Origin of the sequence: Legionella jordanis (assembly GCF_900637635.1) — a bacterium.
GTDB classification, from domain to species: Bacteria; Pseudomonadota; Gammaproteobacteria; order Legionellales; family Legionellaceae; genus Tatlockia; species Tatlockia jordanis.
In genome coordinates this window covers 1,630,514-1,745,856 of record NZ_LR134383.1, presented here as the reverse complement: position 1 = coordinate 1,745,856, position 115,343 = coordinate 1,630,514, and the positions used below count along the sequence as shown (strand labels likewise).

Here is a 115,343-nt window from a genome sequence, read left to right as displayed (position 1 = left end):
TCAAGGACCGGACATGAATATAGCCAATAGTAAAGCATGCGATTTAATTTTATTCGGCACTTTAGGGGATCTTGCCGGACGTAAATTATTACCAGCTCTCTATCAATTGGAAAAAGCCAATCTATTGGCTAAAGATACTCGTATTATTGGTGTCGCTCGCGAAAACATAAGTACCGCAGTTTACGTTGAACGTGTTGAAGAAAAATTAAACAAATTTCTAAATGCGCCTATTGAGTCAGGAGTGTGGGCTCGTCTTCAGGAACGATTGCATTACCTAAACATTGACTTAAGCCAGGCAATCGACTACGAAAAACTGACGCAAGTGACGGATCCGGCAAAAAGGATTCCCGTAAGCTATTTTGCAACACCGCCCTCATTGTTTGGACAAATCAGCCAGGGATTATCCATGATTGGCTTGTCCAAAGCGCCTGCTCGTGTGGTTTTAGAAAAACCCATAGGGCATGACCTTGCCTCTTCAATTATTATTAATGATGAAGTCTCCCGCTACTTTAATGAAGACCAAATTTATCGAATTGATCATTATTTAGGTAAAGAAACTGTTTTAAATCTTTTAGTACTGCGTTTTGCCAATGCTATTTTTAGTTCGAACTGGGACAATACGGCAATTGAACACGTGCAAATCACCGTCGCAGAGGAGGTGGGAGTAGAAGGTCGCTGGGGGTACTACGACGATGCAGGTCAAACCCGAGACATGGTGCAGAACCATTTACTTCAAATCCTGTCGCTTGTTGCTATGGAGCCTCCAAGTAATTTGGATGCGGACAGCATTCGCGATGAAAAACTCAAGGTGTTAAAGGCCCTGCGTCCAATTGATATTTCAAATGTCCAGGAGAATACAGTCCGGGGTCAATATACACGAGGTTATGTCAAGGGTAAGCTTGTGCCTGGTTACTTGGAAGAAGAAGATGCGCGCTCCAATAGTAGAACTGAAAGCTTCGTTGCTCTAAAAGTGAATATTGATAACTGGCGATGGGCGGGTGTCCCTTTCTATTTGCGAACGGGAAAAAGGATGCCCAAAAAGCATAGTGAAGTTGCTATTTGCTTTAAATCACAACCTCATAATATTTTTCAAAATCTCTACCGTCACCTTACTCCAAATAAATTAATTATTCGTTTGCAACCCGATGAAGGGGTTGAGATCCAAATCATGAATAAAGTACCGGGTTTGGAAGAGCAAATGCAATTGCAGCAATCCAAACTGGATTTAAGTTTTGATAAAACATTTAAATCACAGCGAATCGCTGATGCCTATGAGCGTTTGTTGCTTGAGGTGACCTTAGGAAATCAGTATCTGTTCGTGCGCCGTGATGAGGTCGAGCAAGCCTGGAAATGGGTCGATGGCATTCTGGCAGCCTGGAAACACTACAACGAGTCTCCCTTAGCCTATCAAGCGGGTACCTGGGGGCCGGTTGCTGCTATTTCTTTGATGGCACGCGATGGGCGAAATTGGGATGAATAAATGAAATTACATCGTTTTCAAAATCCGGAAGAACTAAATCAACAATTTGCCAAGCAAATAACAGAATGTTTGGCAAAAGCCATCCATCAGCGCGGACATGCTTACTTGGCCGTTGCAGGGGGTAAAACCCCCTTAGGCCTTTTTAAGGAATTGGCAGATGCTGATTTAGCATGGGAAAAAATAACCATTACCTTAACCGATGAGCGCTTCATATCCCCTACGGATCCTGATAGCAATGAATTTCAAATCAAGCAGCATTTGCTGAAAAATAAAGCTGCGAACGCGCAGTTTATCAGTTTATATCAGCCGAACATCGATGAACTGGAGGGACAAGAAGCACTCCAAAACCGCATGTCGTCAGTACCTGCTTTTGATGTTGTGCTTTTGGGAATGGGGGAGGATGGTCATACTGCCTCATTATTCCCCTGCAGCAAAGAATTGGCGCAGGGTTTGGAAACGACAGACAATTTCTTAATCGTTCATCCCGGAAAGGCTCCTTACAAACGCATATCCTTATCTAAAGCTCGTTTACTCAAAAGCCGCAACATTTTTTTGCAGCTTGTTGGTACCAACAAATTAAATACTTTAGAAAAAGCTCTAAGTGGAGCCGATCCACTAGAAATGCCTATTCGGGTTTTTCTCCATCATCCCGAAGTTGATTTGCAAATCATGTTTGCACCCTAAAAGAGGTAAATCATGCATCCCACCATAAAACAGGTCACCACACGAATTATTAACCGCAGCAGAATCAGTCGTGCTAATTATCTAGAGCGGATTGAGCAAGCTGTTTTACAGAAACCTTCTCGTAGCGTCCTTAATTGTGGCAATCTCGCTCATGGTTTTGCAGCTTGTTCACTCAACAAAAAAAACGATTTAAAAAGCATGATAAAGCCTAATATCGCTATAGTATCTGCTTACAATGATATGCTGTCTGCTCATCAACCCTATGAAAAATACCCGGCACTTATAAAGCAAGCACTTGAAGAGAGTTCCGCTATTGGGCAATTTGCAGGTGGCGTACCTGCAATGTGCGATGGCGTTACCCAAGGGCAACCTGGCATGGAGCTCAGTTTGATGAGCCGGGATGTTATTGCCATGTCTGCAGCCATCGCTTTGTCTCACAACATGTTTGATGGTGGTTTAATGCTTGGGATCTGCGATAAAATTGTTCCCGGGATGCTGATTGCCGCATTAAGCTTTGGTCATTTGCCTTTTGTTTTTGTTCCGGCAGGGCCTATGCCGACCGGTATTTCCAATAAGGAAAAAGCCCGCATTCGTCAACTGTATGCAGAAGGGAAAGTTAGCAGAGAAGCTTTACTGGATGCAGAGGCGGCATCCTATCATTCTCCTGGCACCTGTACTTTTTTTGGGACGGCCAATTCGAACCAGGTCATGGTTGAAGTAATGGGCCTTCATTTACCCGGAGCTTCTTTTGTAAACCCAGAAACTCAGCTAAGGGATGAACTCACAAAAGAGGCTGCCAGGAAGGTCGTTTCTCTCACTCATTTGAGTGGCAACTATTTACCCATTGGCAAAATGGTAGACGAAAAAGCCATTGTTAACGCTGCGTTGGCTTTACTGGCTACAGGAGGCTCAACCAATCACAGTATGCATCTGGTGGCCATCGCCAGGGCTGCAGGCATCATCATTAATTGGGATGATTTGGCCGAGCTTTCAACAGCTGTTCCTCTGATTGCCCGCATTTATCCAAATGGACAAGCCGATATTAATCAATTCCAAAGGGCAGGAGGAATGTCTTTTCTCATTAAAACCTTGCTTGAGCATGAATTGTTACACGAAGATGTTCAAACGATAATGGGATTCGGTTTAAATGCTTACCGCCAACAGCCTTTACTTCAGAATCAAACACTGTCTTGGATAAATGGTCCTGATGAATCCCTGGATAAAGATGTGTTAACGTCAGCGGCAAATCCTTTTAAAGAACAAGGTGGATTGCAAGTCTTATCAGGTAATCTTGGCAGAGCCGTTATTAAAACTTCCGCTTTGGCGTCCCTTGAAGCTATTCATGCTCCGGCTGTCGTTTTCTCAAATCAGGATGAATTGGAGGCTGCGTTTAAAGCAGGCGACTTAAATCGCGATTGTGTGGCTGTGGTTCGGTTTCAGGGACCTAAAGCTTGCGGCATGCCTGAATTACATAAGCTCACACCTTCCTTATCTTTGCTGCTCGACAGAGGATATAAAGTGGCTTTGCTAACGGACGGACGAATGTCAGGGGCATCCGGGAAAGTACCTGCTGCTATTCATCTTACGCCTGAAGCCATAGATGGTGGATTAATTGCCAAAATACAAACAGGTGATTTGATTTTTCTGGACATCAAAAATGGCCTTTTAGAACTTGAAGTGCCTGAAGAAGAATTGGTCAAGCGTCAGCTTGCTAAACCGGAAACCCAAAGCTATTACGGCATGGGCAGGGAGTTATTCAGTAAGTTTCGCCTGCAGCTGACTGGGGCTGAGGAAGGGGCTTCGGCTCTGTTTTTAAACGAGGAAAACCTGGATGAATTTTCAGCCGCACCTGTTTGATGAACAGCGTTATGCCATTGTAGCTGATATTGGCGGCACCAATGCCCGTTTTTGCTGTGTTGATTTGCACACGTTCACCTTTAATAGAATGGCTATCTATGCCTGCGCGAATTTTCCATCTTTGCAGGAAGCGCTGTTGTTCTATCAAAAAACTCAGCAACTGGAAGAAATAAAACACGTTGCTATTGCTATAGCTTGTCCAATAACCGATGATTTTATTCGCATGACTAATTTTCATTGGGAATTTTCTCTTGCTGAAATGAAAGAGCGTCTGGCTCTGGCGCATTTGCAAGTGATTAATGATTTTGCCGCAATTGCGATGAGCTTACCTGTGCTCAAAGACTCTGAAAAAATACAAATTGGCCGTGGTTTGGTTAATTTGGAGAAAGCCATGGTTGTCCTGGGTGCCGGTACGGGCTTGGGTGTGGCTCATCTGATTCCTAATGAGAATAATTTCATTGCTTTGGCAGGCGAGGGCGGACATGTTAGTTTTGCTGCCCAAAACGAGCAGGAATGGTTTATCCAGCGCTTTTTGACTGAGCAATACGGTCATGTTTCATGTGAACGGTTGTTATCAGGACCTGGCTTGGAGAACATTTATTTAGCTCTTGCCGCCTATCATCACAAAAAAATTCCTGCAGCTACTGCTGCCGAAATTTCCCATTTAGCCCTGAGCGGCCAATGTGACTTGGCCGCTGCCTCCGTAAGGCAATTTTTTGCCACTTTAGGCTCTCTGGCTGGAGACTTGGCCTTGTCTTTGGGTGCTTTCGGGGGAGTGTATATCGCAGGGGGAATTGTTCCTAAGCTAATCACATTTGCGAAAGAAAGTGAATTTCGTGCACGATTTGAAGCAAAAGGACGATCCAGTTTATTTAATCAACAAATTGCTAGTTTTGTCGTAGTTACCGAACAACCGGGACTGATTGGCGCTGCGCAGTACTTAAAACAAAACATGGCGAGGGAGCATTATGTCCATTGATCATTGGAATATAAAACCGAAGGACTTATTTTCTTTAAGCCCAATCATTCCTGTTATTGTCCTTGAGGATTTGGCTGACGCATTGCCATTAGCCCGCGCTTTAGTTGAGGGTGGGATGAAGGTTTTAGAGATTACACTTAGAACTCCTGTCGCTTATAAGGCCATTGGCTTATTAAGACAGGAGTTGCCTGATGTTCTTATTGGTGCAGGTACGGTGCTGAACCCTTCGCAACTGAATAATTGCATTGGAGCTGGTGCCCAATTTGCAATTAGCCCTGGGCTTACACAGGATTTACTCAAAGCGGGCTTAAACGCAGAAATTGCTTACGTTCCTGCCGCAGCAAGCCTTTCTGAAATGATGGAAGGATTCGGCCTGGGCTATGATCACTTTAAATTTTTTCCGGCAGAATACGTTGGTGGATTAGGTATGCTTAAGGCCATTCAAGGCCCTTTGCCACAACTGCAATTTTGTGCCACAGGTGGAATTAATGAGAATAATTATCTGGACTATTTGAGTTTAGCTAATGTAGCCTGTGTTGGTGGAACGTGGATGCTCCCAAAGACGCTTGTCCAGCAAAAATCTTGGCAACGAATCACAGAATTGGCTTTGGCTGCAAACCGGGAAGCACTTTCAATTGAATGATATTACAGGGATTTAATATGGCATGGTTAGTAGCGATCATTGGATCAGTAACGGGATTTTTATTTGGGTATGACGAAGGGATTATTGCCGGTTCTTTAGGTTTAATACGTAATTATTTTAATCTAAATCATACGGATGTGGGGTTAATCGCCTCCGCTTTACCCTTTGGTGCTTTAATTGGTTCTACATTAATTGGAGCATTCATTGCATCACGCTTCATAAAACATTTTGGTAGACGGCCCTTGTTGTTCTGGGCGGGTCTATTGTTTCTTCTTGGTTCTCTGGGAACAGCTATGGCTGATGCAGAATGGTTGCTCATTATGGCTCGTTTTGTCTTAGGTTTGGCCATTGGTACGGCAGCAGTGACAACTCCTCTTTATTTAGCAGAGAGTGCCGCAATGCAGCAACGTGGTGCCATGGTCGCTATATATCAGCTGGCGATTACCATTGGAATTGTTTGTGCCTATTCAGCCAATTATTTACTTATCGAACATCAAGCATGGCGGGTCATGTTTGCCTCAAGTGCCATTCCTTCACTTATTTTAATTTTCGGCATCTTCTTTTTACCCGAATCACCAAGATGGTTAATGAGTGTTGGCAGGGAAGAGGCTGCGGAAAAAGCTTTAAAACGACTGCGTAAAAATCAGAATATACAACAGGAATTCTGTGAAATTAAAAATACACTTGCCAATGAACCGGCGGGAAATCATTGGAGAAGCTTATTTAAAAAGCCGCTTTTGCCGGTATTATCATTAGGAATGGCTTTATTTTGTCTGCAGCAATTAAGTGGGATCAATGTCATTATTTACTTTGCCCCTGAAATTTTCAAAAATTTGGGCTTTAACAATGCGGTTGGACAAATGCTGGCGACCATGGGTATAGGTATCATTAATTTATTAGTTACCATAGCAGCTGTTTTCTACGTTGATCGCCTAGGCCGCAGAAAATTACTGCTTATCGGCTTTACAGGTGCGTCTATCAGTTTACTGAGCTTGAGCATTTTCTCCTTTTATCAAGCAGGCTTATTAACCTATTTATCGGTACTTTGTCTTACCGTTTACATTTTTTCTTTTGCCATCAGCATTGGCCCCGTGCCCCACATTGCCATGTCAGAAATTTTTCCTTTACGGGTTCGCGGTATTGGTATGGGAATGTCTTCCTTAAGCAATTGGGGATTTAATACAGTTACAGTATTTACTTTTCCCATTTTGCATCATTATTTTGGAATTGAACTGACGTTTGCCTTATATGCAATGATTTGTTTCTTTGGCCTGATTTGGACATACTTCTATATGCCAGAAACCAAAAATATTAGTCTTGAGGCCATTGAGAATTACCTTATGAGTGGAAAGGATCTGCGTTTTTTGGGAAGAGAAGAAGACAACTTGCGTGTTTCAGCAGAACAGCCTGGTTTGGCTTAATCCAAAATGTCTGATGTGACTGTGGGGAACAGTGATTGCACTCCATGAAATTGCAAATATGGAGTGCACAAGCTTATATTCACTTAAGAGAAGCCAAGTTCTCTTCATAAGAGGAGGGAAGTTGAGATTTGCAATACCTGGTTAGTTCTTTCTACGGGTGAATGATATAATGATGGCTATTTTAGCTGTCTGTTCTATCATGCATTCTGATTTAGAGAGTTTACTACCGAATATTCATCAACCTCCGACTTCTTTATTACCTTGGCTTACCCATCCATACTCTTTAACGGATAAATTGAAAGAAGAAACAGGGCAAGCCAATTTGCTTGTACTCAAACAAGAGTGGAGAGCAGTCACCTGGTGGGATAAATTTACTTTAGGCCTAGTGAATGATGATCTTGTATTTCATCGTGAAATTCTAATGTCTTCCGCAAATAGGCCCTGTTGGTATGCAAGAACTATTATTCCTGAATCAAGTCACCGTAATAATCCGGAATTGTTTGCTCGCCTAAAACAGGAATCACTCGGAGTGATTGTTTTTAATAATTCCGAGGTAAGGCGCAAACATGTGCACCATTATTCGATTGATTTCCTCTCATTGGAGTATTATTGGCTTACTAAGATCCATTCAGAACCTGGTGCCAAGTTCTGGGCCAGATTTTCTGTATTTACTCTCAAACAAGGTAACCCTTTTTATTTGGTTGAAATTTTTCTACCCGAACTTTTGAGGATCAAACAGTGAATTGGCGTGCTTATCTCTCATTAATGCGTTTTGATAAACCCATTGGTATCCTCTTGCTTTGGTGGCCAACTGCTTGGGCACTGTGGCTGGCTAATGCGGGACAACCATCAAAGACGCTAGTCGGACTTTTTTTTCTCGGTACAACTCTTATGAGAGCTGCTGGTTGTGTAATGAACGATATCGCGGATAGAAATATCGATCGACACGTTCAAAGAACAAAAAATAGGCCTCTCACTTCGGGGCAGCTGAGTTTGCAAGAAGCCCTGGCCATACTTTTTGTTCTACTTTTAGGATCATTAGTGGTTCTAACCCAGCTGCCAAAAGAATGCTTCTATTACGCTTTGATAGCAGTTTTTATTACCATCCTATATCCCTTTTGCAAACGTTTTTTGCAAAGTCCTCAGCTTGTTTTAAGCATTGCCTTTTCTATGGGCATACCTATGGTTTATGCAGCCTCTAACCAATCACTCGATAAAACAATGTGGCTGTTAATGTTGATAAATGCTTTGTGGATAATAGCCTATGACACCGAATATGCCATGGTAGACCGTGAGGATGATTTAAAAATAGGGGTTAAGTCCACTGCTATTTTGTTTGCCTCGTACGATCGGTTAGTGATTGGTCTTTTACAAGTTTTGTTCCATTTGCTGTGGTTGCCCTTGGCGCTGGATTTGGCATCAGGATTCTTTTGGTGTTGTTGGCTACTGGCCTCATTTAATTTATTGCTTCAACAGAAATTACTAGCCAATCGTAAATCACAAGATTGTTTTAAAGCCTTTCTAAGCAATAATTATTATGGTTTGTTGATGTGGTCAGGCATTGTTTTATCCAGGTGGAACTAGATAGTATCAAAGCGGCTTAAATTAATTTATCCAGTAAACTACTGGCTCCTATTCGAAACCAGGATTTATCCAGTGTTCGCCCGATTACCCATTCTGCCATACGCATATAGGTAAAGGCTTGTTCTGGTTGTCTAATCCCGCCTGATACTTTAAAGCCGCAGTTGCTATTGCTTTCCTTTATGGCTTTTAAAATCGCAAAAGCGGCTGAAGGCGTTGCTCCTTTGCCTGTTTTCCCGGTTGATGTTTTAAGAAAATCACAACCTTGCTCAATCAGTTTAGCGCAGACCAGATGGAGTGATTCTAGATTGGGCCAAGCCCCTGTTTCAAGAATGACCTTGAGTGTTAATTGCTGCTGTTGACAATATTTGTAAACCTGCAGACAGTGCGATAAAGCTAATTGTTGATGACCTTCCAGATAGGCTTGATAAGGAAAAACATAATCAATTTCATCTATCTTAGCCTGGTTGAGAACCTCATCGAGACTTGTAAACACCTCTTGTATCTCACTATTCCCACCCGGAAAATTTATAACTGTAGCTACTTTAACTGGGTTAGTGGCGTTTAAAAAACTTAAATGGTGGGGGAATATGCAGATGGCTGCGACTTGCGAGAAGTTGGCTTTCTCGCAAAGTGCTTGTATTTCTGTCCGACTGGCTTGTTCCTCAAGCAAAGTTAAATCCATTACTGAGATGGCTTTTGCTGTTAAAGCATCGCCATTCCAGTTGTTTTCATTGAAATCGCTAAGAGCTGTTAAAAATTCAGCTTCCAGGCTCATTACAAACTCGCGATAAATTGCTTGAGCAAACGATTCAGTTTTTCGGCCGCTTTCGAAGCGGTGACAACAACTGCCTCGTGACTGTGGCTGGTGCAAGCCAAACCAGTGGCATAGTTGGTGATTGTAGCAATCACAGCTACTTTCATCCCACAATGATTCGCTACCAACACCTCTGGAACAGTCGACATACCCACCGCATCGGCTCCTAAAATACGGAAGGCTCTAATTTCGGCAGCCGTTTCATAGTTTGGGCCTAGAACGGAAATATACACCCCTTGATTTAAAGCAATATTTTCCTGATGGGCAATTTGCAATAATTTTTCTCGCATCCCAATATCATAAGCATTGTCCAGAGGAAAAAAACGCGGGCCAAATTCGTCATCATTTAATCCTGCTAGCGGATTGCCAGGCTGTAAGTTAATGTGATCAGTAATCAGCATCAACTCGCCCGGTGGGACGTCTTCTCGCAACGATCCAGATGCGTTGGTGGCAAAAAAATAATCGCAACCCAGTAATTTTAAAGTGCGTACATAAGTCTTTACCACTTCGTTGTTGTCGCCCTCATAGCTGTGGGCTCGTCCTTGCAGACAGGCGACGGCAACTCCAGATAAGTAGCCTAAAATGAGCTTCCCACCATGCCCATGAACAGTGACTTTAGGAAATCCAGGTAATTGTTCGTAGCTGATGGTTGTCGCATCTTCAAGCTGTTCGCCAAAGCTGCCTAAGCCAGAGCCTAACACAATGCCAATAACGGGTTTAAAATTTGGGGCTGCTTGTTTAATTTGTTCAGCAGCCAAATGCGCTGAAGTGATTTTGGGTGTTATCATTTCTTATCCTGTTTGAAACTAAATGCATACGGTAACAATTCGCCGACGTGCACGGATTTTATAATCTCTTTGCTGTTGCAAAAATAAATGACAGTCTCAGGCGTTGAAAATTCAAAAATCCGTTGTCGACAAGCGCCACAAGGTGAACAGAAATCATTTGAATCATTAAGTAGCACAAGGCTTTTTATTGTTTTTTTCCCGGCAGCAATCATTTGACAAATGGCAGCTGTTTCTGCGCAAACGGTTAAGCCATAAGAGGCATTCTCAACATTGACCCCAACGAACAAATGGTCGTCTTCTGTACAAAGGCAAGAAGCCACTTTGTAATTGGAATAGGGAGCATAGGCGTTGATCAAAGCCTCATTTGCGTGCTGAATCATTGATTTAATTACGCTGTTGACCATGAATTACTCCTGATAGGTTGGAGACTATACTCATTATCAATATGGCTTACAAGTCATACTTTAGACAATCTTCCAGGCTTTGTTTAGTGCATGAAACCTACTACAAGCCTGTTAACAGCTTAAAAGCTCTGTAAGGTAACGGGCTTCCTGTAAATCTAATTCTTTAAATTAACTGCACAGCAGGAAATATTAAAGAAACTTATTATTTAGTTCAGTGGTATGATTCGATCGTTCATCCAGATTGTTCTTTGTAAAAATGCTATTCTCGACTAAGGCCGAGTTAGCCAATTGGATTGTCACGGAAATGCTTTGCTGACAATTCGGTTTCTTTAAAAACTGGTTTACAGTCATAAAGACGTTTCCATTTATAGTAGCCTGAGCACCAAAATTATTGTAATAAGCCTTTGCATCTCCACTACAAATGCTCTTTAAATTCTGGATGAATTCTTTTATTTGCTCTTGCATTAACCATTGGCCTTTCCCAAATTGTTCTTTTGCTGGTGTAGTCCATTGTCTGCCAGTGTGCAACCAATCTTGAAGTGAGTACTCTTGATCATGAGCTTGTAAAATGCGATAAAAATTTTCATTGGCAACGCATTCTTTTTGTATCAAGAAATAATGGAATGCACCACCCCCAATTTTAAAAATAGCCATTGCTGCAAAAGGAACAATAAAAAAATCCAACTCATCGATGAGCTCTACAGCGGAAGCAGGAATCTGATTGAAATCAGCCTCGTTGTAATAAATTTCCTTTGCTTTTGCGTTATGGAGTGGAGAGAGCAAGATGATGTCCTTACAATCTGTAAATTCTTCAGAGCTGAAAAAGTCCAGGGCTTGATTATTTCGAACTTGATATTTAATCATTCTATTTGTTTATAAATTTAGAATTATACATCTATTTAATTCAATTAACCTGTTTATTTTGTGCTTGGCAGTTGTTTTTGTTTTTCCACATGCCTCCTGCAGATTTCAATCCGTAATTAAAAAGTATTAAGATAAATACAGTAGAAAGTGGTCTTGTACATTGTTAAGCTAAATTTCACTGCTGCTTGGCTTCATTTGTTGAAAACACTTATCTTTGAAAGAATTACAATGGGTAATGACCAGGAAATTGGAAGTTGTTCGAAGGGAAAAGAATTATTTATGGATTTTAGCAATTTCATCTTAGCCAGGACATCCATGGTTCAATACCCAAATGCCGCACTGTCGAGTCCCAATCCAGAACAGTGCATGAAAGAAGAAAAGCACTAATTTGTTGTTGAGTGCTTTTGGTAAAAGCAAATATTCTACCAGCAAGTGATATTCTCTATCTTAAGCGAGTAGGAGAATGGATTGTATGTTTTAGCTGCTTAAGGAGTAAAAGGGATATGGCTCTTGCAAGACTGTTGTTCTTATTAACAGTGTTTAGCATAGTTTGGACAACAAAATCTCAGGCTGAAGAAACTGATCAATTCAGTCTTCCCCCTGTTGAACTGGCCGACATTGGACCTTATGCGAGCAACCAACTTGTTCAAGTTCTTAAACAGGTGATGAATCAAACCAATGCTGAAATTCAGATGCTTCTGCCCAGATCCAAACAGAGCCGAAATGCTGCTGCAAAACTGGCATTGCGTCTTAAAGGCGACTATCTTGCCGACTTGGTTTATCAAAAAACAGGACCTGGTTTTCCCCGTTGGTTTCGTTGGGAAGATTTATACAGCCAAGCAAAACCCTTTCGCTACAGGGAAATTTGGCCCTGGAAGACCATTTACTGGCTGGTTTTTTCACAGTCTCCTGTATCCCTGATTGGACTTGCACCTACGATAAACATGTACGGTTATTATTTTGGCACGGACAAATTAGGTCATTTTTTTATGTTGGGTCATAGCTACTATAAAATTTATTCCTATTTACTCGCTCATGGAAAATCGCCTAAGCAAGCTCGAGCCGCTATTATTTTTTATGGTCAATTTATCGAGCAGACCTATTTAGGGACGATGATTAATGGCGTTTATTCGAATGCGGACTTATCAGCCAATTATGCTGGCTGGAAATTTTATATGAATCTTACCCGTACCGTTAGAGTTGGTACCCACAAGCTTTCACCTATTTTTGTTTTGAATGGAAATCAATGGCAATTCAATAAACTGCATAAGGAGGGCCATTTATTGAAGCCCTATCTTTCGGATAACTTAAATGAAGCGTGGAATCCTTCACACTATGCTTTCATGCGCAGCCAAATTCAAAGACAAGTTATGAAACGTTGTACTGATTGGATTCAACGCAGAAGCATTAATCCGGGGGTTGTAGAGGCAAAACTTAGGGAAACCAATCATTGGCACGGAGAGGACTATGGCCACTGGCTTCCTGCAAAGCATGCAGTCACCCTTAATGTCTGCTTTCAGGATAAATAAGCACCAAGCCTAAAAATGTCACTAAGCATTGCCACGAGAGTATAGTTATCTTGTTGGTTTGCGATGTGGATCTTGAATTATGTGGGTAATGTCCTTTTCTGTGCCTGTATCATCCACTGGGCTAGTATCATGATACCCACTCTGATCACGCCAGGTTGTCACCTGATCGCTGCCTGTGGTTGTATAGCTTGTAGGTGGGCGATTGTAATAATTTAATTCATAACCTTTTTGCAAACCAGGATAATAACTAAAACTTGGTGTCTGAGGGCTTGTGGTATTTGGCATAAATATATTGGTTGTGCCTGCGTAAAGGCCACCTGTAAATGCTAAAATAACAAGTAAAAGAATCCTTCTCATTTTACTCTCCAGGAAAAGCTCCCTTATTAAGTATAGCAATCCTAGCAGATGTTCGTGATTTGCTATTTACTTAGTTAACCAGGGCTACATTGGCAATATACCCGGGGGTGCGCTCCTCCTTGCAAGGCGAAAACAAGCCAAATTTACCAGGGGCTAAATGTTCGCTTTTAACGGCGGTAGGTTTAACATTTTGTTTTTCAAGAAAGGTTTCATAGCGTTTGCGCAGAGCTTTGAGTTGAATGGCTGTATTTCTCTTGTCTGCGATGATTTGGCCGCTTAAAACAGGAGTTTTTATCTGTTTTACTTGACTAATTGGTGACGCATAGCAGATTTCTCCATCGCAAGGTGTAACAAATTTTGACAGGTGTTTTTCTGCGCTAAATCCGTAATGCCACCACCTTTTGAAAAAACGTATGATGCTAAAAAACCAGGAGTTGAGGAAGTGACTTAGTTGTCCTTCTACTTTAGCTTCCAGTTGGGCTTGTTGCAGAATTCTCTCTGCCGAAACACTTTGAGTGCGGCCAGCCACCAAATCACAGCACTGTTGGACTAGGCCATATTTTTTTTGCAAACCAAAATGCTTAATCAGTTCAAGCTTAATTTTTGGAGATTGCAAATCCTTTTTGTTTTGCTTGTGAGCATAAAAATGGGCCATGTGCCCAAATATGGTTTCATCCAAAAGCTGAGGTTGGCTTGTGAGTATTTCTTCGAATGTAGAAAATATACAATTGCTAATGTCTCGCGCAGGGAATTTCTCCATAATCTGGCTTATGGCATGTAGTGCTCTTGGATTATTTTGAAGCTCTTTGCTATTTAGATAATCTTGCAAAAGACGGTTTAAAGCGGCAGGTGTCCCTGAGTAATTAATTAAATAAGCGCTGATTGCTGGCATGCTGGTTAAGGAATCACTCATACTCCAACTCTGGCGACAAAGTTCTTTCCAATCCAGCAATGCTTGGTTCTGCTTTAAAAACTGCGTTATTTGCTCCTTTTCTTTGTGAGTATCGTCAAACCAGCTTTTAAACTCACTGACAATCCCCTGGGCGCTACTCCTAATTTCTGCTGGAATATAGTCTCTTGCGGCAATGGCGTTTAGGAAAGAGCGCTCTAAGACTGTTCCTGCTACCTTTGGATCAAATCGACCATTCTTATCATAAAACAATTCGATTTGGCCAAAGTTGGCGCATCTAAACAAGAGCTCACTAAATAATTTTTTGCCAATTCGACCATTATGATCAGGGCTGTTAGGCTGCTTGAAATGTCTGTTTGCAAAACGACTAATTTGTTTTAGTTCCGGCTGGGACCAGGCTATTTTCTCAGAGTATCGTAATTCTCGTTCATGAAAAATTTGTTTGCGTTGTTTAGAAAGCATCAACAGAACAAATCGATATTGGGTGCTCTTTACCCAATCTTGTTGTTCATTTAAAGATTCAATGAGGGGTATGCAATGTCCTTTCTGGAAAAAAGAGGTTAAATCTTCCGCCAGCTCCTGATTCACGTCAGCGATGGTTGAATGCTCTGTTGCTTGCAGAAAATTATTCCATATAACCGTTGTGCATGACTCTGAACGAAGCAAGGTAGTTAAGATCGAATCATAAGTGGCTTCCGTAATCAATTTTTGTTGTTGGCTTCGTTCATGAAGGACTGAGAGTGCAACAGCTAATAATTCAGGCTGGCCGGATTTGCTTGCAAATTGCCCAAATAATTGTAGGCCTCGTGCAAACCATGGAGCACTGTGATGATGAATTAAAAAATCTGCAAGCAATTGCTCCACATCGATATGATTAAAGAACGAGAAGACTTCCTTCTGATGCTCAGGATTAAACAATTCAGTGCGTTTTTGCTCATCCTGTAGCAATATTTCAAATAGTAGGCTGCCATTTTGTTTGGATTTGATGTTAGCCAGTGTTTGAAATATTGATTCAGAGCTGTGTCTTTTGGCAAAGACCAACATATTGTCTTTATGTATGGTCTTTTTGGTTTCTGCTAAATGTAAGCTGACTTGTTCTTCAATCCATGCTTGTTTTTCCTGGTCGCTTTTTGTGTAGAGCTGATATAGGGTGTTCTCAGTAAATACATCTGTCAGCAATAACTCCAAAGCAGCAGGGGATTTGCTCAGTTGTTCTGTAGGCACTTTGGCAATCAGAAGGGCACTGGTTTCTCGTTGAAACAAATTTTCACGTTTTAATTCCCCGGAAGTTGTTAATGTCCCTATCAAGCAACGATTGGCATCGTAAAGAGACATACCGGCATGGCATCCTTTCACGTCTAATAATGAGCAAGGCTCATCGTCCACCAAAGCCATAGCGCAATTCGCTTCGTTAACAAAGCCGATTTGAGCGCCTTGGGCATCATAAAGAGCGACGTAATTTTTGCGAGATAATTCATGCTGCTCAAAGTTCTTGTGCGGCAAATAATGCATAAGCCATTTAAGCAAATTATTCTGCGCCTGGGCGAGATCACCTTTGCTCCTCGATGCCCGGCCAATAACAAAATCAGCGACCTTAAATAAAAAATCGGAGCGGAGACTGGATAAGCTGTTATTGTAATGACTATACAAAACGTCCAGGGCAGCTTCCGCCATGTCTGGATCATGTTGTTTCTCTTCAAAACAATTATCCTCAAGTTGATTAAGCAAAGCACGTATGCTGTCATCAGCGCGAAACTCCAAAAGCCTTTGTCTTTTCTTAAGAAAATACTCACGTCGCTTCGGATCGCTGATAATAGCCTTATCCAGTCGAGACATGCTTTCCTGATGATGAGTATAAAAAGCTAAATTTTTCTTCAACCAGCGATTGAGTTGATCAAACTCATCTTGCTTTAATGTTAAAGAAATAAATCGATAGCGGTCTATAAGCGCTTTTAAGACTTGAGGGTTGCTCGCTGCTATAAACCGGGGTGAACATATAAGGCGCTGGATCCAAACTCCATTAAAAGTCGACATCTCAAGGTTTTCGTCTGAGGAGCTTAAGATATCATCTGCAATGGAAATTAAAGACTCATCTGCAAGCACACTCAAATCCTGTTTTCCTAACTGTTGTTTAATTCTTTCCAACATGGATTTATTTGAACTAAACTGGAGTTGGCAAAGATTGCTTAGAATTTGACGGCAGGCTTGATCTAAACGGCCATCCTCACTATTTAATCCCGCCAAGCAATGGGACAGCAAACTCTCCATCAATTCAGTCGGTATTAATGACATGCTTTCCTGCATGACCTCGATGCTGGTATTTCGGGTTAACCTACTGAATGCGAGAATGAATGCATGACTTTGAGCAGAAGGATTCGCCTTGAACAAAGGTGCATAGGAAGAAAGCAACAACTGAATGGCTTTTGCGCTTGGGCTTATTTCATGCTGATTCAGTGTTTCATTCAATACGATTAATTGCTCATCAATTTGTTGTTCTGTTCGCAAATATCCTGTTTTCAACACTAAATAGGACATTGCATCACTGGCTCGCGTTTCAATATGAGTCAATTTTTCTTGCAACCATAAAGAACTATGTTTACTGACATTGAGATTGTTGTGGGATTTCAAGATGCTTAAAGGCACTTGTTCATTTCTAGCAGAGAGAACGTAATCGGCAATAGCTTTTAAATCGGCTAAAGCCGCGCAATTGCAAAAACACGCAAATTGATTTAGCTGCTCCTCTTTGGTTTCGTAAAGAACCTCTATTAACGCTTCAATGTTAAAATCCGAGAAGCCAAGTATTTGTAAATCAATCAACAAGGGGGATATTTGCTCTTTCAAAAACAACAGATTGTTGATTTGTTTATCTACTTCAACCCAGTGTTCTTTTTGACTGCTGCTCCACAGATCAGGTAATTTGCTGAATAACAAATCCTTCTGAGCGCTTGTTCCATAAAGGCTCATTTGCTCAAATAATACCGTGAATAACTCATGACAATTAGGATTTTCAAGCGAGGCTAAAAGAATAATTTGGCTTAAATTTTTTAACTTGCCATCAATTGATAAATATTGCTTCTGAGCGGCAAACACTGATTCTTGGGGGATATCCTGTTCGTTTTCTTCAAAAACAGCAATCAAATGCGCTTCATTTTTTAATACATCTTGCATTGCCTTGCTGTGCTCTGTTAAATCTTCATCAATTTGTTTACAAGTGGCTTTAATTTGATTTTTAAGGGAACGTATTGTGTCCTCTGCGATAGCGTACTTAAAAGTCCTCAATTCTTCTGCAGGCAGACGGATAGTTCCGGCTTGAAATATTTGGCGAACAAATCGAAAATCCTGGTTTAAAGCTTCCAAACTCATTTCTAATTGGTCATTCCAGGCTAACCCTGTTCGATTGAGGTGGGCGTAAAATAAACTGGATGCAACCCGTTCTAAACTTGACTGCAGCTGTTGTAGAGCAATGTAAGAATTTGAATTCTGTTCATTCTTCAAAATTTCAAGGAATAATTTAACTTGATCTTGAATTTGGTCAAGATGATTTACTAATGAACCAAGGCTTAAACGCTGCTTTTTACTTTCCAGTTGATAAAGCCACTGGCAAAACTGCACATTCGAACTTACAGCGTTGTCCATTGCAACAGGACTAAAAATACCAGCTAGAAGCAGGTGCGCATGCACATTGTTTTGCAGTTTAGCAATAATTTGCTGAACTTCTACCGCAGATAGAGTTGAGACATACTCTATAAATGCTTTATGATTTTCTTTACGAGTTAACAATTCGAAACTCGTGGAGTATTCAAAGAATAAATCGTAGAGTAAGCTGTTTTTTAATACAGCAAAATCTTTTTTGTACTGAGTGAAAAGAAGCTGAGTGGATCCCTTCAAATAAGTGTCCTGGGTTACTGCATTTTTAAGAAAAGCTTTTATTTTGGGGTGGCAGGCCACGTTGAGCATTTGCTCCAATTCAGCTGGCGAAGCCCCTTTGCTGAATAGTTTTAATTCACTAGTGAGTTGTTTAAAACAAATTTTTAATTTTTCTTCATCGTTCGGAGTTTCCTCCAGTAATTTTTCAATGGTCAGAACTAACAAGGATGCATTCAGTCTCTGTTTGCTGAAATTAAACAAATCCTCGGCACTTGTGTAACTCGACAGCTCTCTTAAAATGACGGCTGGAAGTAAGGTCATCTGCGAATCCTGAAAGTGCACAGTAATAATGCTTTGCATTGAATTTGGTTCTTCGGGAAGCAATTCTCTTAAAAAACGATAATAGAGTTGGTGCTGCTCCAGGCTGAGTTTTGAAAAAACTGCTGTTTGTACCAGACCTCGTGCCAGTACAATTTGCAAGGTTTTCTTGCTGTCTTGATCGAGATTTAACGAATACAAAAGGCTAAACAGGTAGCTTGGTTCAATCGAAAAGAGAAAAATAATGAGCTGAATCTGCAGGGCATTGATTTCAAGGTAATCGCATGAATTACTGGCCAGTTTTTGCAAACTTTGTTCTAAATAAAATTTAATACTTACAAGATCAGCAGAATGTTCGGCTGAGGAAAGCAACTTGGCTATTTCAAGGGTTAGAAAAATAAAGCAATCGTTTTTTTGAATGCAATAGTCTTCAATTTGCCCGGCGAAACTTTGTTTTTCCCGAGCTTGTTTGAGCACCAATTGTAATTCGTGATAACTGGGTTTAGGTTTTTTCAGCTTCAAAAAAGAACTCAATAATTGTTGCAATACAAGCTCATTACTTTTTCCTGACTGCGTAAAAGCTTTGAGCACTTCTAAAGAGTTAACTTTTAATGCTTCTTCAATGGGCGTAATACCATACACGTCTTCCCTGGGAATTGCTCCTGCATCTAAAAGCAGCAAAACCAGAGTATCTATGCCTTTACTTGCGGCATGAGACAGCAATGTTTTACCATCATTCCAGGCTAAGGAAATCACTTCCGGCTGTTGGGCGATCAGATCTTTTATCCAAGCTAAGCTTTGGTTATCTTGTTTTCGGTAATTTGCTATAAAGTTTTGAATGCGCCAAGCTTGTAGAATGGCAACAACTTCCTTATTTCCTTGCTTTTGAGCAATTGTCAGCATGGTTTCTGCTTGTCGATGAACAGTATGTTCTACAAGTGCATCCGTTTGTTCAACAAAGAAGCGAACGGACTCATAGTTATTATTGAGGGCGGCCAAATGCATTGGAGAATAGAATTGGCTTATAGATACCGAAGTAAGCAGTGGTCTTAGGGAGGGGCGTCTGTAAATAAATTTGGCCAGCATGGTAGCAACAGCCATATTGTCGCGGCGTAAAAAGGCAAGCTCCAAAGCAGTATTGCAGGATTCAATGCTGGCTCTTTGAGTGAATAGTTTTTCCAAGTCAGTTTCACTCATCCTTTTTGATAAAAAATCAAGTAGTTCAGCAATGATGGGTTCTGAATAAAAATCCAGGACAGGATGCAATAAGTTACAACTGCTAGCACTCAAGAAACAGCCTCCAAAAATTAATTTCACTAATTGGTGGCCTTCAAATCTATAAAGCAATTGCAAGGCCGCTTCAGCCACAGCTTCAGGGGGATGTTTTGTGAAAAAATCGATCAGCGCATCGTAAGAGGTGGTTGGGAATGGGGAGGTTTGAAACAAATTAAACAGGCTAGTGCTATCCAGCGTCCCTAAGGCCGACAATAACTGAATGCAGCATTCTTCGTCTTTGAAATTAAGCATTTGCATGAAATGATTAAAATCACGCTTATAAAACTGGCCAAAAAGCACCTGAATGATTTGATCAGGTTGAGTGAGTGATTTGATTCGCTTACAAATTTTAAGCCGCACTTCCTTGGGTGCGGCATGCATAATGGTTTCCATTAGCCATTCATTGGCTTTAGCATCACTATGGTGTTGATGAGTTTGCGACAACATATCCACTAATTCTTGGTCCTTGCAGTCAAGAAGGATTTCGCTAACCCCGCAACAAACCGCTGTTGGTGCATAAACAAAAACGGTGTTGAGCAATAATTCAAATGATAAGCCGTTGGCTAAGAGGCAATTGGCTCTAGAAAACTCCTGTGTTGTGCGGTCAAAGCTATACTGTTTGCTAAAAAGTTGTGTTTGATGCTGAGCATCATCTGAAAGATGGGACAGAAGGAAATTTTTTAGACGTTCATTGGGCAGTTTCTGAATGGCAATCCTGACTTGCTCTGTTATCTGGCTCATGATGATATCCCTATCCTGGTGAAACGCGGTTATCCTAAATCAATTTGTACATTTAAGATTAGTTCAATGCAAATCTTTTTCGGCTTAACTAATCTTAAAGCACTAAAAAGCAGCCTATGTTCTTACAACAATTTATTTCATGAAATGGCCAAAATCGACTGGTTAGGCGCATGTCATTATTTTATCGTAACAACTGTGGACGACAATGCGGACCATTTGGTTTTTGATATTCTAAAAACTTAATTTCACATTCCTAGGCCTATTAACAGCATTGAAGTTGTTTTAATTAAATGTTAAGGGACTTGGATAACCTGATCATTAAAAATTTTGTTTGAAACGACTGAGTGGTGAATCTTGAGTTTCGGCCAACTCAGGAGAGGGGGGAAGTGGCTGCCATCGATTCAAGTATCGCTCACTGTTGGAAGCTTCGGGTACTGGATCTTTGTCAATGGAGGGTTGTAGGGCGCCTAGGTTGCGCATGCTTTTGGCGTAACTCCCTTTTTGTGACTTGCTCTCTGGCAAGCAATTGTATTCAAACCAGCAATATATTGACACACTGCCCAAACAAATGCCTAAAGTCACTGAGGCAACAAAGGCAAGGAGTGCTGCAGGTGGAAAGAAGAGCGCAATCGTAGCAGTTACTGCCGGAATCAGGGTAATTAAGGTATTGAGAATGGCATAACGCACATAGGCTTCCTGTTTTGCAACGGAAAAATTTAAATCATTGCCGGGGGGATTTTTTTGCTTATGATATTCAGCAATGCACCAAAAAAGGTTGCTGGTGAAAAATAGCCAGCTGCCTAAAACCAAAAAGGGCGGGATAACAATGCCAGCGATGCAAACGACAATGGCTAAGGCGCCGATTGCAGCCGCCACGAGATGCTGTTTTTTTATCTCTGCAAATCCGTACCAATGATCTTTTTTTCGAGGATAATCTGGATAAAGTTGGGCGGCGGCAAGCCATAAGCCATAGGCTATTGAATTAAAAAATAGAGAAGCTAAATTTGCCAAAGCTGAAATAAAAGGATGTGGGGAATGCTGTAGTTGCGATGTCAAAAAACCCATAAAGAAAAAGACACTACAAGCGGTATCAAGTTTCTCTGCTACTTTCACTGCGGAATATCCAAGGATTAATCGAATATCTTAATGAAACTACGAAGAAAAAAATAGAAGGAACAACGAATTATCAACAGATTTTGTAATCAATTAGATTAAAAATTAGATCAGTTGCTTTTAAGCATTTGATTGGCTGTTAAATCTAAACCAATTCGAACTAATAAACCGCCTTCGGGTTTATTTTCCGCACAAATAAAGCCGTTGTGAAGAGTAATGGCTCTTTCGGCTATGGATAAGCCAAGACCGTACCCCCCGGTTTTCTTTTCCCTTGAACTGTCTACCCGGTAAAAAGGGTTGAAAATTTTTCTAAGTTGTTCTTGCGGAACTCCTGGCCCATTGTCTTCTATATCCACATACACCATAGAGTGGGAATCGTTGAAATATAAAGTCACCGCCACTTCCGGATTGGGTTGTGAGTATCTCAGGGCGTTGCGAATGATGTTTTCCAGAGCCCTGTGGATCAAACGCTCATCCAGGTAAAGCTGACAAGGTTCAAATTTTTTTAAATAGACTCCTGGTGCGTGAGTTCGTAATTCGAAATTGGCGTCATCAATGATTTGTTTAATCAAATTTGGCAAATCTATCCAAGTTCTATGGAGCTGGGTGAGTGATTTATCCAATCTTGCAAATTCAAGAATTTCGCCAATAAGAGTATTTAACCGCATGCATTCAACTTCCATACGGGAAAATTCTGTTGCGGCAACTGAACCTGCCTTTTTCCTGGCTAATTCAAGGGCAATTTGCAACCGAGCCAAAGGGGAGCGCAACTCATGGGAAATGTCCTGGAGCAGTCGTTCTTTTGAGTTAATAATGTTTTCCAATTGCTCAGCCATTTGATCAAATTCATCACTTAATTCAGCGATTTCATCACGATGATGTCCTTTGAATCGGCCTACTCGGGTATTTAATTGCCCTGTAGCAATTGATTTGGCAGCCATGCGCAAAGAGCGTAGGGGCTGAGTCAAATAGATGGATAACAGGTAGCAGATGATTCCACTAATAACAATGGCAATGATGAGTCTTAGCGTTAAACCCGCCCAAGGGATTTCAACAAAATGCGCGAGAGGTTTTTCACTCACAGCGACTAAACGATAGGCTTTCCCTGATGTGGATAAAATTTCATGGCTGACAATAATGTCGCCAAATTTTAATACGCCTTCATCAAGAAGTTCTTCAACTAAATGTTGCGAAATCTGTTTGACTACTTCAGGTGGTGTTTGGTTCCCAATAATTTCCCCGGCACTGCTTAGCAAATATAGGGTCATTTTGCGGGAGGCACCAATTTGGTTTAGCCATTTTTTTAAAGCCGTTTGCTGGCCGGATTCAAAAGTGGCCACAGCTGCGTTGGCATAGCTATCCATGAAGACCCGTTCACGAGCTGGAATCGACGATTTCTGAGCGATTTCGCTGGTTACCCAAGCCGTAGTGATGATAATCAAAATGGTGGCAACCCAAAAAGAGAGAAAAATTTTCCAGTACAAACTACGCATTAAACATGTATCCAAACCCACGTACAGTTTTAACTAAGGGCTCTCCCTGCTGATTATCGCCTAATTTATTGCGAAGATTGCTGATGTGCACATCAATGCTTCGATCAAATGCTGTGTATTTCCGCCCAAGTGCGTACTCGGTTAACTCTTCTTTGGAAAAGGCTTGACCAGGGGATTTAATGAGCATTTCTAGAATATTAAATTCTGCATTCGTCAGTTCCATAGGTTCGCCATGATGCGTAGCTAAACGTTTGGAACAGTCTACGACAATCCCTGAATGCTCAATAATTGGTCGTTGCGCGGGAATCTTTTGGGTGCGTCGTAGGATAGCGCGTAAACGAGCAACCAGTTCACGCGGGTTACATGGTTTAGGCAAATAATCGTCAGCCCCAATCTCTAGACCGACAATGCGATCGATGTCATCGCCACGCGCCGTTAACATTAAAACAGGGGTTTCTAAATGTTCGCGAATCGCTTTAAGCACTTCAAAACCGTTGAGCTTAGGTAGCATGACATCCAAAATAATGGCATCAAATACTTGATTAAGAGCTTTTTTAACTGCATTTTCACCATCATGTACCGCAACGACATTAAACCCCTCTGACTCAAGATATTGGACTAAGAGATCGGATAGTTCGGTATCGTCATCCACAATCAAGATGTTATTATTCATTACTGAATCGCCCTTAATATTGAATTAGTCAATTACTGCAATAATATACTCAGCCACTCCACATGGCTTGCGATATATTTTACTGGCGCTTGTCCAGACAACCTAATAATTTAATTCGTCTTGAGTCTGAATTTATTACTTTAAATTCAAATTGGTTTATTGTAATCGTTTCGCCTCTTTGCGGTAAATGACCGAAACTGCTCATCACAATGCCGCCGATGGTATCATAAGTATCGTCGCTGAAATTTGCGCCAAGTTCCTCATTGAAATCTTCTATTGGAGTATGTGCTTTCACAATGTAGTAGGAGTCGCCGTGGGCCTTGATGTAGCTTTCTTCATCAATGTCAAATTCATCCTCGATATCACCAACAATTTGTTCGATAATGTCTTCGATGGTGACAAAGCCACTTACTGCCCCGTATTCATCCACGACAATGGCCATATGATTACGGCTGTTGCGAAACTCACTGAGTAAAATATCAAGCCGTTTACTTTCGGGGACGAAAGTGGCTTGGCGTATGATGTCATCCAAATCAAATTCCAACAGCTCATCCGCCTGGAATCGCAGCAAGTCTTTGGCATGCAAAATGCCAATGACTTCATCTTTATGATCACCTGTAACCGGGAAACGGGAGTGTCCAGAGCTGCTGACAATATCAACGATTTCTTTAAATTCTGCATCATTTGGAACAGAGGTCATTTGCTTTTTGGGTAACATAATGTCCCGCACCCGCATTTGCGCAAACTGAATGACACCTTCCATCATGGTTAAAGTTTCAGAATCAATCAGTGAGCGCTCGTGGGCATCACGCAATAAACCGATTAATTCCTCTTTATTTTGTGGTTCAACTTGCAAAAATTGCTTCAGGCGCGTAAATAGAGAACCGTTTTCATCCTCTTTACTCAAGATGGTTATCCTCTGTTTCATATGGGTTAGCAAAACCTAATTTAGCAAGCAAGCTAATTTCCAGACCCTGCATGATTTCGGCTTCCGAATCAATAATATGATCATAGCCTAACAAATGAAGTACCCCGTGAATCACAATATGTGCCCAATGTGCCTGCAAGGGTTTATCAAGCTCGGTGCTCTCCGCTAGTAAAACCGCTGGGCAAATGATTATATCGCCAAGCAATGGATAGTCCAAATCGATATTATCGGGAATTGTGGCAGGAAAAGCGAGTACATTGGTTGGCTTATCCTGTTTTCTGTAAATTCGATTTAGTTCCTGTATTTCTCCTTGGTCTACAAAGCGCAAGGTTAATTCCGCCGAACTGATATGGTCAGCTAGAGCTAACCTGGCCCAGTCGATAATAAAAGTCTCCTCAACGGGCAGGGATTCATTACAGGCTAGCTGTAAATCAATGTGATAGCTCATAATTGTCCTTTGCTAAATATCATCGTATGAGTCAATGATACGCGAAACCAAAGGATGTCGCACTACCTCACGGCTGCTGAAGTAATGAATACTGATCTCGGGAATATGGGCTAATAACTTTGCTGCATGCAACAATCCAGATTCAGTTCCTTTCGGCAAGTCAATTTGAGTGACATCACCTGTAATCACTGTTTTAGAGCCAAACCCCATGCGTGTTAAAAACATTTTCATTTGAGGAATGGTGGTGTTTTGAGCCTCATCCAGAATTATGAATGCTTCATTTAGCGTCCTACCTCGCATAAAGGCGAGCGGAAGTACCTCAATCACGTCAGATTGAATCAGCTTTTGCGTTTCTTTAAAACCAATCATTTCATATAAGGCGTCATAAATTGGGCGAAGATAGGGAAGCACTTTTTCAACCAAATCCCCGGGGAGAAAGCCTAATTTTTCACCCGCTTCAACTGCTGGCCTTACCAGCACTAAACGCTGCACTTCACCTTTTTCAAAGGCTTCAATGGCTTTTGAAACAGCGAGGTAAGTTTTGCCAGTACCTGCAGGACCTACAGCAAAAGTAATGTCGTGCTTGTTGATGCTGTCTAGGTAGTCTGCTTGTTTATGGTTCCTCGGAAGAATGGTTTTTCTGGACATCTTTATCGATTGTGACATAACCTTTTTTGGATCCTTATTTGCTAAAAATGAATTAACGGTCTCGGCTTGAATGGGTCTGTCGGCAAGCTTGTGCAATTGCTTAATAACTTGTTTGGCCCGTACCAAACCGGGTTGGGAATAGCCAAATAAAACTACCTCATCATGGTCGACCTTGATGTTAATGTTAAAAAAGAGTTCTATGAGTTTTATATTTTCGTGATATGCACCACATAAATTGGCTAATTGCCGCGAATTGAGGGGAGAATAATTTAGCCTTTCATTTTGTAATTTACTGCTCAATGTTTCTATAAAAAAATTAATTGCTTGTAAGCTAAGAATAGTTCACAAATATAGATTTTCGCAAGCAATTTGCCTTATTAGAGGATGCTTGAAAATGCACGTCGCCTTGTTGGTGAGGTGTCTGAGGAATCATCAGGAACAAGTAGCGTGGTCGATGCGGTCGATGCTTCCTTAAACAGTTTCGGACATTTACTGGGTGGTTTTACTGAAGCCATTGATTCGAAGTTGGTCGAATTAGAAGCTTCTGTGTGGGCTGATGGGCATTCGCTTGAAATTTCGTTGGGGATTTTGGGCGCTTTTTTGAAGATTAGAGGGGTTAATACTTCTTTTAGGTTGTCCAGATTGCATGGCTTTTTTAACTGAAGCAGCAAGTCACTGCCCTTTTTTTGAGTAAAGATGGTTTTAAATCGGCTTAGCATCGTCTCGTCATCTGTCCAGACAACAATGTTGGCATTCGGATTTTTTTCAAGAATGGTAATTGCCACATCAGGTCCATTGAACGCCTGGGGCTGAGAAGTTTTCTCAAAAAAAGCAATGGAATTTGAAATCTTGCTATTTGTGTTGGTTGTATCAGTTTCAAGGTTTCCATCGAGAATGACAATGTCATATTGATTTCTGGTATCGAGGAAAAATTCATTGGCTTGTGTACCACTTTTAAAAGAAATGATCTTCAATTCACAGGATTGACCAAAAAGGGTTGTAATCATTTTTTTGATTAGGAGTTGATTAATCGAGTTATCATCGACTAGTACTATGATTGACATCATGGCTAATCCCTGTTTAGAAAAAAGACGCTACGATAAAACATTGATTACAAAACATCAATAAAATACATAAAGATTAAGTACATATCTTACTGATTCTCAAATAAACAATACAAATCCACAAAGTATTCGATTATAATGTACAATTAAGGCTTATTTTGCGTTCATACCTTCTTGCCATGATAGATTTACACTGTCACAGTCACTTTTCCGATGGAAAATTGAGTCCCGAAGCTTTGCTTAATAAGGCCATTCAATCAAATGTACAAATTTTGGCTCTGACGGATCATGATACCATCAATGGACTCGAGAGTCTTCATAAAGCAGCCATTGATTCCTCAGTGACTATCATAAACGGTATTGAACTGAGTGCGCGTTGGAAAAAACATGATGTTCATGTTCTTGGTTTAAACATCAATCACCAAGATGTTGACCTTGATGCACTCATTCAACAGCAAAACCAAAATAGAATTAACAGAGCTTTACAAATTGGCGAACAAATGAAATTCTGTGGTGTCGAGCAGGCTTACAGTAAGGCCTGTGAGCTCGCCGGGCACGAGCGCGTGGGCAGACCTCATTTTGCTCAAGTGTTAGTGAATGAAGGGGTGGTCAAAGATTTTGATAGTGCTTTTAAACGTTTTTTGGGGAGAGGGCGTCCCGCTTACGTTCGAACCACTTGGCTGACATTAGCCGAAGCTGTTTCAGGTATTAAAAAAGCCAATGGCGAGGCGGTTTTAGCTCATCCATTAAAATATGGTTTAACCAAAACCAAACTTCATGAATTGATCACGGATTTTAAAGAAGTGGGCGGCAATGGATTGGAAGTCATTTCCGGAGAAATGACGGCGCTGCAAATCAATGACATGGCCGGTCTTTGCCAACGGTTTCAAATGCTTGCGTCCACCGGCTCCGATTACCATGGCGATGCATTATCGCGTGTTTCTCTTGGTAGACAACAGCAACTACCGTTAAACTGTACGCCAATTTGGCGTCAATGGAATATTTAACTGGGGAGCTACATGAGCCATTTTTTTGCCATACATCCTGATAATCCGCAAGCACGCTTGTTAAGGCAAGCGGCCAATTTAATTGAAGAAGGTGGTTTGCTGGTATATCCCACCGACTCCGGTTATGCCTTGGGCTGCAAATTAGGTAATAAATCTGCTTTGGAGCGCATAAGACGATTGCGACAACTGGATAAAAACCACAATATGACACTGGTCTGTCGCGATTTGTCACAATTAGGCACGTATGCCAAAGTTCCAAACTCAATATTTCGCTTACTTAAGGCATTCACGCCGGGCTCTTATACGTTTATCCTAAATGCCACCCATGAGGTCCCCCGCTTAATGCTGCATCCCAAGCGAAAAACTTTAGGGCTTAGAGTTCCAGAAAACAAAATAACTTTAGCTTTATTGGATTGTCTTGAAGGGCCTTTGATGAGCACCACTTTAATTTTGCCTGGAGCCAAGGCCCCGCTAAGTGAACCTGAAGCGATTCGTGATCTCTTGGGAACGCAGGTCGATTTAATTATTGATGGTGGTAATTGTGGTCAAGAACCCACTACGGTAGTTGATTTAACCGGGGATTATCCGGTTATACTTCGCGAAGGAAAGGGCGATCCTGAACCTTTTAAATAACTATTTGAACGAAGGATTTAGATTTAGATGTCAGCTATATTCAGTGATAGTAAGCGTGTAGTCTCCGGAATGCGTGCCAGCGGCCGTTTGCATTTAGGCCATTACCATGGGGTATTAAAAAACTGGCTTAAATTGCAACATCAATACGATTGTTATTTTTTTGTTGCGGATTGGCATGGTTTAACGACTCGTTATGATGAACCTGGTTTTATTGAAACGATTTTGTGGGACATGGTCATTGATTGGTTGGCTTGCGGTATAAACCCCAGTTTATCCAAAATTTTTATCCAGTCGTGGGTCCCTGAACATGCTGAATTGCATTTATTGCTTTCCATGATTACACCGCTAGGTTGGCTTGAACGCGTTCCTACTTACAAAGATCAACAAGACAAATTGCATGATAAGGATTTATCGACTTATGGGTTTTTAGGCTATCCACTTCTTCAAAGTGCTGACGTGTTGCTCTACAAAGCTGATTTTGTGCCTGTTGGTGAAGATCAGGTTCCCCACATTGAATTAACCCGAGAAATTGCCAGACGTTTTAACCACATCTATGGTCGCGAACCCAATTTTGAATTGTTGGCACACGAAGCCATAAAAAAAATGGGTAAAAAAAATGGAAAGTTGTATAGCGAATTGCGGCGGCAATTTCAGCAAGACGGTTGCCATGAATCCTTAAATACTGCTAAGGCCTTATTGGTTAACCAACACAATCTTTCAATAGGAGATAAGGAACGGTTACTGGGTTATTTAGACGGCTCGGGAAAAATTATTTTGCCTGAACCGCACCCCATGTTAACTGAAACAGCCAAAATGCCCGGCGTGGATGGGCAAAAGATGTCAAAATCTTATAACAACACCATCAGTTTACGTGAAGACCTGGAACAGGTTGAAAAGAAAATTTTGACCATGCCAACCGATCCAGCTCGTGTAAAACGGACTGATCCAGGCGAACCTGAAAAATGCCCGGTTTGGCAATTGCATAAAATATACTCTTCTGATTCCGTAAAAGATTGGGTGCAAACAGGTTGTCGTACCGCAGGAATCGGCTGCATTGACTGTAAGCGACCTATTGTGGACTCCATTCAACAAGAACTTCGACCTATACAGGCGGCTATTAAGGAATATGAGACTGATTTGAGTTCTGTTAAGCGCATTGTTGCTGAGGGAAGCGAAGCGGCCCGTGAGGAAGCTAACAAAACGATGAGTGACGTTCGAGAAGTAATGGGACTCGATTATTAATGATGACCCAATCTGAAGGAACCTCAGTGCTTGCTGTGGTTGCAGGGCAACCTTTCACTGAGGTACCAGCTGATTTATTCATACCACCTGATGCTCTTGAGGTTCTGCTGGATTCATTCTCAGGGCCTCTTGATTTATTGCTTTATCTGATTAGACGCCAAAACCTGGATATTCTTGACATACCCATTTCTCTAATAACGCAACAATACATGCAATACATTGCATTAATGGAAAAACAGCGATTAGAATTGGCCGCGGAATACCTGGTTATGGCTGCGGTGCTTGCTGAGATTAAATCTCGCATGTTATTGCCTCCAACGGTTAATCCGGAAGAAGACGTTGAGGACGATCCACGCATGCAACTGGTCCGTAAACTTCAGGCTTATGAGCAAATTAAACATGCAGCCATGGCACTTGATGAATTGCCCCGTTGCGAGCGTGATATTTTTACTTTCGCTTTGTTTTCCGACAGGCTTGAAAAAACAATCTTACACCCAGACGTTGATTTGGGTATTTTAACGGAAGCCATGCGCGATGTATTAAAACGGCAAAGTCATTTGAGTCATCATCAAATTAGTCGTGAACCATTATCTGTAAGAGAAAGGATGAGCAATATTTTGGATCGTTTGTACCTGGAAAATTTCATTCCATTCGAGCAATTATTCAACCCCAGCGAAGGCCGTATGGGCTTGGCTGTGACCTTGCTTGCCATTCTTGAGCTGGCAAGGCAGTCGTTAATCAGCATCACTCAGGTTCAGCCATTTAAGGCCATTCATCTACAGGCTGTTCAAGATGGATAATGAACTTAAACGAATCATCGAAGCATTGCTAATGCATAGCAATGAGCCTTTAAGTTTGGAGCAGTTGCAAGCTGTATTTGACGACTGGGAAAAGCCTGATGTAGAACAGCTAAAGCAAGCATTGCTTGAGCTTGAAAAAGAGTATGAAGACAGTGCAATTGAATTAAAACTGATTTCCAGTGGTTATCGTTTTCAAACCAAAGTAAAATACTCTGGCTGGATAAATCGCTTGTACGTTGAAAAACCTGCTAAATACTCCCGCGCTTTATTGGAAACCTTAGCCATTATCGCCTATCGCCAACCCGTGACCCGTGCAGACATTGAGGATTTACGAGGTGTCGCGGTTAGCAGTTCGATGATAAAGACTTTGTTGGAAAGAGAATGGATAAAGATTGCAGGGCATCGTGATGTACCGGGCAAACCTGCGGTTTATGTTACAACCAAAGCATTTCTAAATTATTTTAATCTACAAAGCCTAAATGAATTACCAGCTCTCCATGAGATCACAGAGTTATTGATCTCTGAAGTTGAACCTGTTCCCGAAGAAGAGTATAGCGAATAATGAAAGAACGATTGCAAAAAATTTTGAGCCAGGCTGGAATCGGCTCGCGCAGAGAAATGGAAAAATGGATAGAGCAAGGACAAATTAAGGTCAATGGCGTTGTTGCAAAATTAGGGGATACGGCAGGCCCCAGAGATAAAATCAGTGTCCGCGGGCGCTTAATCAACAACCCTTTGAAAAAAGAAGAGAAAACTCGAATTCTAATTTACCATAAGCCTGTGGGCGAGATCTCCAGCCGCCAAGATCCAAAACACAGCAAAACCGTTTTTGACAATTTACCGCCTCTTAGGGGAGGCCGCTGGGTGCAGGTTGGCCGTTTGGATATTAACACCTCAGGTTTACTTATTTTTACCAACAATGGTGAACTGGCTAACCGACTCATGCATCCTAAATTTGCCCTTGAGCGCGAATACGCCGTTCGCGTTCATGGACAGGTTAACCAGGAGGCGATAAACACCATGTTAAAAGGGGTGGAATTAGAAGATGGGCCCGCTCATTTTAAACGCATTGAGTTTCGCGGAGGTGAGGGTGCAAATTCCTGGTATCATGTGACTTTAACCGAAGGCCGGAATCGGGAGGTCAGAAGGCTTTGGCAATCTCAGGGTTACGAAGTCAGTCGCTTAATTCGCATCCGCTATGGCAAATTAAGTATGCCAAGAGCACTGGGAAGAGGACAATGTAGGGAGCTTACTGCTCAGGAAGTGGCTAGTTTTCTGGCCTCTTTGCAAGACAACTAGGGGTAGAGGAAAACTTAATGTTCTACCGAGGCTTGAGTGGAGGCGCTTAAGTTAGGATTGTCATTGACTCCGCCAATAATGACTCGAGTTCCTCTCAGGCCTCCTCCCGGGATATCAATAAATTCTTCATTTAGCCATCGAGCATCTTCTGTAAATAAGCGGATGCACCCATGACTGGCTCGGTAACCCGGTACCTCTCCACTACCATGCAAAGCGTAGCCGCGGAAAAAATGCATGCAGTAGGGCATTTCCGCACCCCCGTTATCGCCGTCTGCACGGCGCGGGAAAGCGGTTGAAATGCAATCAATATCTTGTTTGCGAATAATACGGTAAGCTCCTGTGGGGGTTGTACAGCCTCCAATCACCCCGGGGCATTTGTCTGCACCAGAAGAAATTGGCCCCCACCAAATGAGCTCTCCAGATTCATCGTAAGCCCCCCAAGCCAGCATGTCTTGACTTACATAGATGGTTTTTTCTCCATCAGATTCGATGTAGCGGGGGAAAGGTGAGACGTCATAAATTGTAATTCGATCCAAATTTTTGGGTACAGCTATAACAATCCCAGGTCGCAAAGAAATATTCATGCGGTTTACCCGTCTTACAATATCGCGAGATTGAGCATCAGGAAATAAATTGGCCCAAGTTTCACCCGGTTTTATTGTAATACAAAAATAATCGGGGTGATTGCAAAGTGTTTCACCGAATCGCTTGTGGGACCAGGCTGCTGTGGTTGTTGCTAAAATCAGAGCCAGTAACAGGATAAACTTTTTCATGATATCACCTTTGCTTTTCCTGGTGATTTGTTTAACGGCATGTTTAAAAAAAACTTTAATGGATGGAAATATTTCGTATATTTCTACATAAGGATGATGAAAATCTTAGGGGAAGAGAAGGATGCCAGGATCCCTGGCTTATAGGTTATAATTTTTTTTACCGGGATCCAGGTAATCAGTTTGTCTTATACCGGTGGGGGTGGGCCTCCTCGTCCGACCAAACCCATAATCAGTAGGACAACAAATATTACCAAGAATATAAAGAAAAGCACTTTTGCAATTCCTGCTGCTGCGGATGCAATACCGCCAAATCCAAAAGCAGCTGCAATCAGTGCAATAATTAAGAAAGTTAACGCCCATCCTAACATGGCTACCTCCCTTAAATTAACGTTCTGGAGTATTGCTTGAATGCATCACTCCATTGAGATGGAAGGGTATCCCTTCATTGCTTAGTTTAGACTTTATAAGCGAGGTTTGCCAGTTAAGTTAATAAAAAATATATAATTTAAGGGATATGAGAGAAGGTCTCGCCCCTCTCCTCTATAATGTATTATTCGGTTTTCTTGCCGTTAACCTGTTCTTTGATATCTTGCCAGGCTTGGTGAATTTCAGCCAATAAGTTGTTTGCCTGTACAAGCAGTTCAACACTATTATCCAAATTGGCTTTCAACAAAATTCGTTGGATATATTCGTAAAGTAAATCCAGATTTGCAGCAATATCCCCGCCATTTTCATGATCAAGGCTCGAACGTAAGCCATCGAGAATACTGATAGTCTTGCTGATGTGCTCTCCTTTTTCACTGATTTGATTGCGCTGAATGTTTCCTTGAGCCGTGGCAATATGAGAACGTGCACCCTGCAAAAGCAAATCAATTAATTCATGGGGGCTTGCGGTATCAATACGGGTTTGTAATTCGATGGATTTATATTGCTCCAGGGCTTGTTGATAAGGGGTTTTCATGTCTACTTCCTATTAAATTGGGAAATATTTGAAATGCTTGCCAATTGTTGGTTTAAAAAGTCACTAGTACCTTGCATTTTTACCAATAAAGCATCCAAAGCAGTAAATTGCTTGGTGTAGCGCTGGGTTAATTGATCGGTGTGATACTCCAATTGTTGTCGTTTATCATCCAATTCCTTCAACCGTTTGTTGAGTTGATCGGTTCTTTGTTTCAAGTCACCTGTTTTTTCATCAAGGTAGCTGTCGAGTAAATCATTCAGCTTCACTGCAAGACCATCTCTGACTTGAATTTGACCTCGGGATCCAATAGAACCTCCTATGATTTCGAGGGAGAGCCCAGTTAGGTTTCCTGTCCCCGATAGGGTATAGCCATCGTTTGAATTGGCATTAATACCGCCAATGGTTCCGGAAAGTATCGAACCGGGAGTAAAGGCAGTCAAGGCTAAATCATACTGTCCTGCCTTAACAGCAGCTCCTACCGATTTGACGAGCACGTTGCTGTCTGTTGCCACTGCTGTTTTGGCGAAAAGAGAGGCAATTTCATCATAATGATCGCTAACAGCCTTATTAAATTTGGTTTGATCCATAACCAGAAGACCCTTTTCATCCGTCTTTATGCCTATATCACCGAGGCTTCGAATCGATGTGTTGGTGTTAGTAAGTGCCTGAGTAGCCATATTGGTTAAATTAAATTTAAGGGCACGGATGTCGGAATCACTTTGCATAGGTCCACCTGTTTTGCTCGTGGCATTATAATTGGTTAATGAATTTAAGGTGGTCATGCTGTCATTGTATTGCTTGATAAAATCATTAATGGCATTGGTTAATGAGCTTTTATCCTGATCAATTTTAAAGTTAACCTGCACGCCGGTTTGTGCTTTTTTTAAATTGAGGGTCACCCCTGAAATAGCGTCTTTTAACTCATTGCTGCTTTGCGTGAGTAACAGTCCATTGATTTTAACCAAGCTGTCCGCTGCAGCAATTGTTTGCGTCATGGATTGAATTGCCGCAGTGGGATCATAAGCAAGCGCGGATAGGCCGTTGCCATCGCTGTTGTTACCGTCGGCGTCTGTCACTGTAATTCTCATTGCAGACGCTTTACCCGTTTCGGGGCTTAATAGGGTTAGACGGGCGCCTTGTCCGTCTTGTACTATGCTGGCTTGAACTCCAGAGCCACTGTTATTGATAGCATCTCGAATGGCAGTTAAACTGTCCGTGCCGGCTGGAATATTGATGTTAACGGAATTTTTTGCTGGATTGGCTGTAAAACTACTGTTGTCCGGACTATAAGTGCCAAATTCAATGGAAATTGTACCGCTACCTACTGTTGACGTGGGGCTGGTGAAAACCGCCGTGGCCAAACTTTGCTGGCTGGCTAGTTGCTGCACTTCAATTTGATAATTTCCGGCTTCCACATTCCCGCTTAAACTGGCTGAAAAATAGCTTTCATCAGAGATTGTGCTTTTAAGTTTATTAATTTGAGATAAATCGGAAAGCTTGCTAAGTGCCGTTTGCAATTTGGAAAGGCTGCTTTTAATAAGCCCTAAAGCAGAAATTTGGGTGCTGTAATCACTTTCCTGTCTGTCCAAGCGGTTTTTACTGGGGGTAATATCCGCTGTGACCAAGGCAGAAACAATAGCCTTGATATCTAGTCCTGAACCGCCAATGGATGTTAGTGCCACGATGATTTCCTTATCCCGAAACTAATTGGAACTATCTGGATCATTTAGAGGATTCTTGATCCATTACCTATTTATTGTCTAGCAATTAAAGCGTAAATTTGATTGGGTTCTAAACTTGTTTATCGATCGAACCGCTAATCATTTCATCCACCAGCGATAATAAATGTAGATACTCATCTGCCGGAATTTTTCGGATAACTTCGTCTGATAGCTTATTGGTTACAATCGCTTGCAAAATACCTGTTGCTTCATCAATGGCGTATTTGGTGTCTGAAGCAATAGTAGATGCGTTGTCCTGATTGAATTCTATGGTTGAAGTGGAAGGTTTAGGTTCCACGGAAACTGAATTGGGTTTATTTACAATTTCAATATTCATAACTACAACCTCCTTTTTACGCCATGAATCATAGTGGCATAAAAATTATACACCATGCAGCCGAAACTGCATGGTGTGAGACAAATTATTTTAGCAAGGACAGAACAGATTGAGGCAAGTTATTCGCTTGCGCTAACATGGCTGTTCCTGCTTGTTGTAAAATTTGTCCTTTAGTCAAGTTGGCTGTTTCTGCTGCAAAATCGGCATCTTGAATACGGCTTCTTGCTGCTGACAGGTTTTCAGATACGTTTTGCAAGTTAGAGATGGTTGATTCGAAGCGGTTTTGTAAAGCACCCATTGCGGCCCGGTTTGAGCTGACTGAGCTTAACGCCGAATCCACACGCAAAATAGCCAATTGTGCTCCAGAGGCTGTTGTTACATCTAAAGTATCGACTCCCAGTGAATCTTTTGCGATGGAAGCAGTTAATCCCAAAGTTGCCACTGTTCCACCGATGGTGATGCTGTCAGTCGCACTGATTGATAAAGTACCACGTAAATCTCCATCGAAGGGACCACCAGTCACAGTTAAACCATCGGTACCGGCTGTAAAACCAGTCCCACTTTCTGTAACTGAAATGTTTCGGCCATCGCTGGCAGACAGAGTTAAGTCACCGCCGTTTAAACTGGCAATCACTCCAGTTTGATTGCTAACGTTGTTAATGGCATCACGCAACTGCGTATTGGTTAAGGCCGTGGAAACGTCTTGGTTGGTATAAATGGCTACGCCGTTGATGCTAAGGTTGTAAGTATCGGCTGCAGTACCACCAATTGCACCCACTGTTTGGGTTCCTGAAGTGACAGCTGTTGCTGATAAGCCCGCAATGCCTGCACTGTTAATGGCTGCAGCTTTTGCGTAAGCAGAGGTGGCATCTTGATAGGTATTACCAGTGAAACCAGCACTTGAGTTAATTGTGGTGGCAGCACCGCCCCCAATAGCAATGGTGATATCCGTTGCAGCCGCACCAGAGACTTCGGTACCTGTTTGTTGGGCAATACCACCGATTGATGAAGCTTTGATGCTTCCAATTCCAAAGTTAATCGTTTGGTTAGCATTCGCGCCAACTTGGAAGCTTGCACTTGAGAAGGAGCCGTCCAGGATTCTTTGGCCGTTAAATTCAGTATTCAAGGCAATCCTGTCCAGCTCACTTTTCAATTGGTTAACTTCCTCTTGAATGGCCTGGCGGTCACCCGCGTTGTTTGTTGAGTTTGAGGATTGCAAGGCCAACTCACGCATACGTTGTAAAATATTGGTGGTTTCTTGCATCGCACCTTCAGCGGTTTGCGACAGAGAGATACCATCATTCGCGTTACGTATTGCCTGGTTCATACCCCGGATTTGTGCCGTCATACGCTCAGAAATTGACAGACCTGCTGCGTCGTCCTTGGCGCTGTTAATGCGTAGTCCAGACGAAAGACGTTGGATCGCTAATTGCATGGTTTTTTGAGAACCATTTAAGTTGCGTTGCGCATTAAGCGACATTACGTTCGTGTTGATCACTTGTGTCATGACTAAAATCTCCTCACCCAAAATCCCTGGAGTTGGGATTTACCTTAAACTCGATAAATGTTGGAATTTATCGCACCCATTGGCATTATCGACCGAATGGGAAAAAACTTTAGATTTTCTAGTGATTTTAGCTGAATAATCAGTCTGTTAATTAACTAGCCATTTTTTAAAATACTTATATTTTATAAAGAGCTATCGCAATACTCAAATGCTTAAGTATTGATTTAAATCCTCTCCGAAATGGTTAGGGTACGCTCCTGATCTCGATGCAACATTTACATATAAAGCAAGCGTGAAAATTAATTTCAGGTTATACTTGGCAAGTTTAATTGGCTTAGAGATCTGAGGATTCTTTTTTATGAGTTGGCTTAAGAAATTATTACCTTCAAGAATCAGAACTGAAACTTCCCAAAAAAAAGGGGTTCCCGAAGGATTGTGGGTTAAGTGTCTTGGTTGCAGCTCGGTACTTTATCGCAGTGAGCTTGTTAAGAACTTATCTGTTTGTCCAAATTGCAATCACCATCATCGTTTGTCTGCGCGCGAACGATTGGCTCAAATTTTGGATGAAACAGGTCAAGAGGAGATTGCTGCTCACCTCGAACCGATTGACCGCTTAAAATTTAAAGATTCTAAAAAATACAAAGATCGAATTAGCCAGGCCCAGAAGGCCACTGGGGAGAAAGAAGCTTTAGTGGTTATGAAGGGAAATATAAAACACCAACCGGTGGTTGTTAGCGCCTTTGAGTTTAATTTTATGGGCGGTTCGATGGGTGCTACCGTAGGTGAAAAATTTGTCCGTGCGGTGAATGCGGCTACAGCTGAGAGAAGACCTTATATTTGTTTTACCGCCAGCGGTGGTGCCAGAATGCAAGAAGGCTTGTTTTCTCTGATGCAAATGGCTAAAACCTCTGCAGCCTTGGCTCGTTTTAATGAAACTGGTTTACCATTCATTGTGGTACTAACTGACCCAACCATGGGAGGTGTTTCAGCCAGTTTTGCAAGTCTTGGCGATATTATTGTGGCAGAGCCCAATGCTTTAATTGGTTTTGCGGGGCCTCGCGTCATTGAGCAGACTGTCAGGCAAACGTTGCCGGAAGGGTTCCAGCGAAGTGAGTTTTTGCTTGAGCATGGTCATATTGATATGATTGTGGAACGCAAAAATTTACGAAATACACTGGCTGAATTGGTTGCCAAACTGTCCCACGTTGATTTAACACATAATTTTGATGAAGCACTATAGACATTTTACTGTCGCTGAATGGTTGTATCAGCTTGAAAATCTTCATCAGCAAGAAATTCAACTTGGCCTGACTCGGATTAACCAGGTTGCTGCCTCTCTGAATTTATTAAAACCGCAAGCAACCGTGATTTCCGTGGCAGGCACAAACGGAAAAGGTTCCACGGTTGCTGCCTTGGAATCATTGTATTTTGCGGCGGGTTATCACGTTGCCAGCTATACCTCTCCCCATCTATTGAGTTTTAACGAACGCATTAAAATAAATAAGCAAGCCATCAGCGACGCTGATCTCGCAGAGGCCCTTTGCAGCATTGAGGATGGGAGAGATGGAGTTCCGCTCACGTATTTTGAAATGGTTACATTAGCGGCCCTGTGGCATTTTAAGAAAAATCCCGTCGATGTAATGATTCTCGAGGTGGGTCTCGGGGGACGTTTGGATGCTACTAACATCATTGATGCGGATTTGGCAATTATTACTACTATCGACTTGGATCATCAATTGTTTTTAGGAAGCGACAAGGAAAGCATTGGTTTTGAAAAAGCCGGCATATTAAGGCCAAACACAACATTTATCTATGCGGACGAAAGACCGCCTAACAGTGTTACAAGCCATGCGGACTCACTAAATTGCTCAACCTACATAAGAAATATTCATTATCATTACCTAATTGAAAATCAAAAATTTAGTCTTTTTCTGCGGAATGAGTGTTGCCTGTCTATAGACGAGCCAAAACTGCACCCAAACTCAATTGCTGCAGCTCTTATGGCTTGCATTTGTCTTAATCAACAATTACCTATTCAATTGGCTGAAACGGCAAGGCAACTGTCTCATTTGAGTTTGCCTGGAAGGCAGCAATGGTTTTCCGGGGAAAAGCCGCTTCTTTTGGATGTTTCACATAACCCCCAGGCTGCAAGAAATTTAGCGGAGTATGTAAAAAAACTGCATTGGCCTCAAAAAATTCATATCCTGTTTTCGGCCTTAAAAGATAAAGACATTGCTGGATTGATTGAGCCTTTTCTGGATATTGCTGACCACTGGTACCCTTGCCTGTTATCAGGGAGCCGTGCCGCATCCTTGGAACAATTTGACGCAGCCTTTGGTATTTATGGTATAGTTCCAACCTGTTATGAAAATCCTGTGATAGCCTATCAGTCCGCTTGCAATGAGGCGCTAACAGGTGATTTAATCGTAGTTTATGGTTCATTTCTAACAGTAGAGCAGGTGTTGTCTGCTGTGTCCAATCCTACCAACGTCGGGGAGATATGATGAAATTGATGATGGATGAACGGGTTAAACATCGGCTCATAGGGCTAGCTGTGATTCTATCTATAGCGGCTATTTTTACCCCAGCCATTATAAAAAAATCCAATCAACGCATCGATGACAATGTCAGCGTTTCCGTGAAGTTACCGCCGAAACCACAGGCCCCTGAAGTAGCAATGCCCAGTGAAAAATCAATGTTTGAAACCGTCAAAGTAGCCCATGTGGAAATTCCTGAGGTTTCAAATGAAGCACTGGATACTACTTTGGCCAAGGCTGAATCATTGAGCCAATTAAACCACATTAAGGAAGCCGTTGAACCTATGGTTGCAAAGGCTAAAGTGGAACCCGTTAATATCAGTAAACAAAAACCTGCAGTGGTTGCCTCGGCAACGCAAACATTGAGCCGGAAGGTTCCTGTAGTCGCTATGAAAGAAAAGCCCATGGCTAAACCTGCAAAGCCAGTCACAGTTGCCAAACAAAACAAACCTGCAGCACCAGGGGCATTGGCTAAATCATCCTCCTTAAACAAAACCACCATAAAAGGTCAATATGCAGTCCAATTGGCGACCTTTTCAAAACAGCAAAATGCGGACGCTTTGGTTGCCAGACTAAGAGCCAAAGGTTATAAGGCGGGGTATCGTAAAGTGGTTACAGCCCAGGGCATGGTATACAAAGTCATCGTAGGTGATGGCCACCCGAAGGAGCAAGCAAGAGTATTGCAGCAACAATTAGCCAGTGTGATGCAAATTAGAGGCTTTGTTGTCACGACAGGAGTCAGCTAGATATGCAGTTGCACTGGGTTGACTTGCTGATAGTTGCTGTTGTCGGTTTATCTGTCTTAACTGGCCTCATTCGAGGCTTTGTTAAAGAGTTAATTGCTCTTGCTGTGTGGATTTTGGCCATTTGGCTTGCTTTTAGTTATTCACAAAGCCTGGATCCCTGGCTTCAAAAGTACATACAAGATAAAACGGCTCGAACGGTTACGGGCTTTATTGTTATTCTGGTGGCTGTATTAATTACCGGCGGGATAATTAATGCAACGCTCAGTTTTATTTTAAGACGCTCAGGCCTTAGCGGCACTGACCGTCTTTTAGGTATGGGTTTTGGTTTTGTCCGCGGTGTCTTTATTGTTGCCTTGGTGATGGCGGCGGTAAAAATGACCTCGGTTCCTTATAAAACTTATTCCGACAACTCGCTGCTGTACGCGAAATTTGATCCCGTGGTTGACTGGCTTTATGCACAAATGCCGGAGTTCATCAAGCAGGCCAAGATATTTGACAAGGAAAAACTGCAAACGCAGAAGACGGCTTTGCAATCTGCCACAGGGCAGACTGAGTCGGCTTTAGTGAATACCAGCCAGCAAAAACCCCAGCCCAACAAAGACAGCTTTTTGATCAGTCCTGATGATTTTGAATTATCTGATGCCTAGGTAAAATGCAGTTGCTGCATAGGGGTGTTTTCTTTCAGAATTGTTCTGTAAATGCTGGTAGCAGCTGATGCATAGAATAATCAAATAGGGTTCGGGCAGATAGGTCAGGAAAATCGGCCAGCAAGCGGGAGATCAGGAAAGCATTCATTGTCATACAGCGATTGCTGTGCATTTCAAACTTCATTAATGATTTAAAACCATCTGATTCGTTGAGCAGCTGAGCAGGGAATGTATGCTTTATCCACTTAAACGTTGGGGTTTAATTTCTATTTTGTTGATTTTTTTAGCCCTGTTTTTTTATTTCCATTTGTATCGTTATTTATCCTATGAATCCTTGCAAGCGCATCGAAACGGGTTAACAGCATGGGTAAGAGAGAACTTTCTTATCGCCTTTTTTGGTTTTATGGCAATTTATATAATCTGTGTAGCCATTTCCATTCCGGGTTCCATTTTCTTTAGGCTCACAGCAGGTTATCTTTTTGGGAATGTTTTAGGAACGGTTGCGGTCATCCTAAGTGCGACAACTGGTGCATTTATTCTTTTTCTTGCCATAGACTTGGCATTTCGTGGTTGGCTTGCTGAGAAAACAAATAAATGGCTTGTAAAAATGACCAAAGGGTTTCAACAAAATGCTTTTTCCTACCTTTTATTTCTAAGGTTAATGCCAGCATTTCCTTTTTGGGTAACTAACATCGTCCCTGCATTGCTGGGCGTCCCTCGTGCAACTTTTTTTACAGCCACTTTAATAGGTATTATTCCCACATCGGTAATTTATGTGCTGATTGGCAGCAATCTTGGATATTATTTAGAAGCTCAAAAAAAACCGGATTTTGGCATAATCCTTAAGCCAGGAATCTTTTTGCCTTTATTTGCACTGGCATTACTATCATTATTGCCTGTGCTGTTTAAGCGGTGTAGCGCTAAAAAAGACATGAAATGAGAGGGACTGGCTTGATTGGCTTGTTTACCTTTTAGGGTAATTTAAAGTCATGCAGGCGTTTGCAAGTTAAACGAGCTAAATTACTTATTGCACCATCCCGTTCACCTGGCTGTCCCATAGTTTTTTAAAATAGCCATGCTTATTGGCAATAAGGGAGTTGAAAGTTCCTTCTTCAATAACTTTACCCTCATCCATAACGATAATCCTATCCATATGCCGTATCGTGGAGAGTCGGTGGGCAATCGCAATAACTGTGGCTTTGTTTTGCTCAAGCATTAAATTAATGGATTGCTGAATACGCTGTTCTGTTAAGCTGTCCAAACTTGAAGTGGCCTCATCTAAAATCACGATGGGTGCATTTTTCAGGATGGCTCTGGCAATGGCTATTCGTTGCCTTTGCCCTCCTGATAATTTGATTCCGCGTTCGCCCACTTCGGTATTATATCCTTCTGCTAATGAGTCAATGTAATCATCGATATTAGCCTTCTGAGCGGCTGATTTAATTTCTTCAATACTTGCATCCGCCTTTGCATAAGCAATGTTTTCGGCAATGGAGCGATGAAAAAGCATAATATCCTGGGGAATAAGCGCAATTTGACTTCTCAGTGAATCCGAATTGATTAAATCTAAATCGCAACCGTCAATTAAAATATTACCTGAACCAGGTTTAAAATTTTTTAATAGCAAGGAAACTAATGTTGATTTTCCAGCCCCCGAGTGACCGATAATGCCTATTTTTTCTCCAGCTTTAATGCATAAATTTAAATTTGAAAATACGGGTTGATTATCAGCATAAGCAAAGCATATGTTTCTAAACTCGATTTTGCCTTCGCTTATGGTGAAATTGTTCGCCCTGGGGTTATCCTTAATGTCATGCTCAATTTCAAGAATGGAAAAGGAGGATTTAAAATCCCCCATCTCTTTTAGGAATTCACACATGCCAGTTGTAAATGCCCAAAGATCAAAAGACACAGTCAAGGTGGTTAACATAACAAAGATAAAGTCACCGGTAGAGATATCACCAAGCTTTCGCAGATGAATCATAAACAGGAAAACAGAAAGCAACATTATCCAATATAAGACGCTGCCAATTAGATTGAATTTAAAATCGTATTTGTACATACGAACTTGTCGAGGGACATAATCGCTTTTCATCATTTCATCCGCGCGATGAAGTTCTCGTTGTCGCGTGGCAAAGTAAAACAATGAAAAAATATTGGTGATGTTATCAGAAAAACGACCAATAATCTGATGTTTGCTTTCAGCAGCTTCGTTGGAGAGCTGATTCAATCGTAGACCCATAGGGTACATGACTGCAATAAACAGAATGCACCAGGCAAGCATAAAATAAAAAACGGTGGTATTGACGAGTAACAATACGAATACGGAAACAATGACCACGCAAAAATTCCTACCGATTAAATGATGAAGATTGGCAAAAATCACATCATAGCCATCTAAAATTCCTTTTAGTTTGCTAATGACTGTCCCACCTGCGGTATTTTGGAAAAATTGATAAGAGTGATACTGAATGTAGTCGTAGGCCTCAAGCAAAATGCGGCGGCGTACATGAGGTTCGGCTTTCCATTCAGCGATATTACTCAAGCGCCAGGTTACATCAAGGGCAATTTGAGCAACGATAAATAAGGTGATTGGAAGTGCCAAATGGCTGTAGCCGTGGCTTAAATCTGCGGAAAAGCCGTCAATAAGCAGTTTTAGGGAATAATTATTAGCAAAGACATAAAAAGCAGTAATAATGGGCGCTTGAAACATCAATACATACCACCATCGGTATGGTTTTATGTTTTTCCACAAAAAGGACAGGATTGGTACAGTTGAGATTGGAGCTTTGCTTCTCATGTTTATTTTCCAAAATGATTGGGCGATACCAAACTGGTTTATTTATTGCCATTAGATCTCTATTAAGGCAATTTCAGCAATAAGCTTTGAAGCTTATATTGATTTCGAAATAATGCCTTGCATTTCATGTTCTTCATTGAAAAATTTAACAAAAAAGGTTTTGGACAATTTTGGGTTTTGGCTATTGATTCTGGTAAATTCAGGTATAAACCCGCATTTCAGATAAAATTCAGGGGCTTGAAAGGCACTGGTGCAAAGATTAATGTTATTAAAGCCTTTTCCTTTGAAGTGCTCTTCAAGAGCTTGCAAGAGTATACTTCCATAACCACAATTACGGTGTTCACTATCTACCCATAGGTCGTCAATGTAAATTTCCGCAAAAGCCGTATAAGCGTTTATTACCGCACAAGCTTTATCATTCCCGTTGTATAAAATGAAGGAAAATCGCTTGTAATTGACGTCGACTCCATGTTCTTGCTCATAAGCAATCAAGTCATCGTTCATACGTTGCGCTAATTCATCACTAATTGAGTCTGTAATCTGAACTCTGGCTAAATCATTTTTCATGCTGGTACTCTAATGCTAAGCCTGTTAATCCAACCACAAATGATGTTTTTTATGCCAATCCTCAATGGATAAGGATGGATATTCTCGATATTGATGATTTTCCTTTCCTGATGGAATTTCACACCAATTGGCTGCATAGTCAAGCATAATGAGTATTTTTTCTGGCGGCTTGGGCAGTTTGCTATCAATAGCGGAAGCAAAAGGATGGATAAGGTCTGGCCAATTGGGATCCCACATCCATAAACAACTTGCGCAAATTTTGCAGAAATGACGCCGGCCGGAACTCAGCTGGGACTGTTCTTTTTTATGGGGATCAAAGCGCGCCTGATACACTGAAATGAATTCTTCCCCAATCACCTTCAGACTGTCTGCTACTCCCATGATATTGATTGCATAACCCCCGCCACCAGCTGTTTTACGACAAATGGAGCAGTAGCAGCGCATGTAAGGATAGGGTGAATGACTCTCACAACTAAACTGTACTGATTGGCAATGACAAGATCCTTTTAATTCCATATCAATTTCCTTAAACCTGGATAAGTATGATGGGCTTTTATCTGTATTTGTTCCATACAGTTTAGACTATGTAAATATGAATCTTTTTTAGTGTAATGGATTGAAAGTCAAGGTAAACCTTAGGAAGTACGGGTAATTCTTATTGTTCATTTGAAATTAAATATTGCAGCCATTGCTATACTTGTTAAGAAATATTGCATTGCTTCCAGGAAGCAAAACACATGGAGGTTCTATGAAAGCACTATGCTGGCATGGCAAGAAAGACGTGCGCATCGATAATGTACCTGATCCAACCATTATCAATGACCAGGACGCTATTATTCGGGTTACCGCAACCGCCATTTGCGGCTCAGATTTGCATTTGTACAATGGGGTTATGCCCATGATGGAGTCAGGCGATATCTTAGGTCATGAATTCATGGGTGAGGTGGTCGAAGTGGGTAGCGGCAATAAAAAGCTGAAAGTAGGGGATAAAGTTTTGGTTCCCTTCACAATTGCCTGCGGCAAATGCCAATATTGTAAACGAAAGCTTTATTCCCTATGCGACAATTCAAACCCCAATGCCGAATTGGCCAGAGTACAAATGGGGCAGGCGCAAGCGGCTGTATATGGTTATTCACATCTCTTAGGCGGCTTCTCAGGTGGTCAAGCAGAATATGTGAGGGTTCCTTTTTCTAATGTGGGACCAATTAAAATTCCCAACGATATACCGGATGATAAAGTCTTGTTTCTTTCCGATGTATTTCCCACGGGATATATGGCTGCTGAAAACGCGGACATCAAAAAGGGAGATACGGTTGCGATTTGGGGATGTGGGCCTGTTGGGCAATTTGCCATTCAAAGTGCCTGGATGTTTGGCGCGGGGCGTGTTATAGCCATTGACTGCCTTCCTGAACGTTTGCAAATGGCTGAAAAACTCGGCAAGGCCGAGATCATTAATTTTGAAGATGAAAACGTCTACGATGCTTTAATGGCGATGACTAAGGGAGTTGGACCCGATTGCTGCATTGACGCGGTTGGATGTGAGGCGCACGTTGGACCTACCTTCGATTCTTATGTAGATAGGGTGAAGCAAGCTACCTATTTAACTTCAGCACGTGCTCATGTATTGCGGGAAGCCATTGAATGCTGTGCCAAAGGTGGAACAGTGTCCATTCCCGGTGTTTACGTCGGGAATATTGATAATATACCTTTCGGGGCTGCTATGAATAAAGGCCTTACTTTTAAAATGGGGCAAACGCACGTACAACGTTACTTAGAACCGTTGCTCGATAAAATTTTGGATGGCGAGATTGACCCTTCAAAAATTATTACCCATCGACTTAAATTGAAAGATGCTCCAGATGGTTACAAAATGTTTAATGAAAAAGAAAATGGTTGCATAAAAATTGTCATGACGCCATAGGAGGGTTTATGGACATTTACGATTACCTGAAGCTGGATCATCAAAAGGTTTCAACTTTGTTTAAACAATTTAAGAGTACAAATTCAAAAGAGCGACAAAAACAAATTATTGATTTGTTAACTGAAGAACTGACCGTTCACTTACTCGCTGAACAAGATATGTTTTATCCGATTCTTGAAGAGGATTGTCGAAGCAGACATGAGGCTTTTCATGGCTTAAAGGAGCATCAGGAAATTGAGGATCAAATTCATGCTGTAAAACAAAATAGCTCAGCTAAAAATTGGCATGATAAAGTATTAAAGCTTAAGGAGCTGGTGGATCATCATGTGAAGGAGGAAGAAGGGGACATGTTTGACAAAGCCAAAAAAGTGCTTTCAGAAGCTGAGGCTTGTGCTCTAAAAGAAAAGGTTCACTTTCGCAAAATGAAGTATAAAGATAACTTAAAAAAATCGAAAACGGTTGATTAATTTGTTGTTTTGCCAAGATAATTTATTAGGTCTGGCATTATCCATGCACATTGAATGGAGTTTACGTGTATTGAGAAGGCTAGATCAATCCTTAATGGCAATTGCCTGATTTCAAGGGGGAACCATGTTAAATGAAACGGAAATAATCTGGCAAAACGGCAAGCTTATTCCCTGGGCAGAGGCAAAAATACATATTTTATCCCACAGTGTGCATTACGGTGGTGGCGCGTTTGAAGGCATTCGCTTTTATCAAACCGAGGATGGCCCCGCCATCTTTCGTTTGCAAGATCATGTGGAACGTTTATTTTTTTCATCTAATGTTTTAAAAATGAACTTGCCTTATACCTTGCATGAAGTCTCTGAAGCCATCATTGAAGTAGTACGAAGTAATAAAATCGAATGCGGCTATATAAGGCCCATTGCTTTCTATGGTTATGGCAAGATGGGAGTAAATCCGGTTGGTAATCCGGTTGAATTATTCATTGCCTGTTGGCCTTGGGGAGCTTATCTGCCGCATGATGCCATTGATGTTAAAATCAGCAGTTATATTCATGTACATCCTGATTCAACCGTCGTCCAGGCTAAGTTATGTGGTCATTACGTCAATGGAATTCTTGCTTCTTTAGAAATTCAAGGCACTCCTTATCATGAAGCCCTATTTGTGGATAGCAATGGTTTTATAACTGAAGGGGTAGGCGAAAATTTTTTTATGGTAAAGAATGGAATTATTCACACGCCTAAGCTTGGAGGGATATTACCTGGTATTACCAGAGATACCATCATTCGTTTGGCGCGTGATTTAAACCTGCAAGTCCTGGAACGAGATATTCCCGTCAATGAAGTGTATGAGGCAGATGAAGCGTTTTTTACTGGAACAGCCGCAGAGGTAACCGGAATAAGATCCATCGATGACCGAGTGTTAGGGGCAAGCAACCAACAATCCATAACGGCAGCCATTAAGCAAGCCTATTTTGATCTGGTTCGAGGTAAAAATAAAGCCCTGGAACATTATTTAACCTATGTTAATTCAGGGCAAACTGAACGGCAGTGTATTGGCTAAGGGAACAGTTTGCAGTTTAATTGATTAAATTCAATTAAACTGCATTGTTAAAAATCCATAAGCAATTTATGATGGATTCTTGTTTACCACTTTCCCTTTGATTTTCGTGACTGGTTATCTTCTCTACCTAGCTATTACCCTGCTTGTTTTAAAATTTGTTCACTTATTTCACCAAAGATTCAAATCCAACCTCCTGTACGCTGATAGAGTTGAATATTTAGCCCTGCTCAGAGATATGGTAAAAACAAAAATGCATGCATTGGATGAACAGGACATGCAAAGTCGTTTTATGAAATTCATCGCTAATCTTGGGCAACAATCTTTGACGAAACAAGGAATTGCTTATTTTAGACTACCTGATTTTCGGCCCGTATATGTTATCTCAAACCCTAAGCTCATTGAGCAATTATATTCTGCCTCAAGCCAACACAAATTCAGCCAAAAAAAATTTTTTAATCGTTTGGCCATGGTATTGGGGCCGAATAATTTAATGTCCTCAGATTTAGGCTCCGATTTTCATCGGCAGGTTCGTGCAAGCATACTTTCCCGAAATGAAGCGATAAGGCCACAATTGGCTATGCATGTAATGGATTTTTTTAAGGAATACCAAACTAAGCAAAGAGAAAAACGACAAACCTTGGCAACCTTTATGGACGCCTTATCCCGAAAAATATTATTGGTTACTTATTTTGGTAAGGAAATCATCGATGAATTTGAAGAACTGTATCAACCTCACTTGACTAAGCAATTAATTGAATGCCTGTTTAATCTTGATCCAATTACTGACAAAGACAGTAAAAAATTATTGGCCCTTAGAAATGAAATTTTTAGCCTAAGTTGTAGACTTATTTTTTCTCCTGAGTTGAATTCCATTTTACTGAAACCCGATAGCTGGCTTGTGCATTTGCTCAAGACCCATTTAGCGAGCTTTAAAGAATTAAGAGCAGAGTTGGAGGATATATCGGTTCGCCCTGAGGTTTTGGATGCAGAACAATGTCAAAAGCTATTAAATTACGCTCGCCAGAAAGGCGATAGCACGACACTTTCGCGCGCGGTAAGGGATGTGGTGAATGAAAGCCTTTTCATACCCCTGCTGGGCTTTGATGCCACTGCCACGACATTAATTGCTGCTTTAAAGATTGCCATTCAAGATAAACGTGTGTACAAGATTTTAAAACAGGAAATACAAGAGCATCATGCAAGCAGTCAATATGTCCTTCGCTCGGCTTGGGACAGTGATCAAAAAAGGCCTTTAACCTATGCTGAAGCTGTAGTATTAGAGGCTCTTCGAATTGCCCCACCGGCCATGCTTATTCCGGAAATGGTTAGAGAGCCGATAAAGCTCAAAATCGAAGGGGAGGAAGTGATTCTAACAGCCAATTCCTTATTATTTATCCCTTTGGAGAGTGTGCATAAGCAGCCGGCGAATTTTCCAGACATTCCTTTGTCCGCACATGGGCAAAAAATTCTTGGCAAACCGGTAATTAAATCTTGTGATATTTTCCCTGAGCGATGGTTGCCCCAGTCACTTAGCGGAGAGCCTTATCATTTGAATTTTTTTCAAAATTCCCCTTCAGAGCTTTTCCCAAGACAATTAGAAAAACAAGGCAGATTCCTGACGTTTAAGACTGGGGCCAGGCGTTGTCCAGGTTTGCGCCTTGCCTTCACGGAAATCCTGCTTACATTAACCATGCTTCATCACTATGAAATTGAATTAGAAGGTGAGGAGGAGTTGCATCTCAGGTTTAATTATCATACCGCCTTGCAGAGAAATGGAGGGAGTGGATTGATAACGCTGCAAGCCGCAAAACAAGCAGAAAACGTATTTCGTGAGAGGGAAGCACGTGAATTCAAAGCCATCGAAAGAAACAGGGAAGCTACATTTCAGAAGGGAGGAAATAAACTGGAGACTATTTCTGAAGCAGACAGCCCTACTTTTTCGAGCATGAATCTTTAAGAAGAAACTGAAAAGGAACCCATCTTCATAGATAAATCCTTAGTAGAAGTGATGATGGATATTTGCTCTTGCAAAGAAGCAGGGCAATAATCCAGATGATCATTTACAAATTGCTCGAATTGTTTGTTATTGAATGCTTCTTCAACTTCTGCCGAGCTAAACGTTACTTCTTCGCTTTCATTGAATTCAGTTCCAGCGCTGTTAATTTCCCTGAAAATTTTTGCAGAGACTTCTTGGACTGCCATATTGGAGGTGTTTTCCATGAAAGCAAGCAAATTGAGCCGAAGTTGCCTACTAATTTCTAGCTTATTTACGTCGATTCGTACCCCGTAACGTTGATCTAAGCTCTTATAATGGGTGTTGCTGTAGCCCGTTTGAATAAGGAGTAATGGATTTATAAGTTTTTTAGCCAAACATTCTAACGCAGGACCATAGGCGCAAGCTTCAGGCTCAAAATGTCCGCTAGCCAGATTGAATAAAAAATTATTATCAGTTTTTGCGATGGCTCCTGCAGCCAACACCGGAGGTGTAGTGCCATTTTTGATGTCTAGTGCTTTTCGTAAAAGTCCACTATGTGTCAGTTTTTTACCAGTTTGTGTCCTTTGCGGAGCAAAGTAGCAATGACCGGTTTCGGTGATGACATAGAGATAAGTCGTTCCGTTGTGGAGTTGTTTGGGATCCTGCAACAACTCCACATTGGTATAGTCATTGTCTTCCATACAAATGTCCTGAGAGTTATTGAATGTTGGCAGTAAGTTATATCTCTTATACGAAGCTAAAAGTTTTTCCTCCAAAAAGGGCACAGAGGTTGTTTGTTTGTCCGTCGCTTGCCTGGTTAGAGCCAGTTCGGAAATCATGAGGTCTAATAACACTTCCTCTTCTCTATTAACCACTACATATGGGATTCTCAATTTTTGACAAATGAACTGTAAGCTATGCAACAGGGAATAATCATCTGCAAAATTTTTGATTGTTTCATTAACGAGAGTAAGAAGATCTGTAGCCTTTGGATTATCGGCATTGGCTAACATTTTGCTCACTTTCAAGGCGTTAGGGTTAGATCGAGGGTGAAATATAGAGAGATTCCGTTGTGAGGAGCTGCCCAGGCAATAAGATTGTAATACGCGCTTGACATTGTTGAAGTCAGAATCTAAATGGGACCAAAAACGCTCTAATTTGGCATTAAATACATCGTCTTGATCCATTTCAGTTTTAACGCGCATCGCGGCTATCCTCATCTGTACATGAAAATAGTTTGACACAGTTAACTTAAGAAAAGATTAAAAATTGTTCAGTTGGTGCTATTTATTTTCTTTGGCAAACAGGTATCATTAGAGGCTCATCGGCGTTTGTCTTAAGAAAGGTCTCACACTATGTCATGTCTAAATTCTTTGGCTTTTGCCTTCGGTAAGCCTATTTCCTCAGGTCAAATAAAGGCTTCACCTGAAGATTTTCAGGTTCGTGAGATCTTGGGGTTTGAACCCAGTGGACATGGCGAGCATTTGTTTTTACAAATTGAGAAAATCGGGATGAACACAGAGGAGTTGCATAAAGCCTTAGCCCGCACTTTGGGAAAATCTGAAAAACTGATTTCCTATGCGGGATTAAAAGATAAGAATGCTTTAACGACTCAATGGTTTTCGGTTCATTGCCCAGGAGAAGAAATTCCTTTCGCGAACGAGCTTAAAGGGGATGGCTGGAAAGTCATCAATAGCCAGCGTCATCTTAAAAAATTAAAAACTGGTGCCTTGTTGGGGAATGAATTTCAACTTGTTATTCGTGAAGTGCATGATTTTTCAGACCTGGAAAAGCGTCTGGAGTTGATAAACCAACAAGGTGTTCCAAATTATTTTGGAGCTCAGCGATTTGGTTATGAGGACTCCAATCTGCTAAAAGCTGAGAAACTGCTGTTTAATCAAATCAAAGTCAAAAACCGTTTTTTAAGAGGAATCTACTACTCTGCGGCTCGTTCTTTTTTATTTAACCGAATTCTATCGGAGCGTGTTGCTTGTGGAAGCTGGAATAAAGCGCTGGCAGGGGATGTCATGCAATTAGCTGGAAAAAACAGTATCTTTCCAGAAACCAACCCAGATGAAGAAATTGCGCGAAGAATCCGCGAAGGCGATATTTCTCCGGCTGCCCCTCTTTGGGGTGTTGGGGAGAATAAGGTGGTGGGAGAGGCTCTTGAGCTCCAGAAGAAAGCACTGTCTTCTCATTGGGACTGGTGTGACGCCCTGGAAAAAAATGGTTTAGAGCTTGCTTACAGACCAATGGTTTTAAAAGTGGAGCATTTAAATTGGGATTTTGCTAAAGACAGCATTCAGTTATCCTTTAAACTCAAGTCAGGCTCTTACGCCACCTCGGTTATAAGAGAATTACTCTGTATTGATTTTTAAATTAAATTCGGTGCAGCTGATACTAAATTTTGCTATGGTTAAGGACTCCTGCTCAAGAAGTCAAATTCAAGCGATACTCGACACAATTAGATCAATGGGACGTGCAATGTTCATCCACTCTCCAAAATTGCTCGAGGGCGACCGATAGTGTGATATTAAAGGGTCTGAATAAGGCAAATGCATCTGAGAGTTAGCATTATGAAAAAGAATATTATTCTAGTCATTGTAGCTTTTGCCATGTTTATGGAGGCGGTTGATACCACGGTCATCAACACGGCTATTCCTGTCATGGCCAAGAGTCTTAAGGCAAATCCGATTGATTTGAAGCTCGCTCTTATCAGTTATTTGCTTAGTCTCGCAATTTTTATTCCCATAAGTGGTTGGATAGCGGATAAATTTGGAGCTAAAAAAACGTTTATTTCCGCTGTTTTTCTATTTACTCTTAGCTCAATAGCTTGCGGTTCCACTCAGAGTTTAGAGGGATTGGTTCTCGCTCGAATTGCTCAGGGACTCGGTGGTTCGTTAACTCTGCCAGTGGGGCGTTTAATCATTATTCGAACCTGTGAACGTCATGAGCTCATCGCAAAAATGAGCATAGTAGTAATGGTTGCTGCGATTGGCATGATGTCTGGACCCGTAATAGGAGGATTTATCACGACCCATATTTCATGGCGCTGGATATTTTGGGTTAATGTTCCTATTGGATTGCTAACCATCGTTCTTGCGAATTTGTTGCTGCCGGCAATGCCCGCAAGGCCAGTGCATAAGCTGGATAAAATTGGTTTTGTCTTGTTTGGCAGTTCATTAGCCGCTTTAACTTTTGGTTTATCGTTATTCAGTGAATCCAGTGAAACACACTCTTATTCTTTGATGATTATTGCTGCTGCAATTTTGCTGATGTTGTTTTACATAAAGCACTCCAGGTCAAGCAAGCATCCGGTGGTGAAGATGGAACTGCTTGCGATCCGTACTTTTCGAATTTCAGTCATCGGCAATCTGGTTGCAAGGCTAGGTTTTGGTGGTTTACCTTTTTTGCTCCCATTATTAATTCAAATTGGCCTTGGTTTTTCAGCCCAGCTTTCAGGACTGTTATTAGCACCAATCGCTTTAGGTGTTCTGCTGGTGAAACCTTTGTCTCTTTCAATTTTGCGCTTATTTGGCTATAAAAATTTGCTCATTATAAATACGGTACTGGTTGCGCTTTCATTGTGTTCTTTCGTATTGGTTAGCTATTCCATGTCCTTGTATGGTTTAGCTGTTTTGACTTTTATCTACGGTTTCTTAATTGCTTTGCAATACACAGCAATGAATTCCTTAGCTTATGCGAATGTTCATGAAGACAATATGAGTTCGGCCACAAGCATAATGAGCACTGTCCAGCAATTGGCACAAAGCTTCGGTGTGGCGGTAGCAGCCATTTTAGTGCGAATTTTTTCAGGCTTTCATGAAGCCCATTTAACAGTGCGTGTATTTCATGAGGCGTTTTTGGGAATGGGATTGCTTACACTGTGCACCATTCCCATCTTTCTTTTCCTGAAACAGAATGATGGACATGAACTAATTGAAATCCCTGAAAGGACGCTTGAAGGGGAAAACGTGAGCTAGCGGGATTAAATGTGGTTCCTCAGCATCAGCTCAGCGGGATAGGGTGCTAAATAACTTTGGTTTTCAAGATAAGGTTGGGCATGATGCCTAAGGTGATGATTGAGAAGAGTGATTGGCACAATCAATGGAATCAAGCCTAGGCGATAATTATCAATGGATTCGAGCAACTCTTCCTTATCTTCCCTCGGCAAAACTTTTTTGAAATATCCAAAGCAATGCTGCAACACATTGGCGTGCTTTTTGGGTGTGGCTATAAATTTAAGGGCTTGCATGAGTTCAGAAATATATGCCTCAGCCAAAATGGCAAAATTCTCTTTATCCAACTGGCTGAGTGCCCGCCCAAGTCGGCTATAGCTTAAAGGATGGTGGGCTAAAAGGCTTAGTTTATGACGGGTATGGAAGGCAATTAGGGACGAAGGGTTTAAACCATTTTCCAATAATTCCTGCCATTCTTTATAGATAAATAAACGCTCAATAAAATTTTCCCTTAGCCGTGGATCCATCAGCCGTCCTTCTTCCTCTATCGGTAAATTAGGGTAGGTTTTTTCAAGAATTTTGGCATAAAGCCCTTGGGAAAGTTGGGGCTGTTTGCCTTCAGATTGATATACTTTTACTCGCTTCCATCCACAAGAGGGTGATTTGCTCTTTAAAATATAGGCACTCACATATTGGAGTTGCACCATACTCTCTTTTGCAAACTCAAGCATTTTACTGGTGTAATCCTTCTCCGGATGATTGATCTCAATCATTCGCGGATTCTGAGGATTACCAACCAGTCGAACTGGAGGCCTTGGAATCCCCATGCCAATGGCAACTTCCGGACAGATAGGCAAAAATTTGACATAGTTTGCAAGCAGGCTGCAAATGTAGTCATCCCGTTTGTGACCACCATCAAAGCGGACTTTTTCTCCCAGGAGGCAAGAAGAAATACCGATTAAAATGTTCTTTTGAAGATTGTATTTAACTTTGCCCATGATTGATGCACACTTATGCCATTCATTTATTCATAATAAAACAGGCTTTACATTAAGCCAAATCATGGAGAAAGTATGCAGGTAGCGGTTATGTGGTTCCAACAGGATTTAAGACTTGCTGATAATCCTGCTCTTGCCGCTGCTTGTGAGCGTTATGATTTAATTATTCCTCTCTATATTGCTGATCACTCTCTCGAGCAAATAAAGGGTACTGCTCAAGCATGGTGGCTTCATGAATCCTTAAGGCAATTACACATCCAATTACGTAAACAAGGGTTGGAATTATTTTACAAACAAGGTGATGCTTTATCTGTCCTGTCTAATCTGGTTAACAACCATTCCGTTAAGGCCATCTTTTGGAATCGCCGTTATGATCCAGCTCATGCAGGACGAGATAAACTTATTGAGGAGAAACTTAAGTCTCGAGGAACACAAATACTTATTTCAAATGGAAGCCTATTGCATGAACCGAACTTGATTTTAAACCAAAACCACAAACCGTTTCGGGTATTCTCAGCCTTTTGGAAGCAACTATTAAGTCAACTTGATCTTACAACCCGAAATAAAATAGCTCGTTGGCCAGAAAATTACCCCATCGAGGCTCTGACGCTTGAAGATCTAGGCTTATTGAGGTCAACTTTACCCTGGTCTAATAAGTTTGCAAATTACTGGCAACCAGGAGAGACAGGAGCAGGTGAACGTTTGACTGCATTCCTGGATAACAACATCAAAGATTACGCGATATGGCGTGATTACCCAGAAAAAGACATGGGCTCAAAACTATCACCTCATGTACACTTCGGGGAAATCAGCCCCCAGCAAATTTGGAAAAGCATTGAGCAAGTAAAGCCCTACAATGCGGAACAAAGGACTTCGATCACAAAATTTTTGCAAGAATTGGCCTGGCGTGAATTTTCCTACTATTTGCTGCATCATTTTCCATTTCTGGCCAAAAAGAGTTTTAAAGGCTCTTTTGATCATCTTCAATGGGAAGAAAGTCCTATTTTGTTTGAAAAATGGCGGAAAGGGTTAACCGGCTTTCCAATGGTGGATGCTGGTATGCGTCAGTTATGGGAGGTCGGGTATATGCCAAATCGAGTACGTATGGTCGCTGCTTCTTTCCTGGTGAAAGATTTATTAATCGACTGGCGAAAGGGGGCGGATTGGTTCATGCAAACCTTGGTTGATGCGGATGTGGCATGCAATGCTGTCAACTGGCAATGGGTTGCAGGTTGTGGTGTTGATGCCGCGCCTTATTTTCGTATATTAAATCCAAGTGTACAGATTGAAAAATTTGATAAGGATGGGGGTTATTTATGCCAGTGGCTTCCTGAATTAAGAAGGGATTCAAAAGGAAATATTGTCCGCAATTATCCAGAGCCAATCATCAATCATCATTGGGCAAGACAGCGTGCCTTGGATTTTTTCAAATCAACACGGATGAAGGATTGATTAGGGGTTTCACTCGGTTTTTCCCTCTGCACCTCAATTTAATTCATGTTTTCCATAGGGTAAACACAATCCTTCTGAATATTCAGCAAAGATAGGAATGTCCATAATCTTGATTGGATACAAGCTTAGTAAAAAATTATTTTATAATTTTAGGGATAAAAATGGGTTATTTTGGCTTTCGCTGGTTTGTTGTCTGTGCCTTAGGGTTGTTTTCCAATTATACTTCTGCCTCACCTCCATCTGTTAAAAATGTGACTGTAACCCTCTTTCAATGGCCATTCGAAGACATCGCTGCAGAATGCCCTAAATTAGCCAGTTTAGGATATGGCTATGTCGAAACCTCACCGGTTCATGAACACGTTCAGGGGTCACAATGGTGGGTTTCTTATCAACCTGTGAGCTACCGCATTGCAGGAAGGCTGGGTGGTGAAGAAGCATTTAAAAAAATGATTGCTCGCTGCCATCAGGCCGGTATTAAGATAATTGTAGATGTTGTTTTAAATCACATGACCAAGGGCGGGGGGCTTGGAACGGGCGGTTCTGTGTACAGCAAATACGATTATCCTGGTACTTACCAGGTACAGGATTTCCATTGGTGCCATTCGCCCATTTACGACTATCGCAACCGAGACAACGTGCAGAATTGTGAACTGGACAGCCTGGCTGATTTGGATACCGCAAGCCATTATGTTAGAAGTAACTTGGCTGCTTTTTTAAATCATCTGATTAGTCTTCAGGTGGATGGTTTCCGTATTGATGCTGCAAAGCATATTTCTGCAGCGGATTTAGAAGCAATCAAGGCTAAATTGAATAAGAATGTATTCTGGGTTCAAGAAGTGATTTATGGCGAAGGAGAAGCTGTTCAGCCTGAAGAGTATCTTCATTTGGGAGATATTGACGAGTTTCGCTACGGTAGGGATTTAAAGCGGGTATTTAATAACGAGAAATTGCATTATTTAGCAAATTTTGGTGAGGGTTGGGGTTATTTAGCCAGTCAAAAGGCTCGAGTGTTTATTGATAACTGGGATACTGAGCGAAATGGTTCTACATTGAATTACAAGGATGGTCAAAATTACATTTTAGCTAACATTTTTATGTTGTCTTACCCTTATGGCTCTCCTAACGTTTATTCTGGCTATCAATTTAGCAATGCAGATTCTGGTTCACCCGAAGCGAGACCCTGTTTTAATAATTGGTTATGCCAACATCGTTGGCGGGCACTTGCAAATATGGTTGCGTTTTACAATGCTGTCCAAGGGCAGCCTCTGACCGATTGGTGGTCTAACAACAATAATGCCATTGCGTTTGGCCGGGGCAGTAAGGGATTTGTTATTATTAATCACGAAAATCAAACTTTAAACGCAACGTTTCAAACTTCATTATGGCCAGGAGTGTATTGCGACATCATTCATGGAGATATCACGGACGGTGGCAAATGCACAGGTCCAAGCTATCAGGTTGATGCGAATGGAACATTAACAGCCTTTGTCAATGCCAATGATGCTCTTGCCCTTTATTCATCTTAGCCATGCTCATTCACCAGAGCTGCTCATTAAGACGGTGAAAGGGAGTTCACTTAATAGATGTTGAATGGAATGATTAACACCTTTGAATTCCATGCTTTTCTCTCCCAAAAGAGATTTGTAGCATTGTGCTTCTGGTAAAGTAATCATTTCGGAGGTAAAGCGCCTAGGGTTCCAAGATTCATTACAGGCAATCAATTGACTAAACCAGCGAGTCGTCACCACAATCAGGGTCTGCTCTTTAAATTTTCGACTAAAGGCAATAATGTGCTGAGCTAAAGGACCAACTGCAAACAAGGGTTGATAATCGCCTCTAAGGAAAATGTCTTTGAATTGATGTCTCAGCCATAGAAGTCGATGGGTTAAATTAAACTTTATTTCCCCATCTTTCCAATGGTTTAATAGTTTATGTAAAGGCTCGTCACTGAATAAATTCTTAAGGGCCTTAAAATCAATCGCCTGTCGGTTGTCGGGATCAACCAAATCAAACCGCCAAACTTCATTGCCCTGATAAAAATCAGGAGTTCCTGGAGCAGTGCTTTTAAGTATGAGTTGAGATAGAGAATTAAGCATGCCGTAGAAAGCCAGCTTTTCTTGAAGGGGGAGTAAGGTTTTTATAAAACCGTCATCATCGAGTAAAGCTTTTGTAAAAAAGAGGCAAGCTTTTTCATATTGATCATTCGGAGCGGACCAGGAAGTGTGTTGCTTTCTTTCACGCAAAGCTTTATTCAAAAAGACATTGAGCCTTTGCTGCAATTCCCCTAAATCCTGTTTCAACGGCCATACCCCCAGTAAGGTTTGATAAAGCAACATTTCGTCACTTTGATCGGGCGCTTCTTGATTCAATAAATTTGTTTTCTTATGCTGGTTAAGTTGCTCTAATGTACCTAACAAATGATCCCAATCTTCAGCCCACTCGCTTAGGGCATTCAATCTGGCTCGTAAATCTTCGCTTCGTTTGCTGTCATGGGTGGAACTTGCATTCATAGTATGGGGCCAATGTTTGACACGGGTTTCATTTGCATCATGAAAATGTTTCAAACTGCCGGCCGAATAATAATATTCTGGGGAGCTGCCTACTTCATTTAAAGACAAAAGAACATTATAACGGTAACAGGCGGTATCCTCGTATCCTTTCGCCATAACAGGGCCGCTAAATACCTCCCAGCTGCTTCGCCAACTTTGCCAGTGCTTTTGTTTATCTTTGAAGTCCTCCGGAAAGAATTTAAGAAGCAAGTCCTGGAATAAAAGGCTTAAATTTTCATACCTTAAAGGAATATGTTTAATAATTTGATGAATAATTTTTTCCTGATAATAGATAAGAGCGGCATCGTTATACAGCCGGTATATGGGCATTTTTTGGGAGAAAGTCAGAAAAAATTGCCTGATGTCCTCTGTAGGGTAAGTGCTCAGCAGTTTATCAAGAGCGGCAATCAAATTTTTCGCTTCAAATTCAAATAAATTTGAAATCACCAATTGAAGTGATTCTTCTTTAATTTCGTGAAAAGTTTTGGTATTGCCGCTAAAGTTGTCATGGATAGAAATTAGCTTGGGTAAATTCCCATCAAATACATAGAGTTTGTTAACTTGATTTAAAAATTCATAGCCTGTCGTTCCAGCAAGAGGCCAGCTAGGGGGCAGGGTTTCATCATAGCCGAGAATTTTTTCAACCACTATAAAAAAAGGTTTGCCAATGGCTTGTCTTAAGCGCTCAAGATATTCTTTGGGTTTTCTGAGGCCATCAATATGGTCCACACGCAACCCTTGTATTAGATCTTGTTCAATCAACTCCAAAATTAGTCCATGGGTTTCAAAGAAGACGTCCTCGCGTTCAGCGTTTAAGCAAACTAACTCGTTAATATCAAAAAATCGGCGGTAACGCAGTTTTCCCTGTTCGGATTTATCCCAGCGAATATCAAAGAGATAGCTGAACTTTGATGACTGGCCATTGGCTAATACATCTCTCCAATAGGGATTGTGCTCGGTCGCAGCCATGTGGTTAGGTACAATGTCCAGACAAAGGGATAATCCATCCTGTTTGGCCGCCTTTGCTAAGTTTTCAAAGGCCTGCCGTCCGCCTAAATCATCGCTGATTTTTTTAAAATCAGCCACGTCATAGCCATGGGTACTTCCTGGCTGTGCTTGCAAAATAGGGGATAAGTACAAATCGCTTATCCCAAGCTGCTTAAAATAGGGCAAAAGGGCAAGCACGGCTTCGAAATTAAACTGCTTATTTAACTGCAATCTATAGGTTGCTAGAGGGGTGTGCATTAAACCTCCAAATCCAATTCACTTCCCAAGTCCTTTAATAACTCATAAGGTTCTTCTTGATTTCTTAGTCTTTCCATCACTACATTTTCAAGATTCCAGAAATTAAGTTTTAGGGGTAGGTTCTTTACATTTCGCAACAATTCGAGCACATGCTGAATCAATTCTTCATTATGAGGTGTTTTTTCAATTTCAAAAGCATACTTTTTAAAGAGTTGATCCACTTTAAACCGGATGTTGTCATCCAGTTTGACATTTAAGCGCCCAACATTCTCAAATAAAGTTTGCAATCTTTCCAGATTGATCTCTTCGATATCTAAGCTGTTTATGATGTCCTGATTAATAACATAGCTTATTGCAGCAGTTAATGCTTTCGGTAGCGGAATATTTAATTGTGAAACGAAGTAAAGTATGGCTGCATTATTATCGATGAATTCATGATAGCGATTCTCCAGTTCGGAAATCATTGTAGACAGGATTTGTCTGGTAATTTGTAACTTCATGTCGAAGAACAAATCACGTAAGGAAATGGTCTTCGGACCAAAATGACTTTCAAAGAGTTTCACCAGTTCGAAAATATCTCCTTTGCCAAATTGTTCAAATAACTCATCTTCAACGGCTGTGAGGCTTTCATTGGGGTGCTGAATGGTGCATATGAGATTTTGATCACCTTGATAAAGGACTGCATACCAAACTTGCCTCTGTTCATGGGTGATTTCGGAGCGAACATCCATTAAACCGGAGAATAATTTAATTTTTCCCGCCTCACTGTATCGAGATTTTAATAGATCAATTTCATAGCAATATAGTTTGACTTTATTTTCATAACTGATAAAGGGTAGGGTCGCCGTCAAGTGCGCGGACACGTTAAACAGGTCGATGACTAAAGGCTTCACAAAACGAAGGTAAAGATTTTTTCCATTTCCGAACTCAGGCAGATTTGAGGGAATGGCAGCCAGGCGTTCAATGAATTCTTCTTCATAATCTTCAGTAAGCAGCTCCTTGGCTAATTGGATTACACGAGCGGCATACCTTACTACTTGTAAGGTTTCGATTCCTGATAATTCATCAAAAAACCAACCACAGCTGGTGTACATGAGCATGGCATGTCGTTGCAATTCCAACCACTTTAAAACACTCACCTTTTCCTTAGAGGATAACTTCCTTTGAGCATGTCTTTTGAGAAAATCACTTACGGCACTTCGATCATTTAAAATATGAATATAATCATTTCGAGCTTGCCATGGGTCTTTAAGCCATTGGCTCACTTGTTCTTCAAATTTTGGTATAAGTTGATCACGCAACCAATCCAAGGCTTCTCTCAATGGCCCCCGCCATTCTTGCGTCCAGTCCTGCCCTGCGCGACACCCGCAGTTGCTTCGCCAGCGTTCAATTCCATGCGCACAACTCCAGGATGAGTCTTCATGAATTTCCACTTCAAATTTCGCTTCCTGAAGTTCTAGAAAATAACCATAGTTAACCAACTTAACATCTTCTCTTTCTTCAATCATTCGCAGGGCGTAAGCCAGACCCATGTCGCCATGAGGATGATGATGACCATAAGATTCTCCATCCGTTGCTATGTGCATTAAATTGCACTCAGTGACGGCATTGGGAAAGGAATTCAATAGACGATCTGCAAAGACTTCTCCATGCGTCAGTAATTTTTCAAAGGCAACCGCCTTTGCGACATTACCATCATAAAAAAAGAGATTGATGCTTCGTCCGGAAGGTAACTTTTGTTGATAGACAGTACCAGTACTGATTAGGCCTGGTTGCCAATTGTCATCCTCCAGGGATTTACTTTGCTTAGCCTGATTAGGGGCAAGAATAGTAAATTTAACCCCCAGTTCACTCATGATGTCGAGCACTTCAAGATCAACGGCTGTTTCTGACAACCATAATCCTTCAGGAGGACGACCAAAATGATGTTCGAAGTGTTTAATTCCCCAATAAATCTGTGTGTATTTGTCGCGGGAATTAGCCAAAGGCAAAATCATATGATTATAGGCCTGAGCTAAAGCATTTCCATGGCCGTTAAATTGCTGTTGGCTTTGTTGATCAGCGTCTAAAAGGGCTTTAAGGAGTCGTGGGTGTTTTTCCTTAAGCCAGGACAGTAAAGTGGGTCCAAAATTAAAACTGATTTTGGCATAATTATTAACTATTTCAGCGATTTTGCCTTCCGGGTTCAGAATTCGCGAGCCGGAGTTGGGTAAATAGCACTCATCCGTTATGCGTTCATTCCAATCATGATAGGGCGCAGCTGATTCTTGAGTTTCAATTTCTTCAAGCCAGGGGTTTTCTCTGGGGGGTTGATAAAAATGCCCATGAATGCAAATAAAATTAGCCGTCATTTTGCTCTTCCTTAAACAGTAAGAATCCGTAGGGTTCTAAAAGATTGTCGACAAGTTCTATCTCCGGTTCAGTCCATTGTCTGTCCTGAGAATTTAATATCAGTTCCCAGGAGCCGTGGAGAACAGAAGCATACTCTTGTTCGGAATCTGAAAAGCTTGCCAGTATGAGAACATCACCTGCATCTGCTTTACGCTGAATCATTAAAATCCTTTTCCCTTCATGCCATTGAATGTGTTGATTCGTCTTATCCAAACTGGCCAAAGCAGATAACTGCTTTCTGAATTTCAATAATTCTCTGTAAAAATTTAATATTTTTTTGTGTTTCTTTTTTGATTTTAATTCATGATTGAGTCTGCTTCTTAAAAAAGTATCCACTGATTGAGGGTCAGGAATGAGGCTATCATGTTGGTACGCAAACTCCCTGGCTCTGCCTTTGCGCACAGCCTCGATTAATTGTGCATCACGATGACTCACAAAGTATTGAAAAGGTGCTGTTTCACCATATTCTTCACCCATAAACATCAAGGGGATAAACGGTGCACATAAGTAAAGTCCGGCTGCCAACTTAAGCTTGGCTTCTGTCACCAAACTGGACAATCGCTCTCCTTGCGCCCGATTGCCAATTTGATCATGATTTTGTATGCAGACTACAAATTGTTCCCCAGGAATATTTTTAGAGCTTCGGCCATGCGGCTTTCTGCGAAAAGGAGAATACTCGCCTGAGTATATGAATCCTTCTTTGTAAGCTTTGATTAACTGCTGAATGCCATGGAAATCTTGATAATAGGAGTGTTGCTCCTGAGTTAAAAGGCTGTGAATGATATGATGGAAATCATCATTCCATTGCGCCTGCATGCCAAAACCACCTTGGGATTTAGGCAGAATCAAACGCAAATCATTGGCGTCGTTTTCAGCGATAAGGTAATACGCCCGCCCCGACCGTTTCGATAAGGAGTTAACAGAGTCAGCCAGCTCCTCAAGAAAAGGATAGGCTGACACGTCAACAATGGCGTGTAATGCATCCAATCTTAATGCATCTATGCCATATTCGATAAACCAATGAAGTGCATTTTCAATGAAATAACGTCTGACATGGTGATTATGCTCGTCATCATAATTGAGCATCTTTCCCCAAAGCGTGTTGTATTTGCTGGTGAAATATGGGCCAAAATGATCAAAGAAGTTTCCTTCCGGACCAAGGTGGTTATACACTACATCCAGTACGACTGCGATGTCCAATTCGTGGCAAGCATGGACGAGCGTCTTTAGTCCAGATGGCCCCCCATAGGAATTTTGCACAGCAAATGGAAAAACACCGTCATAACCCCAGTTGCGAGTACCTGAAAATTGTGCAACAGGCATAATTTCAATTGCAGTAATACCGAGTTCTTTTAATCCCTTAAGATGGGGGATAATGGCTTTAAAATTACCTTCGGTTGTATAAGTTCCCACATGCAACTCATAGATAATGTAGTCTTTTATTGGAATATTCGGCCAATGAGAAGGTTTATTTTTTGCAATAACTTGTGAAGGCCCCATTACCCCCTCTGGCTGAAAGTCGGAGGCCAAATCAGGATACCGTTGACCATTAAAGATAAAATAGTAATTATCCCCGGCTTGGATGCCATTTACCTCAGCAAAATAATAACCCTTTTCTTCAGGCTGCATTGTTAATAAAAAGGATTGTCCTCTTTCTGGAATAATTTCCAGTTGCACCTGTTTTGCATAGGGTGCCCAACATCGAAATTGACAGACCTTATTATTTTTGAATATCGCTCCAAGCGTTCTTTGTGTTATGAGAGCCATTTGTATATTGCCAAACTGAGTCCATCTACGATTAAGTTTAGAGAATAAGGATGACCATGGTATGGCATGTCCTCAGTGGTTAAACATTCCCTGCTGGCCCACTTATCTCCGCCATATTTTTCGTCATTGCTGGTAATGATTTCCTGCCAGGAACCTGCCCTGGGTACGCCAAGCCGGTAAAGGGTTCTGGTTACTGGGGTACAATTCATAAGCACAAGAAGCAATTCACCATTTATGGATTTACGCAGGAAGCTATAAATGCTGTTATCAGCATCATTGCAGTCTATCCATTCAAATCCTTCTCGTTGACAATCCAGCTCATGCAAGGCCGCTTCATTGCGATAAAGGACATTTAAGTCCCTAACCCAGGTTTGCAGTTTTTGATGCATCGGATAATCAAGTAAATGCCAATCCAGGCTGCTTTCGTGGCTCCATTCACTGAACTGGGCAAATTCGCAGCCCATAAACAGCAATTTCTTTCCAGGGAGGCTGAACATATAACCGTAGAGCAGACGTAAATTTGCAAATTTTTGATAATTATCACCAGGCATTTTATTAATTAATGAGCCTTTGCCATAAACCACTTCATCATGTGACAGTGAAAGAGTGAAATTTTCTGTAAATGCATAAACCATACGGAAAGAAAGCTGATGTTGATGAAAGCGTCGATGAATGGGATCTTTGGCAAAATACAACAAGGTGTCATGCATCCAGCCCATATCCCATTTAAAACCGAAGCCTAGTCCGCCCGTTTCTACGGGAGAAGATACCCCAGACCAGGCGGTTGACTCTTCAGCAAAGGTTTGAATATCCGGATAATAGCCGTATAAGACGGTATTTAGGGTTTTCAAAAAATGAATGGCTTCTAAGTTTTCTTTACCGCCAAATTGGTTGGGAAGCCACTCACCGTCTGCTCGTGAATAATTTAAATAAAGCATAGACGCAACTGCATCAACCCGGATTGCATCAATGTGAAATTTATCAAGCCAGTACAGGGCGCTACTGATTAGAAAAGCCTGCACTTCGTTTCGTCCGTAATTAAAGATGGCACTTTTCCAATCAGGATGAAACCCTTTTCTTGCATCAAAATGCTCAAATAAGTGCGTCCCATCGAAGCGTGCCAAGCCGTGTTCGTCATTGGGGAAGTGAGAGGGGACCCAATCAAGAATAACCCCAATTTCATGCTGATGAAGGTAATCAATGAGAAACATAAAATCATCAGGAGTACCATAGCGGGCTGTTGGAGCAAAATAACTTAAGGTTTGATAGCCCCAGGAGCCGTAGAAAGGATGCTCCATAACCGGTAAAAACTCGACATGGGTGAAACCCATAGACTGGACATAATCAGCAAGCATAGGAGCCATCTCGCGATAGCTTAAATAGCGGTTATTATCTTCAGGAACTCGTCGCCAGGAACCGAGATGAACCTCATATATTGAAATTGGAGCTTGAAGACTTTGTTTTTCCTTTCTCTTTTTAAGCCAGGCGTCATCCTGCCATTGATGTTTAGACTCCCAAACAACGGAAGCCGTGCAAGGTGGAACCTCATGATAAAAAGCAAAAGGATCGGATTTTTCCGCAGTAAAATTCGTTCGCTCTGAGTGAATGAAATATTTATACAAATCGCCACATTGGGCTGCAGGAACAAAACCTTGCCATACTCCTGAATTCCCAAGAGAAGAAAGCGGGTTGCTGTCTCGATTCCAATGATTAAAAGAGCCAATAACGGAAACGTAACTCGCATTAGGCGCCCAAACAGCAAAATGTACGCCATTTATGTGGTCAACTGTGCCGGGATGAGCTCCCAAGTGATTGTACAATCGATAGTGACGGCCTTCGTTGAATAGATACAAATCCATATCTGACAATAAACTGGCTTGCTGTGGGCTTTCCTTTATTGGCTTTTGATTTTTACCAATGAAATAAAGTAGGTTACTGACCTCAGCCATTTGGGTGATTTGTTCCATAGAATAAGCCAATTTTCGGCGCCAATTAGGTTCAGAGTTTGCTGTTGGCACATTCTGGGACTGTTTCTCCTCCCAAAGATCTTCAATATTAATGACAAAAAGCGGGGCTTGGCTTTTGGCTAACATACTTAGACTGGCTTTTAAAAGATTGTTTTCGTCGGGAAGATAGTTAACCAGTGTGGTTTTAAGAGTTTTTAATTGCCTTCGACGCTTTTTTGTCATCGCTTGCGCATAATCGGCCGATATTAATCCAAGTTCTTGATATTTCTTAATGTCAAGTTCATGACAAAAAGCATAAAAAGTGGGCATATCATGGGTGTTTAAACTAGCAAGAAGATTATTCGATTTTGGAACTGGATTTTGCTTGGATTCGAGAGCATATTGTAGAATATGCATTTCCATCAGACCATGACGGCGCATCATTCGATTGGTTTGTGGGGGGACCGAGCCTAAATTTTCACCAACGACAATGACTTTATGCCGATGGGATTCAATCGCCAAAATTGCATAAATTTCATCTGTTGGGTAACGTAAGTAAACGCCTTCACTCGATTCAAATCCTTTTGGGATAATGTAAAGTCGATTAAAAGCCATTACATGATCGATTCGCAAAACATCGACCTGTTGCATTACGTGGTCAAACAATTGGATTAGCTGCTTATAGCGATTCTCACGCAATTTAATTGGATTTAATGGAGGCAATTGCCAGTTTTGCCCCTTTAAAAACATAGGATCTGGAGGGGCGCCCACAGCGGTCTTGAGAAGGTAATTGTCTTGATGGTGCCAAACGTCAAAACCCCACCCGTGTGAACCTACAGGCAAATCAAGATACAATCTTTGCTGATTTTTATTTAAATTATTTCTCAGTTCAGACAATTGTTTCTCAAATTGCCATTGTGAGATGAGGTGGTAATGGTACTGCTCAGTGGAAACGTCTTCTTCACTGATCTCACCATTTTTCTGTTGGTCTGGCCATTGTTCCCAAGGCTTGCCAATGTGCTCCATATAAGCCCTAAACAGAGCATATTTTTTAAGCTCAGGGCGTTTTTTCAGGTAGGATTTTAATTCGTTTTTTTGTGCAGGATCCTTCAAAAGAAGCTTAAATTGCTGCTGAGCAATGCGACGTTTCAATGCTGCGGTTTTTTTATAATTAATGATGGGTTCTTCATTCAGGGACGCAATTTCTTCCTGATATTCCTCCGGAATATCGGCAATCGCTCTAAGGTTTAAGTAAAGCTCATTTCCAAAGAGACGGCTTATAGGGGAATAGGGGCTGGGCTCGCAGGGTTCATCCAGAAATACTGAGAAAAGCGGAGTGGTTGCAACAAGCTGCCCCTGGTGTTCATTCAGCCATTTTGCTAATTGCATGAAATCGTTTAAGTCCCCGCAGCCAATACTGTGTTCTGAATGCAAAGCGTATATTGGACAAAATAGACCATATTCTTTTTCATAATTAAACTTCTCAGGTCTGTACATCTTACGCGGGGCAGAGAGAACGAGGCTGGTGAACTCCCGCTTTCCCAGATTTAGCTTTAGTAAATGATAGCCCCAGGACAATTTTGGAATAACCAAACTTCGAATCAACTGATCATGTTGATTTTTCTTTGCCTTAGATAGTTTTAGTTTTGAAATTGAGCTGCCATCCTCTTGAAGTATCTCTGCGTGAGCAAGCTGATTGATTTCATCTTCACATAAAGGGATGGGGACGGTTTTTCCTAAGCCATCCCATAGAAGTATAATTTCATCTAATTTGTTGTCTCTGGCCTTTTTCTGTAATTGTTCAAGAATGGATGAAGCTTGACTGTCGTGTTCAATAGAAATACCAAGTGCACTCAAAATAGCCAAAATGGTATTTGTTGGGGCCTGAACCGTTTCTCCCCATGCATTTTCGTAGCTTGTCAAAATTCCTGCAAATTCAGCCAATTGTTGCAAGGCTTCAACCTTTTGTTGAGAATCCTTTTTCAACCTTTACTCCATTAAGTTAATTAATCCAATACAAGGCACTCGCAGCCAGTCAGGGCGGTTGTTCATCTCATATTCAATTTCATAAAACACTTTTTCCAGCATAAAAATTTTTAATAGAAAATAAATATCACTGTTTTCAAGTGGTAATAACTCTTTGATCTTTGAATAGCTTAAATAATTTTGTAAGAACAGTTGGCAAGTCCACTGATACCAATGCTCAGGTGAGTTTTTCTGAAAAGCCAAATCCTGTTTTCTTAGTTCCAAAACGTTATATATGGCATAATGGAACGAACGAAGCATCCCGGCTACGTCTCTAAGTGGGGAGCGCTTAATTTTTCGTTCTGATATGGGCCGCGCTGGTTCACCTTCATAATCGATAATTACAAAGTCATTCCCTGTGTAAAGAATTTGGCCTAAATGATAATCACCGTGGCAACGAATTTTTTTTCCACCAATCTTTTTGGTTAGCAGAGGCTTAAATTCTTCTAAGAGATTTCTATCGTCTTGCAGAATTTCCTTTAATTGTTCTTTGAGATCTTCTTCCACATTCAATTTGAACTGCTTTTTAGCGCGAAGAATTACCGAGCGCATGGTTTGATACAAACTTCGTTGATCGAAAAGACTAAAATTTTCTTTTTTAAATGATGGGGACGTTGATGCATTGGCAAGGGCTTCATGCATTTCAGCTGTGCGTTTGGCCAATAATTCTACAGTCGGGGCATAAACACCCAAGGTATGATAAATGTCTTCAGGAATGGGTTTGTTGCTTTCAGAAAGAAATTCGTTTGGAGGAGCTGGCATGGTTAAAAATTCAGGATTTTGGTCAATCAGATTATTAAGAGTATTGACGGAGTAAGTCCAAGCATCTCCTTTATTGGCGATGAACTCTTGCACAAGGCCTACGGTGATTAATTTCTCACGATAATGATATTCAAGTTTTGACAGCATGGCCGGAATGCGAAATTCAGAGGATTTTGTGAGTACCTCAGTGATTTCCGCTTCGGGATTGCTGCCAAATTCAACGCGGCGATACAACTTAAATTGGGCACAATTGCTGAAGCGGATGGTGGTGTTTGATTGTTCTGCATTTACAGGTTCTTGCAATATCTCATTGCTTTCATTAAGAAGGACTTTTTTGGCTTGGGAACCAGGCAAAATCTCTAAAGTTCCAGCTGAACCTTTAAACCGATGTTTGCTGGCTAACAATTCAAAAACAGTCTTCCAAAGAGCGGGTGTGTAGGCCAAATCGGCCACATAATAAATTGCCTCCTGCAAATGAATTGCGCACAAATACTTTGAGTTTGCAGGAGGTATCGTATCAAAAGTAACAAAGATGAAATATCTTTCCGGTTCTTTGTCTTCAAAGGAGAGAAGAAGCATAAGAAAGTGGATTGGGACCGGTTTATTAAGGACAGGAATGATTTCTTCGATGACTAGATCCCGAACGGGATATGTCTTTGAGCGAAACCAGCGACTTTCAATCAAATAAGTTAATAAATTAGTTTCAAACTCTTTACGTGTTGGTTTTTGATAGAGTTCAGAAATTCTTTTTTCCAACCAATATTCATTCTGAGCTCCTTTTTGCATTTTTGTTAAATTTTTATGAAGTTCTAGCCATAAAAAACCGTAAGAAGCTAATACTAGAAAATAGGGTTTTTCATCAATTGCTGGAAATTTGGCTTTGCCTAAAATTTCTTGCGGCATGTAGCCTTGGTATTGAGGCAGTTGAACCCAAGCGGGCTGGATATTCCTTGATAGATTAATCAATACAAGGATGCTTTGTTCCTGGTAAGTTCGCAAGAAAGCAAGTATTTTATTGTTATTGCTGTCCAGAAACTGGATGCTTCCTCGACTAAATGCTTTGTAAGTTTGTCTAATTTCTATGATGTGTTTCATCCACCACAATAAAGAATTAAAATTTTGCTGCTGTAACTGCACATTGATGGCTTGATAGTTATATTCCGGATCAATAATCACTGGAGAATACAGTTTTTGTGGCGTACTTTTTGAGAAGCCGGCATTGCTGTCGGCTGACCACTGCATGGGTGTTCTAACGCTGTTCCGATCACCCAAATAAATATTATCCCCCATGCCGATTTCATCACCATAATAAATAATGGGAGTGCCAGGCATGGAAAACAATAAAACGTTCATCAACTCAATCTTTTGCCGATCGCCGCCCATTAGAGGAGCCAGACGCCGTCTAATACCTAAATTTATTCGCATCTGCTCATCTTGAGCGTACATCCGATACATGTAATCCCGTTCTTCATCGGTCACCATTTCCAGGGTAAGTTCATCATGGTTGCGAAGAAATGTAGCCCACTGACAGTTGTCAGGAATGCTTGGAGTCTGTTCAATGATATCAATAATGGGAAAAGAATTTTCCATTTGAATGGCCATATACAGCCGAGGCATTAATGGAAAATGAAAAGCCATTTGGCATTCATCACCATTGCCAAAATACTTTACTGCCTCATCAGGCCATTGATTGGCTTCAGCTAGGAGAAAACGATCATTAAAATGTTGCTGCACATGAGCACTCAACCGTTTTAGAAACTCATGGGTTTCTGGAAGGTTTTCGCAACTGGTGCCTTCCCGTTGAAACAAGTAGGGAATCGCATCAAGACGCAAGCCGTCGACGCCCATTGACAGCCAGAAATCCACAATTTTAAAAATTTCTTTTTGTACATTGGGGTTGTCGTAATTCAAATCAGGTTGATGGGAGTAAAATCGGTGCCAATAATAAGCCTTGGCTACGGGATCCCACGCCCAATTGGAGGTTTCAAAATCACGAAAAATAATCCGGGCATCGGAATACTCTTTAGCGCTATCACTCCAGGTATAGAAATTCCGCCAGTAAGAGCCAGGCTTGCTTGTACGGGATTTTTGGAACCAGGGATGTTCATTTGAAGTGTGATTAATGACGAGCTCAGTAATGATTTTAATGCCGCGTTTATGAGCCTCTTTCAATAAAGTTTTAAAATCACGAATGTTGCCATAAATAGGGTTGATGCTTAAATAATCAGCTATATCATAGCCTTCATCTTTCAGTGGTGAAGGATAAAAAGGCAGGAGCCAAATGGCTGTTATCCCTAAAAATTTTAGATAATCCAGCTTTTCAATTAGGCCCCGTAAGTCACCAATGCCATCTGCATTGCTGTCAAAAAAACTTCTTATGTGAACTTGATAAATGACAGCATCTTTATACCAATCTGATTGGCTCCTATCCAATGTCATTGCTTCATTCATTCTGCAACTCATTTATCTGAAATATGTGGGCGCATTGTGATTTATCAGGGTCTAATTCGACATAGCAGTCCCCTTCCTGCCAAAGGTAGCGCTCTCCTGTTAACAAATCATGAACTTCAAATTCATTGCTTGTAATCCCTAATTCGCTTAGCTCCATTTTCAAGAAGCCTGATTGTTTATATTGATAATCAAGATTGACCACCATCAGGAGAATATCCTTTTCATCAAAGCATCTCTTGCTGTAGCAAATCAATTGGGGATTATCACTAGTATGCAAGTGTAAACTATTGAAATTTTCTAAGGCTTTGTGTTTCCTTCTTATACGATTCACTTGAGTAATGAGTTCAATGATATTTTCCGGATGGGTTTGCAAGTGTTTCAATTCATATTTTTCCGAGTTCAGATATTCTTCCGAACCCTCATGGAGAGGTTCATGAATGCAGTTTTCGTAAACAGGACCATAAATACCGTAATTACTACCAAGAGTGGCTGCGAGTATGAATCGAATCATAAAAGCGATACGCCCCCCTGTTTGAAGGTATTCATGCAAGATATCAGGAGTATTAGCCCAAAAATTGGGTCTAAAGAAATCAACAATCGGACGGCTAAGCAATTCCCTTATGTAGTTTTGCAGTTCTTCCTTACTGTTACGCCAGGTGAAATAGGTGTATGATTGGCTAAATCCGCATTTGGCTAACTGGTACATAACTTTAGGTCTGGTAAAGGCTTCGGATAAAAATAATGTCTCTGGATGTTGCTTCTTGACTTCGCAAATGAGCCATTGCCAGAAAATAAATGGCTTGGTATGAGGATTGTCTACGCGAAAGATATAAACCCCCATTTTTATCCAATACAGGATAATGGATTTAAATTCCTGCCACATATCCATCCAGTCGTTCGATGCAAAATTAAAAGGATAAATATCCTGGTATTTCTTGGGAGGATTCTCAGCATATTGCAAAGAGCCATCAGGCAAATGCTTAAACCAGGAAGGATGTTTTTTCAGGTAAGGATGATCGGGACTGCACTGAAGTGCAAAATCCAATGCAATTTCCATATTCAATTCTTTGGCCGTAGCAATCAGTTGTTTAAAATCATCAGCAGTCCCCAATTCCTTGTGAAAGGCTTTATGACCGCCTGATTTATCGCCAATTGCCCAAGGACTACCAGGATCGCCTTCTTCACAGCTGACTGAATTGTTTTTACCTTTTCTATTGGTGAGGCCGATGGGATGAATAGGCGGAAGATAGATGACATCGAATCCCATCTTATGTAGTTGTGGTAAATAGGCAATTAAATCCTGAAAACTGCCATGCTTTCCTTTCACTCTGCTAAGGGAGCGAGGAAATACTTCATACCAAGCGCTAAATTGCGCCCTAAGCCTATCAACAGTTACCATTAACTGCTTGGGGTATTTAGTGATATAGGACGGAGCTAAATGCTCTCTAGTCCAGTTTAGTAAAAGTTCATTTTCTAATATTTTATGCAGCTTCTTATAAGAGGTTTCTTGCTGTATGGCTTGAATCGATTTTTGAATGGTTTCATTTAACTGGGGTTTTCTCTTGTTAAAGAATTCAAGGCCAATCATTCTTTCAACATCAATGTCCATTCCCAGTTCAGCTTTTTTTAGAAATCTTTTTTTCCAGGTCGAGAACTCATCAATCCATGCTTCAATTGTATACTGGTAATTACCGACTTTCTTTAAGTTGAACTCAGCTTTAAACCGATCATTATCTGGTTCTGAAAAGTAAGCTGAAGACCATTTTTTATCTTGTTCATGTTTATAAAGGAGTCTTGCTGAAATTTCATCAATGCCATCAGTAATGAGATCGGCTTCTACGATCATTTTCTCATTTACAATTCGCTTGATTGGAAAATTGCCATCATCGATTTCAGGATAGACGTTTTCGATCCAAACTCTCTTTAATCCCTCCATTTTACCAGTAATTTTTATCTCTTTTTTTTGCATCTTACATTCCTTTTAGACAGTCTGAATTCTTGTTGTGAGGTTCGCTAGGGATAACCATTATAAAGCAAACAAATCAGCTAGATACGCATCTAAGTCTATGATGTTAACCTATTTTTTAGGCTATGACGACCTGTTGGATTTTGATAATGGAAGTTTCTAAAAGCACCATTTTTTATTTAGCATTAGTGGCTTTTGTTTCTAATTTTGGCTTTACTTTCCAGCTTTCAAATTTAACCACAGTATTTAAGTTATCAGGAGCTAATGACAATATTCTACCGCTTTTATGGCTGATTCCTCCTGTTACCGGCATGCTGATACAACCCATTATTGGCTATCTGAGTGATAAGACTACAACGTCTATGGGTAGAAGAAAGCCTTACATTATCGGTTGGGGGGTATTAGCTGGTATTTCATTCATCTTATTGCCTTTAAATCACTCTTTAATATACGTGCTGTTCTTCACTTTTTTTATTGATTGCAGCCTGAATGGTGGTGCCGAGTGCTTAAGGGCTTTAACTGCTGATCAGTTCCAAAATGAAGGGCCAAGATCCCAGGCTTTTTCTGCAGAAGCTTTTTTTGCTGGTATTGGTGGTGTTTTAGGAGCTTATTTACCCATAGCTGTGCAAAGAATTTTTATGGGAGAACAGAACCAGTCTTTCTTTAATTTTATGCCGAAAAATTTAGGTATTTCCTATGTGTTTTCTGGCTTAACTTTCCTGTTCATTATTTTTATATTCTTCCATAAAATTAATGAAGAACCCATTCGATTGCCAAAGATTAATTTTTCTCTACTATTTAAGACTTTGTTCAATTTTTTTCATGGGTTAAAAAATATAAAAACTGAACTGAAGGTCGATAAAATCTTTTTTCAAATTTTATCCATCCATGGTATTTCCTGGATGGGCATTTTTATCTTTTGGCTTTATTTTAGCTTATGTATAGCCCAAGAAAACTACCATTTACCCTATATGGATACTGGTAATTCCTATAAAGCTCTTCATCTTGCCAGTTTGGACAGCTCCTATTATTTCTCCCTCTATCAATACGTAAGTCTGATGTTCACTTTATTTATCTTTATTTGTTCACGATTGTTAAAAGCTGAAAAAATCCATGGGATTGCGCTGTTGGCTGGAGCCGTTGGAATGTGCTTGATTTCCTTTAAAACAACTGTTCTAAGCCTCTGCCTTGCATCCATCTGCATAGGAATCATGTGGGGAAGTTTAATTGTTATCCCCTACGTGGTTCTTTTAAATTTTCTCCCAAAGGAGAATGTTGGGACGTGTTTGGGCTTATTCAATATGAGCATTACCTTACCCCAAGTTATTGGCGCACTGTTGCTTCCGCAATTATATAAGACTGTATTGCAGGCCCATGCTTCCTACGCTTTATTCCTGGCCGGACTGCTTCTTCTTCTTAGCTGTGTACTCTGGTTTCGTTTATTTTACATGCAAAACCCGAGAAAAATTCTTAATGTTTCGACAATTAACCATTGATCCTAAATGGGGGCTTATACAATTTAATGTTTGTTAATATGCTTTGAAATATCAGTAGGAGAACTGAACTGTTCTTCTTTTATATTTTTTATGGTATCGACTACTTCTGAAGGGGCACCATTTTTCTTGGCGCAGTCGATAATATTTTGCTTGCTGGCTGGAAAATTTATCCCCTTTAAATATTTTTGCACCTCAATTGGATTTATATCCTGTGAGCGACTCATAATGACCTCCTTCTATCAGTTACTCTTAAGATAGATTATTTTTTAGAATTTAATACTATGGTTTTCCTGAGCAAAACAGCAAAACTGCTAAGGTTTTGTTATATCTTAAATCGAAATATTTACTATACTTGGGTCAGGAATTAATTCGACAAGGAGACCGTCATGAAAAAATTTATTCCCATTTTGTTAAGCGCAAGCCTTATTTCTCTTGGTACTTTTGCTTTTGCAGCCAGCGGTGGTTCCAGCAGTTCAGGCTCTGGCATGTCCAGTGGTTCAGGGACCAGCTCTGGGGGTTCAACATCGACAGGAACTTCTACGGGTACTGGCACGGGAACAGGTACTACAACCGGAACGGACATGAATTCGGGTACCGGAACCAATTTGAATAATGGCAACGACTCAACAAACAGCATGGGCACCACAACTAACACAAATACTGGAACCGGTACAAACACCGATATGAACAATAACGGTACTGACGACAATCAAAATAACAATGATGGTAGTTCTGGTACAACGACTTATTAAATAAGTCCTGTTTCGCGCCTAATGATTAACCGTTGTTAGGCGCCTTTTTTCTATGTTTGCAATGAGGCAGTAATTAGAAAGTCTTCTTTTAATGAGACGTTGCAAGTCAATAGAACTGCTTTATTTTAACAATATCAATGTGGTCAGTTTGCGAGACTAGCGCCTGAATGAACAGAAGGGTTGTATCAAATTTGCAATGGATATTCCTGAAAGCTATCTAAAGCAATTTTACCATTTTTCCGCGATGGGGGCATTAGCAAAGTACTCATTAAGTCTGCGTTTTGTTCCTGGGCTTACCATTTCTGGCAACTCATCGTAGTAAAACCACGCCATCTGCTCAATTTCTCTGGAGTAGGCGATATGACTCGTATAATTTTTGATGATGTAAATTACTGGGTAGTCATTTACTCCAAGATAGCTATGTTGATAAATAGCAAACAGTGCTACATCTTGTTCAGATACTATGAGACCAACTTCCTCATGAAGCTCGCGAATGATTGCGGCTTTGGTGGATTCCCCATTTTTTACGCCACCTCCCGGTAAATACCAATGTGGCTGGTAAGTATGTTTTACTAATAAAACTTGTCTCTTTTCATTCAGTACTATCGCTCGAGCGCCAAGGGTACTTAAACCCATCCACGATTGCATGCGCTTCAAAACTCGAGTAGCAACGTGATAAGAAAAATTTATAATTTTCATAGTTGATCTGGTTGGTTTTAAATTAAAAGATAAATCTTTAAAGAAACGCAAGCCCATGTTTTATAATAAGCTAGCTTAACAAGAAATAGATTTAGTAAAAACGCCTTTGATAATTTTTTGAATTTTGTCGGTTTACTAATTAAATCTCAGGATCAATGAGGTAGAAAATGTCAATTTACAGGAAGTATAGCTATCTTTGGATAACATTAGGGTTGTTTTTATTTAGCTTAGCTGGTCATTGGATTTTTTCCTGGTTTGCTTATGTTGATGAACAACATTCAAGACATCAGCCTATTATTGTTTCATCCTATTTTGTGCAAGTCATGAGAGACACGCTCGAGAACTGGCAATCAGAATTTTTGCAACTGATGTGGCAGGTAGGGGGGCTCGCTCTTTTTCTTTATGTAGGTTCAACGCAATCTAAGGAAGGCGATGAGCGTAAGGAAGCAAAGCTCGATGCTATTTTGCGTGCTGTTATTCCTGAACAAGCCAATAATATTTTAGAAGAGCTCAATGCGAAATATCCTAAACGGTAAGAGTTTAATGACTTGTGAAGGGCTGACGGTCTCAGGAATCAAAAAGAGATTAGAAGGCTGAGAAGGATATTTATACTAAACTTGGTTGCTTACACAATACTCAGGGAACAGTGGAACCCATACATAGAGGTGAGTCCAGGGATTGTTCTTTGTATCTGTGCAATCGGGTAGCCAAATTGTGCACATCTTTAATGTGCGCATTTAAAAATCGCCGCAAGAAAATTGGGGTTCGTTAGCCGGTGGTAAAATGCTTAAGTTTAACAGAGCAGAAAAAGAAGTGTAACAATTTTGCTACACTACTTTTTACAGATTCCACGTATATTTTTGATTATTATTCAAAAATGGCGCGCCCGGAAGGATTCGAACCTCCGACCCCCTGGTTCGTAGCCAGATACTCTATCCAACTGAGCTACGGGCGCGTGTACTGGCGGAGAGAGAGGGATTCGAACCCTCGATGGGATTTCTCCCATACTCCCTTAGCAGGGGAGCGCCTTCGACCTCTCGGCCATCTCTCCGTTCAATGGAGGCGAAGTATAGCAGGTATTTAGAGCGCGTCAACTCTTTAACAAAATGTTTTTGTTATCAATTTCCTAAATACTTACAAAATAAGAAGATAACTGCTATCTTTTATCAGATAAATTGAACGCTTGTCAGCTGCCTTGACAATATCAGGAGGAGTAATGAAGCACGCATCGAATTTAAACGGTCGGGCGGTCTATGTAGTCGACGGAAGCCGAACGCCATTTTTAAAGGCTCGGGATGTAGGGCCTTTCAGTGGCTCAGATTTGGCTGTTGCCACGGGTATTGCACTACTTAATCGCCAGCCTTTTGCACCCACAAATTTGGATGAGGTGATTATTGGTTCAGCCATGCCGGGACCTGATGAGGCGAATATTGCACGCGTCATATCTCTGCGTCTGGGTTGTGGCGAACGGGTTCCTGCGTTCACAGTCATGCGAAATTGCGCCTCGGGCATGCAAGCTCTTGATAATGCTGCCATGCAAATTGCAAGTGGCCGAAGCGATTTGATTCTTGCAGGAGGCACTGATGCAATGAGCCATGCTCCCTTGCTGTTTAACCAAAAGATGGCTTCATGGCTTTCACAATGGTTTGCGGCCAAAAGCGTTGGCCAAAGAGCAACATTGATGACGAAATTTAGACCTTCATTTCTTGCTCCAGTTATTGCCTTGTTAAGGGGGCTGACTGATCCAATTGTTGGCCTAAACATGGGGCAAACAGCAGAAAAGGTTGCCTATCGCTTTGGAATTACCCGTGAGCAAATGGACAGCTTTGCCAGTGAAAGTCATCATCGATTAGCTCTTGCCTATGCGGAAGGGCGAATGGAGGAGGTTACTCCGATTATCGACAGCAAAGGTCGTGTTTATCCCCAAGATGACGGTATGCGTCCAGATTCTACCGTCGAAAAATTGGCCAAACTGAAACCTTATTTTGACAAAAAATATGGCATGGTCACCCCAGGTAACAGCTCGCAGGTAACGGATGGGGCTTGCTTACTTCTATTGGCCAGTGCTGATGCCGTAAAGAAATACAATTTACCCATTATTGGACGAATTGTTGATTCTCAGTGGGCTGCTTTAGATCCTTCGCAAATGGGCTTAGGACCCGTGCATGCCGCAACACCAATTATGCAACGGCATCATCTGAAGCCTTCGGATTTTGATTGTTGGGAGATCAATGAAGCCTTTGCTGCTCAGGTTTTAGGCTGCTTGGCTGCTTGGAATGACGAACAGTATTGTCAAACAGAGCTCGGCTTAAAAGAGGCTATGGGGGCTCCTTCTTTGGCAAAATTAAACATGGATGGAGGGGCAATTGCAGCAGGCCATCCGATAGGTGCTAGCGGCGCAAGAATTGTGTTGCATACTTTACAAGCTTTGAAGCATACGAATGGCAAAAGGGGAATGGCTGCTATTTGCATTGGCGGTGGCCAAGGTGGGGCAATGTATCTGGAACGTGTGACCGAGGTTAATGGACATGAGTAATTATAAACACTGGCAATTGCAAACGGATGCTGATCATATCGCTTGGTTAGCCTTTAACAGACAAGATACCGCGGTTAATGCAATCAACCACGAGGTTTTGGATGAATTAAACAGCCTATTACAAGAAATTGGGCAGCGTTCAAATTTAAAGGGTTTGGTTGTCTATTCAGCTAAGGAAAAGGGGTTTATTGCCGGAGCTGATGTCAATGAATTTTCTAAATTTACCTCACCTGCAGAAGCAGTTGATTTTTTAAGAAAAGGTCAAACCGTTTTTTTACGCCTGGAAGCTTTAAATATTCCTACAGTAGCGATGATAGATGGTTTTTGCATGGGAGGGGGGTTGGAACTTGCCCTTGCCTGCGATTACCGTGTAGCTACAGATGACAAAGACACGCGAATCGGCCTTCCGGAAATTTTGCTGGGGATTCACCCGGGCTGGGGTGGTACAGTGCGCTTACCAAAACTTATTGGGGGCTTTGATGCATTATCCAAGGTGATATTAACAGGCGCACCTCTTAGCGCTGAGAAAGCAAAACGATTAGGAATAGTCGATGATGTCGTGCCTTTAAGGCAATTAAAGCGAGCTGCTCTCTATTTTATCCTCAATAAGCCAGCAAAACATAAACCAAGTTTTATTCAGTCGGTCACTAATCAATCGTGGGTACGTGCTTTGTTAGCGCCGCTCCTGCGCTATAACGTCAGCAAAAGGGTTTCCCAAAATCATTATCCTGCCCCCTATGCCGTAATTGATTTATGGCAAAAGGAAGGCGCGGTCGGCGAACGAGCTTATCTTAAAGAAGCCGATTCGGTTGAGCAACTAATAACCCAGGGATCCACCGCAGCAAATCTTATCCGTGCTTTCTTGTTGCGTGAGCGAATGAAATCTTTTGGAAAAGAAAGTAATTTTCATGCTGAGCACGTACATGTTATAGGTGCCGGTGTGATGGGGGGCGATATTGCGGCCTGGTGTGCGTTGCGAGGCATTAAGGTCACCTTGCAAGATAAATCGCATCTGCAAATCGCGCCTGCTATGGCAAGAGCTTACTCACTATTTAAGAAAAAATTACGGAAGCCAAGGCTCATTCAGGCGGCTATGGACAGATTAATTCCTGATCCTGAGGGCTACGGGATAGCCCGTGCCGACGTTATTATAGAAGCTGTCTTTGAGAATCTTGCTGTTAAGCAGGGGATAATGAGAGAGGTTGAGGCCAAGGCGAAAAAAGACGCTTTGATTGCCACGAATACTTCAAGTATTCCGCTTGATGAAATCAGCCAGGTTATGACTAATCCAAAGCGGCTGGTTGGTATTCATTTCTTTAATCCAGTTGCCAAAATGGAATTGGTGGAGGTGGTTAGTAGCAGCAAAACGGCTAAAGACGTTACGCAACGTTCTTGTACGTTTGTGAATCAAATTGGTCGATTGCCCTTACCCGTTAAATCCAGCCCGGGCTTTCTGATCAATCGGGTTTTAATGCCCTACCTCATGGAATGCGTGCAGTTGCTTGAAGAAGGGTACAAAGGCGAAGAAATTGATCAGGCCGCTAAAGAATTTGGTATGGTCATGGGACCGGTCGAATTGGCTGATACTGTGGGCATGGACGTCTGTTTGGCAGTAGCTGAAAATCTCACAGCCCATTTCGGTGGAGCCGTACCTCAGCGATTGAGGGATATGGTTAAAGAGGGCAAACTCGGCCGCAAAACAGGACAGGGTTTTTACCGCTATAAAAATGGAAAACCGATTAAACAAAAGGTCAGTGATCCAAAATCGTCGAAAGAAATCGCTAATCGCTTAATTTTAAGAATGGTTAATGAGGCCGCATCTTGCCTGCGAGAAGGAGTCGTGGCCGATAGTGATTTACTGGATGGGGGCATGATTTTCGCAACGGGTTTTGCGCCATTTCGAGGCGGGCCAATGAATTACGCCAGGCAATTTGGCCATGATAAGCTCAATGAGTTGTTTGCTAAATTGGAAGCCCAATACGGCGAGCGATTCAAAGCGGACGCCAGTTTGTAATTCAATCCTTAACAACAAACAGTAAGCTCATTCTTACTGTTTGTTGCTTGAATGAGAACACCGTGAGCCTGGCAAGCCCTAGTAAAATATTTCTGTTTTGTATTCTTTTTTTTCTGAGCATTGTGGTTTGGTCAAGTACCTATGTCCTTTCTGCTCAAGATGATCTTATCGGTGGAATTCAAGCCATTTATCCTCAAAGCGGCGAAACTCTGCTTGAAGTCGGATTGCGTTATGATATGGGTTACTATGAGATGGCGCGCGCAAATCCCCATATTGATCTGGCGGCAACACTGTTTGAACACAATCAAATTATCATACCCTCCCAGTTCATTTTACCAGCGGCGCCTCGTAAGGGAATTGTGATTAATTTGGCAGAATACCGATTATATTATTTTCCACCGGATGATAATGTAGTTATTACAATGCCTGTAGGGATTGGACGAAAAGGCTGGCAAACCCCGCTTGGACAGACTAAGGTGGTGAGCAAGGAAAGGAACCCAGTTTGGCATCCAAGTGCTAAGTTGCAAGCTGAAGCGGCTAAACATGGAACTTTATTACCCAATGAATTTCCAGCTGGAGAGGACAATCCTTTAGGTAAACACCTTTTGCGCTTGGGTTGGTCTACTTATCTCATTCATGGAACGAATAGACCTGAGGGCGTGGGAGCACAAGTTAGTGCTGGTTGCATTAGAATGCTCCCGGAAGACATTGAATATTTGTTTAATCATGTAACTGTAGGAACATCGGTATTGGTGGTTAACCAGCCCGTTAAATTTGGTTATTTGGATAATCGCTTGTATGTTGAAATTCATCCAGCTTTAGCCGGGCACGCTAGTCAAAATTTAGCTCATCTAACGAAGGAGAGATTAACACGTTTTTCCCTAAAAGGGATTAATTATAAAGTACTTCAAAATGAACTGAACAAACCAACAGGCCTTCCTAAAAGGCTAACTTAGGCATGCTTGAACCTTCCGCAAAAAGCGCAAAACCAATGGCTCATCAGGACAATGATGAGGCTTGCGATTAAATCCAAAGGATAATGCCAGCCCAACAGAACGCAAGATAAAATCAATGTGACAGTAACCGGTAATAAAAGAAAAAAAACAATGGGCCAACTACGCAAAAGATAAAGGCAAAGCCAGGCCCAAATTGCATGAAATGATGGGAAAGCGATTAGCCCTCCTTCAATGGTAGAAGGAGGAATGTTTTGGTGGATTTGATTAAATTTAAGTCCCGTAGCCAATTGTGACTCACTGAACATAGGATTTCTAAAAGAGCCCGCTGGCGCTACAGTAGGATAAAAATAATAAATTGAAAAACCAATGAGAGCTGTGATAAGCAGTAAACAATAATATTCTCGGACGTATGAAAATCGACGCATTAATATGACGAAGACGGGAATGAGACTCATCTGATAAGGCAAGCTGTCGTATACCCAAACCAGGACTCCTGTAACAACATCATGTTGCAGAGTCCAGTGAAGAATATCAGGTACATTGACGTGTATGGCCTGCTCAAGATTTATAATTTTTTCATCGATTGGGGTAAAAGGAGTATATTGAATTGCATTGGTAGCTAATGCAATTAAGGACATTACTATGAAATAAAAAATGATTTCCCGACTAATTTTAACGGCGATGCTTTGCTTGCCAAACTGTAAATAACTTCCAGCCAAAGCTAGAAATAATAATAGGGCGATCGGAAGGGTATTCGATGGAAAGTAGTTATTGCCTTGATATTTATAAATGAAATGATTTATGGCTAAAGCAATGATGGACAAAATAAAAAGAACAGAACCGGCAAACACCGTGCAGAGGTTATGTTTTGAGGGCATTAGGATTTTCAGTCACTGCTTTGTTGTTTTTGCTTAATCGCATGGTAGATTTCTTCGCGATGGACTTCAATGGAGCGAGGTGCATTTACTCCAAATTTGATATTGCCATGCTCTAAGGTCTTGAATGCAACTATTTGAACAATGTGACCGCCAATATCGACAAGCAATGGCTCCTCAAAAGGGATAGTCACAATATTCATAAATAGAACCTTCTTATTTTTTAATATGTTATAACGCAGTGACTCATTAAAAGCAATGGTTAAATCAAAGGTAGATAGACGCAAAGGCATGATGAGCAATGATAAACTGAATAATTTTTTTTGATTATGGCATTGAAAGAAAGTTCTTATCGAGATTAAGGCTGTATTTCTTATTGGCATGCTGCAAGACATCATTTGTAGTAGTTCCAACTTGATCTGACAGTTACCGGTTTTTAAGAAGTGTCTGTCAGGTCAAATTTAGTTTATAAATTTTTCCATCCAGATTTGTTTAGCCTCTATCAAAGTTTGCATTGGAGTACGTCCACAACACATTTTACCCTGATGAGTACGTTGATTATTATAGTAATCCATCCATTCGTCCAGATCTTTTTGCAATTCATCGATTGATTCGTAAATTTTCTTTCGGAATGTTACTTGATAAAACTCCTGTAAAATCGTTTTATGAAAACGTTCACAAATCCCATTTGTTTGGGGTGAATTTGCTTTTGTCTTTGTATGGTCAATGTTATTAATTGCCAAATAAAGCTGATAATCATGCTGTTCTACCTTGCCACAATATTCAGTACCCCTATCTGTTAAAATACGCAGTATAGGTAAATCGTGTTGTTCGAAGAAGGGTAAAACCTTATCGTTCAGTAAATCTGCTGAAGTAATTGGCGTTTTAGTCGTATAAAGCTTGGCAAATGCCACTTTACTATAGGTATCAACAAAAGTTTGCTGATAAATGCGACCGACTCCTTTAAGCGTACCCACATAAAAAGTATCTTGCGAGCCGAGGTAACCAGGATGTGCTGTTTCGATTTCACCACATGCCTCATCATCAAATTTCTTTTTCTCCAAAGCTACGACCTGCGCTTCCGTCAATATAATTCCTTCAGAAGCTACTTTAGCCTCTAATGCTTTTAAGCGGTCTTTAAAATTGGCAAGCTCATATCGCAGCCAAATGCTACGAACTCCACTTGGAGAAACAAAAATACCCCGTTTACGAAGCTCATTGCTCGTACGAAGCTGACCATGGGCTGGAAATGCGATCGCATACTCCCTTACCGAGAGTTCAATTGCTTCTTCTACTCTATTTTTTAGATTAGGTTTTCTTCGGCTTTGATCGAATAAAGCATCAACTCCTCCCGATTCTACTGCCGACTTATAGCGATAAAATGTATCTCTGGATAAGCCCATTACTTTACATGCCTTAGATACATTCCCTAATTCTTCAGCAAGGTTTAATAAGCCAACTTTATGTTTAATAATTTTAACTGTATTATCTATCATGAGAGTTTTCCTTTTGGTTTTGTTTCAAGTTCGCACTTCTATCAAAACCGGAAACTCTCTCTTTTTCAAGTACTTGTGTCAGATTAAGTCGAAACTAATTCACATCATTCACTATACTTTCCATAAGATCACTAGGGGCCTCTCTTTTAATTTTTTCTAAGGCAGTAATTTGACGGGTTAGGTTTCCCGCTTCCTTTCCCCCATAAAAAGTATGGGCTGAGGTCATCAATTTCCTTTCTTGATAGCCCTTTATAGTTTGATCTACTGCTTTAAGGTTTTGTAGATAACTCGAGGTCATGGATGTTTCCATACGCCTTATGACCTCGTCAATGTCTTGTTCATGAGTTAACAAATGGGCACAAGTCCTCGCTAAGCCATCTATCTCCTTACTGTATTTTTCTTCATCCAGGAGCATTCGATAATGCATTGCACGTTCACTCTGAGATTGAATTAAATTTAACGATTCTTCCTCGTCAGTTAATTTTCTATCCATGTGCTCTGGCATAAATCTTAACCTTTAATGAGATATGTCTTTATTTTAGCTTTAAATTGATTTGTTGCTAAACAAAATGGTTAAATATCTGTAAAATCACTGTTCCTTCATCAACCTGTATGCTTTTATAAACAGATAATACTCGCCAAGACCTACAAAATCGGAGTTGGGGAGAATAAAACAGGCTAGGGACTTCGGCGAGTTCATTGCCCCGAGATTTAAAATCAGTTATCATTGTGCGTTTTTTTAACCTTGCCTTACTCCTAATTAATGGAGAAGGCTATTAAATCCATAAGGAGAAGCCAATTGAGACATTATGAAGTAGTGTTTCTAGTTCACCCTGATCAGAGCGAACAAGTACCAGCAATGGTTGAGCGCTATGAGGGGATCATCACTAAGCACGATGGAAAAATTCATCGCAAAGAAGATTGGGGCCGTCGCCAATTAGCTTATACCATTAAAGAAGTGCATAAGGCTCATTACATTCTAATGAATGTTGAGTGCAATCAGGCTGCGCTTGATGAATTAAAAAATGCATTTAAATTTAATGATGCAATTTTAAGAAATCTGATCATTAAGCGAAAACACGCAATTACAACACCTTCTGTGTTGATGAAAAAAGACAAAGACGAACGAGCAGCCTAAGGAGTCATATACATGTCAACAGCATATTTCCGTCGTAAAAAAATGCGTTTTAGCGAAGGTGCCAGCGAAATCGATTACAAAGACATCAACGCGCTAAAAAATTACATTACTGAAACAGGTAAAATCGTACCCAGTCGGATTACTGGTACCCCCACTCGTCCACAACGTCAATTAGCACAGGCAATTAAGTGGGCAAGATTTTTGGGGTTATTACCTTATTGTGATAGCCACCGATAACAATGCTGCGTTTGGGCGAGTTATTGCGTAAACAAGGTCATTTTCTTTTGGAAAATGACCATTATGCACTGCTGTATATCGCAATTTTAGCCTTGATCCCTTTCGCAACTTGGTTGTCAGTGGCCATTGTTGCTTTGATAACCTTGCGAAAAGGGTGGGTAAGTGGTTTAAAAGGATTAATGATTGGCTCAGCCAGTTTTTTGCTCCTTTATCTTACGTCATCGCCATGGGTTGGAATTTTAAATGTCATAACAACTTTCCTGCCTTGTTTTTTAATGGCTTTGGCATTAAGAGGGACAATGAGTTGGCGATTTACAATGGCTTTTATTGTTTTCATGGCTTTAATTGCCCTTGCTTTAATTCACTGGCTAGTTCCGGGTTGGATTGAAGCGCAATTGCATTCTATCCAAGCTTTGCTTAAAGAGTTGGATCGTGAAGGCAATATGCCAGGTTTGCTTAATAATCAAGATGCTTTTAATCCAATAATTATTGCCAATTATGTGGTGGGTATACAAGTACTAAGCTTGGTTTTATCTGCGACAGTATCACTCATGCTGGCGCGATCAGTCCAAGCCAGATTGTTTTACCCTGATGGTTTTCGTCAGGAAATGCTTCAGTTCCGAGGAAGCTCTTGGGGAGTAATCGCACTTCTCATTGCTGCCATTGGTGCTTATCAGCAAAATTTGTTGGCGATAAGTTGCTTACCACTACTGATTGTGTATTACGTTTCTGCTGGTGTTAGTTTAGGCTTTAATGTTTTAACAAAAGGAAAAGGGATTGGGACTTTATTTTTAATACTTCTCCCTTTGGTTATATTACCTTTTGTCATGCTGCCCATATACGTAATTTTAGGTGCTTTAGATAGTTTGTTTAATTTTAGGTCTCGCCTGCACACGAAAGCGGGTTGAACAAATAGGGGTATTAAGATGGAAGTAATTTTACTTGAGAAAGTTAGAAATCTTGGCAATTTAGGTGATAAGGTCAATGTGAGAGACGGCTACGGTCGTAATTACCTGATCCCACAAAACAAAGCTGTGTTTGCTACTGAGACAAACATCAAGCGATTTGAGGAACGCCGTGCTGATCTTGAGAAAAAGGCTCAGCAATCATTGGCTCAAGCCGAGCAGCGTGCCGCCAAACTGAATGATATTACAGTTGTTATTTCAGCCATGGCCAGCGACGAAGGTAAGCTTTATGGCTCTGTTGGACCAAATGAGATTAAAGATGCCCTTCAAGCGAAATCCATTGACATCAGCAAACGTGAAATCGTCATGTCAGAAGGGCCAATTCACTCAATTGGTGATTACAGCGTCGAAGTCTATGTCCATAGTGATGTAGTGGCAAATTTAAAAGTTCAGGTCGTTCCTGCAAAATAATTTTTGCACAGGCTGGGTGAAAACCCAGCCTATCAAGCCTCGATGCTTTGAAATATATCGGGCTAGAGGCAATCATTACTCTAAAGTTGCGGCAACTCAAACATGTTCAAGTCGAATCACTTCAAAGGCAGGTTCTTCGTAGGGGTGTTCTTTTTTTAATTGTTCAACGGCTTCTTTAATGCAGTCAGCCGGACATAAAATTTCTACTTTGTATTCTGCTATATAATTGAGTGACTCTATGGTTCCCACAGCTGGGTTTGCTGACGCTAAAGGCCTAAACTGTCCTTGGCCTAAGCATTGCCAACAGCAATTCTCATAATTTCCCTGCTTTCCGGCACCTACCTTGAACAAGGCTTGTTTTACTTGTTCAAGATGACTTTCAGGTACGTAAAAAGCTAATTTATAGTATTGGTATTGGGGCTTTAGTTTTTCCATTTTATGCTGCAACCTAAACTTGGTTTTTGTTCGATGGTAATTGGCTTTTTATTTAAAAGAGCGTCCAATACTGAGCGAATGTCTTCGCCAGAAACTTCAATATTGTTACCCGGCCTTGAGTCGTCCATTTGCCCCCTATATACCAGATCCAGATTGTCATTAAACACATAGAAGTCAGGTGTGCAAGCGGCTTGATAGGCTTTGGCAACTTCCTGGGTTTCATCGTATAAATATGGGAATGGATAATTTTCTTCGGCAGCTGTTTTTCTCATGTTGTCTGGTGAATCAGAGGGATAGGCACTCACGTCGTTAGAGTTGATGGCTAAAAACCGAATTCCCTTGGGAATATAGTCATTGGCTAAGCTAGTTAGTCCTTTATTGATGTGCTTAACATAAGGGCAATGATTGCAGATAAACATGATTACGGTCGGTTGAGGAAAGCTTTTATCCGTCAGACTCACTCTTGAGCCGCTGACCACATCAATCAAAGAAAACTCCGGAGCGTGGGTTCCAAGGGGAATCATGTTAGAAGGAGTTTTAGCCATAATTTAGTCTCCTAAAAAGCTAATTTTAAAATTGCAATCAGAGCGAACAGGGTGTTGAGAATAGCCCAAAGCAGAGTAATTGGCCTTCCTTTGTAGGTTGTGTAAAAAGCATAAATGGCGATTGACATGCTGCCGATGAAGAATATCCACTGATTTTCATAGGCAAAGCCAATAGAAAGCACCGCAATGCCGGCTATGCCAATGAGTAAAAAGATATTATTCAATTGACCACTTAAAAAATAAAAAGAAAGGAGCTGAATACAAAGGAGGACGGGAAGGGCAAGTTGCAGAGTGCTTCCAATTCCCAGGAGAATTGCACCATGGCCTGCCATGAGAATAATCTCAAGGGCTATAAAATAAATCAACTTAAAGTGAATGGATGTAAGCAATAATAGCGAAGATCCCACAACATAGTATTTCTGAGCCGGTGTGTGGGTTACGCCTAACAGCAGGATAAAGCAGCCGATAATTCCTACTGTTAGAAATAATTCATCCTGTCTTTTTTTGATGTTCACCTATTCACCAGCGTAAATAAATCCCTTTTTTCGTTGCATCGGTAATCACATCTCCTTGTGGCTTATTCGTTGCAACCCAATAATTCCCCATATTGCTTAAGGCAAATTTTACCCGTGGATACTGGCAAATTTCCAATACATCACGGCAATCGATGCCCTTAACGGCTTCAGCTTCTTTTACAAAACACTGAAAATGAAAATTTTGAACATCGGAAGCAAAGGCACCCCAATTTAATGGATCCAGTTTAGCGGTTAATGAAGGGCTCATAAACTCATCTTGAACTTCAACCCGCTGCAATTCAACGGTTTGATTGCTGCGGTTTTGAATTAAGTAAAAAGCTTGGCGACCACTATCATTCACAATTAAATGATTATTGTTGAATCCAAATCCACTAACCTCACAACCGTGGGGAAAAGGGCTGGGAGTTGCAGAATGAGCTGCATGCAAAACAGTTGTAATCATTAACCCAGGGATAATGGCTTTACAGAGCGACATGAAAAACCTCTTCAAAAATTTGGACTGCGTATTCTAATGATAACTGCAACAAAAGTGAATCAACTTATTTACTTCGTATCCATTATTTGGAGTGCGTCATAGGTGCATACGTTCGATACATACTTAAAGCTAGATACATAATGACGTAACTTATCGATAAAAATAACCATACGTAGTCAATTTTAGGGTAATACCAAAGCACAAGAGCGGAGCTCAGGCCATATATTAATGAAAACGTATGCATGACAATTTTTAAAACTCGATACCTAGTTAAATAATCAAGTCGAGATGGGTAAACGTATTTGATTGGAACAAAAATCAATAGACACAAGACAGCCAGAATTAAAGCATTCGTATACATGGCAGTATTAAAAATAAACATATAAAACACTGCTATATTCCAGTAGCAAGGGAACCCTTTGAAGAAATGATCTGGTGTCTTAGCGTCAATCTGGCAAAACTGGTAAGAAGAGGTTAGAGTAATTGCCATAATTATGGGAAGAGCATAGCTTGCTGGAAGCATCTCTGGTTTCACATAAAGAAAAAAACAGGGCGTAATCACGTAATTAAGATAATCGACAATATTATCTAATAATGTACCATCCACATTAGGTAAGACCGCTTTTACTCGAACGAGCCTTGCAAAAGTACCATCGACAGCATCAATTACGACGGTGATGGCCATAAGCCATAGGGCTTGTACATAATTATGTTGATGAATTTGAATAAGAGTTAAAACTCCGAAGCATGCAGCACTTGCCGTAAAGGCATGTACAGCCCAGGCAACCAGGTAGTGGGCAGGGTGGTAGCCTAGTTTTTTCTTTATCATTGCTGATCCTAATTCTATATATTTACTCTATAGTACTGCTTCTTATTATTATTCAGCAGAGTCATGTTTTGGCGGTATCGCCAATGAAACACAAAAGGAAATAAATGGCTAAAGATAGTGCTTGATGTGCGAAGCAATCTCAAATCAATATCTTAGTCATCTAAGTTGTTCCCTTTTGGGCTACAAAATAGTAGCAACAATCAAAAGCCATGTGCAAGAAAGTAACGGTTAAATTTCTCTAAGTTCGGAATAAATGCTTTAAAATTTACTAAAAAAACCCATTTTGAGCTATTACAGGCCAGTTAAGGAATTTGTGTTTAAAAGCTAAATATCACAAGTGGGAGGCTTGCGCGATAACTTCTATAAGCTACACTGAACAATAAAACTAAGTGAGAGTTGAAATGACCACGATTAGTACAATTAATCCTGCTACAGAAGAGGTTATTAAAAATTATCCCGTTCTCCATGAAGAACAAGTAGCCTCTCTTATTGAAGCCGGACACCTTAGTTTTAATGTATGGAAAAAAACCAGCTTTGCTCAGCGGAAACAGCTAATGCTGAGATTAGCGAGGTTATTGAAAGAACAAAAAGATGAGTTGGCTTTACTGATAACTACCGAAATGGGTAAACCTATTAGTTCCGCTAAAGCGGAAATTGATAAATGTGCCTGGGTATGTGAACACTATGCAGAACATGCAGAAGAATATCTAGAGCCTCGGCTGGTTAAAACTGAAATGAAAAAAGCCATGGTATGCTATCAGCCGTTAGGGATTGTGTTCGCCATCATGCCCTGGAATTTTCCTTTTTGGCAGGTTTTCCGCTTTGCTGCCCCATCAATTATGGCTGGCAACGCTGCAATTTTAAAACACGCCCCCATTTCTACCGGTACAGGTAATAAAATTGCGGATCTCTTTAAAGAAGCAGGCTTTCCCGAACACTTATTCCAGCATTTTGTCCTCGATAATGATTTGGCCGCCAAAGTCATTGAAAATAATAAAATCATTGCTGTAACCTTGACGGGCAGTGAAAAAGCAGGTTCGATTGTTGCCTCCAATGCAGCAAGCCATTTGAAAAAAGCCGTTTTAGAATTGGGAGGGAGCGATCCCTATTTAGTATTGGAGGATGCTGATCTGGACCAGGCTGCTACAGCAATTGTTAGCTCTCGTTTAAACAATACAGGGCAAGTCTGCATTGCTGCAAAACGCGTTATTGCTGTTGAACCAATTCATGATGCGCTAATTGATAAAATTAAAAAGTTAATGGCGAATTACAAGATGGGTGATCCTCTAAACGAAAGCACCAATTTGGGTCCAATGGCTCGAGAAGATTTACGTGCTTCTTTGCATGAGCAAGTACAAAAGAGTATTAAGGCAGGAGCCCAACTGGTCGAAGGTGGTGAAATTCCAAAATGTAAGGGTTTTTATTATCCGGCAACTCTCTTGTTGAATGTTAAAAAAGGAATGCCTGCTTTTGACGAAGAGCTGTTTGGACCAGTTATTGCCATTATTAAAGTTCGTGATGAAGCTGAAGCAATTCAGCTAGCCAATGATAGCCCGTATGGTTTAGCTGCGGCCGTATTTACGCAAGATCTTGAGCGGGGAGAGTCCATTGCCCGCAATGATATCCAGGCGGGAGCTTGTTTTGTCAATGCATTTGTTGCTTCTGATCCAAGACTTCCTTTTGGAGGCATTAAACGTTCTGGCTATGGTCGCGAGTTATCGCGTGAAGGGATACTTGAGTTTGTAAATACCAAAACGGTTGCCGTCAACTGATAATAGTTCACATTAATAGCTAAATTCTGCGATAATTATTAGCTCACCAATGACTGAAAGCCGTTTAGCTTTCCAAAAAATTGTTAATTTGATTAAATAAATGCAATCCTGGCGTGTAACTTGTCTCGTAGAGGTATATAATCCGCGGCAGTTTTTTTTCATGCCTAAATGAGGTGAATGAATGTCTTATAAATTTGAAGAAGGTAAAGATTTAATTATCGATGCTGTGGTAGACCGGGTGAAACAAAAAATGGAAGGCGAGCAAGCCTTATTTTGCGCGGAATTTGTGCGTCAATTTTATGGGACAGTAGCACTTGAAGATTTACGGGATTGGGATATAGAGGATTTGTACGGAGCGGCGGTAAATTTTTGGTCATTAATTCAGAAACGTGCACCTGAAGAAACAAAAATCCGCATTTATAATCCAGATTTTGAGCGGCATGGCTGGCAAACTACACATACTGTAGTTGAAATCATCACTGAGGATATGCCGTTTCTAGTTGATTCTTTGCGCATGGTAATTAATCGACTGGGTTTAATCTCCCATTTAATCATGCATATGGGTGGTTTACGTCTGCAAAGAAATAAACAGAATGAAGTAATTGGGGTTTTACCTCGCAAAACTGAAGAAGACAGTGATGTTGACGGTGTGTCAACAGAAGCAGCTATTTTTATCGAAATTGATAGGCAAACTGACGCTTCTGTTTTGGAAGATTTACATAGTAATTTTGAAAGAGTATTGGAAGACAATCGGGTTGTGGTTAAAGATTGGCCAGCAATGCGTCAGAAGGTTCGGGAAGCCATTGGCGAGTTGGACGAGGTATCCTCTATACTTGATCCTAATGAAGCCAGTGAAACAAAAGCCTTTCTACATTGGATAGAAGATCATCATTTTACCTTCTTAGGCATTCGTGATTACGAATTAGTCGAAAAGGGACAAGAAACCATTCTGCAACCTCTTCCTGAAACTGGCTTAGGTGTTCTTCGGCAAAGTATGAGTAAATCAAGTGCCCGAAGCATCTCAGCGATGACTCCAGAGGCAAGGGAGCTGACTTTATCCACACGCATTTTGGTGATGTCTAAAACCAATACCGAAGCCACAGTGCATCGTCGGGCCTATACCGATTACATAGGTATTAAGCGGTTTAACGAAAAAGGCCAAGTCATTGGTGAGCGCCGGATTATCGGTTTGTATACATCTGCAGCCTATAACACCAATCCAAAGCATATTCCATTTTTGCGTCATAAAGTGGCTTTGATTATGAAAAATTCAAGGCTAAATCCCCATGGACATGCTGGAAAAGTACTGCTCAATATTCTTGAAACTCTTCCCCGCGATGATTTGATCCAGGGCTCTGAAGATGAGCTTTTAGAAATTGCTATGGGCATTTATTACATGCAAGAGCGCCGCCGCATCCGCATGTTTGCTCGTACCGATGTCTACCGTCGCTTTGTTTCATGCCTCGTTTATGTGCCGAAAGAGCGTTTTAACACAGAATTACGAGAAGCCATGCAGAAAATTCTGGAAGAAAGTTTCAATTCTCATGAAATTACTTTCTCTACGTGGTTCTCTGAGTCGGTACTCGCTCGTATTCATTTTATAATTCGCACTAACCCTCAGGATACTACTCACTGGGATTTCAAAGAAATCGAACAAAGATTAATAGAAGTGGGCCGCACCTGGACGGATGATTTGCAACATTTCCTCTTTGAAACATTTGGCGAGGAACATGCAAATAGGCTTTATGCCCGTTATAAAACTGCTTTCCCAGTTGCTTATACATCAAACTTTACGCCAAGAACCGCTGTTTATGACATTAAGCACATTGAAACACTGTCTGCCGATAATCCTTTAGTCATGAATTTTTACAAACTCATGGATGAAAAGCAGGAGTATTTTCGGCTTAAGATTTATCAGCATGAGCATACTATTCCGCTGTCGGATGTGCTGCCTATTGTTGAACGGCTGGGCATGAGAGCAATTAGCGAAAGACCTTATCCTTTGAAATTCGAAGATGGTCGGGAAACCTGGATTAATGACTTTGCTCTTCAATATACTCGGGGTAATCATTTTGAAATTGATGAGATTAAGGATTTATTTCAAAATGCATTGGCCAATGTTTGGTTTGGCAATGCCGAAAACGATGGTTTTAACCAATTGGTTCTGGCAGCCAAACTGGATTCAAGAGAAGTAGCAATACTGCGGACCTACGCCAAATATTTTAAACAAATTGGTTTTACTTTCAGCCAGGAGTATATTGAATCTGCTTTATGTAACAATGCTCATATTGCCAAAAAGCTGGTCCAACTATTCAATACTCGGTTCAATCCATCGATGCAGGGCAGCCGTGAAGAAGCCTGGGAAACCATTCATCAAGAAATTTTATCTGCTTTGGACGAGGTTAGTAACCTTGATGAAGACAAAATCATCAGGCAATACGTTCAAGTAATTCGTTCTACACTGCGCACCAACTATTATCAAACAGACATTAAAGGCAATCATAAAAATTATATCTCGATTAAATTAAACAGCCGAGATATACCCGGCGTGCCGAAACCTTATCCCATGTTTGAAATTTTTGTTTACTCTCCAAGATTTGAAGGGGTTCATTTACGGGGAGGTCGTGTGGCGCGTGGAGGGTTGCGCTGGTCTGATCGAAGAGAAGATTTTCGCACGGAAATCTTAGGGTTAATGAAAGCTCAACAGGTTAAGAATGCCGTAATTGTACCCAGCGGGGCTAAAGGCGGTTTTGTACCAAAACAACTGCCTGTGAATGGAACTCGTGAGGAAATTTTGGCTGAAGGGGTGCGATGCTATCAATCCTTCATACGCGGCTTACTGGACATTACTGATAATTACAAGCAAGGTTTGGTTATAAAGCCCTTAAATGTAGTTTCTTATGATGAAGACGATCCTTACTTGGTCGTTGCGGCTGATAAAGGAACTGCAACCTTTTCTGATATTGCCAATGAAATTTCATTTGAATATGGCTTTTGGCTTGGCGATGCATTTGCTTCTGGCGGCTCTGTAGGCTATGACCATAAAAAAATGGGAATCACCGCGCGAGGAGCTTGGGAATCCGTTAAACGCCATTTTTATGAAATGGGACGTGATATTCAAAATCATGATTTCACAGTTGTTGGAATTGGGGATATGGCAGGAGACGTATTTGGCAACGGTATGTTGCTCTCACGACATATTAAATTGCTGGGGGCATTTAACCACATGCATATTTTTGTCGATCCGAATCCTGATCCCGAAACCAGTTTTCTCGAAAGGGAGCGTTTATTCAATCTTCCGCGCTCAACTTGGGCCGATTACGATAAAAAATTAATTTCCAAAGGTGGCGGCGTGTTTAATCGTTCTGCCAAATCCATTGCCGTGACCAAGGAAATGAAGGAAGCATTCAACATTAAACAAGCTACTGTTGAACCTAATGAATTAATTCGCATCCTTCTTCGCGCTAAAGTTGACTTGCTTTGGAGCGCCGGTATTGGAACTTTCGTTAAGGCTCAAACTGAGAGCCACATTGATGTAGGTGACCGTACCAATGATGCCATTCGAATAAATGGTAAACAGCTTCGCTGTAAAGTAGTAGGCGAGGGTGGAAATTTAGGTTTAACCCAGTTAGGTCGTGTTGAATATGCGCTGAATGGCGGGCGCATCTATACAGATTTTATTGATAACTCAGCAGGGGTAAACTGTTCGGACAAAGAAGTTAACATCAAGATTCTTCTTAATAATATTGTGGCATCCGGAGATCTTACGGAAAAGCAGCGAAATGAATTATTAAGTGAGATGACCCAGGAGGTTGCGGCTCTAGTCCTCAAAGACAATTTTGCCCAACCGAGAGCCATAAGCCTTGCGGCCTCTCAGGCTGCGGGCTCGGTTGAACTTCATAGTCGCTATATTCATGATTTGGAGCGAAGCGGCAAGTTGGATAGAGAGCTTGAATATTTACCCAATGAAAAAGCGTTGATGGAACGCAAATTAATGGGTAAAGGGCTAACCAATCCGGGTATTGCCTCCCTGCTATGCTATTCAAAAACCATCCTGAAGGAACAAATTCTTGCTTCTAATGTGCCGGAGGATTCTTTCCTTAAAGACATTTTAATTAGTAGCTTTCCAAAACCACTGCAAGAGCGCTTTAGTAAGCAAATGCAGGATCACCCCTTGAAGCGTGAAATCATTGCTACCCGTTTAAGTAACTTAATTGTGAATGAAATGGGATTTACTTTTGTCTACCGTCTTCAAGATGAAACGGGAGCTCCCGTATCTGCAATAGTTCGTGCTTACATGATTGCCCGCAGCATTATGGATCTTGAAAAAGTTTGCTGTGAAATTGCTGAGCTTGGGAATTTAATTACTGCCGAGACACAAAATGGCTTCATGATGCTGTACGTGCGTTTGTTAAGGCGCGTTACTCGTTGGTTCTTGCGTAGCCAGCGTATGCGGCTTAATATCAGCAAAGCCGTAAAATATTATGGTCCCGGAGTTAAGGCATTTAAGAAGGCTTTGCCAGAGGTATTATCAGAAGGATACCGTGCCCAATATGATAGGCACCATCAATACTATCTCGAGCTTGGGATTCCAGCGGATTTGGCTCATGAATTAACCATAACCCGCGCGTTATTCTCGGCCTTGGATGTCATTGAAGTAAGCCATCAAACAGGTATTGATGTCCCGACGGTCGCAGAAGTTTACTTTGGCATTGGGGAGTTCCTGGACTTGGCCTGGATTCGCCAGCAAGTCATTTCTCATCCAACGGAAAGTCATTGGGAAGCATTGTCGCGAGAAGCTTTGCGGGATGATTTGGATTGGCAACAAAGACAGCTGACAGCAGGAATCATTAATCTTTCCGAGAAAAAGAAAGATTTCATGAAATCTTTTGCTGCGTGGTCAGAAAGTCATTTAAGTCTTATTGAACGATGGCGAAATGTATTGGCCGATCTTCGCTCCAGTGGAACGCTTACCTATACCATGTTCTTTGTGGCTATACGTGAACTGCTGGATTTAACACAAACTACTCAGCAGATGGCGTCTAAAGAACTCGCCTAGCTACTTTTAGAGCATGCAGATTGGATGGATTTCAGTTTGCATGCTTTTATAAATCAATCCACTTATTTGGCAGCCAAGTTTCATCTTAGGCATTGGCTAATGTCTTGCATCCAATCTAAGTTACTGGATATAGTAATCATTTTTTATGATGGATGTTTTCAATGCAAAGACTTCGGCCAATTAAAGAATATTCTGCAGGTTTTAAATTTGTTCACTGGTTTATTGCAGTTCTTGTGCTACTTATGTTGTCGCTCTCATTCTTCCTGGATGGACTGCCGAAGGAATCCGAAAGAACAGGCTTTATGATTCACAAGTCGATAGGCCTTACCATTCTTTTTGTCATGCTTATTCGTTTAGTGTGGGTAATGTATACAGGTCGCGTTCCTTTACCAGTAAACGTTCCCAGATGGGAGCGTTTTTTATCCCGCCTTGTGCAATCGTTTCTTTACCTTTTTTTAATTTTAATGCCTTTAAGCGGCTGGATCATGTCGGTTGCTGCCAATAGACCGCCCTCATTCTTTACATTAGCCACATTGTCTTTGCCGGGGATCCCTCTCAGTAAACCTTTAGCGGGATTTATGGCTGAGGTGCACGAAACGATTGCATGGATACTAATCGGATTGGTTATTTTGCACGTTGCTGGAGCTTTAAAGCACCATTTTATTGACAAAGATGATGTACTTCGACGAATGCTTCGTCGATAAATTTAAGTACTAATATTCTGGCTGAGCTTAGTCCTATGCAGCTCAGCAGAAATGAATCTTAGGTAAGCGGATTTAAATGAATTATTGCAGGTTCATGCTCTATTTTTGCTTCACTGGGAGCATCAAGCAGCATGCTTGCAGCGATAAGGAAAGTACGATCGGGACCTGGACTGCAATCAATCAATTCTCCAATTTCAGTGGTTCCTGAAGCATCAAATAGGCGTTGTCCTGATTGAAGGGGAATGTGTTCTTCTGAGACGTTAAAGAGGCGTAAGCCATGTTTTAATTTAGCCCGGTAATGTGTGCGGGCGATTATTTCTTGCCCTTTGTAGCAGCCTTTATCAAAGTTTAGATGGCCCGATAAATGTAGATCGAGGCGATGCGGTAGAAATAACCCTCTGCTTTCTGGATAAATTTCAACTTGGCCCTGGCGAAGATTTAGATAGTGCCAGCTTAAAGACCCTCTTGGATGAGGTTTACTGGTTAGTGACTCAATAAAAGGAATTCGTTTTTCTTTCTTAATGAGCAAAATACATAGGGGAAAATTGAGTGCATAAATGCAGAAATCATCCGTTTGTACACAATGATGACTGCCATCTAGTTCGTGGAGGTCAAGCCCCGCAAAGGCATGGCGATCATTGATGCACAATCCATAGACCTCATAAGAATGGGCTTCTTCAACTTTGACTCGGGATAACATCGCTGTTTTGGACATGGAATTCTTTGTATCACCCAGCAAGTCCTTCGGCAGAATCAATTGCATGCCTTGCCAATCAACCACATCCATTAACGCAAGAATTCTGCCCTTTAAATTGCAAAGTGCACCTTGGCGCATCTCGTTCGCAGAAACTTGCCTGATGTCACAACTGAGTTGCCCTTGTAAAAACTCACGAGCGCGCTCACCTTCTATGGACAGTCCGCCTAAATAGGACAAATCAAACAAATAATTTTGTGTATCATCAAATATGAGTTCCTGTTCCAGAGCTAAACTCAGTGTATATGGCCTGTTGTTTATTAAAAATTCAGGTTGCATTTTCATTTCTGCTAATTGCGGTTATCGTGAAGTTTAGTGTACCATCATGCCGTTTGACAATCGGTATAATAGAATGCTTGATCCAAGTAAAAAAGCCAGGCTAAGATGGCGCTGCCGACGTGGCATGCTTGAGCTTGATTTAATTTTAATCCGCTTCGCTGATAACCATCTGGAGCAATTAAACGAGTCCCAGCTTCACTCCTTTGAAACTCTGCTAGACTGCATTGATCCTGATTTGTATAGCTGGCTAATGGGCTATGAGAAACCATCTGACAAGGAACTGGTCGATATTGTTGAATTCATTAAATTGCAAACTCAAACTCGATAAATCATTTATTTTTTTACGCCTTGTGCTGTTGGTTTATGGAGTGGCGTTCTTCATAGTATTTAATACGAATTGGTTTGTCGGCTTTAAATGCTCAATCTTCCTTCTTCTGGCTTTGAGTTTGTTAAGAATCATTCTGCAACCTATTCCTTATCCAAACTACCAGTTACTGTTTTACGATCAAAAAAAATGGTGGGTGCAGAATAATAAAGGGCAGATAAATGATTTCGAAGAACTGAGAGTTCTAATGACTACTGGATTATTCCATGTGATAAGTTTAACTAAGCCTAAGCATACAACACGATTCATTATTTTTTCAGATCAAATTTCTCCCGATATGTACAGACTTTTGAGAATACAAGAAAAATTTTTAGGAAATTGACAGCAATGGTTGCTAAGCGCAAAAATTAACCAGCCATACTCTTTATGGAAGTGGATTTATATTTCATTGAAGCCTGGATAAAAAAGCTGTGTTAGAATTCCGACATTCTGGCCAGATAAATCTGAATAGCTATGCTTGAAAGTGATCGTTTGATAAGCGCCCATTCTCCTGTCTCTGAAGAAGCTTTAGATCGAGCTATTCGACCCTTGTCCTTTGATGAATACATAGGTCAGGAAGCGATTTGCTCTCAAATGCGCATTTTTATTGATGCCGCTAAAAATCGCCAGGATGCACTTGATCACGTCTTGATTTTTGGTCCTCCTGGTCTGGGTAAAACAACCCTGGCCAATATCATTGCGCATGAGATGGGAGTGAATTTGAGGCAAACATCAGGACCTGTCCTTGAACGGGCAGGGGATATTGCTGCGATTTTGACCAATCTTCAGGAAAACGATGTCCTATTCATTGATGAAATACACCGGCTAAGCCCTGTCATTGAAGAGATTTTATATCCTGCCATGGAGGATTATAAATTAGACATTATGATTGGAGAAGGACCCTCGGCTCGTTCCATAAAGCTTGAGTTACCAGCATTTACCTTAGTCGGAGCAACCACTCGCGCAGGACTTTTAACATCCCCTTTAAGAGATCGCTTTGGCATTGTCCAGCGCTTGGAATTTTACTCCGTAGATGCCCTGTGCCAAATTGTGACACGCTCAGCGCGGTTGCTGGGAGTTAAAACCGAAGAGGCTGGTGCTCGTGAAATTGCAATGCGCTCCCGTGGCACTCCAAGAATTGCCAATCGATTGCTACGACGTGTGCGCGATTATGCTGAGGTGAAAGGGAAAGGCATTATTACTTTGGATATAGCAAAACATGCTTTAGAGATGCTCAATGTGGATCAACATGGATTCGATACGCTTGATCGCAAACTCATTCTCACCGTCATTGAACGTTTTGCCGGGGGGCCTGTAGGCATTGATAGCATTGCAGCAGCCATTGGGGAAGAGAAGGGGACGATTGAGGATGTGCTTGAGCCTTATTTAATCCAACAGGGTTTTTTAATGCGCACTCCGCGAGGTCGCATGGCATCTCAGTTAGCCTATCAACATTTCGGCATAGCTATGGTTGAGCACAATTAGTATGTTTTCCCTAGATGAATTTGATGAGATTCAAATAAGAGTTTACTCAGAAGATACGGATCTGATGGGAATTGTTTATCACGCAAACTATCTCAAATATTTTGATAGGGCAAGAACTGAAATGATACGCAAGTCTGGCTTGTCTTTAACCATGCTTGCGCAGTATGATTGCCACTTTGTAATTACTGAGGCAAAACTGCATTATCTAGCTCCAGCATTTTTAGACGATTGGCTAACGGTTTCATCAAAAATAGAAAGTAAAACATCCTGCAGTTTGAATTTCGAACAAAATATTTCCAATCAGGATGGCAAATTACTTTGTAGAGGATTTATAACCCTGGTTTGTGTAAATGCGAACAAAAAACCTAAAAGGATCCCAGAGAATTTATTTTCAAAGCAGACTTGAATTTTGAAGAAAACCCTTAACATAGCCAGTGAAATGAGAGAGATGTAATTTTCGCTTTGCAGTCAAACAGCCTGATGTAAGGATATTAACCATAAGTAACTTATAGTGCACAAAGTATAAGTTAAATTTAGACATTTAAGTGTAAGTGGAGGAAAAAGTGGGTAGCCATGCCAGTGTATTGGGTTATTTTTTACAAGCCGGTCTTGTTGTAAAAAGCGTTATGATGATATTGCTCACGGCATCTATTGTTTCATGGACACTGATCTTACAAAGAGCTTGGTATTTTAAGCAAAAAAAAGAAGAGTGTGATGGTTTCACCCGCCGCTTCTGGGCGAGCAGTGATTTGAGCAAGCTGTATGCAGACATTGATAGCAATGTGGACAGTCGACAAGGTCTTGCTGCAATTTTTCATGCCGGTTTCAAAGAATTCATCCGCTCACGAAAGCTGGGTGCGGTTCTCATTGAACCTATTCAAAGAGCGATGCAGATCAAGCATGCGAAAGAGGCGAGCCAATTGCAGCAACACCTGCCTTTTTTTGCATCAGTAGGTTCGATTGCTCCATATGTGGGTCTTTTTGGTACAGTTTGGGGAATCATGACTTCATTCCAAGCTTTAGGTAATGCCCAGCAAGCTACCATTGCTATGGTAGCTCCAGGAATATCTGAAGCCTTAGTGGCTACGGCATTAGGTCTTTTCACGGCAATTCCTGCCGTAATTGCCTTTAACCGCTATTCAACTCGGGCGAGCGACTTGTTGGATCGCTACGATTTATTTCAGGAAGAACTGGTGTCTCTTATTGAACAACAAACGGCTACCACAGTTAGAGGGTAACTATGTTAAAAAAGAAAAAATCAGCTTCTAACCCCATCGCAGAAATCAATGTGGTTCCTTACATTGATGTAATGCTGGTGCTATTGGTTATTTTTATGATCACTGCCCCTATGTTAACTCAAGGGGTTACTGTCGATTTACCTAAAGCAGCCAGTCAAAATTTAAAACCTTCAGACAGGGAGCCCATTATAGTTTCAGTGACTCAACAGGGCGATTACTTTCTGAACATCAGTTCGACGCCTGAAACTCCAATGGAGTCAAAGGCATTAATGGTTAGAGTCGCAGCAGAACTAGAACTTGCTCGCCAAAACAATCAAGCCATTAATGTGTTGGTTAAGGGAGATCAGGGTGTACCCTATGGTAAAGTTGTGGGAGCGATGAGTTTGCTGAAGCAAGCCGGAGCTGAACAGGTGGGGTTATTAACGGACTCTTCTGAAGCAGGAGAGGAGAACCGCGGATGATAAGGGAGCAGAGTTATCGCAAGGCATTTTATATTGCATTGGGTTTGCATCTCTTCTTGGCATTAGTCCTTCTGCTTGATCCCAGCATGCAACAGTCAGCTTCATCGGCTAAAACTGAGATAAAACAGGATCTACCAGTAGTTACTTCCGCTGAGCCGCCCAAAGAAATTGTTAAAGCGGTTAGCCTTGATAACCAGGAAGTGATGAAAACGGTCAACCAGTTAAAACAAGAGCAGGCGAATAAGCTTAAGGCGGAACAAGCCAGACAACAAGCACTGGTTAAACAGGCAGAGGCAGCAAGGCAAGCGCGTCTGCAAGAGCAACAACGTTTGGCCAAACTTAAAGAGGAGGCTGAAAGTATTGCCATAGCCCGCAAAAAACAAGTTGAGGAAGAACAACGCAAACTAAAAGAACTGGCTTTAAAAAAAGAACTGGAGGCCAAACGCTTGCAAGATTTAAAGGCCAAACAGGAAGAGTTAAAGAAAAAACAGGAAGAAGAAGCAGCCAAGCTTGAGCAGTTAAAGAAGAAGCAATTGGAAGAAAAGTTGAAAGCTGATCATGAGAAGCTTGAGAAAGAGAAAGCAAACTTAGTGCAGGCTAGAAAGGAAAAGGAAGAAAAAGAAAAAGCGGAACGGGAAAAAGCTGAGAAAGAAAAGGCAGCGGAAATGGCTCGTGCAGAAAAAGCGAAAGCCGAATTGGCTGAAAAAAGACGACAAGCAGCGGCTCAACAAGCTGCAGAGCAAGCCAGAAATGCACAAATTGCCAGTGAAGTTGATAAGTATAAAAGCATGATTGTTAATGCAATTAGCCGTCAGTGGATACTACCTGATAACGTCAGCAACGGCTTGTCGAGCCAATTCAGAATTCGCTTGGCACCCGATGGCGCTGTGTTGGAAGTGACCTTAACCCGCAGCAGCGGAGATCCCGTTTTGGATCGTTCTGCACAAACTGCCATTTATAAGGCTTCGCCCCTTCCAGTCCCAAGTGATCCTGCGACTTTCGATATCTTTCGCGATATTAGTTTAACAGTGCGTCCTGAAAACGTTAGGGGGTAAATGTGTCAATTAAAAGTTTCATAACAGCACTTGTTTTGTTATTTTCATCCACCCTCTTTGCGGTGGACCTGGAGTTAACTCAAGGCATTAGCTCTGCCTTACCCATTGGTATTGATTCCTTTGGTGGGGACGAAACTGGACGGCAGATTTCGGCTGTAATTAATAATGATCTCAGTTTCTCAGGCCAATTTCGCATTATTGCACCACCGCAAAGCTTTAATGCCAATCCCTCAGTAGGTAGCTGGCGCCAGGCTGGAGCTGACAGCATTCTCTCCGGCAGTGTTCGACGAACCGGTTATAATCGTTATGAGGTTCATTACGAGCTATTGGATGCTGTTGCCCAAGGCAAAGTTTTGCTATCAAGAAGCTATCAAATTAGTGGCAACGAGCTTCGTCCTCTGGCCCACCACATCAGCGATGATGTTTATCAAAAGTTGACTGGCGAGCGAGGAGTTTTTTCGACTAAGATTGCTTATATTCTGGTTCAACGTCAAGGGGAACGTGCAAGGTACTTTTTGGAAGTGGCCGATGTTGATGGTTACAATCCCCAAAGTCTTTTAGTTTCTACCGAACCCATTATGTCTCCCTCATGGTCTCCTGATGGTCGGCAAATCGCCTATGTTTCTTTCGAGAAAAAGAAAGCTCAAATTTTCACCGTGGATGTAGCTACTGGTAGAAGGCGTCTGGTCACGGATTTTACAGGCATTAATGGAGCGCCAGATTGGTCAACGGATGGCAGAAGTTTGGCTGTGGTGCTCTCAAAAGGTGGCTCCCCCAAAATTTATACGGTTGATTTGAGCAATGGCAGCATGAAACAACTGACTTTTGGTGATGCAATTGACACCGAGCCCAGTTTTTCTCCCGATGGCCGTTCCATGTTATTCACCTCAGGCCGGGGTGGTTCCCCACAGGTTTACCGGCTTTCATTAGCCGATGGCAGCATCAGCCGTTTAACTTATGAGGGAAATTACAATGCCAAGGCTTCCTATACGCCTGACCAAAAGCACATTGTGATGCTGCACAGAGAAGACAAGAGCTTTAACATTGCCGTTCAGGATGAGGCGGGACATGTTTCACAACTAACATTTGCCCCTCTTGATGAGTCACCTTCTGTAGCCCCCAATGGTCGCTTAATTCTCTACGCAACTCGTGTGAATGATCAGGGGGTATTAGGCTTGGTTTCGATTGATGGTCGAGTAAAAATCCGCTTACCGGCTCGCCAAGGAGATGTTCAAGAACCTGCCTGGTCTCCCTATTTAGGATAAAAATCGATGAAATGGATTTTCAACTTTGTTTTAATTGCTTTCATGTTCATTAGCCCAAGCCCAAAGAGTTATTCTTGGAACTCTTTGGGACATCGCCTGGTCGGACAAATTGCCTATAATCATTTAACACCGCGTGCGAAAACAATCTATAAGAAATACAACCAAGCCTTAAATAAAGTCTATCGACCTCAAAATATGATTAATGCCGCAGCATGGCTCGATAGTTTACGTTACCGTAAGGATCTATGGTTGCAATCCAAACATTATATAGATATCCCTTTTTCCCGAGATGGTACGGAATTGATTCTACCGGAGGATATCAATGCGGTTTCTGCTATCGAAGATGCAAGTCATTTTCTGCAAAAAAAATATGGGAACAATTTTGATAAGGGATTTTCATTAAGGATTTTACTGCACGTAGTGGGTGATATTCATCAGCCATTGCATGCGGCAAACCAGTTTAGTCATAATCATCCCAAAGGCGATCAGGGAGGAAATTTATTTCCCTTGGGAGACAATCCGGTAGGAGACAATTTACATTCTTATTGGGATCGGGGTGGCGGCTTATTAATTTATAATAACAAAGTAAAGGCATCAGAATTAAAGAGACAAGCGGATGCAATCGAAAGAAAATGGCCTTGTGACGTTCAGAATATGGTTGTTGACCCAAAAGCATGGGCTTTAGAGTCGCATCAATTGGCACTCATGAAGGTGTATACCATTTCTCCTGGGCAAAAACCCAGCACTAATTACCAAAAAAACGCTTCAAATTTAACTAAAAAGCAAATTGCATTAGCTGGATGTAGGTTAGCGGCTTTACTTAATCGATTGGTCTAATGGTTGTATTTACTCCCACTTAACAGTGTCTAACTCAAACGAACTTCAACAATTTATCAATGTTAATATTCAGTTAAGCTTAATAATGTAAAGTATGTCCATAATTTAGGCTTTGGAATTGGATAATTAAATGAAGCAAAAGTTTGAGTACACAACGTTTAATGAAAGTGGTTTGGGCAAGCTCCTTCCGCAAATAGAAGCTAAAGTGACTGAGTTGGCACAACGTGCAGGTGAAACTGTAAGGGTAAGCCCAAATCTTGAAAGTCTATATACTGAAAAGCAATTCCAAACCCTCTTAAGATTTATCCAAATGGCAAAAAGCATAGTACCCTCTTTCGATAAGGGTAATCAGCCCAATACTGCTGGTCTGGTTCTCAAATATGGAAGCATGATGTTAGAGGGGAAGAGATTGCTTGAGAATTTTGCTACCCCCCGCTTGGTAATCTATCATCATCTAAAGGAAAATCTAAAAAGTATTGCCAAGAAGGCCAGCCAGGACATTACCAACCCAGAAGTTTTTTCTGAGCGTCTCAAACAAATTTTAGCGGATGAAGTTTCTGCTGCTGTAAAAGACATTCCCTGTAATGATGTTGACAGTTATTCCACTGAAATTGAATGGATTTTTACAAAAGATTTTTCCTCCTTTTTTAAGCAAAATGGTAGTTTTAAATTAGAAGAATTTATCAATAAAGCGCAGGAGGATCTTTCAGAAAACTTTAAACGCGATTCTGAACTGTACGATTTGAATGTAACGCATCCTCTTACCTATGAGTTCATAGGATTTCTATTTAACTTGCTTGAAAATACCCCGGATCATTTAGATAGTCTTCTTTCTTTCCTCCACCCAAACGCAATCGCTTATGGCATTACCTATGTGGAAGATAAAGACAGTCGCTGGGTGTACACAATCGGAAAGTCAAACCATGATTTTAACCAAAATTTTCAAAGGCTAAAATCGAGTATTGCTCCCGAGTTGTTGTCCGACAAACTCGTTAGCTATTTTGAGGCCTATGGTCGATCAAACCATGTGCTGAGTGAGCGAGCAAAAATGTCACTCATCACAAGATTCCTCGACTGTGAAATACAATCTTACCAGGAAGAAATCATGGAAGTTACAGGGACTAGTCCGGATGTATCTGGAATGCCTGTAGATTTGTCCGCAATTGATCAAATTGAAGATTATGAACTTCAGTTGAAGAAGCAACTGGAACGAATTGATGCAAGATTGCAAAGCTATCAAAACCAAACAGTTGCACAACTATTCAATGCGCATCCAAAGCTGGCTGAGCAACTTGAAAGTGATAGGAGAAATTTTAACGTTGACTATTCCGGAAAAGTACTTCCTGAATCAATGTTAATGGAGGACGGCTATAAGTTTGTATGGTCTCCAATCCGCAATCGTCTTCAAACTGTATTGAATGAACAAAAAGCGGCACTTAAAGAAGAGCTTAAAAAAGCACAAGTTAAAAAGGAACAAGCTTTCCTACAATATCATACTTCAAGATTCGAAGACTTCTCAAAACAGCTGGCTGCCTTGGACCATGAATTTTCTGGATTGCTGCAAAGGGTAACTGAGTTGTCCGTGGTGGGTAATTTAAATGATCTGGAAAAAGCCCTGCAAACTCTTGAGGAAAATCGTCAATCATTTGAAGAGGCGCAGCAGGCACTAAGCTCCTTGAAGGATGAACTGTCCTCCATACAATATCCAAATGGTTCCTTGGCTCGATTGAGACCAAATATCGAAAATTTGCATAAACAAACTACAAAGCAGTATGAGACTGTCGAAAAAATTATGAAACAGGCGGCCCATGCCTTTAGAGAAAAAGGCACTGAGCTCAACTCACGCCTGCAGAAGGAACAAGCAGCAGCTGAAATGCAAAAATTGGTTTCCGGTTTAAATCTTGACCATATTGTTTCCGTACTTAAGGAGAAAGAGCATTTATTGAAGGAGCAACAAAATAAACTAAACAGTGCTGCCGAAGAATTGAGTCAAAAACAAAAAGAAGCGGTGCAGATTGATGACCAATATGGCATAAGCAATCCTCTGAGCTGGGATGATCCTACCCTAAAACTAAGACATAACAAGAATCTTTTAATTAAAGAAATTTCAAATGATTTGCAACATTTAAGAGGTCCTCTGCTTAGCTTAGAGGTTTCACCACAAACTATTAATTCCTTATATGACATTTCACTCGACTCATTTGAAGGTTTAAAACTGGCGTTTGATACCCTGTTGATTTTTAGTGGAGAGCAAGATGCAAAAGCCCATCAATTTAGCAATCAAGAAAATGAATTGTATGAGTTTTATCGAGGATGCCTTGAAGCGCAATGCGATGAATCCAAAATTAATCGGATAAAAGTGTCTCCTAAACTTAAGGAGGCCTTTGGGGTCACAGCAAACAGCAACAATGCCAAATTACTGTTGATATTATTAGGGTATGATGAGAAAACAAGCTTTAGTAAAAACAGGGAAGCGATTGTAAGGAAAACAACCGAACAATTTGATCTGGTATTGAAAGCAAAACTCTACATGGAAATGAAGGAGCAATTGACTAAATCAATAGCTAATTTGAGATCGCTCTTGACTCTCATTGTTGAAATCGATGATGCCCAGGTTAAACTCAGCTCTGAGTACAATTTAAAACGTGCCAATGCATTAGAAGCTATTAAAGAGCAAACCAGTGCTTTATCTCAACTTGAAAGCGGTGAGAAACTTTTACAGGAAGAAATTTTAATTCTGAAAACTATCCAGACCTTGCTTGAAGGGAACAATCAGGTTATAGAATTGTTTAATTCAGGGGACATTCAAAATGCCGAAGAGAATCTCGGCGAATTAAACCCAACGTTTAATGAGTTTAAGGTTTTAATTGAAAACCTAAGTCCAGGTTTAGAAGGCTACAAGGACAGCTATGAGGTTCTAGCAAAAATCCAAATGCAAACGGCTCATAGAATTGCTGAATTAAGAAAGGACGTAGTTACAAACAAACTTAATGCCATTCTGGATAAAGTGGGCGGAGAAATTTCTAATGGAGATTTGGGAGCCCAATTTGAAGAGTTTAATACCATTTGCTCCCAAATCGCTCCCTCTTTTGCAAAGATTGATGAATTGCGACGACAATTAACAACATCATATGGTTCTGTTGTTGATGTTGAAAGCGAAAGGAAAGATTTGTCAGACCTTCTTAAGGAAATAGAGGCGCAATTAATTAAAAAAGCCGATGCTGTACTTACTGCATGTGTTGAGGAACTAACACAGCAGAGCCAAAGATTACACATGGATTTCTCAGAGCAAGAAGTACATATTAAAGCTCATCAAGAAGCTGTGGAGACGGTTAAGGCATATCGAGCCAATAGTTCGGTAACCAGCATTACGGGTTTAATCGACACTCTTGAACGCTTACTACCTGATACAGCAGACTTTAGAACAAGAGTTTTGGATGTAAAATCAGCCATTTTGGATTTGGATTCCCAAATTATTAAAAATGAAAGCATCCTGTCTGGGCAGTTGCAACGTTTCCAGACAAGAGAACAAATTGTGCAAAAATACACTCAGGGATTTTCTCAGTATATTGAACATCGCAATGTTGCTTATCGCAGCAAGGACTTTTTTACTTCAAGCGATAAAATTGCAAGAGAACAGTTTGTAAACAGACTACTAGAATTGCTAGGAGACTATCGAGCATCTGGTGACAGTGAGAACCTGCTTGCGCACTTAGCCAGCAAAGTACAATTCCAGGGATTTAACTTACGTTCCCTCACTACAAGACTAATGATTGAAATCCAGGATTTGGATAAACAAACTCCAACAGATGCAAACAGTTACGTAAGCGCTGAAGCAAGTGCCTCTCCTAATCATGAGAGTGCAATGGAGGAGCTCCAAACATGGGCGGATCAAAATGCTTCGCTGCATCAAGCCGTGCTTTCTTTGACGAAGAAAATCACAGAGCTTGAGCAATATGGTGAAGAGATTAAAGATAATATTGCCATAACCCTCGCTGGTACTTTAAGGGAAAGATTGGATGCTTATATCCTTAAAGGAAGTCTGGAAGCCCAAGATTTCACCGTTTTCCAAAAGGATTTTATGGAGCATCTGCACAGCCAGGACGATCACATGTCTAAGCATCGTGCTTTCTGGAAACCCTTTGTATTCACCGTTTTGGCTGCTTTGGTTACTGCTGCCATTGCTTTGGGAATCAATAAAATTGCAACTGGCCACGCGTTATTCTTTGCTGAAACCAATCGATATAAGATGGTTAAAGACATGGAGAATACCCTTTCATCGGCTATAGCTGTGACTGCCTAAATGAAAAAGTCTTAAGCCTTCAGGGGCTTAAGACATTTATTCTGCTTTATTCTTTCAAAATCTTTATTTTATCCCAAGCTCCGCAGAGTAATATCCAAAATTAATTCGATGGATTTATGATTGCTCTTGGTATAGCCGTGACATTTTAATGATCAGCGAAGAAGATGCCATAAGGCAAGTAGGGAGTTAATGCAGCTCAATTAGCTTGAGGACTAATTGAACCGCAATTTTAATTAAGCCTTTTGCAGTGACTCAATGACGGCCCCGAGGAATCGAGTTGCCTCTCCACCTGTTACGGCGCGATGATCGAAACTTAATGACAAGGGTAGAATGCGGTGTTTTTCAATCTTATCGCCGTGCGCAACAACACCTTCATACAGCCGGCCAACGGCTATAATCGCTACCATGGGCGGCACAATAATGGGGCTTGCAAAACGACCTGCAAACTTCCCGAAATTTGATAGCGTAATGGTGGCGCCTTTTAAGTTTTCCGGGGCAACCGTGCGATTTTGCACTTCTTTTTTATAATCATTGATGATTTGACGCAGTTGGTTCCCATCGTATTTGGCTGCATCATGAATGACAGGAACGAATAATCCATCGCTGCTGTCCATAGCTAATCCTAAATGCACCTCGGAAAAACATTTTCGTGCGCTGTGGGCGCTGTTAAACCATGCATTCAGCGAGGGTTCCTTGCGGCTGGCATAGACAATGGCTTGAATGAGGCGAACAGTGATGTCGGTCTGGGCGCTCCAGGCATTAATATCGGCTTCATCAAAAATACTCACTGGGACAATTTCTTGATGGGATTGTACCATGCTGCTTAGCATGGCTCGCCGAACCCCTTTTAAAGGTTCATAGCCATCGGGTAATGCTTCCTTCTGATTGGCTGCCCGTTCAACGTCTTCACGGGTAACAAGCCCGTGTTCTCCACTTCCAGCGATTGATTTTAAATCCACCCCCAATTTTTTTGCCAGCAGTTTTACAGCGGGTGTCGCTTTTATGCGAGTGGAGGTTCCTGATTGAACCCCAATGCTGAAATTGTCTTCACTGCTATCAGCGCTTTCCTCTAAATGGCCAACAACCGTTCCTTTGTCTTCGCGTGCTGAAGCTGCAGCTTCAAAGCCCACCAAAGGTTGACCTGTTTTAATCACGTCCCCTGGTTTTCCGAACAATTTGATAATTGTTCCAGCCTGTGGGCAAGGGACGTCGACGACTGCCTTTGCAGTTTCCATGGAAACAAGCGGCTGGTCAGCTTCTACTGTATCGCCTTCTTTAACAAACCATTCATGTATTTCAGCATCAGGCAAGCCTTCGCCTAAATCGGGTAAATTGAATATATTCATGATCACTCCATTATGCTTAAAACGCTGTCTTTAATCCGAGAAACACTCGGGATGTATTGTTTTTCTAGTTGGAAATAAGGCATAACGACATCATAGCCTGTTACACGCTGCACAGGAGCCACTAAATCGGTTAGACAATGTTCCATAATTTGCGCCGAAATTTCAGCCCCGACCCCACCGGTTTTGGCAGCTTCATGGACAATAACACAGCGGCCAGTTTTTTCTACTGACGTTAGAATGGTTTCAATATCCAAAGGCTTAATGGTTGCAACATCAATGACTTCGCATGAGATCCCTTCGTCAGCGAGTTGTTTTGCAGCCTGCAAGGTTTCATGCATGCTCGCTCCCCAACTGATTAGTGTCACATCGTCTCCTTCGCGAAGCGTGAAACATTTACCCAGGGGAAGGGCCACTCCATCGTCTTCAACCGGTTGTTTCACCAGTCTATAAATCCTTTTAGGTTCAAGAAAAATAACGGGGTCTGGGTTTCTAATGGCTGCGAGTAATAAACCATAGGCACGTTTCGGTGAAGAGGGAATGACCACTTGCAGTCCTGGGATATGGGCAAACAAAGCTTCGGTGCTTTCAGAGTGATGCTCTGGAGCACGAATTCCTCCACCAAAAGGGGCCCTAAATACGATTGGACAGTGGAGACGTCCACGTGTACGGTTACGCATACGTGCTGCATGGGAAATAATTTGATTCAGTGCAGGATATATAAATCCCATAAACTGAAACTCGGCAACAGGTTTTAGCCCCTGCGTCGACATACCCACGGCTAGGCCTGCAATCATGGATTCTGCAAGTGGCGAATCAAAGACGCGACGTTCGCCGAAGCGATCTTGTAAGCCTACTGTAGCGCGGAACACACCGCCGTTTTTTCCAACATCTTCGCCAAAAACGATGACGTTTTCATCATTCGCGAGTTCATAAGCTAATGCTTGAGTTACGGCTTCAACAAGAGTGATATCAGGCATGTTCCGCTTCCTCCATGGCAATGGCGCGTTGCTCGATTAAATAGTCAGGTAATTCGGCATAGTGGTAATCAAATATGCTGCTCACAGGTTGTGGCGCAGTGTTTAAGTATTCATCGACTGCTGCTTCAACCATTTTATTGCTTTGATCAATTAATGTTTTTTCTTGCTGTTCATCCCAAATCTGATTTTTTACCAGATAATGCTTAAACCGGCTTATGGGTTCTTTTAATTTTGCCTGTTCAACTTCTTCACAGGGTTGATAGCGAGTAGCATCATCAGCAGTTGTATGGTCGCAGAGACGATAGGTCAAAGCCTCAATCAGAGTAGGGCCTTCACCACGTCTGGCTTTTTCAATGGCATTGCCAATGACTTCACGGCAGGCAAAAATATCATTGCCATCCACTTGAATGCCATCGAATCCGGCTGCAATCGCTTTTTGAGCAATAGTCTGAGCGGCTGTTTGTTTGGACAAAGGTACGGAAATGGCCCACTTATTATTATTAACCACAAAAACAACGGGTAAATTCCAGGTACCTGCAACATTCATGGCTTCATAAAAGTCGCCTTCAGAAGTGCCGCCCTCACCAATACAGACCACAGCAACGCGTGCTTCTTCGCGGTATTTAAAGGCAAACGCTACTCCGGTAGCATGCAAACATTGGGAAGCAATCGGAACGCAAATGGGCAAATCTTCTGAGTCGCAAGCGAAACGACTTCCTCGCTCATCACCCCCCCAATAAGACAAGATTTCAGACATCTTGACGCCTCTTTGAAATTGGGCTGCGTAATCACGGTAATAAGGCACGAGCACATCTTCTTTTCGCATCGCATGGCCGATAGCGGTTGAAATGGCTTCTTGGCCATTTATGGGTGCGTAGGTGCCCATTCTTCCTGTTCGCTGCAGAGCAATTGCTTTTCGGTCAAATGTTCTTGTTTGTACCATTATGCTGTACAGCTTCTTCAAAGCATCTTTATCCGCAGCTAAAGAAGGCAAAGTATTGCAGGTTAAATCACCCTTTTCATTGATGAATTGGATGAAGGGTATTTCAAAACTGGCGACTGTTGTCACGGCTGTCTCCTTGTTAACAACGCCGCCATAGAATACTCAGAATTTTGAATAAAAACTAGCAATTATCATTAAATCCCTAGTCCTGAATTGGAATTTGAGTGTATTGGCTCATCCATTGAATGTTCCGTCATTTCTGCCAAATGGCGTTCAACGAACGCAGTGATGCATTTTGAAATTTCGTCAGACAATTTCTTTTTAACTTTGGAGTCAAGCAAGACATCAAGCTCTTTCGCCAATAGCTCAGACCAGATTTTGCTTAAATAGAAGTCCTTATCCGCATTAGGGAATAGCTTGCCAATGTGTGCTTTGGCTTCTTGAGTAGTGGCAATTTTTGCAACTGAAGCCATTGCATTTAAAGTGATTTCTTCAGCAAGCTTGGCCAGATTATCTTCTTTAATTTTATGTCTTTCCAAGGCTTGATGCACAAGATGATAACAAGAGTAAAATTGCCCAAAATTGCTCGGTCTGCTTTCGATTTGCGATCTCAACGTTTCAGCCAGTTGATGAAAGGTATATTGATCGGCACCCGCTTTAATGGTTTGGCTTCTTAATTCCTTGATGCACCCCTTCAAATCATCGAGAACTTCAGGAGTTAGCTGTTGTTTTAATAATTCAAGCGAGTGAGCTATTTCATTGTCATTAGTCAGTTCAGTTGCAGCCATCTCCGAGTCTATAAAAAAGAGAAGCGGTCTTAGCATGATGTTTACACGTGCAATTTGTTCCTGCTTGACTGCAAATAAGTATTCTTTTTCATCCTGATATTTTTCCTCCCTCTCTTCTTTGCTTAAGCGCTCGGAAGGTGTAGGACCGCAATTTAAACGTTCATTAAGCATGCAATTTTCAATTGCTTTCACTAAGTAGCTCGCCAAATTATTAGGTACAGGTTTGTTGCCATTGATTTTAATATAGGTCGGGTTTAATAATTCATTAAAGACATAGGCGATAATTGTGATTTGTGCCTCCTTTATGACATATAACTTTTTATTTTTCTGATATTGGAAGTCCTTCATCAGATCGGAAGCTCCGAGGATGCAATCTTTAGTCCTTGAGGATTCATCAATTTTAGTCTTTTCATGAAAATAATTCAGATAGCTTAGGGTATTTCCCCATTCGCCAGGTCTTTTCTCGCGTGTAATTAAAGCTTCCACCATAATACCGCTCGCATTTAGATGCTGGGTTTCCACCTCACCCTCTGTCTTTCCAGACATAGAAAGAATGCTCGGTCTTTCTTTTCGTACATGTCTAAAAAAAGTCCCATGGCTTACGCTGCAGATCGGCATATAAGGGTGGGATTGAGTAAACTTTTTTACATCCTCAATGGTAACCTCATTTTCACCGGTTATTGTGATACCCTCAATATTTTTTAAGGAGGATAAGCGGGTTGCATAGTCATCAGTATTTTCTGTTCCTGCCAATTGGAGGAAACATTTGGCCGTATTTGCTTTCTCGTCGTAGAAAAAAATAAAAGGCTGGCCATTTGCATGACTCACGGAAGGGAAACATATTTTCATTTTATAAACCTATTTTTCAAAGACGGGTCAAAATGTACAATTATGACCCCATATGTGTAAAGCTTTTTAATTAAAAAAAGGTAAATTTGTGACCTATACTATTTTTGAGCTGAATTATTCGGAAAATTTGCAGCAAAATTATCAAAAATTGGCTATGTTACCTGGTTATGTTTTGCTGGAGAGTGCTGATAAAAGCAGAGGCCGCTATGATATTCTTAGCGCCTATCCTTATGACTCACTGCAACTTGATGATGCCAACTCATCCGCATTGCTCGAGCGCATCACCAAGTCCATAGGTAACGTGCCTTCAAACCTTGATCTTCCATTTCAAGGTGGTGCAATTGGCTATCTCTCTTACGATTGGGCAGCAAAGCGCAGTCAAATTCCATGTGTACCTCAGATGGGCTTAAAGGGTATGCCGCTTGCCTATTTTGGATTTTATGATTGGGCTATCATTACTGATCATCACCTTAAGAAGGTAATTCTATTTTCTGCTAACACGCGCCCGGATACTGAAGTCCTTGTCCAGGAAGTAGTGGAACACTGGAATGCGGATAGGCATGAGTGTGCAGAATCATTCCAAATGCTGCAAAACTTCAATCCTCTTATTGAAAGGGAAGCTTACAGGCAATCCTTTCAAACCATTCATGAATGCTTGCAAGAAGGCCGTTGTTATCAGGTAAATTACAGCTTACCATTCAATGCACGATATGAAGGCAGTACCTGGGGAGTATACCAACGAATTCGACAGGCGAATCCGGTTCCTTTCGCTGCGTTTATGCGCCTCGGGCAAGAAGAGGTTTTAAGTTTTTCACCCGAGCGATTTATGCTGCAAGAGGGTTTAAAAATGCTCACCTCACCTATCAAAGGTACCATCAAGCGAGGGCTAAATGCTCTGGAGGATGAGGAAAATAAAAAACAACTGCGTTCGAGTGAAAAAAACAAAGCAGAAAACATCATGATTGTTGATTTATTAAGAAATGACTTCGGCAAAATCGCCGAGCCCGGATCAGTTCGAGTTACATCCTTGTGCGAAATTCAAAGTTTTCGTGGAGTCCACCATTTGGTCAGTCATA

96 protein-coding genes, 2 tRNA genes and 2 pseudogenes (1 of these 100 cut by a window edge) are annotated in these 115,343 nt (G+C 41.3%); 52 read left to right on the top strand and 48 right to left on the bottom strand.

What is annotated here, in order from left to right; genetic code table 11:
* Nucleotides 1–13: 13 nt before the first annotated feature.
* From zwf to ubiA, 8 genes are all read left to right on the top strand, one after another.
* On the top strand, nt 14–1,480 hold the full coding sequence (gene zwf, locus EL203_RS07735) for a glucose-6-phosphate dehydrogenase (RefSeq protein ID WP_058470868.1): 1,467 nt from the start codon (nt 14–16) through the stop codon (nt 1,478–1,480).
* Nucleotides 1,481–2,164 carry a 6-phosphogluconolactonase gene (gene pgl / locus EL203_RS07730; RefSeq protein ID WP_058470869.1) on the top strand — a complete coding sequence of 228 codons (684 nt, stop codon included), beginning with the start codon at nt 1,481–1,483 and terminating at the stop codon, nt 2,162–2,164.
* A gap of 12 nt (nt 2,165–2,176) precedes the next feature.
* A complete protein-coding gene (gene edd, locus EL203_RS07725; protein WP_058470870.1) occupies nt 2,177–4,021 on the top strand; it encodes a phosphogluconate dehydratase in 1,845 nt (614 codons plus the stop codon).
* Nucleotides 3,996–5,000: a glucokinase gene (locus tag EL203_RS07720; protein ID WP_058470871.1), complete on the top strand. Its 1,005-nt coding sequence runs from the start codon at nt 3,996–3,998 to the stop codon at nt 4,998–5,000. Before edd ends, EL203_RS07720 begins: the two co-directional genes overlap by 26 nt.
* Nucleotides 4,990–5,643 carry a bifunctional 4-hydroxy-2-oxoglutarate aldolase/2-dehydro-3-deoxy-phosphogluconate aldolase gene (locus EL203_RS07715; RefSeq protein WP_058470872.1) on the top strand — a complete coding sequence of 218 codons (654 nt, stop codon included), beginning with the start codon at nt 4,990–4,992 and terminating at the stop codon, nt 5,641–5,643. Before EL203_RS07720 ends, EL203_RS07715 begins: the two co-directional genes overlap by 11 nt.
* Before the next feature lie 17 nt (nt 5,644–5,660).
* Entirely contained in the window at nt 5,661–7,064 is a 1,404-nt protein-coding gene (locus EL203_RS07710) for a sugar porter family MFS transporter (protein ID WP_058470873.1), read from the top strand.
* Nucleotides 7,065–7,233: 169 nt separating this feature from the next.
* Nucleotides 7,234–7,806: a chorismate--pyruvate lyase family protein gene (locus EL203_RS07705; protein ID WP_082647156.1), complete on the top strand. Its 573-nt coding sequence runs from the start codon at nt 7,234–7,236 to the stop codon at nt 7,804–7,806.
* A 23-nt stretch (nt 7,807–7,829) separates the two neighbouring features.
* Nucleotides 7,830–8,648, top strand: coding sequence for a 4-hydroxybenzoate octaprenyltransferase (ubiA, locus tag EL203_RS07700; RefSeq protein WP_058472190.1), 819 nt, complete (start codon nt 7,830–7,832; stop codon nt 8,646–8,648).
* A gap of 16 nt (nt 8,649–8,664) precedes the next feature.
* Here ubiA and deoC read toward each other — a convergent pair whose 3' ends face one another.
* The 4 genes from deoC to EL203_RS07680 form a co-directional block, all read right to left on the bottom strand.
* Nucleotides 8,665–9,423 carry a deoxyribose-phosphate aldolase gene (deoC, locus tag EL203_RS07695; protein WP_058470875.1) on the bottom strand — a complete coding sequence of 253 codons (759 nt, stop codon included), beginning with the start codon at nt 9,421–9,423 and terminating at the stop codon, nt 8,665–8,667.
* Nucleotides 9,423–10,250, bottom strand: coding sequence for a purine-nucleoside phosphorylase (locus EL203_RS07690; RefSeq protein WP_058470876.1), 828 nt, complete (start codon nt 10,248–10,250; stop codon nt 9,423–9,425). The genes deoC and EL203_RS07690 overlap by 1 nt, the downstream gene beginning before the upstream one ends.
* Complete coding sequence (gene cdd, locus EL203_RS07685; protein WP_058470877.1) at nt 10,247–10,654, bottom strand: cytidine deaminase; 408 nt, start codon at nt 10,652–10,654, stop codon at nt 10,247–10,249. Before cdd ends, EL203_RS07690 begins: the two co-directional genes overlap by 4 nt.
* A gap of 189 nt (nt 10,655–10,843) precedes the next feature.
* Nucleotides 10,844–11,518, bottom strand: a complete 675-nt coding sequence (locus EL203_RS07680) for a hypothetical protein (RefSeq protein ID WP_058470878.1) — start codon at nt 11,516–11,518, stop codon at nt 10,844–10,846.
* A gap of 503 nt (nt 11,519–12,021) precedes the next feature.
* Between EL203_RS07680 and EL203_RS07675 the strand changes: the two genes are divergently transcribed.
* On the top strand, nt 12,022–13,047 hold the full coding sequence (locus EL203_RS07675; protein ID WP_058470880.1) for a hypothetical protein: 1,026 nt from the start codon (nt 12,022–12,024) through the stop codon (nt 13,045–13,047).
* Between the two features lie 45 nt (nt 13,048–13,092).
* On the opposite strand, the gene EL203_RS07670 is transcribed toward EL203_RS07675, so the two are convergent.
* The 9 genes from EL203_RS07670 to EL203_RS07630 form a co-directional block, all read right to left on the bottom strand.
* The gene (locus tag EL203_RS07670) at nt 13,093–13,404 is read right to left on the bottom strand and encodes a hypothetical protein (protein ID WP_058470881.1); all 312 of its coding nucleotides are present in this window, start codon (nt 13,402–13,404) and stop codon (nt 13,093–13,095) included.
* A 70-nt stretch (nt 13,405–13,474) separates the two neighbouring features.
* Nucleotides 13,475–20,515 (bottom strand): ankyrin repeat domain-containing protein, encoded by a 7,041-nt coding sequence (locus EL203_RS07665; RefSeq protein ID WP_058470882.1) that lies wholly within the window; start codon nt 20,513–20,515, stop codon nt 13,475–13,477.
* 318 nt (nt 20,516–20,833) lie between these two features.
* On the bottom strand, nt 20,834–21,628 hold the full coding sequence (locus tag EL203_RS07660; protein WP_058470884.1) for a hypothetical protein: 795 nt from the start codon (nt 21,626–21,628) through the stop codon (nt 20,834–20,836).
* Between the two features lie 110 nt (nt 21,629–21,738).
* Nucleotides 21,739–23,121, bottom strand: a complete 1,383-nt coding sequence (cpxA, locus tag EL203_RS07655; RefSeq protein ID WP_058470885.1) for a two-component system sensor histidine kinase CpxA — start codon at nt 23,119–23,121, stop codon at nt 21,739–21,741.
* The gene (gene cpxR / locus EL203_RS07650; RefSeq protein ID WP_058470886.1) at nt 23,114–23,794 is read right to left on the bottom strand and encodes a two-component system response regulator CpxR; all 681 of its coding nucleotides are present in this window, start codon (nt 23,792–23,794) and stop codon (nt 23,114–23,116) included. The genes cpxA and cpxR overlap by 8 nt, the downstream gene beginning before the upstream one ends.
* 79 nt (nt 23,795–23,873) lie before the next feature.
* Complete coding sequence (locus EL203_RS07645) at nt 23,874–24,722, bottom strand: HlyC/CorC family transporter (protein WP_122224924.1); 849 nt, start codon at nt 24,720–24,722, stop codon at nt 23,874–23,876.
* Complete coding sequence (gene ybeY, locus EL203_RS07640; RefSeq protein WP_058470888.1) at nt 24,694–25,170, bottom strand: rRNA maturation RNase YbeY; 477 nt, start codon at nt 25,168–25,170, stop codon at nt 24,694–24,696. The genes EL203_RS07645 and ybeY overlap by 29 nt, the downstream gene beginning before the upstream one ends.
* 12 nt (nt 25,171–25,182) lie before the next feature.
* Nucleotides 25,183–26,118, bottom strand: a complete 936-nt coding sequence (locus EL203_RS07635; RefSeq protein ID WP_058470889.1) for a PhoH family protein — start codon at nt 26,116–26,118, stop codon at nt 25,183–25,185.
* Nucleotides 26,119–26,195: 77 nt separating this feature from the next.
* Nucleotides 26,196–26,885 carry a response regulator gene (locus tag EL203_RS07630; RefSeq protein WP_058470890.1) on the bottom strand — a complete coding sequence of 230 codons (690 nt, stop codon included), beginning with the start codon at nt 26,883–26,885 and terminating at the stop codon, nt 26,196–26,198.
* Nucleotides 26,886–27,061: 176 nt separating this feature from the next.
* On the opposite strand from EL203_RS07630, the gene EL203_RS07625 reads away from it, so the two are divergent.
* The 6 genes from EL203_RS07625 to rluB are packed head-to-tail and all read left to right on the top strand — an operon-like array spanning nt 27,062 to nt 31,863.
* Complete coding sequence (locus EL203_RS07625) at nt 27,062–27,889, top strand: PHP domain-containing protein (RefSeq protein ID WP_058470891.1); 828 nt, start codon at nt 27,062–27,064, stop codon at nt 27,887–27,889.
* 12 nt (nt 27,890–27,901) lie between these two features.
* Nucleotides 27,902–28,522: an L-threonylcarbamoyladenylate synthase gene (locus tag EL203_RS07620; protein ID WP_058470892.1), complete on the top strand. Its 621-nt coding sequence runs from the start codon at nt 27,902–27,904 to the stop codon at nt 28,520–28,522.
* Nucleotides 28,523–28,549: 27 nt separating this feature from the next.
* Nucleotides 28,550–29,764: a tryptophan--tRNA ligase gene (locus EL203_RS07615; protein WP_058470893.1), complete on the top strand. Its 1,215-nt coding sequence runs from the start codon at nt 28,550–28,552 to the stop codon at nt 29,762–29,764.
* Nucleotides 29,764–30,564 carry a segregation and condensation protein A gene (locus EL203_RS07610; RefSeq protein WP_058470894.1) on the top strand — a complete coding sequence of 267 codons (801 nt, stop codon included), beginning with the start codon at nt 29,764–29,766 and terminating at the stop codon, nt 30,562–30,564. The genes EL203_RS07615 and EL203_RS07610 overlap by 1 nt, the downstream gene beginning before the upstream one ends.
* Complete coding sequence (scpB, locus tag EL203_RS07605) at nt 30,557–31,126, top strand: SMC-Scp complex subunit ScpB (protein ID WP_058470895.1); 570 nt, start codon at nt 30,557–30,559, stop codon at nt 31,124–31,126. The genes EL203_RS07610 and scpB overlap by 8 nt, the downstream gene beginning before the upstream one ends.
* Nucleotides 31,123–31,863 (top strand): 23S rRNA pseudouridine(2605) synthase RluB, encoded by a 741-nt coding sequence (gene rluB / locus EL203_RS07600; RefSeq protein ID WP_122224925.1) that lies wholly within the window; start codon nt 31,123–31,125, stop codon nt 31,861–31,863. Before scpB ends, rluB begins: the two co-directional genes overlap by 4 nt.
* A gap of 14 nt (nt 31,864–31,877) precedes the next feature.
* Here rluB and EL203_RS07595 read toward each other — a convergent pair whose 3' ends face one another.
* From EL203_RS07595 to EL203_RS07570, 6 genes are all read right to left on the bottom strand, one after another.
* Nucleotides 31,878–32,636, bottom strand: a complete 759-nt coding sequence (locus EL203_RS07595) for a L,D-transpeptidase (RefSeq protein ID WP_058470897.1) — start codon at nt 32,634–32,636, stop codon at nt 31,878–31,880.
* Nucleotides 32,637–32,821: 185 nt separating this feature from the next.
* Nucleotides 32,822–33,004 carry a DUF1328 domain-containing protein gene (locus EL203_RS07590; protein WP_058470898.1) on the bottom strand — a complete coding sequence of 61 codons (183 nt, stop codon included), beginning with the start codon at nt 33,002–33,004 and terminating at the stop codon, nt 32,822–32,824.
* 182 nt (nt 33,005–33,186) lie between these two features.
* Nucleotides 33,187–33,597 (bottom strand): flagellar export chaperone FliS, encoded by a 411-nt coding sequence (gene fliS, locus EL203_RS07585; protein ID WP_058470899.1) that lies wholly within the window; start codon nt 33,595–33,597, stop codon nt 33,187–33,189.
* A 2-nt stretch (nt 33,598–33,599) separates the two neighbouring features.
* Entirely contained in the window at nt 33,600–35,279 is a 1,680-nt protein-coding gene (gene fliD / locus EL203_RS07580; protein WP_058470900.1) for a flagellar filament capping protein FliD, read from the bottom strand.
* Nucleotides 35,280–35,388: 109 nt separating this feature from the next.
* Nucleotides 35,389–35,655, bottom strand: a complete 267-nt coding sequence (locus tag EL203_RS07575; RefSeq protein WP_058470901.1) for a flagellar protein FlaG — start codon at nt 35,653–35,655, stop codon at nt 35,389–35,391.
* Between the two features lie 85 nt (nt 35,656–35,740).
* Nucleotides 35,741–37,162, bottom strand: a complete 1,422-nt coding sequence (locus EL203_RS07570) for a flagellin N-terminal helical domain-containing protein (RefSeq protein WP_058470902.1) — start codon at nt 37,160–37,162, stop codon at nt 35,741–35,743.
* Nucleotides 37,163–37,520: 358 nt separating this feature from the next.
* Between EL203_RS07570 and accD the strand changes: the two genes are divergently transcribed.
* From accD to EL203_RS07545, 5 genes are all read left to right on the top strand, one after another.
* On the top strand, nt 37,521–38,402 hold the full coding sequence (gene accD, locus EL203_RS07565; protein WP_058470903.1) for an acetyl-CoA carboxylase, carboxyltransferase subunit beta: 882 nt from the start codon (nt 37,521–37,523) through the stop codon (nt 38,400–38,402).
* The gene (gene folC / locus EL203_RS07560; RefSeq protein ID WP_058470904.1) at nt 38,389–39,666 is read left to right on the top strand and encodes a bifunctional tetrahydrofolate synthase/dihydrofolate synthase; all 1,278 of its coding nucleotides are present in this window, start codon (nt 38,389–38,391) and stop codon (nt 39,664–39,666) included. Before accD ends, folC begins: the two co-directional genes overlap by 14 nt.
* Nucleotides 39,663–40,445 carry an SPOR domain-containing protein gene (locus tag EL203_RS07555; protein ID WP_232003915.1) on the top strand — a complete coding sequence of 261 codons (783 nt, stop codon included), beginning with the start codon at nt 39,663–39,665 and terminating at the stop codon, nt 40,443–40,445. Before folC ends, EL203_RS07555 begins: the two co-directional genes overlap by 4 nt.
* A 2-nt stretch (nt 40,446–40,447) precedes the next feature.
* Nucleotides 40,448–41,092: a CvpA family protein gene (locus tag EL203_RS07550; RefSeq protein ID WP_082647158.1), complete on the top strand. Its 645-nt coding sequence runs from the start codon at nt 40,448–40,450 to the stop codon at nt 41,090–41,092.
* A 232-nt stretch (nt 41,093–41,324) separates the two neighbouring features.
* On the top strand, nt 41,325–42,032 hold the full coding sequence (locus EL203_RS07545) for a TVP38/TMEM64 family protein (protein WP_064108384.1): 708 nt from the start codon (nt 41,325–41,327) through the stop codon (nt 42,030–42,032).
* 84 nt (nt 42,033–42,116) lie between these two features.
* Here the strand turns inward: EL203_RS07545 and EL203_RS07540 are convergent, their stop codons facing one another.
* The 3 genes and pseudogenes from EL203_RS07540 to EL203_RS07530 form a co-directional block, all read right to left on the bottom strand.
* Complete coding sequence (locus EL203_RS07540) at nt 42,117–43,892, bottom strand: ABC transporter ATP-binding protein (RefSeq protein ID WP_058470906.1); 1,776 nt, start codon at nt 43,890–43,892, stop codon at nt 42,117–42,119.
* 93 nt (nt 43,893–43,985) lie between these two features.
* Nucleotides 43,986–44,438, bottom strand: a pseudogene (locus EL203_RS07535) (GNAT family N-acetyltransferase); the annotation flags it as partial.
* A 45-nt stretch (nt 44,439–44,483) separates the two neighbouring features.
* On the bottom strand, nt 44,484–44,975 hold the full coding sequence (locus tag EL203_RS07530) for a GFA family protein (RefSeq protein ID WP_082888217.1): 492 nt from the start codon (nt 44,973–44,975) through the stop codon (nt 44,484–44,486).
* Between the two features lie 232 nt (nt 44,976–45,207).
* Between EL203_RS07530 and EL203_RS07525 the strand changes: the two genes are divergently transcribed.
* The 4 genes from EL203_RS07525 (at nt 45,208) to EL203_RS07510 (ending at nt 49,864) form a co-directional block, all read left to right on the top strand.
* A complete protein-coding gene (locus tag EL203_RS07525; RefSeq protein ID WP_058470908.1) occupies nt 45,208–46,380 on the top strand; it encodes a zinc-dependent alcohol dehydrogenase in 1,173 nt (390 codons plus the stop codon).
* Between the two features lie 8 nt (nt 46,381–46,388).
* A complete protein-coding gene (locus EL203_RS07520; protein ID WP_058470909.1) occupies nt 46,389–46,847 on the top strand; it encodes a hemerythrin domain-containing protein in 459 nt (152 codons plus the stop codon).
* Nucleotides 46,848–46,971: 124 nt separating this feature from the next.
* A complete protein-coding gene (locus EL203_RS07515; RefSeq protein WP_058470910.1) occupies nt 46,972–47,907 on the top strand; it encodes a branched-chain amino acid transaminase in 936 nt (311 codons plus the stop codon).
* 235 nt (nt 47,908–48,142) lie between these two features.
* Nucleotides 48,143–49,864, top strand: coding sequence for a cytochrome P450 (locus EL203_RS07510; RefSeq protein WP_126320105.1), 1,722 nt, complete (start codon nt 48,143–48,145; stop codon nt 49,862–49,864).
* On the opposite strand, the gene EL203_RS07505 is transcribed toward EL203_RS07510, so the two are convergent.
* Nucleotides 49,861–51,087, bottom strand: coding sequence for a hypothetical protein (locus EL203_RS07505; RefSeq protein ID WP_058470912.1), 1,227 nt, complete (start codon nt 51,085–51,087; stop codon nt 49,861–49,863). The genes EL203_RS07510 and EL203_RS07505 overlap by 4 nt on opposite strands.
* A gap of 150 nt (nt 51,088–51,237) precedes the next feature.
* Here EL203_RS07505 and truD point away from each other — a divergent pair, with 150 nt between their 5' ends.
* Together truD and EL203_RS07495 are read left to right on the top strand one after the other, a co-directional pair.
* On the top strand, nt 51,238–52,260 hold the full coding sequence (gene truD / locus EL203_RS07500; protein ID WP_058470913.1) for a tRNA pseudouridine(13) synthase TruD: 1,023 nt from the start codon (nt 51,238–51,240) through the stop codon (nt 52,258–52,260).
* Between the two features lie 198 nt (nt 52,261–52,458).
* Nucleotides 52,459–53,865, top strand: a complete 1,407-nt coding sequence (locus tag EL203_RS07495; RefSeq protein WP_058470914.1) for a DHA2 family efflux MFS transporter permease subunit — start codon at nt 52,459–52,461, stop codon at nt 53,863–53,865.
* Nucleotides 53,866–53,870: 5 nt separating this feature from the next.
* Here the strand turns inward: EL203_RS07495 and EL203_RS07490 are convergent, their stop codons facing one another.
* Entirely contained in the window at nt 53,871–54,839 is a 969-nt protein-coding gene (locus tag EL203_RS07490) for a YbgA family protein (RefSeq protein ID WP_064108382.1), read from the bottom strand.
* 75 nt (nt 54,840–54,914) lie between these two features.
* Between EL203_RS07490 and EL203_RS07485 the strand changes: the two genes are divergently transcribed.
* Together EL203_RS07485 and EL203_RS07480 are read left to right on the top strand one after the other, a co-directional pair.
* Nucleotides 54,915–56,291, top strand: coding sequence for a cryptochrome/photolyase family protein (locus EL203_RS07485; protein ID WP_058470915.1), 1,377 nt, complete (start codon nt 54,915–54,917; stop codon nt 56,289–56,291).
* 161 nt (nt 56,292–56,452) lie between these two features.
* Complete coding sequence (locus EL203_RS07480; RefSeq protein WP_058470916.1) at nt 56,453–57,817, top strand: alpha-amylase; 1,365 nt, start codon at nt 56,453–56,455, stop codon at nt 57,815–57,817.
* Between the two features lie 6 nt (nt 57,818–57,823).
* Here the strand turns inward: EL203_RS07480 and treY are convergent, their stop codons facing one another.
* From treY to EL203_RS07450, 6 genes are read right to left on the bottom strand one after another with little or no spacing between them, the layout of a single operon-like run.
* On the bottom strand, nt 57,824–60,085 hold the full coding sequence (gene treY, locus EL203_RS07475; protein ID WP_058470917.1) for a malto-oligosyltrehalose synthase: 2,262 nt from the start codon (nt 60,083–60,085) through the stop codon (nt 57,824–57,826).
* Complete coding sequence (locus EL203_RS07470) at nt 60,085–62,436, bottom strand: DUF3536 domain-containing protein (protein ID WP_058470918.1); 2,352 nt, start codon at nt 62,434–62,436, stop codon at nt 60,085–60,087. The genes treY and EL203_RS07470 overlap by 1 nt, the downstream gene beginning before the upstream one ends.
* Complete coding sequence (gene treZ / locus EL203_RS07465) at nt 62,426–64,243, bottom strand: malto-oligosyltrehalose trehalohydrolase (RefSeq protein WP_058470919.1); 1,818 nt, start codon at nt 64,241–64,243, stop codon at nt 62,426–62,428. Before treZ ends, EL203_RS07470 begins: the two co-directional genes overlap by 11 nt.
* A complete protein-coding gene (gene glgB, locus EL203_RS14530) occupies nt 64,231–68,175 on the bottom strand; it encodes a 1,4-alpha-glucan branching protein GlgB (protein WP_082647159.1) in 3,945 nt (1,314 codons plus the stop codon). The genes treZ and glgB overlap by 13 nt, the downstream gene beginning before the upstream one ends.
* A gap of 3 nt (nt 68,176–68,178) precedes the next feature.
* Nucleotides 68,179–71,427: a maltose alpha-D-glucosyltransferase gene (gene treS / locus EL203_RS07455; RefSeq protein ID WP_058470920.1), complete on the bottom strand. Its 3,249-nt coding sequence runs from the start codon at nt 71,425–71,427 to the stop codon at nt 68,179–68,181.
* Nucleotides 71,420–73,396 carry an alpha-1,4-glucan--maltose-1-phosphate maltosyltransferase gene (locus tag EL203_RS07450; protein ID WP_058470921.1) on the bottom strand — a complete coding sequence of 659 codons (1,977 nt, stop codon included), beginning with the start codon at nt 73,394–73,396 and terminating at the stop codon, nt 71,420–71,422. The genes treS and EL203_RS07450 overlap by 8 nt, the downstream gene beginning before the upstream one ends.
* Nucleotides 73,397–73,542: 146 nt before the next feature.
* On the opposite strand from EL203_RS07450, the gene EL203_RS07445 reads away from it, so the two are divergent.
* Nucleotides 73,543–74,889 carry an MFS transporter gene (locus tag EL203_RS07445; RefSeq protein WP_058470922.1) on the top strand — a complete coding sequence of 449 codons (1,347 nt, stop codon included), beginning with the start codon at nt 73,543–73,545 and terminating at the stop codon, nt 74,887–74,889.
* A gap of 23 nt (nt 74,890–74,912) precedes the next feature.
* Here EL203_RS07445 and EL203_RS07440 read toward each other — a convergent pair whose 3' ends face one another.
* Complete coding sequence (locus tag EL203_RS07440; protein ID WP_058470923.1) at nt 74,913–75,113, bottom strand: DUF2795 domain-containing protein; 201 nt, start codon at nt 75,111–75,113, stop codon at nt 74,913–74,915.
* Between the two features lie 162 nt (nt 75,114–75,275).
* Here EL203_RS07440 and EL203_RS07435 point away from each other — a divergent pair, with 162 nt between their 5' ends.
* Nucleotides 75,276–75,641 carry a hypothetical protein gene (locus tag EL203_RS07435; protein WP_058470924.1) on the top strand — a complete coding sequence of 122 codons (366 nt, stop codon included), beginning with the start codon at nt 75,276–75,278 and terminating at the stop codon, nt 75,639–75,641.
* 228 nt (nt 75,642–75,869) lie between these two features.
* On the opposite strand, the gene EL203_RS07430 is transcribed toward EL203_RS07435, so the two are convergent.
* Nucleotides 75,870–76,340 (bottom strand): NUDIX domain-containing protein, encoded by a 471-nt coding sequence (locus EL203_RS07430; protein WP_058472194.1) that lies wholly within the window; start codon nt 76,338–76,340, stop codon nt 75,870–75,872.
* Between the two features lie 167 nt (nt 76,341–76,507).
* On the opposite strand from EL203_RS07430, the gene EL203_RS07425 reads away from it, so the two are divergent.
* Nucleotides 76,508–76,876: a DUF6766 family protein gene (locus tag EL203_RS07425; RefSeq protein ID WP_058470925.1), complete on the top strand. Its 369-nt coding sequence runs from the start codon at nt 76,508–76,510 to the stop codon at nt 76,874–76,876.
* A 342-nt stretch (nt 76,877–77,218) separates the two neighbouring features.
* On the opposite strand, the gene EL203_RS07420 is transcribed toward EL203_RS07425, so the two are convergent.
* Together EL203_RS07420 and EL203_RS07415 are read right to left on the bottom strand one after the other, a co-directional pair.
* Nucleotides 77,219–77,295 (bottom strand) — tRNA-Arg (locus EL203_RS07420).
* A gap of 6 nt (nt 77,296–77,301) precedes the next feature.
* Nucleotides 77,302–77,391 (bottom strand) — tRNA-Ser (locus tag EL203_RS07415).
* 165 nt (nt 77,392–77,556) lie between these two features.
* On the opposite strand from EL203_RS07415, the gene EL203_RS07410 reads away from it, so the two are divergent.
* The 3 genes from EL203_RS07410 (at nt 77,557) to EL203_RS07400 (ending at nt 81,846) form a co-directional block, all read left to right on the top strand.
* The gene (locus tag EL203_RS07410; RefSeq protein WP_058470926.1) at nt 77,557–78,876 is read left to right on the top strand and encodes an acetyl-CoA C-acetyltransferase; all 1,320 of its coding nucleotides are present in this window, start codon (nt 77,557–77,559) and stop codon (nt 78,874–78,876) included.
* Nucleotides 78,869–80,890: a 3-hydroxyacyl-CoA dehydrogenase NAD-binding domain-containing protein gene (locus EL203_RS07405; protein ID WP_058472195.1), complete on the top strand. Its 2,022-nt coding sequence runs from the start codon at nt 78,869–78,871 to the stop codon at nt 80,888–80,890. Before EL203_RS07410 ends, EL203_RS07405 begins: the two co-directional genes overlap by 8 nt.
* Before the next feature lie 62 nt (nt 80,891–80,952).
* Nucleotides 80,953–81,846, top strand: coding sequence for a L,D-transpeptidase family protein (locus tag EL203_RS07400; protein WP_122224926.1), 894 nt, complete (start codon nt 80,953–80,955; stop codon nt 81,844–81,846).
* Here EL203_RS07400 and EL203_RS07395 read toward each other — a convergent pair.
* The 4 genes and pseudogenes from EL203_RS07395 to EL203_RS07380 all read right to left on the bottom strand — a co-directional run bounded on the left by EL203_RS07395 (nt 81,843) and on the right by EL203_RS07380 (nt 84,722).
* Nucleotides 81,843–82,724 carry a phosphatase PAP2 family protein gene (locus EL203_RS07395; protein ID WP_058470927.1) on the bottom strand — a complete coding sequence of 294 codons (882 nt, stop codon included), beginning with the start codon at nt 82,722–82,724 and terminating at the stop codon, nt 81,843–81,845. The two genes, EL203_RS07400 and EL203_RS07395, sit on opposite strands and share 4 nt — an antisense overlap.
* A gap of 8 nt (nt 82,725–82,732) precedes the next feature.
* Entirely contained in the window at nt 82,733–82,924 is a 192-nt protein-coding gene (locus EL203_RS07390; RefSeq protein WP_058472197.1) for a carbon storage regulator, read from the bottom strand.
* 233 nt (nt 82,925–83,157) lie between these two features.
* A pseudogene (locus EL203_RS07385) lies at nt 83,158–84,217 on the bottom strand (IS481 family transposase).
* A 94-nt stretch (nt 84,218–84,311) separates the two neighbouring features.
* Entirely contained in the window at nt 84,312–84,722 is a 411-nt protein-coding gene (locus tag EL203_RS07380) for a hypothetical protein (protein ID WP_064108392.1), read from the bottom strand.
* A 294-nt stretch (nt 84,723–85,016) separates the two neighbouring features.
* Between EL203_RS07380 and rpsF the strand changes: the two genes are divergently transcribed.
* From rpsF to rplI, 4 genes are read left to right on the top strand one after another with little or no spacing between them, the layout of a single operon-like run.
* Complete coding sequence (gene rpsF / locus EL203_RS07375; RefSeq protein ID WP_058470929.1) at nt 85,017–85,355, top strand: 30S ribosomal protein S6; 339 nt, start codon at nt 85,017–85,019, stop codon at nt 85,353–85,355.
* A 12-nt stretch (nt 85,356–85,367) separates the two neighbouring features.
* Nucleotides 85,368–85,592 carry a 30S ribosomal protein S18 gene (gene rpsR / locus EL203_RS07370; protein ID WP_058470930.1) on the top strand — a complete coding sequence of 75 codons (225 nt, stop codon included), beginning with the start codon at nt 85,368–85,370 and terminating at the stop codon, nt 85,590–85,592.
* 2 nt (nt 85,593–85,594) lie between these two features.
* Nucleotides 85,595–86,500 carry a hypothetical protein gene (locus EL203_RS07365; RefSeq protein WP_058470931.1) on the top strand — a complete coding sequence of 302 codons (906 nt, stop codon included), beginning with the start codon at nt 85,595–85,597 and terminating at the stop codon, nt 86,498–86,500.
* 18 nt (nt 86,501–86,518) lie between these two features.
* Nucleotides 86,519–86,968 (top strand): 50S ribosomal protein L9, encoded by a 450-nt coding sequence (rplI, locus tag EL203_RS07360; RefSeq protein WP_058470932.1) that lies wholly within the window; start codon nt 86,519–86,521, stop codon nt 86,966–86,968.
* 96 nt (nt 86,969–87,064) lie between these two features.
* Here rplI and EL203_RS07355 read toward each other — a convergent pair whose 3' ends face one another.
* From EL203_RS07355 to pcsA, 5 genes are all read right to left on the bottom strand, one after another.
* Nucleotides 87,065–87,403, bottom strand: a complete 339-nt coding sequence (locus EL203_RS07355; protein WP_058470933.1) for a hypothetical protein — start codon at nt 87,401–87,403, stop codon at nt 87,065–87,067.
* Nucleotides 87,391–87,948, bottom strand: coding sequence for a thioredoxin family protein (locus EL203_RS07350; RefSeq protein ID WP_058470934.1), 558 nt, complete (start codon nt 87,946–87,948; stop codon nt 87,391–87,393). Before EL203_RS07350 ends, EL203_RS07355 begins: the two co-directional genes overlap by 13 nt.
* A gap of 11 nt (nt 87,949–87,959) precedes the next feature.
* Nucleotides 87,960–88,463: a hypothetical protein gene (locus EL203_RS07345; RefSeq protein ID WP_232003914.1), complete on the bottom strand. Its 504-nt coding sequence runs from the start codon at nt 88,461–88,463 to the stop codon at nt 87,960–87,962.
* A gap of 4 nt (nt 88,464–88,467) precedes the next feature.
* Entirely contained in the window at nt 88,468–88,959 is a 492-nt protein-coding gene (locus EL203_RS07340) for a hypothetical protein (protein WP_058470935.1), read from the bottom strand.
* A gap of 82 nt (nt 88,960–89,041) precedes the next feature.
* The gene (gene pcsA / locus EL203_RS07335) at nt 89,042–89,788 is read right to left on the bottom strand and encodes a phosphatidylcholine synthase (RefSeq protein WP_058470936.1); all 747 of its coding nucleotides are present in this window, start codon (nt 89,786–89,788) and stop codon (nt 89,042–89,044) included.
* A 401-nt stretch (nt 89,789–90,189) separates the two neighbouring features.
* Between pcsA and EL203_RS07330 the strand changes: the two genes are divergently transcribed.
* The 3 genes from EL203_RS07330 (at nt 90,190) to EL203_RS07320 (ending at nt 97,323) form a co-directional block, all read left to right on the top strand.
* Entirely contained in the window at nt 90,190–91,560 is a 1,371-nt protein-coding gene (locus EL203_RS07330) for an NAD-dependent succinate-semialdehyde dehydrogenase (RefSeq protein WP_058470937.1), read from the top strand.
* A gap of 181 nt (nt 91,561–91,741) precedes the next feature.
* Nucleotides 91,742–96,619, top strand: coding sequence for an NAD-glutamate dehydrogenase (locus EL203_RS07325; RefSeq protein WP_058470938.1), 4,878 nt, complete (start codon nt 91,742–91,744; stop codon nt 96,617–96,619).
* Between the two features lie 161 nt (nt 96,620–96,780).
* Nucleotides 96,781–97,323 carry a cytochrome b gene (locus tag EL203_RS07320; protein ID WP_058470939.1) on the top strand — a complete coding sequence of 181 codons (543 nt, stop codon included), beginning with the start codon at nt 96,781–96,783 and terminating at the stop codon, nt 97,321–97,323.
* 58 nt (nt 97,324–97,381) lie between these two features.
* Here the strand turns inward: EL203_RS07320 and ygfZ are convergent, their stop codons facing one another.
* A complete protein-coding gene (gene ygfZ / locus EL203_RS07315) occupies nt 97,382–98,356 on the bottom strand; it encodes a CAF17-like 4Fe-4S cluster assembly/insertion protein YgfZ (protein ID WP_058470940.1) in 975 nt (324 codons plus the stop codon).
* 73 nt (nt 98,357–98,429) lie between these two features.
* Here ygfZ and EL203_RS07310 point away from each other — a divergent pair, with 73 nt between their 5' ends.
* The 10 genes from EL203_RS07310 (at nt 98,430) to EL203_RS07270 (ending at nt 109,364) form a co-directional block, all read left to right on the top strand.
* Nucleotides 98,430–98,684, top strand: coding sequence for an FAD assembly factor SdhE (locus tag EL203_RS07310; RefSeq protein ID WP_064108394.1), 255 nt, complete (start codon nt 98,430–98,432; stop codon nt 98,682–98,684).
* Entirely contained in the window at nt 98,614–99,063 is a 450-nt protein-coding gene (locus EL203_RS14770; RefSeq protein WP_375232620.1) for a protein YgfX, read from the top strand. The genes EL203_RS07310 and EL203_RS14770 overlap by 71 nt, the downstream gene beginning before the upstream one ends.
* 131 nt (nt 99,064–99,194) lie before the next feature.
* Nucleotides 99,195–100,205, top strand: coding sequence for a Holliday junction branch migration DNA helicase RuvB (gene ruvB, locus EL203_RS07305; protein ID WP_058470943.1), 1,011 nt, complete (start codon nt 99,195–99,197; stop codon nt 100,203–100,205).
* 1 nt (nt 100,206) lies between these two features.
* Nucleotides 100,207–100,611 carry a YbgC/FadM family acyl-CoA thioesterase gene (locus EL203_RS07300; RefSeq protein ID WP_058470944.1) on the top strand — a complete coding sequence of 135 codons (405 nt, stop codon included), beginning with the start codon at nt 100,207–100,209 and terminating at the stop codon, nt 100,609–100,611.
* Between the two features lie 157 nt (nt 100,612–100,768).
* A complete protein-coding gene (tolQ, locus tag EL203_RS07295) occupies nt 100,769–101,443 on the top strand; it encodes a protein TolQ (RefSeq protein WP_058470945.1) in 675 nt (224 codons plus the stop codon).
* Between the two features lie 2 nt (nt 101,444–101,445).
* Nucleotides 101,446–101,904, top strand: coding sequence for a protein TolR (tolR, locus tag EL203_RS07290; RefSeq protein WP_058470946.1), 459 nt, complete (start codon nt 101,446–101,448; stop codon nt 101,902–101,904).
* Nucleotides 101,901–102,959 (top strand): cell envelope integrity protein TolA, encoded by a 1,059-nt coding sequence (gene tolA / locus EL203_RS07285; RefSeq protein ID WP_058470947.1) that lies wholly within the window; start codon nt 101,901–101,903, stop codon nt 102,957–102,959. The genes tolR and tolA overlap by 4 nt, the downstream gene beginning before the upstream one ends.
* 8 nt (nt 102,960–102,967) lie before the next feature.
* Nucleotides 102,968–104,224, top strand: a complete 1,257-nt coding sequence (gene tolB, locus EL203_RS07280) for a Tol-Pal system beta propeller repeat protein TolB (RefSeq protein ID WP_058472199.1) — start codon at nt 102,968–102,970, stop codon at nt 104,222–104,224.
* Nucleotides 104,225–104,230: 6 nt separating this feature from the next.
* Nucleotides 104,231–105,061 carry a S1/P1 nuclease gene (locus tag EL203_RS07275; protein WP_058470948.1) on the top strand — a complete coding sequence of 277 codons (831 nt, stop codon included), beginning with the start codon at nt 104,231–104,233 and terminating at the stop codon, nt 105,059–105,061.
* Between the two features lie 130 nt (nt 105,062–105,191).
* Nucleotides 105,192–109,364: a coiled-coil domain-containing protein gene (locus tag EL203_RS07270; protein ID WP_058470949.1), complete on the top strand. Its 4,173-nt coding sequence runs from the start codon at nt 105,192–105,194 to the stop codon at nt 109,362–109,364.
* A 233-nt stretch (nt 109,365–109,597) separates the two neighbouring features.
* Here the strand turns inward: EL203_RS07270 and EL203_RS07265 are convergent, their stop codons facing one another.
* From EL203_RS07265 to EL203_RS07250, 4 genes are all read right to left on the bottom strand, one after another.
* Nucleotides 109,598–110,710, bottom strand: coding sequence for a dihydrolipoamide acetyltransferase family protein (locus EL203_RS07265; RefSeq protein ID WP_058470950.1), 1,113 nt, complete (start codon nt 110,708–110,710; stop codon nt 109,598–109,600).
* A gap of 2 nt (nt 110,711–110,712) precedes the next feature.
* Complete coding sequence (locus EL203_RS07260; RefSeq protein WP_058470951.1) at nt 110,713–111,687, bottom strand: alpha-ketoacid dehydrogenase subunit beta; 975 nt, start codon at nt 111,685–111,687, stop codon at nt 110,713–110,715.
* Nucleotides 111,680–112,756, bottom strand: coding sequence for a pyruvate dehydrogenase (acetyl-transferring) E1 component subunit alpha (gene pdhA, locus EL203_RS07255; RefSeq protein ID WP_058470952.1), 1,077 nt, complete (start codon nt 112,754–112,756; stop codon nt 111,680–111,682). The genes EL203_RS07260 and pdhA overlap by 8 nt, the downstream gene beginning before the upstream one ends.
* Nucleotides 112,757–112,824: 68 nt before the next feature.
* The gene (locus EL203_RS07250; RefSeq protein WP_058470953.1) at nt 112,825–114,267 is read right to left on the bottom strand and encodes a hypothetical protein; all 1,443 of its coding nucleotides are present in this window, start codon (nt 114,265–114,267) and stop codon (nt 112,825–112,827) included.
* A gap of 154 nt (nt 114,268–114,421) precedes the next feature.
* On the opposite strand from EL203_RS07250, the gene pabB reads away from it, so the two are divergent.
* Nucleotides 114,422–115,343: the 5' portion of an aminodeoxychorismate synthase component I gene (pabB, locus tag EL203_RS07245; RefSeq protein ID WP_082647210.1), read on the top strand. 329 nt of this gene lie beyond the right edge of the window; the window shows 922 of its 1,251 coding nt (coding positions 1–922); it begins with the start codon at nt 114,422–114,424; its stop codon lies beyond the right edge, outside the window.

Bases quoted from the DNA above. Each gene is read 5' to 3' on its own strand.
- EL203_RS07620 (WP_058470892.1), top strand. From the start codon at position 27,902: ATGAGCCATTTTTTTGCCATACATCCTGATAATCCGCAAGCACGCTTG.
- truD (WP_058470913.1), top strand. From the start codon at position 51,238: ATGTCATGTCTAAATTCTTTGGCTTTTGCCTTCGGTAAGCCTATTTCC.
- EL203_RS07350 (WP_058470934.1), bottom strand. From the start codon at position 87,948: ATGGCTAAAACTCCTTCTAACATGATTCCCCTTGGAACCCACGCTCCG.
- treY (WP_058470917.1), bottom strand. From the start codon at position 60,085: ATGCACACCCCTCTAGCAACCTATAGATTGCAGTTAAATAAGCAGTTT.
- EL203_RS07250 (WP_058470953.1), bottom strand. From the start codon at position 114,267: ATGAAAATATGTTTCCCTTCCGTGAGTCATGCAAATGGCCAGCCTTTT.
- EL203_RS07395 (WP_058470927.1), bottom strand. From the start codon at position 82,724: ATGCCCTCAAAACATAACCTCTGCACGGTGTTTGCCGGTTCTGTTCTT.
- EL203_RS07630 (WP_058470890.1), bottom strand. From the start codon at position 26,885: ATGATGTCAATCATAGTACTAGTCGATGATAACTCGATTAATCAACTC.
- EL203_RS14770 (WP_375232620.1), top strand. From the start codon at position 98,614: ATGAGAAACCATCTGACAAGGAACTGGTCGATATTGTTGAATTCATTA.
- EL203_RS07680 (WP_058470878.1), bottom strand. From the start codon at position 11,518: ATGATTAAATATCAAGTTCGAAATAATCAAGCCCTGGACTTTTTCAGC.
- pcsA (WP_058470936.1), bottom strand. From the start codon at position 89,788: ATGATAAAGAAAAAACTAGGCTACCACCCTGCCCACTACCTGGTTGCC.
- EL203_RS07495 (WP_058470914.1), top strand. From the start codon at position 52,459: ATGAAAAAGAATATTATTCTAGTCATTGTAGCTTTTGCCATGTTTATG.
- EL203_RS07435 (WP_058470924.1), top strand. From the start codon at position 75,276: ATGAAAAAATTTATTCCCATTTTGTTAAGCGCAAGCCTTATTTCTCTT.
- ruvB (WP_058470943.1), top strand. From the start codon at position 99,195: ATGCTTGAAAGTGATCGTTTGATAAGCGCCCATTCTCCTGTCTCTGAA.
- ybeY (WP_058470888.1), bottom strand. From the start codon at position 25,170: ATGAGCTATCACATTGATTTACAGCTAGCCTGTAATGAATCCCTGCCC.
- EL203_RS07355 (WP_058470933.1), bottom strand. From the start codon at position 87,403: ATGGAAAAACTAAAGCCCCAATACCAATACTATAAATTAGCTTTTTAC.
- EL203_RS07405 (WP_058472195.1), top strand. From the start codon at position 78,869: ATGAGTAATTATAAACACTGGCAATTGCAAACGGATGCTGATCATATC.
- EL203_RS07300 (WP_058470944.1), top strand. From the start codon at position 100,207: ATGTTTTCCCTAGATGAATTTGATGAGATTCAAATAAGAGTTTACTCA.
- EL203_RS07555 (WP_232003915.1), top strand. From the start codon at position 39,663: ATGATGAAATTGATGATGGATGAACGGGTTAAACATCGGCTCATAGGG.
- EL203_RS07320 (WP_058470939.1), top strand. From the start codon at position 96,781: ATGCAAAGACTTCGGCCAATTAAAGAATATTCTGCAGGTTTTAAATTT.
- ygfZ (WP_058470940.1), bottom strand. From the start codon at position 98,356: ATGCAACCTGAATTTTTAATAAACAACAGGCCATATACACTGAGTTTA.
- EL203_RS07570 (WP_058470902.1), bottom strand. From the start codon at position 37,162: ATGACACAAGTGATCAACACGAACGTAATGTCGCTTAATGCGCAACGC.
- EL203_RS07545 (WP_064108384.1), top strand. From the start codon at position 41,325: ATGCTTTATCCACTTAAACGTTGGGGTTTAATTTCTATTTTGTTGATT.
- pgl (WP_058470869.1), top strand. From the start codon at position 1,481: ATGAAATTACATCGTTTTCAAAATCCGGAAGAACTAAATCAACAATTT.
- fliS (WP_058470899.1), bottom strand. From the start codon at position 33,597: ATGAAAACCCCTTATCAACAAGCCCTGGAGCAATATAAATCCATCGAA.
- EL203_RS07270 (WP_058470949.1), top strand. From the start codon at position 105,192: ATGAAGCAAAAGTTTGAGTACACAACGTTTAATGAAAGTGGTTTGGGC.
- rplI (WP_058470932.1), top strand. From the start codon at position 86,519: ATGGAAGTAATTTTACTTGAGAAAGTTAGAAATCTTGGCAATTTAGGT.
- EL203_RS07645 (WP_122224924.1), bottom strand. From the start codon at position 24,722: ATGAAACAGAGGATAACCATCTTGAGTAAAGAGGATGAAAACGGTTCT.
- scpB (WP_058470895.1), top strand. From the start codon at position 30,557: ATGGATAATGAACTTAAACGAATCATCGAAGCATTGCTAATGCATAGC.
- EL203_RS07480 (WP_058470916.1), top strand. From the start codon at position 56,453: ATGGGTTATTTTGGCTTTCGCTGGTTTGTTGTCTGTGCCTTAGGGTTG.
- EL203_RS07510 (WP_126320105.1), top strand. From the start codon at position 48,143: ATGGTAAAAACAAAAATGCATGCATTGGATGAACAGGACATGCAAAGT.
- EL203_RS07260 (WP_058470951.1), bottom strand. From the start codon at position 111,687: ATGCCTGATATCACTCTTGTTGAAGCCGTAACTCAAGCATTAGCTTAT.
- EL203_RS07265 (WP_058470950.1), bottom strand. From the start codon at position 110,710: ATGAATATATTCAATTTACCCGATTTAGGCGAAGGCTTGCCTGATGCT.
- EL203_RS07425 (WP_058470925.1), top strand. From the start codon at position 76,508: ATGTCAATTTACAGGAAGTATAGCTATCTTTGGATAACATTAGGGTTG.
- tolR (WP_058470946.1), top strand. From the start codon at position 101,446: ATGTTAAAAAAGAAAAAATCAGCTTCTAACCCCATCGCAGAAATCAAT.
- EL203_RS07365 (WP_058470931.1), top strand. From the start codon at position 85,595: ATGCTGCGTTTGGGCGAGTTATTGCGTAAACAAGGTCATTTTCTTTTG.
- zwf (WP_058470868.1), top strand. From the start codon at position 14: ATGAATATAGCCAATAGTAAAGCATGCGATTTAATTTTATTCGGCACT.
- EL203_RS07330 (WP_058470937.1), top strand. From the start codon at position 90,190: ATGACCACGATTAGTACAATTAATCCTGCTACAGAAGAGGTTATTAAA.
- EL203_RS07595 (WP_058470897.1), bottom strand. From the start codon at position 32,636: ATGAAAAAGTTTATCCTGTTACTGGCTCTGATTTTAGCAACAACCACA.
- edd (WP_058470870.1), top strand. From the start codon at position 2,177: ATGCATCCCACCATAAAACAGGTCACCACACGAATTATTAACCGCAGC.
- EL203_RS07530 (WP_082888217.1), bottom strand. From the start codon at position 44,975: ATGGAATTAAAAGGATCTTGTCATTGCCAATCAGTACAGTTTAGTTGT.
- EL203_RS07430 (WP_058472194.1), bottom strand. From the start codon at position 76,340: ATGAAAATTATAAATTTTTCTTATCACGTTGCTACTCGAGTTTTGAAG.
- ubiA (WP_058472190.1), top strand. From the start codon at position 7,830: ATGCGTTTTGATAAACCCATTGGTATCCTCTTGCTTTGGTGGCCAACT.
- EL203_RS07380 (WP_064108392.1), bottom strand. From the start codon at position 84,722: ATGCCAGAGCACATGGATAGAAAATTAACTGACGAGGAAGAATCGTTA.
- EL203_RS07440 (WP_058470923.1), bottom strand. From the start codon at position 75,113: ATGAGTCGCTCACAGGATATAAATCCAATTGAGGTGCAAAAATATTTA.
- EL203_RS07325 (WP_058470938.1), top strand. From the start codon at position 91,742: ATGTCTTATAAATTTGAAGAAGGTAAAGATTTAATTATCGATGCTGTG.
- EL203_RS07665 (WP_058470882.1), bottom strand. From the start codon at position 20,515: ATGAGCCAGATAACAGAGCAAGTCAGGATTGCCATTCAGAAACTGCCC.
- EL203_RS07715 (WP_058470872.1), top strand. From the start codon at position 4,990: ATGTCCATTGATCATTGGAATATAAAACCGAAGGACTTATTTTCTTTA.
- EL203_RS07720 (WP_058470871.1), top strand. From the start codon at position 3,996: ATGAATTTTCAGCCGCACCTGTTTGATGAACAGCGTTATGCCATTGTA.
- EL203_RS07275 (WP_058470948.1), top strand. From the start codon at position 104,231: ATGAAATGGATTTTCAACTTTGTTTTAATTGCTTTCATGTTCATTAGC.
- EL203_RS07410 (WP_058470926.1), top strand. From the start codon at position 77,557: ATGAAGCACGCATCGAATTTAAACGGTCGGGCGGTCTATGTAGTCGAC.
- EL203_RS07615 (WP_058470893.1), top strand. From the start codon at position 28,550: ATGTCAGCTATATTCAGTGATAGTAAGCGTGTAGTCTCCGGAATGCGT.
- EL203_RS07540 (WP_058470906.1), bottom strand. From the start codon at position 43,892: ATGAGAAGCAAAGCTCCAATCTCAACTGTACCAATCCTGTCCTTTTTG.
- tolA (WP_058470947.1), top strand. From the start codon at position 101,901: ATGATAAGGGAGCAGAGTTATCGCAAGGCATTTTATATTGCATTGGGT.
- EL203_RS07340 (WP_058470935.1), bottom strand. From the start codon at position 88,959: ATGTCGCTCTGTAAAGCCATTATCCCTGGGTTAATGATTACAACTGTT.
- deoC (WP_058470875.1), bottom strand. From the start codon at position 9,423: ATGAGCCTGGAAGCTGAATTTTTAACAGCTCTTAGCGATTTCAATGAA.
- EL203_RS07525 (WP_058470908.1), top strand. From the start codon at position 45,208: ATGAAAGCACTATGCTGGCATGGCAAGAAAGACGTGCGCATCGATAAT.
- EL203_RS07610 (WP_058470894.1), top strand. From the start codon at position 29,764: ATGATGACCCAATCTGAAGGAACCTCAGTGCTTGCTGTGGTTGCAGGG.
- EL203_RS07390 (WP_058472197.1), bottom strand. From the start codon at position 82,924: ATGAATATTGTGACTATCCCTTTTGAGGAGCCATTGCTTGTCGATATT.
- cpxR (WP_058470886.1), bottom strand. From the start codon at position 23,794: ATGAATAATAACATCTTGATTGTGGATGACGATACCGAACTATCCGAT.
- cpxA (WP_058470885.1), bottom strand. From the start codon at position 23,121: ATGCGTAGTTTGTACTGGAAAATTTTTCTCTCTTTTTGGGTTGCCACC.
- EL203_RS07590 (WP_058470898.1), bottom strand. From the start codon at position 33,004: ATGTTAGGATGGGCGTTAACTTTCTTAATTATTGCACTGATTGCAGCT.
- EL203_RS07690 (WP_058470876.1), bottom strand. From the start codon at position 10,250: ATGATAACACCCAAAATCACTTCAGCGCATTTGGCTGCTGAACAAATT.
- EL203_RS07490 (WP_064108382.1), bottom strand. From the start codon at position 54,839: ATGGGCAAAGTTAAATACAATCTTCAAAAGAACATTTTAATCGGTATT.
- EL203_RS07575 (WP_058470901.1), bottom strand. From the start codon at position 35,655: ATGAATATTGAAATTGTAAATAAACCCAATTCAGTTTCCGTGGAACCT.
- EL203_RS07445 (WP_058470922.1), top strand. From the start codon at position 73,543: ATGGAAGTTTCTAAAAGCACCATTTTTTATTTAGCATTAGTGGCTTTT.
- EL203_RS07470 (WP_058470918.1), bottom strand. From the start codon at position 62,436: ATGACGGCTAATTTTATTTGCATTCATGGGCATTTTTATCAACCCCCC.
- EL203_RS07625 (WP_058470891.1), top strand. From the start codon at position 27,062: ATGATAGATTTACACTGTCACAGTCACTTTTCCGATGGAAAATTGAGT.
- EL203_RS07505 (WP_058470912.1), bottom strand. From the start codon at position 51,087: ATGCGCGTTAAAACTGAAATGGATCAAGACGATGTATTTAATGCCAAA.
- EL203_RS07485 (WP_058470915.1), top strand. From the start codon at position 54,915: ATGCAGGTAGCGGTTATGTGGTTCCAACAGGATTTAAGACTTGCTGAT.
- EL203_RS07515 (WP_058470910.1), top strand. From the start codon at position 46,972: ATGTTAAATGAAACGGAAATAATCTGGCAAAACGGCAAGCTTATTCCC.
- EL203_RS07710 (WP_058470873.1), top strand. From the start codon at position 5,661: ATGGCATGGTTAGTAGCGATCATTGGATCAGTAACGGGATTTTTATTT.
- cdd (WP_058470877.1), bottom strand. From the start codon at position 10,654: ATGGTCAACAGCGTAATTAAATCAATGATTCAGCACGCAAATGAGGCT.
- treZ (WP_058470919.1), bottom strand. From the start codon at position 64,243: ATGGCTCTCATAACACAAAGAACGCTTGGAGCGATATTCAAAAATAAT.
- EL203_RS07520 (WP_058470909.1), top strand. From the start codon at position 46,389: ATGGACATTTACGATTACCTGAAGCTGGATCATCAAAAGGTTTCAACT.
- EL203_RS07550 (WP_082647158.1), top strand. From the start codon at position 40,448: ATGCAGTTGCACTGGGTTGACTTGCTGATAGTTGCTGTTGTCGGTTTA.
- EL203_RS07675 (WP_058470880.1), top strand. From the start codon at position 12,022: ATGGCTCTTGCAAGACTGTTGTTCTTATTAACAGTGTTTAGCATAGTT.
- EL203_RS07705 (WP_082647156.1), top strand. From the start codon at position 7,234: ATGATGGCTATTTTAGCTGTCTGTTCTATCATGCATTCTGATTTAGAG.
- rpsR (WP_058470930.1), top strand. From the start codon at position 85,368: ATGTCAACAGCATATTTCCGTCGTAAAAAAATGCGTTTTAGCGAAGGT.
- EL203_RS07450 (WP_058470921.1), bottom strand. From the start codon at position 73,396: ATGCAAAAAAAAGAGATAAAAATTACTGGTAAAATGGAGGGATTAAAG.
- EL203_RS07670 (WP_058470881.1), bottom strand. From the start codon at position 13,404: ATGAGAAGGATTCTTTTACTTGTTATTTTAGCATTTACAGGTGGCCTT.
- EL203_RS07310 (WP_064108394.1), top strand. From the start codon at position 98,430: ATGCTTGATCCAAGTAAAAAAGCCAGGCTAAGATGGCGCTGCCGACGT.
- treS (WP_058470920.1), bottom strand. From the start codon at position 71,427: ATGAATGAAGCAATGACATTGGATAGGAGCCAATCAGATTGGTATAAA.
- folC (WP_058470904.1), top strand. From the start codon at position 38,389: ATGAAGCACTATAGACATTTTACTGTCGCTGAATGGTTGTATCAGCTT.
- accD (WP_058470903.1), top strand. From the start codon at position 37,521: ATGAGTTGGCTTAAGAAATTATTACCTTCAAGAATCAGAACTGAAACT.